Source organism: Cryobacterium sp. PH31-O1 (assembly GCF_030063455.1).
In the GTDB taxonomy this organism is placed as follows: domain Bacteria; phylum Actinomycetota; class Actinomycetes; order Actinomycetales; family Microbacteriaceae; genus Cryobacterium.
The window spans coordinates 633,315-748,657 of the sequence record NZ_JASITB010000001.1; the positions used below are offsets into that span (position 1 = coordinate 633,315).

105 protein-coding genes and 1 tRNA gene (1 of these 106 only partly in view) are annotated in these 115,343 nt (G+C 65.0%); 36 read left to right on the top strand and 70 right to left on the bottom strand.

Annotation, left to right across the window (positions count from 1 at the left end; translation table 11 throughout):
* On the top strand, positions 1 to 1,254 hold the 3' portion of the coding sequence (gene glgX / locus QMK31_RS03045) for a glycogen debranching protein GlgX (protein ID WP_283499453.1). 831 nt of this gene lie to the left of the window's left edge; only the last 1,254 of its 2,085 coding nucleotides appear in the window; the start codon falls outside the window, past its left edge; it ends in the stop codon at positions 1,252 to 1,254.
* A 9-nt stretch (positions 1,255 to 1,263) separates the two neighbouring features.
* Here glgX and glgP read toward each other — a convergent pair whose 3' ends face one another.
* Positions 1,264 to 3,831, bottom strand: coding sequence for an alpha-glucan family phosphorylase (gene glgP, locus QMK31_RS03050; RefSeq protein ID WP_283499454.1), 2,568 nt, complete (start codon positions 3,829 to 3,831; stop codon positions 1,264 to 1,266).
* Positions 3,832 to 3,945: 114 nt separating this feature from the next.
* Between glgP and QMK31_RS03055 the strand changes: the two genes are divergently transcribed.
* Positions 3,946 to 6,036, top strand: coding sequence for an alpha-1,4-glucan--maltose-1-phosphate maltosyltransferase (locus QMK31_RS03055; RefSeq protein WP_502852323.1), 2,091 nt, complete (start codon positions 3,946 to 3,948; stop codon positions 6,034 to 6,036).
* Positions 6,033 to 8,360: a 1,4-alpha-glucan branching protein GlgB gene (glgB, locus tag QMK31_RS03060; protein WP_283499455.1), complete on the top strand. Its 2,328-nt coding sequence runs from the start codon at positions 6,033 to 6,035 to the stop codon at positions 8,358 to 8,360. Before QMK31_RS03055 ends, glgB begins: the two co-directional genes overlap by 4 nt.
* Before the next feature lie 74 nt (positions 8,361 to 8,434).
* Here the strand turns inward: glgB and QMK31_RS03065 are convergent, their stop codons facing one another.
* Positions 8,435 to 9,427, bottom strand: a complete 993-nt coding sequence (locus tag QMK31_RS03065; protein ID WP_283499456.1) for a tetratricopeptide repeat protein — start codon at positions 9,425 to 9,427, stop codon at positions 8,435 to 8,437.
* Positions 9,424 to 11,283, bottom strand: coding sequence for a DUF8094 domain-containing protein (locus QMK31_RS03070; RefSeq protein WP_283499457.1), 1,860 nt, complete (start codon positions 11,281 to 11,283; stop codon positions 9,424 to 9,426). The genes QMK31_RS03065 and QMK31_RS03070 overlap by 4 nt, the downstream gene beginning before the upstream one ends.
* Before the next feature lie 254 nt (positions 11,284 to 11,537).
* On the opposite strand from QMK31_RS03070, the gene QMK31_RS03075 reads away from it, so the two are divergent.
* Together QMK31_RS03075 and QMK31_RS03080 are read left to right on the top strand one after the other, a co-directional pair.
* On the top strand, positions 11,538 to 13,145 hold the full coding sequence (locus QMK31_RS03075) for a coiled-coil domain-containing protein (protein ID WP_283499458.1): 1,608 nt from the start codon (positions 11,538 to 11,540) through the stop codon (positions 13,143 to 13,145).
* A gap of 23 nt (positions 13,146 to 13,168) precedes the next feature.
* Positions 13,169 to 14,218, top strand: coding sequence for an AI-2E family transporter (locus tag QMK31_RS03080; RefSeq protein ID WP_283499459.1), 1,050 nt, complete (start codon positions 13,169 to 13,171; stop codon positions 14,216 to 14,218).
* A gap of 111 nt (positions 14,219 to 14,329) precedes the next feature.
* Here the strand turns inward: QMK31_RS03080 and QMK31_RS03085 are convergent, their stop codons facing one another.
* The 9 genes from QMK31_RS03085 to rpsB all read right to left on the bottom strand — a co-directional run bounded on the left by QMK31_RS03085 (position 14,330) and on the right by rpsB (position 21,313).
* Entirely contained in the window at positions 14,330 to 15,085 is a 756-nt protein-coding gene (locus QMK31_RS03085) for an alpha/beta hydrolase (protein WP_502852467.1), read from the bottom strand.
* A 14-nt stretch (positions 15,086 to 15,099) separates the two neighbouring features.
* Positions 15,100 to 15,405 carry an Rv1322 family protein gene (locus tag QMK31_RS03090; protein WP_283499461.1) on the bottom strand — a complete coding sequence of 102 codons (306 nt, stop codon included), beginning with the start codon at positions 15,403 to 15,405 and terminating at the stop codon, positions 15,100 to 15,102.
* A 47-nt stretch (positions 15,406 to 15,452) separates the two neighbouring features.
* Positions 15,453 to 16,121: an aggregation-promoting factor C-terminal-like domain-containing protein gene (locus QMK31_RS03095; protein WP_283499462.1), complete on the bottom strand. Its 669-nt coding sequence runs from the start codon at positions 16,119 to 16,121 to the stop codon at positions 15,453 to 15,455.
* A gap of 54 nt (positions 16,122 to 16,175) precedes the next feature.
* Complete coding sequence (locus QMK31_RS03100) at positions 16,176 to 16,979, bottom strand: DivIVA domain-containing protein (protein WP_283499463.1); 804 nt, start codon at positions 16,977 to 16,979, stop codon at positions 16,176 to 16,178.
* A 47-nt stretch (positions 16,980 to 17,026) separates the two neighbouring features.
* Positions 17,027 to 18,040, bottom strand: coding sequence for a phosphatidate cytidylyltransferase (locus QMK31_RS03105; RefSeq protein ID WP_283499464.1), 1,014 nt, complete (start codon positions 18,038 to 18,040; stop codon positions 17,027 to 17,029).
* 11 nt (positions 18,041 to 18,051) lie between these two features.
* Positions 18,052 to 18,606 (bottom strand): ribosome recycling factor, encoded by a 555-nt coding sequence (gene frr, locus QMK31_RS03110; RefSeq protein ID WP_283499465.1) that lies wholly within the window; start codon positions 18,604 to 18,606, stop codon positions 18,052 to 18,054.
* Positions 18,607 to 18,636: 30 nt separating this feature from the next.
* The gene (gene pyrH / locus QMK31_RS03115) at positions 18,637 to 19,377 is read right to left on the bottom strand and encodes a UMP kinase (RefSeq protein ID WP_283499812.1); all 741 of its coding nucleotides are present in this window, start codon (positions 19,375 to 19,377) and stop codon (positions 18,637 to 18,639) included.
* 147 nt (positions 19,378 to 19,524) lie between these two features.
* A complete protein-coding gene (gene tsf, locus QMK31_RS03120; protein ID WP_283499466.1) occupies positions 19,525 to 20,352 on the bottom strand; it encodes a translation elongation factor Ts in 828 nt (275 codons plus the stop codon).
* 10 nt (positions 20,353 to 20,362) lie between these two features.
* Positions 20,363 to 21,313: a 30S ribosomal protein S2 gene (gene rpsB / locus QMK31_RS03125; protein ID WP_283499467.1), complete on the bottom strand. Its 951-nt coding sequence runs from the start codon at positions 21,311 to 21,313 to the stop codon at positions 20,363 to 20,365.
* Between the two features lie 353 nt (positions 21,314 to 21,666).
* Between rpsB and QMK31_RS03130 the strand changes: the two genes are divergently transcribed.
* Entirely contained in the window at positions 21,667 to 22,248 is a 582-nt protein-coding gene (locus tag QMK31_RS03130; RefSeq protein ID WP_283499468.1) for a M23 family metallopeptidase, read from the top strand.
* Between the two features lie 59 nt (positions 22,249 to 22,307).
* Here the strand turns inward: QMK31_RS03130 and QMK31_RS03135 are convergent, their stop codons facing one another.
* From QMK31_RS03135 to QMK31_RS03145, 3 genes are all read right to left on the bottom strand, one after another.
* Complete coding sequence (locus tag QMK31_RS03135) at positions 22,308 to 23,342, bottom strand: tyrosine recombinase XerC (protein ID WP_502852329.1); 1,035 nt, start codon at positions 23,340 to 23,342, stop codon at positions 22,308 to 22,310.
* A gap of 22 nt (positions 23,343 to 23,364) precedes the next feature.
* Positions 23,365 to 24,300 carry a phosphodiesterase gene (locus QMK31_RS03140; protein WP_283499469.1) on the bottom strand — a complete coding sequence of 312 codons (936 nt, stop codon included), beginning with the start codon at positions 24,298 to 24,300 and terminating at the stop codon, positions 23,365 to 23,367.
* Between the two features lie 101 nt (positions 24,301 to 24,401).
* Positions 24,402 to 25,694, bottom strand: a complete 1,293-nt coding sequence (locus tag QMK31_RS03145; RefSeq protein ID WP_283499470.1) for a beta-propeller fold lactonase family protein — start codon at positions 25,692 to 25,694, stop codon at positions 24,402 to 24,404.
* 131 nt (positions 25,695 to 25,825) lie between these two features.
* Here QMK31_RS03145 and QMK31_RS03150 point away from each other — a divergent pair, with 131 nt between their 5' ends.
* Complete coding sequence (locus tag QMK31_RS03150) at positions 25,826 to 27,259, top strand: pyridoxal phosphate-dependent decarboxylase family protein (RefSeq protein WP_283499471.1); 1,434 nt, start codon at positions 25,826 to 25,828, stop codon at positions 27,257 to 27,259.
* An 18-nt stretch (positions 27,260 to 27,277) separates the two neighbouring features.
* Here QMK31_RS03150 and dprA read toward each other — a convergent pair whose 3' ends face one another.
* From dprA to QMK31_RS03170, 4 genes are all read right to left on the bottom strand, one after another.
* Positions 27,278 to 28,600 carry a DNA-processing protein DprA gene (gene dprA, locus QMK31_RS03155; RefSeq protein ID WP_283499472.1) on the bottom strand — a complete coding sequence of 441 codons (1,323 nt, stop codon included), beginning with the start codon at positions 28,598 to 28,600 and terminating at the stop codon, positions 27,278 to 27,280.
* On the bottom strand, positions 28,597 to 30,132 hold the full coding sequence (locus QMK31_RS03160) for a YifB family Mg chelatase-like AAA ATPase (protein WP_283499473.1): 1,536 nt from the start codon (positions 30,130 to 30,132) through the stop codon (positions 28,597 to 28,599). The genes dprA and QMK31_RS03160 overlap by 4 nt, the downstream gene beginning before the upstream one ends.
* Positions 30,132 to 30,488 carry a YraN family protein gene (locus tag QMK31_RS03165; RefSeq protein WP_283499474.1) on the bottom strand — a complete coding sequence of 119 codons (357 nt, stop codon included), beginning with the start codon at positions 30,486 to 30,488 and terminating at the stop codon, positions 30,132 to 30,134. Before QMK31_RS03165 ends, QMK31_RS03160 begins: the two co-directional genes overlap by 1 nt.
* Before the next feature lie 150 nt (positions 30,489 to 30,638).
* On the bottom strand, positions 30,639 to 31,778 hold the full coding sequence (locus QMK31_RS03170; protein ID WP_283499475.1) for an alcohol dehydrogenase catalytic domain-containing protein: 1,140 nt from the start codon (positions 31,776 to 31,778) through the stop codon (positions 30,639 to 30,641).
* 38 nt (positions 31,779 to 31,816) lie between these two features.
* Between QMK31_RS03170 and QMK31_RS03175 the strand changes: the two genes are divergently transcribed.
* Positions 31,817 to 32,257 (top strand): nitroreductase/quinone reductase family protein, encoded by a 441-nt coding sequence (locus tag QMK31_RS03175; RefSeq protein ID WP_283499476.1) that lies wholly within the window; start codon positions 31,817 to 31,819, stop codon positions 32,255 to 32,257.
* Positions 32,258 to 32,345: 88 nt separating this feature from the next.
* On the opposite strand, the gene QMK31_RS03180 is transcribed toward QMK31_RS03175, so the two are convergent.
* The 9 genes from QMK31_RS03180 to QMK31_RS03220 form a co-directional block, all read right to left on the bottom strand.
* A complete protein-coding gene (locus QMK31_RS03180) occupies positions 32,346 to 33,821 on the bottom strand; it encodes a glyceraldehyde-3-phosphate dehydrogenase (protein ID WP_283499477.1) in 1,476 nt (491 codons plus the stop codon).
* Between the two features lie 62 nt (positions 33,822 to 33,883).
* Entirely contained in the window at positions 33,884 to 34,207 is a 324-nt protein-coding gene (locus QMK31_RS03185; RefSeq protein WP_022886464.1) for a DUF2469 family protein, read from the bottom strand.
* A gap of 12 nt (positions 34,208 to 34,219) precedes the next feature.
* Positions 34,220 to 34,864, bottom strand: coding sequence for a ribonuclease HII (gene rnhB / locus QMK31_RS03190; protein ID WP_283499478.1), 645 nt, complete (start codon positions 34,862 to 34,864; stop codon positions 34,220 to 34,222).
* On the bottom strand, positions 34,864 to 35,592 hold the full coding sequence (gene lepB / locus QMK31_RS03195) for a signal peptidase I (RefSeq protein ID WP_283499814.1): 729 nt from the start codon (positions 35,590 to 35,592) through the stop codon (positions 34,864 to 34,866). Before lepB ends, rnhB begins: the two co-directional genes overlap by 1 nt.
* Before the next feature lie 149 nt (positions 35,593 to 35,741).
* A complete protein-coding gene (gene rplS / locus QMK31_RS03200; RefSeq protein ID WP_092108884.1) occupies positions 35,742 to 36,083 on the bottom strand; it encodes a 50S ribosomal protein L19 in 342 nt (113 codons plus the stop codon).
* 212 nt (positions 36,084 to 36,295) lie between these two features.
* Positions 36,296 to 36,856, bottom strand: a complete 561-nt coding sequence (locus QMK31_RS03205; RefSeq protein WP_283499479.1) for an MFS transporter — start codon at positions 36,854 to 36,856, stop codon at positions 36,296 to 36,298.
* A 28-nt stretch (positions 36,857 to 36,884) separates the two neighbouring features.
* A complete protein-coding gene (gene trmD / locus QMK31_RS03210) occupies positions 36,885 to 37,652 on the bottom strand; it encodes a tRNA (guanosine(37)-N1)-methyltransferase TrmD (RefSeq protein WP_283499480.1) in 768 nt (255 codons plus the stop codon).
* A gap of 9 nt (positions 37,653 to 37,661) precedes the next feature.
* Positions 37,662 to 38,444 (bottom strand): sirohydrochlorin chelatase, encoded by a 783-nt coding sequence (locus QMK31_RS03215; protein ID WP_283499481.1) that lies wholly within the window; start codon positions 38,442 to 38,444, stop codon positions 37,662 to 37,664.
* A complete protein-coding gene (locus QMK31_RS03220) occupies positions 38,441 to 38,683 on the bottom strand; it encodes a Rieske (2Fe-2S) protein (RefSeq protein ID WP_283499482.1) in 243 nt (80 codons plus the stop codon). The genes QMK31_RS03215 and QMK31_RS03220 overlap by 4 nt, the downstream gene beginning before the upstream one ends.
* A 387-nt stretch (positions 38,684 to 39,070) precedes the next feature.
* On the opposite strand from QMK31_RS03220, the gene cobA reads away from it, so the two are divergent.
* Together cobA and QMK31_RS03230 are read left to right on the top strand one after the other, a co-directional pair.
* Positions 39,071 to 39,907, top strand: a complete 837-nt coding sequence (cobA, locus tag QMK31_RS03225) for a uroporphyrinogen-III C-methyltransferase (RefSeq protein WP_283499483.1) — start codon at positions 39,071 to 39,073, stop codon at positions 39,905 to 39,907.
* Positions 39,904 to 41,151 carry a uroporphyrinogen-III synthase gene (locus QMK31_RS03230; protein WP_283499484.1) on the top strand — a complete coding sequence of 416 codons (1,248 nt, stop codon included), beginning with the start codon at positions 39,904 to 39,906 and terminating at the stop codon, positions 41,149 to 41,151. Before cobA ends, QMK31_RS03230 begins: the two co-directional genes overlap by 4 nt.
* 75 nt (positions 41,152 to 41,226) lie before the next feature.
* On the opposite strand, the gene rimM is transcribed toward QMK31_RS03230, so the two are convergent.
* From rimM to rpsP, 3 genes are read right to left on the bottom strand one after another with little or no spacing between them, the layout of a single operon-like run.
* Entirely contained in the window at positions 41,227 to 41,874 is a 648-nt protein-coding gene (gene rimM / locus QMK31_RS03235) for a ribosome maturation factor RimM (protein WP_283499485.1), read from the bottom strand.
* Positions 41,875 to 41,878: 4 nt separating this feature from the next.
* Positions 41,879 to 42,115: an RNA-binding protein gene (locus QMK31_RS03240; RefSeq protein WP_283499486.1), complete on the bottom strand. Its 237-nt coding sequence runs from the start codon at positions 42,113 to 42,115 to the stop codon at positions 41,879 to 41,881.
* Between the two features lie 3 nt (positions 42,116 to 42,118).
* The gene (rpsP, locus tag QMK31_RS03245; RefSeq protein WP_283499487.1) at positions 42,119 to 42,523 is read right to left on the bottom strand and encodes a 30S ribosomal protein S16; all 405 of its coding nucleotides are present in this window, start codon (positions 42,521 to 42,523) and stop codon (positions 42,119 to 42,121) included.
* 216 nt (positions 42,524 to 42,739) lie between these two features.
* Between rpsP and QMK31_RS03250 the strand changes: the two genes are divergently transcribed.
* On the top strand, positions 42,740 to 43,876 hold the full coding sequence (locus QMK31_RS03250; protein ID WP_283499488.1) for a glutamate--cysteine ligase: 1,137 nt from the start codon (positions 42,740 to 42,742) through the stop codon (positions 43,874 to 43,876).
* A gap of 246 nt (positions 43,877 to 44,122) precedes the next feature.
* On the opposite strand, the gene QMK31_RS03255 is transcribed toward QMK31_RS03250, so the two are convergent.
* The 3 genes from QMK31_RS03255 to QMK31_RS03265 all read right to left on the bottom strand — a co-directional run bounded on the left by QMK31_RS03255 (position 44,123) and on the right by QMK31_RS03265 (position 47,281).
* The gene (locus tag QMK31_RS03255; protein ID WP_283499489.1) at positions 44,123 to 44,926 is read right to left on the bottom strand and encodes an LLM class F420-dependent oxidoreductase; all 804 of its coding nucleotides are present in this window, start codon (positions 44,924 to 44,926) and stop codon (positions 44,123 to 44,125) included.
* 158 nt (positions 44,927 to 45,084) lie between these two features.
* The gene (gene ffh, locus QMK31_RS03260; RefSeq protein WP_283499490.1) at positions 45,085 to 46,674 is read right to left on the bottom strand and encodes a signal recognition particle protein; all 1,590 of its coding nucleotides are present in this window, start codon (positions 46,672 to 46,674) and stop codon (positions 45,085 to 45,087) included.
* Between the two features lie 7 nt (positions 46,675 to 46,681).
* The gene (locus QMK31_RS03265; protein ID WP_283499491.1) at positions 46,682 to 47,281 is read right to left on the bottom strand and encodes a TetR/AcrR family transcriptional regulator; all 600 of its coding nucleotides are present in this window, start codon (positions 47,279 to 47,281) and stop codon (positions 46,682 to 46,684) included.
* Between the two features lie 70 nt (positions 47,282 to 47,351).
* Here QMK31_RS03265 and QMK31_RS03270 point away from each other — a divergent pair, with 70 nt between their 5' ends.
* Positions 47,352 to 48,911, top strand: a complete 1,560-nt coding sequence (locus tag QMK31_RS03270) for an MFS transporter (RefSeq protein WP_283499492.1) — start codon at positions 47,352 to 47,354, stop codon at positions 48,909 to 48,911.
* Positions 48,912 to 48,996: 85 nt separating this feature from the next.
* On the opposite strand, the gene QMK31_RS03275 is transcribed toward QMK31_RS03270, so the two are convergent.
* Positions 48,997 to 49,500, bottom strand: a complete 504-nt coding sequence (locus QMK31_RS03275; protein ID WP_283499493.1) for a DUF2004 domain-containing protein — start codon at positions 49,498 to 49,500, stop codon at positions 48,997 to 48,999.
* Between the two features lie 22 nt (positions 49,501 to 49,522).
* On the bottom strand, positions 49,523 to 50,398 hold the full coding sequence (gene ftsY, locus QMK31_RS03280; RefSeq protein ID WP_283499494.1) for a signal recognition particle-docking protein FtsY: 876 nt from the start codon (positions 50,396 to 50,398) through the stop codon (positions 49,523 to 49,525).
* 364 nt (positions 50,399 to 50,762) lie between these two features.
* Between ftsY and QMK31_RS03285 the strand changes: the two genes are divergently transcribed.
* The 9 genes from QMK31_RS03285 to fdxA all read left to right on the top strand — a co-directional run bounded on the left by QMK31_RS03285 (position 50,763) and on the right by fdxA (position 60,157).
* Positions 50,763 to 52,454 carry a nitrite/sulfite reductase gene (locus tag QMK31_RS03285; RefSeq protein ID WP_283499815.1) on the top strand — a complete coding sequence of 564 codons (1,692 nt, stop codon included), beginning with the start codon at positions 50,763 to 50,765 and terminating at the stop codon, positions 52,452 to 52,454.
* The gene (locus tag QMK31_RS03290; protein ID WP_283499495.1) at positions 52,451 to 53,245 is read left to right on the top strand and encodes a phosphoadenylyl-sulfate reductase; all 795 of its coding nucleotides are present in this window, start codon (positions 52,451 to 52,453) and stop codon (positions 53,243 to 53,245) included. The genes QMK31_RS03285 and QMK31_RS03290 overlap by 4 nt, the downstream gene beginning before the upstream one ends.
* Complete coding sequence (gene cysD, locus QMK31_RS03295; RefSeq protein ID WP_283499496.1) at positions 53,242 to 54,171, top strand: sulfate adenylyltransferase subunit CysD; 930 nt, start codon at positions 53,242 to 53,244, stop codon at positions 54,169 to 54,171. Before QMK31_RS03290 ends, cysD begins: the two co-directional genes overlap by 4 nt.
* Positions 54,171 to 55,232 carry an ABC transporter substrate-binding protein gene (locus QMK31_RS03300; protein WP_283499497.1) on the top strand — a complete coding sequence of 354 codons (1,062 nt, stop codon included), beginning with the start codon at positions 54,171 to 54,173 and terminating at the stop codon, positions 55,230 to 55,232. The genes cysD and QMK31_RS03300 overlap by 1 nt, the downstream gene beginning before the upstream one ends.
* Before the next feature lie 3 nt (positions 55,233 to 55,235).
* Positions 55,236 to 56,648: a sulfate adenylyltransferase subunit 1 gene (locus QMK31_RS03305; protein WP_283499498.1), complete on the top strand. Its 1,413-nt coding sequence runs from the start codon at positions 55,236 to 55,238 to the stop codon at positions 56,646 to 56,648.
* Between the two features lie 113 nt (positions 56,649 to 56,761).
* Complete coding sequence (locus tag QMK31_RS03310; RefSeq protein WP_283499816.1) at positions 56,762 to 57,487, top strand: ABC transporter ATP-binding protein; 726 nt, start codon at positions 56,762 to 56,764, stop codon at positions 57,485 to 57,487.
* Positions 57,477 to 58,382, top strand: a complete 906-nt coding sequence (locus QMK31_RS03315) for an ABC transporter permease (protein WP_283499499.1) — start codon at positions 57,477 to 57,479, stop codon at positions 58,380 to 58,382. Before QMK31_RS03310 ends, QMK31_RS03315 begins: the two co-directional genes overlap by 11 nt.
* Before the next feature lie 45 nt (positions 58,383 to 58,427).
* Entirely contained in the window at positions 58,428 to 59,843 is a 1,416-nt protein-coding gene (locus QMK31_RS03320; RefSeq protein ID WP_283499500.1) for an FAD-dependent oxidoreductase, read from the top strand.
* Complete coding sequence (gene fdxA / locus QMK31_RS03325; protein WP_092341217.1) at positions 59,840 to 60,157, top strand: ferredoxin; 318 nt, start codon at positions 59,840 to 59,842, stop codon at positions 60,155 to 60,157. Before QMK31_RS03320 ends, fdxA begins: the two co-directional genes overlap by 4 nt.
* Positions 60,158 to 60,236: 79 nt before the next feature.
* Here the strand turns inward: fdxA and smc are convergent, their stop codons facing one another.
* Complete coding sequence (gene smc / locus QMK31_RS03330) at positions 60,237 to 63,983, bottom strand: chromosome segregation protein SMC (RefSeq protein ID WP_283499501.1); 3,747 nt, start codon at positions 63,981 to 63,983, stop codon at positions 60,237 to 60,239.
* Between the two features lie 221 nt (positions 63,984 to 64,204).
* Between smc and QMK31_RS03335 the strand changes: the two genes are divergently transcribed.
* Positions 64,205 to 65,287 (top strand): GNAT family N-acetyltransferase, encoded by a 1,083-nt coding sequence (locus QMK31_RS03335; protein ID WP_283499502.1) that lies wholly within the window; start codon positions 64,205 to 64,207, stop codon positions 65,285 to 65,287.
* Between the two features lie 11 nt (positions 65,288 to 65,298).
* Here the strand turns inward: QMK31_RS03335 and mutM are convergent, their stop codons facing one another.
* The 9 genes from mutM to QMK31_RS03380 all read right to left on the bottom strand — a co-directional run bounded on the left by mutM (position 65,299) and on the right by QMK31_RS03380 (position 75,518).
* The gene (gene mutM, locus QMK31_RS03340; RefSeq protein WP_283499503.1) at positions 65,299 to 66,210 is read right to left on the bottom strand and encodes a bifunctional DNA-formamidopyrimidine glycosylase/DNA-(apurinic or apyrimidinic site) lyase; all 912 of its coding nucleotides are present in this window, start codon (positions 66,208 to 66,210) and stop codon (positions 65,299 to 65,301) included.
* A 10-nt stretch (positions 66,211 to 66,220) separates the two neighbouring features.
* A complete protein-coding gene (gene rnc, locus QMK31_RS03345) occupies positions 66,221 to 66,928 on the bottom strand; it encodes a ribonuclease III (protein ID WP_283499504.1) in 708 nt (235 codons plus the stop codon).
* Positions 66,929 to 66,971: 43 nt separating this feature from the next.
* Positions 66,972 to 67,175 (bottom strand): 50S ribosomal protein L32, encoded by a 204-nt coding sequence (gene rpmF, locus QMK31_RS03350; RefSeq protein WP_105036395.1) that lies wholly within the window; start codon positions 67,173 to 67,175, stop codon positions 66,972 to 66,974.
* Between the two features lie 2 nt (positions 67,176 to 67,177).
* A complete protein-coding gene (locus tag QMK31_RS03355) occupies positions 67,178 to 67,747 on the bottom strand; it encodes a YceD family protein (protein ID WP_283499505.1) in 570 nt (189 codons plus the stop codon).
* A gap of 37 nt (positions 67,748 to 67,784) precedes the next feature.
* Positions 67,785 to 70,175, bottom strand: coding sequence for a transglutaminase TgpA family protein (locus QMK31_RS03360; RefSeq protein ID WP_283499506.1), 2,391 nt, complete (start codon positions 70,173 to 70,175; stop codon positions 67,785 to 67,787).
* On the bottom strand, positions 70,168 to 71,547 hold the full coding sequence (locus QMK31_RS03365) for a DUF58 domain-containing protein (RefSeq protein ID WP_283499507.1): 1,380 nt from the start codon (positions 71,545 to 71,547) through the stop codon (positions 70,168 to 70,170). The genes QMK31_RS03360 and QMK31_RS03365 overlap by 8 nt, the downstream gene beginning before the upstream one ends.
* Positions 71,548 to 71,564: 17 nt before the next feature.
* Positions 71,565 to 72,719, bottom strand: a complete 1,155-nt coding sequence (locus tag QMK31_RS03370; RefSeq protein WP_502852345.1) for an AAA family ATPase — start codon at positions 72,717 to 72,719, stop codon at positions 71,565 to 71,567.
* The gene (coaD, locus tag QMK31_RS03375; RefSeq protein ID WP_283499509.1) at positions 72,716 to 73,204 is read right to left on the bottom strand and encodes a pantetheine-phosphate adenylyltransferase; all 489 of its coding nucleotides are present in this window, start codon (positions 73,202 to 73,204) and stop codon (positions 72,716 to 72,718) included. Before coaD ends, QMK31_RS03370 begins: the two co-directional genes overlap by 4 nt.
* Positions 73,205 to 73,268: 64 nt before the next feature.
* Positions 73,269 to 75,518, bottom strand: a complete 2,250-nt coding sequence (locus QMK31_RS03380) for an ATP-dependent DNA helicase RecG (protein ID WP_283499510.1) — start codon at positions 75,516 to 75,518, stop codon at positions 73,269 to 73,271.
* Positions 75,519 to 75,623: 105 nt separating this feature from the next.
* Between QMK31_RS03380 and rsmD the strand changes: the two genes are divergently transcribed.
* Entirely contained in the window at positions 75,624 to 76,199 is a 576-nt protein-coding gene (gene rsmD / locus QMK31_RS03385) for a 16S rRNA (guanine(966)-N(2))-methyltransferase RsmD (protein ID WP_283499511.1), read from the top strand.
* On the opposite strand, the gene thiL is transcribed toward rsmD, so the two are convergent.
* Positions 76,196 to 77,248 (bottom strand): thiamine-phosphate kinase, encoded by a 1,053-nt coding sequence (gene thiL, locus QMK31_RS03390; RefSeq protein WP_283499512.1) that lies wholly within the window; start codon positions 77,246 to 77,248, stop codon positions 76,196 to 76,198. The two genes, rsmD and thiL, sit on opposite strands and share 4 nt — an antisense overlap.
* Before the next feature lie 24 nt (positions 77,249 to 77,272).
* Between thiL and QMK31_RS03395 the strand changes: the two genes are divergently transcribed.
* A complete protein-coding gene (locus QMK31_RS03395) occupies positions 77,273 to 77,797 on the top strand; it encodes a DUF3515 family protein (RefSeq protein WP_283499513.1) in 525 nt (174 codons plus the stop codon).
* Positions 77,798 to 77,903: 106 nt separating this feature from the next.
* Here QMK31_RS03395 and QMK31_RS03400 read toward each other — a convergent pair whose 3' ends face one another.
* The 8 genes from QMK31_RS03400 to QMK31_RS03435 form a co-directional block, all read right to left on the bottom strand.
* A complete protein-coding gene (locus QMK31_RS03400; RefSeq protein WP_283499514.1) occupies positions 77,904 to 79,001 on the bottom strand; it encodes a D-alanine--D-alanine ligase family protein in 1,098 nt (365 codons plus the stop codon).
* Entirely contained in the window at positions 78,901 to 80,004 is a 1,104-nt protein-coding gene (locus QMK31_RS03405) for an NAD(P)H-dependent glycerol-3-phosphate dehydrogenase (protein ID WP_283499515.1), read from the bottom strand. Before QMK31_RS03405 ends, QMK31_RS03400 begins: the two co-directional genes overlap by 101 nt.
* Before the next feature lie 37 nt (positions 80,005 to 80,041).
* A complete protein-coding gene (locus tag QMK31_RS03410) occupies positions 80,042 to 80,830 on the bottom strand; it encodes a lysophospholipid acyltransferase family protein (protein ID WP_283499516.1) in 789 nt (262 codons plus the stop codon).
* Between the two features lie 7 nt (positions 80,831 to 80,837).
* Complete coding sequence (gene murA / locus QMK31_RS03415) at positions 80,838 to 82,145, bottom strand: UDP-N-acetylglucosamine 1-carboxyvinyltransferase (RefSeq protein WP_283499817.1); 1,308 nt, start codon at positions 82,143 to 82,145, stop codon at positions 80,838 to 80,840.
* A 179-nt stretch (positions 82,146 to 82,324) separates the two neighbouring features.
* Complete coding sequence (gene leuD / locus QMK31_RS03420; RefSeq protein ID WP_283499517.1) at positions 82,325 to 82,939, bottom strand: 3-isopropylmalate dehydratase small subunit; 615 nt, start codon at positions 82,937 to 82,939, stop codon at positions 82,325 to 82,327.
* Positions 82,940 to 82,941: 2 nt separating this feature from the next.
* Positions 82,942 to 84,375, bottom strand: coding sequence for a 3-isopropylmalate dehydratase large subunit (leuC, locus tag QMK31_RS03425; RefSeq protein WP_502852350.1), 1,434 nt, complete (start codon positions 84,373 to 84,375; stop codon positions 82,942 to 82,944).
* Between the two features lie 192 nt (positions 84,376 to 84,567).
* Positions 84,568 to 85,359, bottom strand: coding sequence for a PP2C family protein-serine/threonine phosphatase (locus QMK31_RS03430; protein WP_283499519.1), 792 nt, complete (start codon positions 85,357 to 85,359; stop codon positions 84,568 to 84,570).
* Positions 85,360 to 85,396: 37 nt separating this feature from the next.
* Positions 85,397 to 86,422 (bottom strand): TerC family protein, encoded by a 1,026-nt coding sequence (locus tag QMK31_RS03435; protein ID WP_283499520.1) that lies wholly within the window; start codon positions 86,420 to 86,422, stop codon positions 85,397 to 85,399.
* Between the two features lie 272 nt (positions 86,423 to 86,694).
* On the opposite strand from QMK31_RS03435, the gene QMK31_RS03440 reads away from it, so the two are divergent.
* Positions 86,695 to 87,840, top strand: a complete 1,146-nt coding sequence (locus tag QMK31_RS03440; protein WP_283499521.1) for a methyltransferase — start codon at positions 86,695 to 86,697, stop codon at positions 87,838 to 87,840.
* A 44-nt stretch (positions 87,841 to 87,884) separates the two neighbouring features.
* On the opposite strand, the gene QMK31_RS03445 is transcribed toward QMK31_RS03440, so the two are convergent.
* Positions 87,885 to 87,957, bottom strand: a tRNA-Glu gene (locus tag QMK31_RS03445).
* Positions 87,958 to 88,120: 163 nt separating this feature from the next.
* Here QMK31_RS03445 and QMK31_RS03450 point away from each other — a divergent pair.
* The 4 genes from QMK31_RS03450 (at position 88,121) to QMK31_RS03465 (ending at position 91,670) form a co-directional block, all read left to right on the top strand.
* Positions 88,121 to 88,771 carry an MBL fold metallo-hydrolase gene (locus tag QMK31_RS03450; protein WP_283499522.1) on the top strand — a complete coding sequence of 217 codons (651 nt, stop codon included), beginning with the start codon at positions 88,121 to 88,123 and terminating at the stop codon, positions 88,769 to 88,771.
* Between the two features lie 124 nt (positions 88,772 to 88,895).
* Entirely contained in the window at positions 88,896 to 89,633 is a 738-nt protein-coding gene (locus QMK31_RS03455) for an ABC transporter ATP-binding protein (protein ID WP_283499523.1), read from the top strand.
* Entirely contained in the window at positions 89,630 to 90,922 is a 1,293-nt protein-coding gene (locus QMK31_RS03460; RefSeq protein ID WP_283499524.1) for an ABC transporter permease, read from the top strand. The genes QMK31_RS03455 and QMK31_RS03460 overlap by 4 nt, the downstream gene beginning before the upstream one ends.
* A gap of 22 nt (positions 90,923 to 90,944) precedes the next feature.
* Entirely contained in the window at positions 90,945 to 91,670 is a 726-nt protein-coding gene (locus tag QMK31_RS03465) for a TetR/AcrR family transcriptional regulator (RefSeq protein ID WP_283499525.1), read from the top strand.
* Here QMK31_RS03465 and QMK31_RS03470 read toward each other — a convergent pair.
* The 9 genes from QMK31_RS03470 to QMK31_RS03510 form a co-directional block, all read right to left on the bottom strand.
* Positions 91,667 to 92,569, bottom strand: a complete 903-nt coding sequence (locus tag QMK31_RS03470) for a response regulator (RefSeq protein WP_283499526.1) — start codon at positions 92,567 to 92,569, stop codon at positions 91,667 to 91,669. The genes QMK31_RS03465 and QMK31_RS03470 overlap by 4 nt on opposite strands.
* A gap of 4 nt (positions 92,570 to 92,573) precedes the next feature.
* Positions 92,574 to 95,378 carry a hybrid sensor histidine kinase/response regulator gene (locus tag QMK31_RS03475; protein WP_283499527.1) on the bottom strand — a complete coding sequence of 935 codons (2,805 nt, stop codon included), beginning with the start codon at positions 95,376 to 95,378 and terminating at the stop codon, positions 92,574 to 92,576.
* Between the two features lie 424 nt (positions 95,379 to 95,802).
* Positions 95,803 to 96,387 carry a dienelactone hydrolase family protein gene (locus tag QMK31_RS03480; RefSeq protein ID WP_283499528.1) on the bottom strand — a complete coding sequence of 195 codons (585 nt, stop codon included), beginning with the start codon at positions 96,385 to 96,387 and terminating at the stop codon, positions 95,803 to 95,805.
* A 175-nt stretch (positions 96,388 to 96,562) separates the two neighbouring features.
* A complete protein-coding gene (locus tag QMK31_RS03485) occupies positions 96,563 to 97,126 on the bottom strand; it encodes a dihydrofolate reductase family protein (protein ID WP_283499529.1) in 564 nt (187 codons plus the stop codon).
* A 156-nt stretch (positions 97,127 to 97,282) separates the two neighbouring features.
* Positions 97,283 to 97,774: a MaoC family dehydratase gene (locus tag QMK31_RS03490; RefSeq protein ID WP_283499530.1), complete on the bottom strand. Its 492-nt coding sequence runs from the start codon at positions 97,772 to 97,774 to the stop codon at positions 97,283 to 97,285.
* Positions 97,767 to 98,528 carry an SDR family oxidoreductase gene (locus QMK31_RS03495; protein WP_283499531.1) on the bottom strand — a complete coding sequence of 254 codons (762 nt, stop codon included), beginning with the start codon at positions 98,526 to 98,528 and terminating at the stop codon, positions 97,767 to 97,769. The genes QMK31_RS03490 and QMK31_RS03495 overlap by 8 nt, the downstream gene beginning before the upstream one ends.
* Positions 98,529 to 98,577: 49 nt before the next feature.
* Entirely contained in the window at positions 98,578 to 99,807 is a 1,230-nt protein-coding gene (locus QMK31_RS03500) for an acetyl-CoA C-acetyltransferase (RefSeq protein ID WP_283499532.1), read from the bottom strand.
* Positions 99,808 to 99,830: 23 nt separating this feature from the next.
* Complete coding sequence (locus QMK31_RS03505) at positions 99,831 to 100,568, bottom strand: TetR/AcrR family transcriptional regulator (protein WP_283499533.1); 738 nt, start codon at positions 100,566 to 100,568, stop codon at positions 99,831 to 99,833.
* A 69-nt stretch (positions 100,569 to 100,637) separates the two neighbouring features.
* The gene (locus QMK31_RS03510) at positions 100,638 to 102,305 is read right to left on the bottom strand and encodes an AMP-binding protein (protein WP_283499534.1); all 1,668 of its coding nucleotides are present in this window, start codon (positions 102,303 to 102,305) and stop codon (positions 100,638 to 100,640) included.
* A gap of 98 nt (positions 102,306 to 102,403) precedes the next feature.
* Here QMK31_RS03510 and QMK31_RS03515 point away from each other — a divergent pair, with 98 nt between their 5' ends.
* Positions 102,404 to 102,853, top strand: coding sequence for a GNAT family N-acetyltransferase (locus tag QMK31_RS03515; protein ID WP_283499535.1), 450 nt, complete (start codon positions 102,404 to 102,406; stop codon positions 102,851 to 102,853).
* Between the two features lie 39 nt (positions 102,854 to 102,892).
* Here QMK31_RS03515 and QMK31_RS03520 read toward each other — a convergent pair whose 3' ends face one another.
* The 4 genes from QMK31_RS03520 to QMK31_RS03535 all read right to left on the bottom strand — a co-directional run bounded on the left by QMK31_RS03520 (position 102,893) and on the right by QMK31_RS03535 (position 106,044).
* Positions 102,893 to 103,669 carry an enoyl-CoA hydratase/isomerase family protein gene (locus QMK31_RS03520; protein WP_283499536.1) on the bottom strand — a complete coding sequence of 259 codons (777 nt, stop codon included), beginning with the start codon at positions 103,667 to 103,669 and terminating at the stop codon, positions 102,893 to 102,895.
* 57 nt (positions 103,670 to 103,726) lie between these two features.
* Positions 103,727 to 104,491, bottom strand: coding sequence for an amino acid ABC transporter ATP-binding protein (locus QMK31_RS03525; protein ID WP_283499537.1), 765 nt, complete (start codon positions 104,489 to 104,491; stop codon positions 103,727 to 103,729).
* Positions 104,492 to 104,494: 3 nt separating this feature from the next.
* Complete coding sequence (locus QMK31_RS03530; RefSeq protein ID WP_283499538.1) at positions 104,495 to 105,145, bottom strand: amino acid ABC transporter permease; 651 nt, start codon at positions 105,143 to 105,145, stop codon at positions 104,495 to 104,497.
* A gap of 71 nt (positions 105,146 to 105,216) precedes the next feature.
* Complete coding sequence (locus QMK31_RS03535; protein WP_283499539.1) at positions 105,217 to 106,044, bottom strand: transporter substrate-binding domain-containing protein; 828 nt, start codon at positions 106,042 to 106,044, stop codon at positions 105,217 to 105,219.
* Between the two features lie 171 nt (positions 106,045 to 106,215).
* Here QMK31_RS03535 and QMK31_RS17280 point away from each other — a divergent pair, with 171 nt between their 5' ends.
* The 6 genes from QMK31_RS17280 to QMK31_RS03560 all read left to right on the top strand — a co-directional run bounded on the left by QMK31_RS17280 (position 106,216) and on the right by QMK31_RS03560 (position 113,642).
* The gene (locus tag QMK31_RS17280; RefSeq protein ID WP_502852359.1) at positions 106,216 to 106,632 is read left to right on the top strand and encodes an acyl-CoA thioesterase; all 417 of its coding nucleotides are present in this window, start codon (positions 106,216 to 106,218) and stop codon (positions 106,630 to 106,632) included.
* 150 nt (positions 106,633 to 106,782) lie between these two features.
* The gene (locus QMK31_RS03540; protein WP_283499540.1) at positions 106,783 to 108,867 is read left to right on the top strand and encodes a hydantoinase/oxoprolinase family protein; all 2,085 of its coding nucleotides are present in this window, start codon (positions 106,783 to 106,785) and stop codon (positions 108,865 to 108,867) included.
* 3 nt (positions 108,868 to 108,870) lie between these two features.
* Positions 108,871 to 110,727 carry a hydantoinase B/oxoprolinase family protein gene (locus QMK31_RS03545; RefSeq protein WP_283499541.1) on the top strand — a complete coding sequence of 619 codons (1,857 nt, stop codon included), beginning with the start codon at positions 108,871 to 108,873 and terminating at the stop codon, positions 110,725 to 110,727.
* Positions 110,724 to 111,551 (top strand): transporter substrate-binding domain-containing protein, encoded by an 828-nt coding sequence (locus tag QMK31_RS03550; protein WP_283499542.1) that lies wholly within the window; start codon positions 110,724 to 110,726, stop codon positions 111,549 to 111,551. The genes QMK31_RS03545 and QMK31_RS03550 overlap by 4 nt, the downstream gene beginning before the upstream one ends.
* Positions 111,552 to 111,626: 75 nt before the next feature.
* Positions 111,627 to 112,964, top strand: coding sequence for an NAD(P)/FAD-dependent oxidoreductase (locus QMK31_RS03555; RefSeq protein WP_283499543.1), 1,338 nt, complete (start codon positions 111,627 to 111,629; stop codon positions 112,962 to 112,964).
* A gap of 30 nt (positions 112,965 to 112,994) precedes the next feature.
* The gene (locus QMK31_RS03560; protein ID WP_283499544.1) at positions 112,995 to 113,642 is read left to right on the top strand and encodes a DUF6308 family protein; all 648 of its coding nucleotides are present in this window, start codon (positions 112,995 to 112,997) and stop codon (positions 113,640 to 113,642) included.
* 1 nt (position 113,643) lies between these two features.
* Here the strand turns inward: QMK31_RS03560 and QMK31_RS03565 are convergent, their stop codons facing one another.
* Positions 113,644 to 115,167 carry a PucR family transcriptional regulator gene (locus tag QMK31_RS03565; protein ID WP_283499545.1) on the bottom strand — a complete coding sequence of 508 codons (1,524 nt, stop codon included), beginning with the start codon at positions 115,165 to 115,167 and terminating at the stop codon, positions 113,644 to 113,646.
* Positions 115,168 to 115,343: the final 176 nt, after the last annotated feature.

Here is a 115,343-nt window from a genome sequence, read left to right on the forward strand (position 1 = left end):
GAGTCCGGCGCCTACATCGACGTGACCGGTTGCGGCAATACGGTCAATTTCAGCCACGACGTGCCGAAACGGCTGGTGCTCGATTCGCTGCGTTACTGGGCCAACGACCTGCAGATCGACGGGTTCCGCTTCGACCTGGCCGCGACGCTCGGCCGGGACGCCGGAGTCGTCTACGACCGGGAGCATCCGCTGCTCACCGCGATTCGCGACGATCCGGAGCTGGCCGGCGTGAAGCTGATCGCTGAACCGTGGGATGTCGGCCAGGGCGGCTGGCAGACCGGCAATTTTCCTCCCGGCTGGACCGAGTGGAACGACCGCTACCGCGACCGCATGCGGGACTTCTGGCTGTCCGATATGAAGAGTCTGCGCCTGACCGGCTCGGCCGGCAGCGGTATCGGCCGGTTCGCGACCCGTGTCGCGGGGTCGTCGAACACCTTCTCCGAGGCTCGCGGACCTCTGGCCTCGCTCAATTTCATCACCGCGCACGACGGGTTCACCCTCGCCGACCTGACCGCGTACGACGTGAAGCACAACCTGGGTAACGGCGAGTCGAATCGGGACGGCACCGACAACAACAGCTCATACAACCACGGGGCCGAGGGGCCGACGCGCGACGTGGCCATTCTGGCGACGCGGCGCAAGGCCATGCGTAACCTGCTCGGCACCCTGCTCCTTTCAGCCGGAATCCCCATGCTCACTGCCGGCGATGAGTTCGGGCGCAGCCAACGCGGCAACAACAATGCCTACTGCCAGGACAGCGAGCTGACCTGGCTCAACTGGGACTTCGACGACTGGCAGCGTGACCTGCACCGGGTCACCCGCCGGCTGCTGCAGTTGCGCCGCGAGAACCCGGCGTTGCGACCGGTGCACTTCGGGCGGTTTGGTGAGACCACGCCCAGTGCCAGCCAGCTGGACTGGTACAACATTGCCGGCGAGGCACTCTCCGGCGACGCCTGGAACTCACCAACCGAACGCACCCTGCAGTACATGGCGGCGTCCACCCCCGAGCACGAAGCCTTCAATCGCATTCTGCTGGTGATCAATGCCAGGGAGCAGGATGAGACGGTCACCCTGCCCACGCATGAGGGAGTGGATGCCTACACGCTGCTCTGGGATTCCAGTCACGACGACCTGCGCGACTCTGTCATCGAACACGCGCCCGACACTCGCCTGTTCGTGCCTGGCGCTTCAATGCAACTCATGCGCGCGCACGGCGCGTTCGTGCCGCGCAGCACGCCTAGCCCGGCTAGCTAGGCGCGCGGGCTAGTTTGCCAGGGCGACCAGGCCCATTTCGGCCGGGCTGATCAGCAGGTCGTTTCTGGGCACGACCCGCACGGTGTACCCGAAGGCTCCGGCCCGGTCGAGTTCGACCGTTCCCGTGAACAAGGTGGCCCCGCCGGCCGGGACTTCCTCCGCCGGTGCCGGTTCGAGTGCCTGAATGGCGACATCGCGCAGTTCGTCAGTGCCGAGGCTCTTGCCGTAGACGACTTCGACGGTCACGTCCGCGGGTGCCAGGCCGCCCAACTGCACGTGTGCGCGCAGGTGCAGGTCATCACCAACTTCGGGTACCGACGAGACACCGCCGGATTCGACGTGGGTCACCGCGACCTGCGGCCAGGCCGAGACGATGCGGCCCTTCCACGCTGCCAGTTCGCGGGCAGCACGGTAGTTGTTGGCCGACATGAGCCCTTCGTAGTGCCCGGCCGGGCGGTACAGGCGTTGCACGTACTCGCTCACCATGCGGTCCGCGGACAGTTGCGGCGACAGGGTCGACAGGGTGTGACGGATGTTGGACACCCAGCGCTCCGGAACGTCGTCGGCGTTGCGTTCGTAGAAGGTCGGTGCCACCTGGTGTTCGATCAGGTCGTAGAGCGCCTCGGCCTCGAGCCGGTCGCGTTCGGCGGGGTCGCCGGCGGAATCGGCCGACGGAATGGCCCAGCCGTTCTTGCCGTCGTAGTATTCCGGCCACCAGCCGTCGAGGATCGACAGGTTCAGCGCGCCGTTGAGAGCGGCCTTCATGCCGCTGGTACCGCAGGCTTCGAGCGGGCGCAGCGGATTGTTGAGCCAGACATCCGTTCCCGGATACATCAGCTGGGCCATCGCGATGTTGTAATCGGGCAGGAAGGCGATGCGGGTGCGCAGGGCCGGGTCGGCGGCGAACTGCACAATCTTCTGGATCAGCCGCTTTCCTTCCTCGTCGGCGGGGTGCGACTTGCCGGCTATGACGATTTGAATGGGATGTTCCGGGTGCAGCAGAAGGGCACGCAGGCGTTCCGGATCGTGCAGCATCAGGGTGAGGCGCTTATATGTCGGTACGCGGCGGGCGAAGCCGATGGTCAGCACGTTCGGGTCGAAGACTCCGCTGATCCAGGCCGGTGGGATGCTCCCCGGGTTCTGGTCGCGCCAGGCGCCCAGCAGCCGGCGGCGGGCATCCTCGACGAACTGCAGGCGCATCTGTCCGCGCACCGACCACAGGTCCTGATCGGACACCTCACTCGAGGCCCAGTCGGCGATCGAGGTATCGCTCGTTCCGAGCTGAGCCTGCGCCAGGCTCTTGAGCGCCGGGTCGGTCCAGCTCTGGGCGTGCACACCATTGGTGATCGACGTGATCGGCACATCCGCTGAATCAAAACCCGGCCAGAGGCCGTTGAACATGCGACGGCTGACTTCGCCGTGCAGGGTAGACACGCCGTTGGCGTGCTGGCCGAGGCGCAACCCCATGATGGCCATGTTGAACACCTCGGAAGAGCCGCCGGCGTAACTTTCCGCACCGAGCGCGAGCAGGTCATCCACGTCGACGCCTGGCAGCAGGTCCGTGCAGAAATAGCGGCGTACGAGGGAACGCTCGAATCGATCGATACCGGCGGCGACCGGGGTGTGGGTGGTGAAAACGGTACCGGCACGCGCCACCTGGAGGGCTTCCTGAAAGCTCAGGCCCTCACCGATCAAGCTGGAGATGCGCTCGAGACCGAGAAATCCGGCGTGGCCCTCATTGGTGTGGAAGACCTCGGGCTCCGGCAGACCGTGCAGCGAGCTCCACAGCCTCACGGCGCGTGCACCGCCGATGCCCAGCAGCAGTTCCTGCAGCAGTCGGTGCTCGCCGCCGCCGCCGTAGAGACGGTCGGTGACCAGGCGCAGGTCGTCAGAGTTTTCGGGAATATCGGCGTCGAGCAGCAGTAGGCGCACCCGGCCCACCTTGGCCTGCCAGACCCGGGCGTGCAGTGTGCGGTCGTCGGGAAGCGCGAGCGAGACCTGCACGGCCGAGCCGTCGGCACGGCGCAGAACGGCGAGAGGCAACCCGTCGGGGTCGAGCAACGGGTAACTTTCCATCTGCCAGCCGTCGGGCGAGATGGCCTGGCTGAAGTACCCGGCACGGTAGAACAGCCCAACGCCGACCAATGGCAGGCCGAGGTCCGACGCGCTCTTGAGGTGGTCTCCGGCGAGGATTCCGAGGCCGCCTGAATACTGCGGCAGGGCGGCGGCGATACCGAATTCCGGTGAGAAATATGCGATCGCGGCTGGTTTCTCTCCCTCGAGTCCCTGGTACCAGCGTGGCTGCTCGAGATAGTCACGCAGTCCGTCGCGGGTGGCATTGACCTCACCGACATAGTCATGGTCCCGCGCCAGCTCGTCGAGGCGGCGCGGGTCGACAGCGCCGAGCAGGGCCACCGGGTCGGTGCCGATCTCGCGCCACAAATCCGGGGCAATGCGCTCGAATAGCTGCCGGGTGGGCTCATGCCACGACCAGCGGAGATTGCCGGCAAGCTCCTCGAGGGCCGCGAGCGGCTCCGGGAGAACGGCACGGACGGTAAATTTGCGGATGGCCTTCACGAGGTCAACCTTAGAGGTGTCACGTGTCCAATATGTAACACCCAAATTCCTGCGTCTGGGCGAGCCGTGCAGAAGACGGAAGCCATTGCCACGCTTTCACGCTACGGTCGTGGTGTGGCCAAGACAGTAACGAAGAAAACGACCCTGCCGACAGCATCGACCAGCGCTCCCACGACCGTGTCCACGGCCGCGAGCAGCGCCGGCGCATCCGTTGGTCGAATTCCCGTTCTCGACCTCTCGCCCCAGTTGAACGACAATCTCTGGCCTGCCCGCGCCTTCGTCGGCGAAGTCGTGCCGTTCGCAGCGACCGCATTTCGCGAGGGGCATGACCTCATCGGTGTCGAGCTGCAGCTCACCGCCCCCGACGGCAGCATCACGCGGCATCCCATGGCGCTGCAGGCCGACGGCACCGACCGTTACGGCACCGAGGCTCAGCTCGGTGCTGCGGGCCGCTGGACCTATCGGGTGCGCGCCTACGCCGACGACTTCGCCACCTGGGAACACAACGCCGCGATCAAGATTCCGGCGCACATCGATGTTGAGCTCATGTTCGAGATCGGCGGCGCACTGTTCCGCCAGGCCGGCGCCGACTCCGCCCGGCCGCTCGCCGCCCGCCGGCTGTTCAAGGCCGCCGCGGCGACCCTCGCCGACACGGGCAGGTCCGCCACCGAACGTCTGCTCGCCGTAGCGGATGCCGCCCTCCGGCAGGCTATTGCGACCCAGCCGCTCGCCGGACTGGCCTCGCTCTCGGCCGAACGCACCATCATCGTCGAACGCACCAGGGCCGGGGTCGGCTCCTGGTACGAGTTCTTCCCCCGCTCGGAGGGTGCCATGCGTCTCGCCGACGGCAGCTGGCAGAGCGGGACCTTCCGCACGGCGGCCAAGCGCCTGCCCGCCGTCGCGGCCATGGGATTCGACGTGCTCTACCTGCCGCCGATCCACCCGATCGGGCAGGCTTTCCGCAAGGGTCCCAATAATTCGCTCGAGGTCGCGCCGGGCGACCCCGGCTCGCCGTGGGCGATCGGCTCGAAAGACGGCGGCCATGACGCCATCCACCCCGACCTCGGCACCGTCGCCGACTTCACGTTCTTTCTGAAGAAGGCGGCCTCGCTCGGCATCGAGGTGGCCCTCGACTTCGCACTGCAGGCCTCGCCAGACCACCCATGGGTGCAGGAGCATCCGGAATGGTTCACCACCCTCCCCGACGGCACCATCGCCTACGCCGAGAACCCGCCGAAGAAATACCAGGACATCTACCCGATCAATTTCGACAACGATCCCGCCGGCATCCGGGCCGAGGCGTTGCGTCTCGTGCGTTACTGGATCGGCGTCGGCGTTCGCATTTTTCGGGTGGACAACCCGCACACCAAACCGCTCGACTTTTGGGAATGGCTCATTACCGAGGTCAACTCCAGCGACCCCGACGTGGTCTTCCTCGCCGAAGCGTTCACCCGGCCAGCCCTCATGCAGGCGCTCGGCAAGGTCGGCTTCCAGCAGTCATACACCTATTTCACCTGGCGCAACACAAAAACCGAACTCGAGGAGTTCTTCCACGGCCTCGCCACCGACACCCCGGATTTTCTGCGCCCGAACCTGTTCGTTAACACCCCCGATATCCTCACCGAATACCTGCAGTTCGGTGGGCCGGCAGCGTTCAAGATCCGGGCGGCGCTCGCCGCGACGGCGGCACCGACCTGGGGGGTCTGCGCTGGCTTCGACTTGTTCGAGAACGTTGCCCGGCCGGGCGCCGAAGAGAGCATCGACAACGAGAAATACGAGTACCGGCCGCGCGACTGGAGCAAGGCGGAGGAGCTTGGTAGTTCTCTCGCGCCGTACCTCACGCTGCTGAACCGCATTCGGGCGGAGCACCCGGCGTTGGGCCAATTGCGCAACCTCGATATCCACACCAGCGACGACGATTCGATCCTCGTCTACAGCAAGTACCTCGACGCTGCCTTCACGGGCACCGGCCAGGCCGATGCCCTCATCGTCGTTGCCAACGTCGACCCGCACTCGGTGCGACAGACGATTGTACATCTCGACGTGACCCGGTTCGGCATTGCCCGCGGTGACGCCTTCGACGTGCACGACCTGGTGTCGGGTGCCAGGTGGATCTGGTCGGCCGACAACTTCGTGCGACTCGACGCTTTCACCGAGCCAGTGCACATCCTGCACGTCACCGCCCACGATCCGGGCCGCGCATGAGCGACGGCAAGAAAAAAGACAAGAAAAAGAAGCACTCGAGCAAGCACCAGAAGGGTCAGGGAAAGAACATCGACGGCAAGAAGGGTCAGTCCCAGAAGACACAGTCCACCAAGGCTCCGAAACACGTTGCCGCTACCGAGCCGGCACCGATTCCCGACCACATTCTTGAGGCCGTCGGCGCCGGCAGCTATTACAACCCGCACGAGATTCTCGGCCAGCATCTCGTCCACCAGGCCGGCGTCTCCGACCCCCTCGTGATCATCCGCGCACTGCGGCCGCTCGCCACCGAAGTTTTCGCCATTCTGTCCAACGGGGCGCACGTGGAACTCGCCCACCTCGCGCACGGCATCTGGCAGGGTGAAAGTACCCTCGGCCTCACCGACTACACGATTGAAGCCAGCTACCAGGAGGCCCAGCCCTGGATCTGCGATGACCCCTACCGGTTCATACCCACGCTCGGCGAGCTGGACCTCCACCTGATCGGGGAAGGTCGCCACGAGCGCCTCTGGGACGTTCTGGGGGCCCACCACCGCGAGCACCAGGGCGTCACAGCCGCCTCGATCGGCACCTCCTTCGCGGTCTGGGCGCCGCACGCCCGCGCCGTGCGCGTGATCGGCGATTTCAATGGTTGGAACGGCACCACCCACGCCATGCGCAATATGGGCAGCACCGGCGTTTGGGAGCTGTTCGTCCCGGGCCTCGAGCTCGGCACCAGATACAAGTTCCAGCTGCTCACGCAGTCCGGCGCCTGGGTCGAGAAAGCCGACCCGATCGCCCGACTGGCCGAGGTGCCGCCACTGACCGCATCGGTTGTCACCGCGTCGCACTACGAGTGGGCGGATGCCGCGTGGCTGGCCAACCGCGCGGCCAACGATCCGCACAACCAGGCGATGAGCGTCTACGAAATGCACGTCGGCTCTTGGCGCCCCGGCCTCGGGTACCACGACCTCGCCGACGAACTCGTCGGTTACCTCCAGGAACTGAGTTTCACGCACGTGGAATTCATGCCCCTCGCGGAGCATCCATTTGGCGGTTCCTGGGGTTACCAGGTGAGCGGCTACTACGCGCCGACCAGCCGGTTCGGCTCCCCCGACGACCTGCGCTACCTGATCGACCGGCTGCACCAGGCTGGCATCGGCGTGATCATGGACTGGGTGCCCGGCCACTTTCCCAAGGACGACTTTGCCCTGGCCCGCTTCGACGGCCAGGCCCTTTACGAGCACCCTGATCCTCGCCGGGGTGAGCAGATGGACTGGGGCACCTACATCTTCGACTTCGGCCAGATGCAGGTGCGCAACTTCCTCGTTGCCAACGCGCTGTACTGGCTCGAAGAGTTCCACATCGATGCCCTCCGCGTCGACGCCGTCGCGTCGATGCTCTACCTGGACTACTCACGCGAGGACGGCCAGTGGGAGCCGAATAAGTACGGCGGCAACGAGAACCTCGAGGCGATCAGCCTGCTGCAGGAGATCACCGCGACCGCGTACAAGCGCAATCCCGGCACGATCATGATCGCCGAGGAATCCACCAATTGGGGCGGGGTGACAGCGCCGACCAGCGGCGGCGGACTCGGGTTCGGGTTCAAGTGGAATATGGGCTGGATGCACGACTCACTCGAGTACATGCAGGTCGACCCCATGTATCGGTCGTACCATCACAACGACATCACATTCTCGTTCATTTATGCCTTCAGTGAGAATTTCCTGCTGCCGATCAGCCACGACGAGGTTGTGCACGGCAAGGGCTCCCTGGTCTCGAAGATGCCAGGCGACTCCTGGCAGCAGCTGGCCAATGTGCGCGCCTACCTCGCTTTTATGTGGGCGCACCCCGGCAAGCAGCTCTTGTTCATGGGCAGCGAGTTCGGGCAGCGCTCGGAGTGGAGCGAGGAACGCGGCCTGGATTGGTGGATGCTCGATCAGCCCGCCCACCGCGGCTTGTTCAACCTCGTCGGCCAACTCAACTCGGTGTACCGGGACAACGCGAGCCTGTGGAGCCGCGACAACGACCCGGGCGGCTTCGAACTGCTCGACGGCGGGGCCGCGAGCCAGAACGTCGTGTCATTTCTGCGCTGGGACAACCACGGCGTTCCCGTCGCGTGTTTCTTCAACTTCGCCGGGCAGCCGCACACCGACTACCGGGTCGGCCTGCCGTTCGCCGGGCAGTGGGAGGAGATCCTCAACACGGATGCCGACGACTTCGGCGGCTCCGGAGTGGGAAACCAAGGAGCCGTTGAGGCCTGCAACGAGCCCTGGGCTGGTCGCCCCGCCTCCGCAACCCTGACCCTGCCCCCGTTAGCTGGCCTCTGGTTGCGCCTGCGCCGCTAGGCCGCTCCGCAGCCAAAGAGCCCCGCTACCAAACAGTCCTGCCGCTAAAGACCCTGCCAGGGCAGGCTACAAGGTCAGTAGAGAAGGGCGGCCAGGCGGGAACGGGTGGGGGCGACCCTGGGGTCGTCGGCGCCGATAACCTCGAACAGTTCCAGGATGCGCTCGCGGATGGTGTTGCGGCCAGGGGCCGGCTGGGCCGGGAACAGGGCCAATAGCCGATCGAAGGCGTCCTCGATGTGGCCGCCGGAGAGGTCGAGGTCGGCGACCAGCAGCTGCGCGTGGAGATCGTCGGGAGCGGATGCTGCCCCGTTGCGGATCTGGTCGATGGTCCTACCCTGCAGCCGGGCGAGGAGGCTGACCTGGGCCAGTCCGGCCACGGCCATGGTGTCGTTCGGGTTCTGGGCCAGCGCCGTGCGGTATTCGCTCTGGGCTGTGGCGTAGTCGCCGGCTTCGATGGCCGCGTAGGCCTCCAAATGGTGCGGCGGCAGCGGCTCGTCGACCACGGCGGCCGGCTCCGCGTCGGCGGCAACGCTGGCGGCCTCGGCTGTGCCGGTCACGCCCTGTTGTGCGGCGAGTTCGAGGACGCGACCGAGCACGTCTACGATCTGTTCCTCGGCGAGCGGGCCGTTGAAAAGCTGCACCGGCTGACCGGTGATGACGGCGGCGACCGTGGGCACTGACTGGGCTTGGAACGCCTGCGCGAGCTGCGGGTTCGCGTCAATGTCGACGCGGGCCAGCACGAACCGTCCGTCGAGCCCGGTCACGAGCCTCTCCAGCACCGTCATGAGCGCGGTGGAGGGCTCGCTCCACGATGCCCACAGCCCGACGATGACGGGAACACGGGAGGAGAGTTCGAGCAGCTCACCAAAGTTAGCGTCCGTACCGTCGAGAACCAAGCTCGGAACCGTAACGGGGCCGGTGGGCGCTGCCGGTCCACCGACCGGGGCACCCGTGACGGGTGCCCCGGTCGTGGCGACGGGCGGGGTACCGGCCGGGGCACGGTTCACGAGGGAAGAAAGGTCGACCGCTCCGCGCAGGTTCGAGCCGGAAGGGGGCATGTTCGTCATGGAAGCTCCGCCGATGTGATGAGGCCCTGAGCGAAGCCCAGTAGCACGATTTTTTCGCTTGAACCTGCTGTAGGCACGTAGAACAGCAGTTGGTCACGGTAGGTGTTTTGAAAGCCCTTGGCCGTCGTGGTGATGCCGGACAGGGCCTTCGTAGCGAGGGCGTCGGCCGCCGGACCCACCGTGGCACCGGCATCGACGGGTTTGACCGTTTCGGTTTCGGTCATGCTGACGGCCACGATACTGCCGGAGTCGTTGGTGGCCAGGGCCACGACCTCGTCGCTGCCCGCGGCCGCGGCGAACTCGATCGACGCGGTAGACGGCAAAGCAGCGATCTTGGCCGCGTTGAGGTCAGCGACCTGAACGCGGAAGTTATCACCATCGCTCTCGAACAGCCCGTACGAGGCGCTGGCTTCGCCCTGCAGCAGGATGTCAGCGTAGGCGGCTGCCAGCTGGTCCGGCGGCAGCATCAGCAGCTTGTTGTCCGGGGCGATGGCCGGGGCACCGACAACGGCCGGGGCCACCTTCGGCACGTGCGCCGACTGCTCCAGTGCGAACAGGTAGTCCACCTGATAGTTGGAGCGCGGCGATTCCTGCTTGAGCATGACCGCCATGGTCGGAATACTGGGATCGTTTTCGTCCTGGATGACGGTCATAACCACCCGCGGCCACGAATTGGTTTGCTGCGGCAGGGTGAATGTGAGCGGCGCGGCGGGCAAGGCCACGGGCGGGGCGACCGCCGGATCGACGGAACGGATCTTGTAGTTGGCGAGGCGTTGTTCCAGTGCTGGCCCGGTGAATCGCGTGGCCAGGGTATCGGCACTGAGGGTTGCATCGGCGTCAGCGCTGAGCCGCGAGATCTCACCCATGATGGTCTCCAACTGCGAGACGGTCACGGCGGGCGGCGGCAACTCGGCGGCGGCCTCGACCGAATCGGTGGACTGGGGCGTCGGTGTGGGAGTGGCAGTGGCGGTGTCGCTGCCGGCCGTACTGAAATCGGGCCACAGGTCGGCTGAACAGCTACTCAAGGCCAGCCCGGAGACCAGGACCATCGGAATGACGGCCACCCGACGGGTGATTCCCCGCCGGGACGCGGTGATCTGGCTGGCTTTGATCGCCTTCGGACGTGGCGCACGGGGCAATCGCGGCATGCGCGGTCCACGCGGAACATTACGACGAGGCCGTCGCGAACGACGCAGGTGCAGCAGCGCCAGCAGGTACAGCACCAGGCCCGCCAGCAACAGCAGGGCACCGCCAGCCAGAAGCGGGCCAGCCCACGGAGTGGAATTGTCCGAAGCCCACGAGAGACGGATGCTTGCGGGTGCCGGTTCGGTTCCGTCCGACGCGACGATCACCGAGATGCCCTCTGGGAGGGTCAACGTGGTCGTCAGGGATTGGGTGCCGGTGTATTCGTCGAGCCAAAGGTCGGAGCCGGCCGGGTTCGGGATCGCGGTGGCCTCGTCCGTTGGAGCGGCATCCGTTGGAACGGCATCCGCCGCCCGGGCATCGTTCGCCGCTGCGTCCTCCTCGGTGACAGCCTCGGTGGCGGTAGAGGTGAGTTCACCGGTCTCCTCGCTGAAGCCGACGGTGGTGTAAGCATCCGCGCCGATCCAGGCGGCAACGTCTTCGGAGCGACCGTAGGCGAGAAAAATCGGGCCGTCCCCGCGCACGTTCATGGTCTGACTGCCCGGCGAGGCTGCCAGGGCGCTCGGATCGATCACGGTGTATCTCGTGTCGCCGGTCACTGTCGTACTCAGGGAGGTGAATGCGGGCGCGAGCAGGATCGTTCGCTGGGCGATGCCGAAAACGATCATCACTGCTGCAAGAACGAAGGCCACGATGGCAAGAACAAAACGCACGTATCACCCTTCAGCGTTTTCGCTGGTTGGTACTGTCTGGTCGGTACTGGTCAGTCACGCTGACTGATTCACGTGCCTGAAGCTGCTCAGACACGGACCTCCTACGTTACTGCGTTCTCCTGAGAGGTGCCTAATAGTGGGCGGGCGCCGCTGCGCTGGCGGGCGCGTTCGGGGCGGTGCGGAACCCACTAAAATCGAGCTGTCCCGTCATGCATGATCCATCGAGGGCCGGGGCCCATTTGTAAGGAGCACACTTGTCTGACGACGAAGCTGATTTCACCCAGGTATTTCGCGGCTACGACAAGGATGAGGTCGCCAAGGCCATCCAGTCGCTGCGCCGCGAACTGATTCAGGCGAACACCCAAAACGCGGAAGCCGGGCGTGAGGCCAAACGTCTCGCCGGTCGCATCGACGATCTCACCGCCGAGATCGAAGAGGTCGGAAGCCCCACGTTCTCCGGTCTCGGTACCAAGCTGGAGAACACTCTGCGCGTGGCGGAGGAACAGTCCACCCGTGTCATCGCCCAGGCGGATATCGACGCCGAGAAGTTGCGCGCCGCGACCAGCGCCGAGGTGCAGCTGCTGCGCCAGAACGCGGTCGAACAAGCCGAACGCACCCTGTCCGATGCCGCAGTCAAGGCGCGTCGGGTGCTCGATGACGCACGCGTCGAAGCGGATGACGTGCGCGCTCGCGCCCAGGACGAGCAGGCCCAGATGACCCAGGACGCCATTCGCGATGCCTCGCTCATTCGCGGCGCTGTCGCCACCGAGGCCGCCGAAGCGCGAGCCACGGTAAAACGTGAGGTGGCCGCCATCCGCTCTGAGGCAGATCGGGAGGCCGCTGAAGTGCGCGTCGTCGCTCAGCGGGAGGCCACCGAAGCCCGTGAAATCGCGGCCGGGCTGACCCACGAGACCGAACTCACCCGCGCTGAAGTTGCCCTGGAGCTCGATCAGCAACGCGCCGACCTGCAGCGCGAGACCGAGCAGGCCCGCGTCGATCTCGCGGCCGAGACCGAGCAGGCCCGCGTGGATCTGGCGCGGGAGACCGAGCTGGCCCGGCTGAATGGCACCCACGAGGCCGACCAGGCCCGCACCCTGCTCGCCGCCGAGGTTGAGCAGGGTCGCATCGACCTGGCCCGCGAGATCGAACAGGCCCACGCGGTGACCGAGGTGGAGCGGGAGCAGGCGCAGACCGACCTCGCCCGTGACCTCGATCGTAAGCGCGCCGGACTGGCCCGGGAGATCGAGCAGGCCCGTGCCGCCCTCGCCGCCGAGCTGGAGCAGGCCGGCGCCGACCTCGCCCGCGAGAATCAACAGGCCCTCATCGACGCCGAGGCCGAGGCCGAACAGGCCCGCATCGACCTGGAGAACCAGCTCACCGCCACCCAAAGAAAGGGCGAGCACGAAACCAGCCGCCTGGCCAGGGAAATCGACCAGACCCGCGCCGACTTCGATGTCGAGCTCAAGGCTCGCCGGGACGAGTCCGAGCAGGAGCATCTGGCCCGCCACCAGGAGGCAGTGGCCCAGACGCAGAAATTTCAGGTGGATGCCGCCAGGCAGCTCACCGAAACGACCGAACGCACAGCCGAGCTGCGCGTTCTCAACGAGCAGCTCGACGCTGGCGCGCGCGGGGAAGCCAAGGTGAACAAGGAACTCGCCGAGGAGAGTGCCGAGCGCATTCTCAGCGACGCCCACGCGACTGCCACAGCCCTCGTCACCGACGCCACGACACGCTCACGCGCCCTCGTCGCCGACGCCGAAGATCGGTTATCGCAGATTAGGATTGAACGCGACGCCGTGGCTGGGTACTTTGAAAGCCTGCGCAGCGTTTTGACCCAGGCAGAACGGGTCGCAGCCGAGTAATTCCCTACTCCTGGAGACTCCACGTGAAAATTCAGAATGCCTTCCGGTTCGGACTTGTCGGAACCCTCGGAGTCGGGCTCGGCTTATTGATCATCACGTCGGTGATCAGCCTGCAGACGATCATCATCTACGTCGGAGCCGCGCTGTTCATCGCGCTCGGCCTCGACCCGGCCGTGTCCTGGCTGGAGAAGAAGAAGTTTCCGCGCTGGGCGGCGATCCTGACCGTGGTGGCGGCCGTGCTCGGGGTGCTGACCGCGGTGATCTTCGCGATCGTTCCGATCATCGTCGATCAGGTCTCAAAGCTCTCCAAACTCATTCCGGAGCTCGTCAAGGGGGTGAACAGCTCGACTTTTCTGGGCGATCTCCAGAAGCAGTTCCCCGGGCTCGACATCGGCGAGATCACCAAGACGATCACCGATTTTCTCGGCGGAAACCTGACCAACATCACGGCTACGGTCGTACAGTCGGGGTTGGCCTTCGTCAACGGGCTGTTCGGCGCCCTGATCATTCTGATTCTCACGCTCTACTTCACGGCCTCGCTGAACAGCATGAAGCGAGCCACCTACCAGCTCGTTCCCGCGTCCAAGCGCGACCGCTTCACCGATATCAGCGAGCAGATCACCACGGCCGTCGGCCGCTACATCGTGGGGCAGGCCGCGCTCGCCTCGGTTAACGGCGTGCTCAGCTTCATTTTCCTGTCGATCATCGGAGCGCCGTTTCCGGCGCTGCTCGCGTTCATCGCCTTCCTGCTGTCGCTGATCCCGCTCGTGGGTACCATTTCGGGTTCGGTCATCATCGTGCTGACCTGTCTGATTCCGGAGATCGGCAGTTCACCGCAGACGGCGCTGGCGGCGGCGATCTACTACCTGATCTACATGCAGGTCGAGGCCTACGTGCTCAGCCCGAACATTATGAACCGGGCCGTGTCCGTGCCGGGCGCGGTCGTCGTGATCGCAGCTCTGGCCGGCGGCAGCCTGCTCGGCATCCTCGGAGCCCTGATCGCAATCCCGGTTGCCGCCTCGGTCATCATGATCGTCAAACAGGTCGTCATCCCCCGCCAGAACGAACTCTGAGGTCCTCGGCGTGGTTCAGAACGCGCCGGGTAGCGGATGCACCGGGCTTAGCAGGCACCGGGCTTAGCAGGCACCGGGCTTAGCAGGCACCGGGCTTAGCAGGCACCGGGCTTAGTCGGCACCGGGTAGCGGCGCCGTCCACTCGGTCGGCAGCGGCAGCGCTTTGGGGTTTACGGTGGCGACGATTTCGGTCAACACCCGACGAGTGAGATTCTCCCCCACCCACAGGTGTTTGCCGCCCTCCACCGCGACCAGACGCAGCTCGGGCACACTCGCAAACCGGCGGCGGGCAGCATCCGGTCGCAGGTAGTCGTCGAACTCGGGGATCAGGGCGACGAGGGCGCGTTCGTTGCCGGCCCAGGCCGCGAGTTCCTCGTTGGTGGTGCGATGCAGCGGCGGCGACAGCAGGATGGCCCCGCGAATGGTGTGCTCCAGCCCGTATTTGAGGGCGAGTTCGGTGCCAAACGACCAGCCCACCAGCCACGGGTTTGGCAGCCGACGCTCGGCGACGAAGGCCATCGCCGCAGCAACGTCGGCCCGTTCGGTCAGTCCGTGGCCGAAGTCGCCGTCACTCGTACCGCGCGGCGAGGCGGTGCCGCGGGTGTTGAACCGCAGCACGGCCAGGTCGGCCAGCGCGGGCAGCCGGTTGGCGGCCTTCCGCAGAATGTGCGAGTCCATGAAACCGCCGGCGGTCGGCAGCGGATGCAGCGTCACGAGCGTGGCGACCGGCGCTCGGCCGACCGGGGTCGCCAGTTCGCCCACCAGGGTGAGACCGTCGCTGGTGTGCAGTTCGATGGGTTCGATGGTGGCGGGCAGTTCGATGCCGCCGCGAATATCTACCGAGGCGGTCACGGGTTCTCCTGGCATTTCGGGGATAGCTGTCACTTGATTTTCCAACAGTGCGAGTGCCAGTGCCGCCGGTTGGAGAGATCGGCGGCGTCGCCGAGCACCCCGTCGCCGCGCCACGTGACGATGTGCGCCGCGCCCGGCACGATGTCGAGGGTGCACCCTGGGCACAGGTAGGTTTTGACGGCCTGTTTGGCGGGGACCGGCTGCACGTGCCACAGTCCGTCGCGCCGAACTTCGCTGCGACGCCACCCCGAGAGCAGATGGTTCAGGTCGCCCGTCTCATCGTCGTCGGCAGCTTGCGGGGCTTTGCGGCCTCTGGGTCGATTGCTGCGCGCCATGGTTCCAGTCTAAAGTGCACACCGAAGGCCCGGCACCAGCGGATCTGCTAGTACCAGCCAGAGGCTTGGGATTTTTCCCACGCGCCACAGGGAGTGCCGTAGCGGCCCGTGATATAGCCGAGGCCCCATTCGATCTGAGTTCCGGCATTGGTGGCCCAGTCGTCGCCCGCCGTGGCCATTTTGGAGCCGGGGAGGGCCTGCGGAATTCCATAGGCCCCGCTCGAACCGTTCTGGGCGTTGACGCGCCAGCCCGACTCCTTCTGCCACAGCGAGACGAGGCAGTTGTACTGGTCTTCGCCCCAGCCGCGACCGGCAACAGCGTCGTAGGCATAAGCCTGGGCCGAGCCCGGATCGGGCACGGCGGCAGACGGCGCGGTAAAGCTCGCGGTCTTCTTCTCCACCGCGACGACAACCGGAACCGGAACCGGCTTAGGCTTCTCGGTCACGGCATAGCCGTCGCGGGTGATGGTGTTGGTATAGCTGCCCGCCACGAGCACGGCCTGCGCCGGACCGTCATCGGTCGTGCTGCCGGCGATCTGAAAGTAGGGCGACGCCGTCGCGCCCGAGTACGGATCGACCACGGTGACGAGTACGAAAGCGCAGGCGGCAGTGAACCCGAACAGAAAGTTCGCCGGCTTCACCCTGGATCGAGTACGACGAACGATCGGCCGTGCCGCGGCCGGAACTGTGTCGATTGCTTTCAGATGCCTACCCATTAGTAGTAGACCTTAGCCGACAAATTTGATAACAACCAAGTAACGGTAACCAAATCAGCGCACCGCAAGCATGACGTTGACGACGCTGTCCAGCACCAGGTCCACCTGCGCTTCCCGGTATCCGCCGCGTTCAGGGCGAAAAACGGCCGTTCGAACTTCATCGACGGTGAGCTCTCGACCGTCTTGAAAATACTTAACCAGTTTGTTGGCGAGACGATCGACATCCACTCGCTTGTAGCCGACCGCCAACACGCTCGCCCGGGTGAAACGGTGACCGGGCGCGCGGCTGAGCCTGGCCACGAGCACGTCGGCGGTGCTCTCGGCGTCAGCCATCCACGCCTGCTCTCCCCCGGCGCTGGTGGCCTGAAAACGCTCCCGGGCCGCGAAGGCGTCTTCCAGTCGTTCCAACGCGGCATCGACGTGTTCCGGCGAGTAGCCGCCCTTGTGCATCGCAAAAGCGGTATGGCGGATGCCTTCGGCCGTCAACGTCGCGCCGGTCACGGCAGCTTCCGCCTCGGCTTTCTCGGCAACGATGGCGTGGATGGCATCGGTGCCGTCTGAGCCGTCGAGACGCGTCGTCTCGTCGCCGGCCACAGCCCCGAGCGGACGATCACCGGGTTCGACGTCGGCGGCGATCGCATCGACGGATTCCACCGTGTTGGTATTCAGGCTGTTATCGGGGCTGGCAGCCCTGCCCGTGTCCGCCTCGATGTCGCCGTCAGCCGGATCGGGCTGGTCGGGCTGATCAGGCAGGTCAGGCAGGTCGTAGGCGCGGCGAGCAGCAGCTAGGAACGCTTCGACCTGGCCGACGTTGTAGCCGAGCGTCTTCTTGCCCACTCGGGGAAATATGGTGCTCATGGCCTCATTGTCTCGTACTTGCTTCGTGCGGAAAGAATCGGTCACGCTCACGCGAAGACCAGGTAGAGCGCGTAGGCGGCGGCGGCCGAGGGCAGAATCGAGTCCAGCCGGTCGAGAAAGCCGCCGTGCCCTGGCAGCCACGAACTCATGTCCTTGATGCCGAGGTCGCGTTTGATGAGCGATTCGGCCAGGTCGCCAAAGGTCGCGGTCAGCAGAATGACCGCCCCGAACACCAGCCCGAACCACCACGGCTGGTCGAGCATGAAGATCGAGAGCAACACGCCCGCGACCATGCAGATCAGGCCCGCGCCGATAAAGCCCTCCCAGGTCTTCTTGGGACTGATCGAAGGCGCCATCGGATGCTTGCCGAAGTTGAGCCCGCTCACGTAGGCACCGGTATCGGCGGAGATCACCAGGATCAGAAAGGCGAGCGTCCACCACTGGCCATCGTCCTGCGCCACGAGCAGCACGGCGAAGCTCGCGAGAAATACGACGTACACCTGAATCAGGATGCCGCCGCCCACGTCACCGACGACGGAACGGGCCGACGCACGATGGGACGGCATCACCAGCAGCGCCAGTCGCCACAGGGCGATCAGCGCAATACCACCGAGCATGACAAGCCATTGGCCCGTCGCCTCGCCGTAGAAGGAAGCCGGAACGATCGCGACGGCGGAAATGATCACCGGGATGCGCGGAACGTTGCGGCCGGCGTGCCGCAGGGCCTGCGCCAGTTCGAAGGCACAGAAGGCCACGATCACGACCGCGAAGATCATGAAGAGTTGTTTGATGATGATCAGGCTGACCAACATGGAGCCGCCGAGCACGAGCCCGATCAGAATGGCCAGAATGAGGTTGCGACCGGTACGTGCTTCGATGCGCTCGTTCGTCGCGTCGAGCTGGGCGCGGGTGGCCTGCACCTGGCGTTCGAAATCGGCCTTGGTGGTTTGCACCTGCCGTTCGAAGTCAGCGCGCGTCGCTTTCACCTGCGCCCGAAACTCGGCGCGGTTGACGCCGTGACCGCGTTTAGGCGGCTGATCGCTTCCCGGTTTCTCGGTCATCTGATCGTTCCCTAGATCTCGAGGAGTTCGGCTTCCTTGCGCTTGAACGCCTCGTCAATGCCGTCCACGTGGCTCTTGGTGATCAGCTCGAGCTCTTTCTCGGCACGACTGACCTCGTCGTCGCCGACCTCGCTCTTGAGCGCGTCGAGCTCATCCTTGGCCTTGCGGCGAATGTTGCGCACCGAGATACGGGCGTCCTCTGCCTTGGCCTTGACGATCTTCACGAATTCCTTGCGGCGTTCCGTGGTGAGTTCGGGGAGGGTGGCGCGGATGGTGGTGCCGTCGTTACCAACGTTGGCGCCCAGGTTCGGGGTGTCGCGAATGGCGATCTCAATGTCGCGCAGCGCCGCCTTGTCGTACGGACCGATCAGCATCGTGCGGGCTTCCTGGTTTTGCAGGGAGGCAAGCTGTTCCAGCGGGGTCAGCGTGCCGTAGTAGCTCACCAGAATTTTCGCGAACATCTGCGGGTTGGCGCGGCCAGTGCGCACCGTGCCAAAATCGTCTTTGGCGGCCTCGAGGGCCCGGTTCATGCGCGCAGTGGCGTCGGAAAGAACATCCGCGATCACGGTGACTCCTTTATTGGTGGTGGAACAATTCTAGTTGGAGACGCGAGTGCCCAGATCGGCGCCGAGGATGGCTGATGTGACGTTGCCTTCCGGCGCCATGCCAAACACCTGCATGGGCATGTGGTTGTCCATGCACAGGCTGAATGCGGTGGAGTCGACGACCTTGAGGCCGCGCTGCAGGGCCTCCAGATACGTGATGTGGTGGATTTTCTGGGCATCGGGGTTGGTGCGGGGGTCGTCGGAGTAAACGCCGTCGACGCCGTTCTTAGCCACGAGCACGACGTCGGCGTCGATTTCGAGGGCGCGTTGCGCTGCGACCGTGTCGGTCGAGAAGTATGGCAGTCCGGCGCCGGCGCCGAAGATCACGACGCGCCCCTTTTCCAGGTGCCGCTCAGCGCGCCGAGGAATGTACTGCTCGGCGACCTGCGTCATCGAGATGGCGGACTGCACGCGGGTCTCGGCGCCAGCCTGTTCAAGAAAGTCCTGCAGGGCCAGGGCGTTCATGACGGTGCCGAGCATGCCCATATAGTCGGCGCGTCCGCGGTCCATTCCGCGCTGAGAGAGTTCGGCGCCACGAAAGAAGTTTCCACCGCCCACAACGATGGCCACTTCGACGTGCTTGGCGCCCTCGGCGATCTCGCGGGCCAGCGAGCTGACGACATCCGGATTCACACCGATGGCGCCGCCGCCAAAGGCCTCGCCGGACAGCTTGAGGAGCACCCGCCGTTTCTTGACGACCGCGGCGGAATTCACCGGGCTGGTGTGGGGCATGGGCGTGCTGGCCGTGTCAGTCATGTCGTGCGGGGCCTTCCGAGAGGGGATGATACCAAGCTACCAAGTACGCGCGTCTGCCCCGCCGGGGCACGCACAAAAACGGAGGCCGGATCGCTTTCGCAATCCGACCTCCGTCATTTTTTGTTAGGCGCCGACCTTGAACCGGGCGAAGCCCGACACGGTCAGTTGAGCGTCGTCCAGAACCTTCGCGACGGACAACTTGTTGTCCTTGGCGTAGTCCTGTTCGAGCAGTGCAACCTGTTTGAGGTACGCCTTGACGCGTCCCTCAACGATCTTGGGCAGTGCCGCTTCCGGCTTGCCCTCGTTCTTCGAGATCTCGGTGACGATTTTGCGCTCGGTTTCTACGAGTTCAGTAGGAACATCGCTCGCGGCGAGGTACTCGGGGTTGGCGAACGAGATGTGCTGGGCCACGCTGCGAGCGGTTTCCACGTCGGTTCCGGAGAAGCCGAGAACAACGCCGACCTGCGGGGGCAGGTCCTTGCTGGTCTTGTGCAGGTAGATCGAGAACGATTCGCCGGTGACGGCGGCAACGCGGCGAAGTTCAAACTTCTCGCCAATGATGGCGGCTTCGCCGTCGATGAGCTCGGCAACGGTCTGCGATCCGGCTGCTGCGGCCAGTCCGGCTTCGACCGTGGTCGCGCCAGCGGCGGCGATCGCGTTAAGAACCTTGTCGGCCAGGACGACGAACTTGTCACCCTTCGCGACGAAGTCGGTCTCGCAAGCGAGTTCGATCATGTACGCGGTCGTACCGATTTCCTTGGCAGCGACGAGTCCCTCAGAGGTGGAGCGGTCAGCGCGCTTGGCGTTACCCTTGGCACCCTTGAGACGCAGGATCTCGATGGCCTTGTCCATGTCACCGTCAGCTTCAACGAGGGCATTCTTGGTGTCGACCATTCCGGTGCCGAGGTTCTCGCGAAGAGCCTTGACGTTTTCGAGTGTGAAGTTTGCCATACCGGGTTCCTTACTTGGTCTCGTCGGCAACGACAGGCTCGTCAGCGACGGCGGCCAGGACGGCGGCAACCTCGGTGTCGGCGACAGCGTCGGCGATGGTGGGCTCTGCAACGACAGCCTCGTCGGAGACGACGGTAGCGTCGGCAACCTTCTCGGTCTCGGCGGAGGACTGCGCGGGGGTGGTCTCTGCTGCGGGGGTCTCGGCATCCGAGGCCTGAAGCAGTTCGGCTTCCCACGCGGCGAGGGGCTCAACTTCGGCCTCCGGCTTGGCGTGGCGCTGGATGAGGCCCTCGGCTGCGGCGTCCGCGATGATGCGGGTCAGCAGTCCAACGGAGCGGATGGCGTCGTCGTTGCCCGGAATCGGGTACTGCACGTCATCGGGGTCGCAGTTGGTGTCGAGGATGGCGATAACGGGGATGCCAAGCTTGCGCGCCTCGTCGATGGCGAGGTGTTCCTTGTTGGTGTCAACAACCCACAGGGCAGACGGAGTCTTCGTGAGGTTGCGGATTCCGCCGAGGCTCTTGTGCAGCTTGACCAGCTCGCGCTTCTTGATGAGCATTTCCTTCTTCGTGAAACCGCTCTTGGCGGTGTCTTCGAAGTCGAGCTCTTCGAGTTCTTTCATGCGGGCCAGTCGCTTGGAAACGGTCTGGAAGTTGGTGAGGAGGCCACCGAGCCAGCGCTGGTTGACGTAGGGCTGGCCGACGCGCTGCGCCTGCTCTGAGATGGATTCCTGGGCCTGCTTCTTGGTGCCGACGAAGAGGATGGTGCCGCCGTGGGCAACCGTCTCCTTGACGAAGTCATAGGCCTTGTCAACGAATCCGAGGGACTGCTGCAGGTCAATGATGTAGATGCCGGAACGCTCGGTGAAGATGAAGCGCTTCATCTTCGGGTTCCAACGGCGGGTCTGGTGCCCGAAGTGCACGCCGCTGTCAAGCAGCTGGCGAATGGTGACGACGGCCATGTGCCGACTCCTGTTCTGGTGCGGGCTCGAAAAGCCACACCAATCGGTTTGTGTGATGATCGGTCGATCATCACTCCTGGTACCCGGCACACGTCCGCCCTGTTCAGGCAAGATTCTCTGTTCAAGAATCTCGCTGTACGGGACCGATTGGACATGGCGGCCAAATGGGCACGCGTAGTCAGCGCACAAAGCGCTGCTGGGGATAGCGTATCACCGCCGGGGGTGCCGGTGCGACCGGATGGATTGGGGCCTCCTGCTGTCGCCGTCTCCTGCACAGGCGGGCAACCGTGCAGGGAGTGCACCTATCCGTGCGCTGGCCCGGCAGGTCCGCCGTCGCGCGGCAGGGTGGGGGTATGACATACCTTCGCGCGGTGGCGGCGTCTGCTCTCACTATTGGAATTGTGGTTTGCGCGGGACCAGTGCCGGGGGAAGCGTCGGGCGCAGCGTTTGGGGCATCACCCCGTGGCTCGATCTCGAGAGCCGCATCGATCAGAGCGGATGCCTGGCGCTGGCCCCTCGCGGGCCCGCCCCTGGTGACCCGGGCTTTTCTGGCGCCGGCGTCAGCGTATGCGAGCGGGCATCGCGGCATCGACCTGGCCGCCGAGGCGCGGCAGCCCGTATTGGCCCCGCACGACGGCGTCGTGTCGTTCGCGGGCCCGGTCGTCGATCGACCGGTTCTGTCGATCGCGCAGCCGGGTGACGTGATCGTGACGGTTGAGCCCGTGGATGCCGTCGTCGCCGTGGGCGACCGGGTGCGCGCCGGGCAGGTGATCGGCACCGTGGGCAACGGCGGCCACTGCCCGCCCGGGTGCCTGCATCTTGGGGTACGTCTGCACGGGTTCTACGTCTCCCCACTGCGCTACTTTGACAAGCTTCCCCGGGCCGTTCTGCTGCCGACGATTCCTGATGTGACGGCTTCGAGGCCCGGTCCCTGAGGCCAACTTCTAATCGCCGATCGCTGATCGCTGATCGCGCTGCTGAGTCCACGGCCAGGTCAGGCCCGCGGGTGGGCGAGCCCGTAACTCGCTTTGAGGCGTTCTGCCGAGACGTGGGTATAGATCTGGGTGGTACCGAGGCTGACATGCCCGAGGAGTTCCTGCACCGCGCGCAGGTCGGCCCCGCCGTCGAGCAGGTGGGTGGCGGCGGTGTGGCGCAGGGCGTGCGGTCCGGCCGGGCCGGTACCGGGAACCGCTTCCAGCAGGGCGGCGACGAGTCGGTAAACCCCGCGCACTCCGAGACGCTGGCCCTGACGACCCAGGAAAACTGCCGCGACTTTCGGGCGGGAAGGGTTCGATCGGGCGGCCGTCGCGGTGTGCACGGCACCGGCGTTCACGGCACCGGCGTTCACGACACCGGTCTGCACGGCACCGGCTTTCACTGGCTGCGCGGCACCAGCGACGAGTGTCTGCCGCGCCTCGCGCAGGTAGCCAACGAGAGCACGCTGCGCGGGAACCCCGAACGGAACCACGCGTTCCTTCGCGCCCTTGCCGGTCACTCGAACGGTCAACCGTTCGAGGTCCACATCGGCGAGATCGAGGCCGACCAGCTCGGAGACCCGCAGCGCCGAGGCGTAGAGCATCTCGACGATGGCGAGATCTCGCAGCGCGAGTGCTGCGCCCCCGGCAGCCCGGGCGGCCAACAGGTCGAGCAGGTCGCTCATCTGCGCGTGGGTGATGACGCGCGGCAGGGTGCGCCCCGGCTTCGGCGAGCGCAGGCGAACCGCTGGGTCGATACCTTCCTCGTGGTTCTGCGCGAGCCAGGCAGTGAAGCTGCGCGCCGAGGCAGACCTACGGGCCAGAGTGGCACGGGCCAGGCCGGCCTGGGTGGCGACCCAGAGCCATTCCCGCAACAGTTCCAAGCTCAGGTCACCGGTCGTTGTGGCGCCGCGTTCGGCAGCAAACCCGGCCAGTTGGTGCAGGTCGGCACGGTACGCCCGCACCGTGTGCACCGAGTAGCCGCGCTCGGCGCTGAGGTAACGCAGAAATTCATCGATGTCGTCGCTCAGGTGCACGGTTTTCGTTTCTCTCACTCCTGGTTCCGCCGCGCCGCTGTCAGCGCTGCCGCGAGAAGGCCTGCCGGCGGTCCTCTGGCGAGAGGGTGGCGAGCTCATTGACGTAGTCGGCGGGAAATTGTGTGACAGCGTCGAAGTCGCCGATCGGCAGCTGTGAGTGGGTAATCTGGTCAGCGTAGACGTGCACGAGGTTCAGCGACTGGCCGCCGTTCACCCCGGTCAGTTCACGGTCGGGGGCGCTCAGATCCATCGTGTAACAGGTAGCTGCCGCGACCGAGACGGGAATGCCGGCGAACAGCCCCTGGGTGGAATAGTGCAGGTGTCCGCCGAGAATGGCGCGTACATCGCTGCCCGCCAACACTGCGGCCAGTCGCGGCTGATCCTGCAGCTCGAGCACACTCATCAACGGCAGCGGCGTCGGGATCGGCGGGTGGTGCAGCGCCAAAATAGACCCGCGCGGGGCCGGCCGCGTGAGCACGTCAGCCAACCAGCGCAGTTGATTGTCGGTGACCTCACCATGGTGGTAACCGGGAACGCTCGTGTCGAGGGCAATGATGCGCAGGCCATCGAGGTCACTCACTTGATCAACGGGAGCTTGATCAACGGGAGCTTGACCGACCGGAGCTAGCCGATCCGACTGCGCTTCGCCGAGCAACTCGGTACGAAAGGGTTCTCTTCGGTCGTGGTTGCCCATGACCCAGATGATCTTGGCCTCCCACCTCGCGACAGCGGTGTCGACGATGCCGCGGATGCGGCGGTAGGCATCCGCTTCGCCGCGGTCGGCCACGTCGCCGGTGAGGATGATCGCATCGGGACGGATGCCCGAGCGGTGCAGTTGTTCGAAGGCGCGGTGCACGGTGTGGTCGGTGTCGACGGCACCGTAGAGGGCTGCGCCGCCGAGAAGAAAATGGGTGTCACTCAGGTGCACCAGAATCTTCTCGGCGGGCGCGTACTGCCCCAACTGCACTGCTGCCATGGTTCACCTTTCGTCCTCTCCAGACTACGGGCACCCACCGACAGCGGGGCGGGCTCCCCGACCTCGCCGAGAACACCTGCAGCACCGAACACCCGGAGCACCTAGAACACCGGGAGCACCGACACCGTGTTGTCGCCAAAGTTCGTGATGCCGACCTTGCTGCCGTCGGGCAGGGCGGCGATGCTCGTCGGTGCGCGCCCAACGGGAATGCGACTGAGCACGCGGTTCGTCGCGGTACTGACCGTCACGATGGTGTTGTCACCGCGCGACAGAACGTAGAGTTTTGCGCCATCCGGGCTCACCTCAAGATCGCCCGGTGCGTTGATGGCGATTGTGGCCCGTACCCGGTTCGTCGCGGTATCGATCACCTCGACGGCATCGGCCGGACCGGTAAACAGGTCCCGTCCAAGGCTCGCGTAAAGCGTTTTACCGTCGGGCGACGGCGCCGACGCGACCGGCGGATGCGACGTGGTCAGTCTCTGGGGCAGCAACCGATTCGTCGCCGTGTCAACGATGAGAACGGCGTAGTCATCGCCGTTGCTGACATAGACCCTTTTTCGGTCAGCGCTGAGCGTGAGTTCGCCCGCCGGGGCGCCGGTAAAGATCGGCGCGGCGAGGGAACGCGTGGCGATCGTGGCGACCGTGATAGCGCTCAGGGTCGGGGAACCGCCGATGTAGAGAGACTTGCCGTTGGCGGTGGCCACGAGGTCACCACAGGTCCCGGTCTTGAAGGAATACGCAACGGTCTGGGAGGCGATGGCCAGCGCATACACTTTCTCGTCGGCGCACGTGCTCACGAAAACTTGCTTCTGAGTGGACGACACCGTCAAACCAGTCGGTGCGCCTCCTACCGGAATGGTGGCAACCACGCGACCGGTCGTGGTGCTGATCACCGACACCGTGCCTGCCCCATAGTTGGCAACGTAAGCCCAGCGGCCGTCGGCGGTCACCACCAGTTTCACGGGATTGGAGCCGACGCCAATGGTGGCCGGGGCCACGGGCGAGGTTCCGCCGCTCGTCTTGGAGACCGTCTGATATCCCAACTTCGTGCCGGTGACGGTGACGGTGACTCGCTTGCCCACCTGCGCGTTGGAGGGAATGAAAACGGATGCTGTCGCACCGCGAACCGTCGCACCGTCCACCATCCAGTGGTAGGTCAGCGTCACCGGGGCGGGTTTCCAGGTTCCCGGCGAGGCGGTGAGTCGTCGGCCGGCCTGCGCAATACCGGTGATTTTGGGTATCGGGCTCGCGGTGAACTGACGCGCGGTGCCGAGGGCGATCGGTGCGGGAGCCGCGAGCGCACTCGGTGCCGAGATGAACACCGCCAACCCGACCGTGAGAACGGTGAGGACGGCAGTCACTCCTCGGCGGCGGGGGGTGCGGGGTGCGCTCATAACATCCACTTTTCTACACAATTCATACAATCGAACGGGGCGAGACTTCTGGCGATCTTGGCGGTCAGAGTAATCCCGAGGTCGATGCGCGGCAAGGGGCAGATTGGGCCGGGCGGGGCTATCATGGCGCCATGTCTGCCCAGCCGGACGCCTACGCCGCGGCTTTGGACCGTGCACTGTTGCACGCCAACGCCTGGCTTGCGTCGCTACCTACCCGTCCCGTCGGCCCTCGGGTCGACGCCGCCACCCTCGCCGCCCTCGCGGCCGGTCCGCAGCCCACGTCCTCGTGCGCTGCGGACGACGTCATCGATGAACTCGCCGCCTTCGCGGAGCCCGGGCTGATGGCGATGCCGTCCGGCCGGTTCTTCGGGTGGGTCATCGGGGGAACCCTGCCCGCCGCCCTGGCCGCCGACTGGCTGGTGAGCGCGTGGGACCAGAACGCCGGAATGCGCTTCGCCACTCCCGCGACCGCCGTGCTCGAGGAAATCGCCGCCGGTTGGCTGCTCGATCTGCTCGGGCTTTCGGCCGGAGCGGATGTCGGATTCACCACCGGCGCGACGATGGCCAATTTCGTCGGGCTCGCCGCGGGGCGTCAGTGGGTTCTGGAGCGGGCCGGTTGGGACCTGGACCGGGACGGCCTGGCTGGCGCGCCGCGGGTGCGGGTTTTCGTCGGAGCCCAGCGTCACGACGTCATCGATCTCGTGCTGCGCTACCTCGGTCTCGGTGCACCCATCGTGGTCGATGTCGACCAAGAAGGACGCTTGCGGCCAGACGTCCTGGCCACGCTACTTCAGGCCGGTTCCGGCCCAGCCATCGTCTGTCTGCAGGCCGGTAATGTACATTCCGGAGCATCAGATCCGATGGGTGCCGCGATCGATGTGGCCCGCCAACACGACGCGTGGGTGCACGTCGACGGAGCATTCGGCCTGTGGGCCGCCGTCAGCCCGAGCTATCGTGACCAGTTGGCCGGATTGGAACGGGCCGACTCCTGGGCGACGGACGCTCATAAGACCCTCAACGTTCCCTACGACTGCGGGGTGGCGATCGTGTCCCGACCTGAGATCGTGCGCAAGGTATTCGGCGTGCACACGAGCTATCTGGTAGCGGCCGACGGCACGCCGGAAAACCCGGGGCCCGGCGATCCGTTCGAGAAGGTGCCCGAGCTGTCCCGCCGTGCTCGGGGCGTTCCGGTGTGGGCGGCGCTCCGCTCGCTCGGCCGCGCCGGCACGATCGCACTGGTCGACGGTCTCGCGGCGAATGCGCTGGCCCTGGCCGAGGGCCTGCGGTCGATGCCGGGCGTTGAGATACTCAACGAGGTGGTGTTCACGCAGGTGTGCGTAAGTTTCGGTAGTGATGAACGCACCCGGCAGGTCACCCAGCAACTCATCGCCGACGGCTCGGCCTGGATGTCGGGCTCACGTTGGCACGACCGGGACATTCTGCGCATCTCGGTGAGTAACTGGTCGACGGATGCCACGGACGTCGCCCTCTCCCTCGCCGCGGTGGCCCGCGCCTGCGCGGTCGCGTCCCCGCATCCATCCCCGCCGGCGAACGAGCCGGTCTGACGCCGCTGCCCACCGGTGCTACAGCCGCCGCACCCAGCCGGCCTCCCGCTCTTGGGCGGCCCCGTCGAGATCGAGACCGCCGAGGGCGCCCCGCACCGCCGCACTGGACAGGCCGGCACGGCGCGCCAGATCACCGACGGTGCGCGGCGTGCGCCCGCTCAGCGCATCGAAGACGCGCACCTGATCGCTCGTGCGCGGTATCGGTCCTGGGCCCGCGTCGCTGTGAGGAAATTCCAGCGGCACCTGGATCGACCGCTCGCCGACCAGCTCGGCCATCTCGGTTGGGTTGGTGACACAGACGGCGGCGAATTCGCGAATGAGCCGGTGGCAGCCGGCCGAGGTGGGGCTCGTGATCGGTCCCGGCACGGCGCCGAGCGGCCGGCCCAACGCCGAAGCGTGGCCAGCCGTATTGAGCGAACCCGACCGCCAGCCGGCTTCGAGCACGACCGTCGCCGCGCTCGCTGCGGCAATCAGCCGGTTGCGCTGCAGAAAGCGCCATTTGGTGGGGGCCGCTCCGCAGGGCAGCTCCGACACGACGGCGCCGGTCGCCACGATGCGGGTGAGCAGGGAGTCGTGGCCGCTCGGGTAGAACCGGTCGACTCCCCCGGCGAGAAACGCCACGGTCGTGCCATCACTGGCAAGCGCTGCCCGGTGAGCCATCCCATCGATGCCGTAAGCGGCACCCGAGACAATCGCGAAACCGCGGTCGACGAGCCCGGCCGACGCTTCCATGGCGATGTGTTCGCCGTACCCGGTAGCCGCCCGGGCCCCGACCAGCGCGATCGAATTGGTCAGGGCGGCGAGGGCACCGGGCACACCCCGCCACCACAGCGCGAGCGGAGCATGCTGCTCGAGGTCGTCGAGCGCAGAAGGCCAGAGAGCATCCGTGGCCAGTAGCAGCCGGGTCTGCATGCGGGCCGCCTGCTGCAGCGAACGGATAACCTCGTTCGAATTGAGCCGCGGCCGCCAGCGTTGCAGCCCCAGGTCGAGGGCCTGCTCCAGTTCGGCGCTGGTGCGGGCATCCGCTTCGGTGGGGTCGGTGGTGGGATTGGCCGAAAAGACGATGTCGGGCCCGCCCGGCTCATCGCCGAGGGCGTCGCGCACGAGAGCGCCGATGCGCACCGGGCTCCACGACTCGAGAATGGCGGTCAGGGCAACGCTCGCGCCGACGCTGGCCACGAGCAGGCCGGCAGTACCGTCCCCGGGTTCGGCCAGGCCAGACCAAGCAGCGCGAGCGAACACCTCCCCGGCCGTGGCGGGGTCCTCGCCCTCCGGAAGTACACCGCGCACACCCGCAGCGAGTTCGCCCACTCGGGTCTCGTCCAGACCGAACAGCGTCATGACGTCATTCCTTTGCGTAGGTAGAGGGCCTGGCCGACCTGGTCGGGGCCGGGGATGCTCAGACCGTCGTAGTCGGCGAGGGTCCAGGCGATGCGCAGCACCCGGTCGTAGCCGCGCATGGTGATCCCGCCACGCTCGAGCGCTCTATCGAGCCCTGCGGTGGCGCTCGGGGCCAGGCGCACCGGTGCGCCGCGCAGCCACGGGCCGGGAACCTCGGAGTTCAGGGTCCACGGAGTGCTGCCGAGCCGTTCCGCCGCCGCCGCCCGCGCGGCCACCACCCGCTGCCGGGCGGTAACGCTTGTCATCCGCTGCGTGCCGGCGGCGACGCGCAACTGGGCAGCGGTGATGCGCTTGACGTTGAGCTGAATGTCGATGCGGTCCAGCAGCGGTCCGGAGATGCGGGCGAGGTAGCGGCGGCGCGCATTCGGCGGGCAGGTGCAGCTGAGGTCGCCAGCTCCGTACTGCCCGCACGGACACGGGTTCGCGGCCATAACCAGCTGAAACCGGGCCGGAAAATGGGCGACGGCGTTGGCCCGGTGAATGCTGATCCAACCGGATTCGAGCGGCTGGCGCAGGGCGTCGAGCACTGGCGAGGCGAATTCGGGGGCTTCGTCGAGGAACAAAACGCCGTGCGAGGCCTGCGACGCGGCCCCCGGCCGAATTTGACCGCCACCACCGCCGACCATGGCCGCCGCCGTCGCTGTGTGGTGTGGCGCTTCCCACGGCGGCCTGGTGATCAGGGCTCCGCCGAGTCCGAGGCCACTGAGCGACCGCAGTGAGCTGACTTCGAGCGAACTGACCGGGTCAAGGTCGGGCAGCAGACCGGGCAGGCGGGCGGCAAGCATCGTCTTTCCGGCGCCGGGCGGGCCGAGCAGAAACACGTGGTGCCCACCGGCCGCCGCGATCTGCAGTGCCAGTATGGCGTCGTCGTTGCCGATCACGTCGGCCAGGTCTGGTTCGGCGGCCAGGCTGCCGGGTGTGAGCGCTGCCAGAATCGGCTCGACCGGTAGCGGCGTGAGTTTGGCACCGTGAAAGATCGCCGCTTCCCGCAGCGAGGCGACACCGATCACCCGCATGCCGGGCACGAGTCGCGCCTCGGCCTCGTTGCCGATCGGCACCATGACCGTGGTGTGCCCGAGGCGGGCGGCGGTCATCACACCCGGCAGGATTCCCGGGGTCGGCCGTAGCCGGCCATCGAGGGCGAGCTCACCGAAGTGCACGACGGTGCCGACGGACGCGGCCGAAATGGTGCTGTCGGCGGCGAGGCAGGCCAGCGCGATCGCAAGGTCGAACCCAGCGCCGTGCTTGGGCAACGCGGCCGGCGACAAATTGATGGTGAGGCGGTGAATGGTGAGGGGGCATCCGCTGTTGGCCGCTGCGGCACGCACCCGCTGGGTGGCTTGGGAGAGCGCAGCGTCGGGCAGGCCGATCAGAATCATGCCGGGCAGTTGAGCCGAGATGTCCGCCTCGACCTCGACGAGCGCGCCGGTCAGCCCGAGCAACGCCACCGCGTGGGTGCGGGCGATCCCCATCAGAACACGCCCTCGAGGTGTTCGATGAGGGGTTCGTGGCCGGCCGGGGCGATCACCGCAACGACGTCGAGCCTAATCTGGCGCGGCCACCGCTCGGCCTGCACGCACCAGGCAGCAGCGAGGCGGCGCATCCGGGCGAGCTTTTTCACGGTGATGGCTTCAAACGGATGCCCGAAACTCAGGCTGCTGCGCGTCTTCACCTCGACGAAGACGACCGCGGCGCCCTGCTGCACGACGAGGTCAATCTCGCCCTCTTTGCACCGCCAGTTGCGAGTCAGGATGGTGTAGCCGGCGCCCTGCAGAAAGCGTGCGGCCTGGTCTTCGCCGAGTTTGCCGAGTTCGTCTTTGCGCGCCACGAGTGCCTCCAGACACCAGAGTGCGCTCTCTCACCCTGCCGTCGTCGGGCCGCGCCCATATCGGTGGACAGCGATGCGTCCCTCGCTCCTGTGGAGAAGGAGCTCCTGTGCGAAGCGGCTACTGTGCGAAGCGGCTACTGTGCGAAGCGGCTACTCGGCGTGCAGCACGAACAGGCGGCGCACGACATCGCCCGCCACGAGGGCGTCGAGGCTTTCGTTGAGGTCGGCCAGCGGGAGCGTGTCGGTGTGTAGCAGCTCGACCGGCAACCGGCCGTCGCGCCACAGCTGCAGGTAGGCCGGAATATCGCGGCTCGGCACGGAATCACCCATGTAAGAGCCGAGCAGCCGGCGGCCCAGCCCGGCGAATTGCAGCGCCGGCGTGGTGATGGTCTGCTCCGGGTGCGGCAGACCGACCGAGACGAGGGCGCCGCCGCGGGTGAGCAGGGCGAGGCTCGCCTCCATCACCCGGGCGCTGCCGACGGCCTCAACGGCCAGATCGACGCCGTCGCCGGCGTGCTCACGCACAAGGTCGGCCGCCTGATCGGGCGATCCGGCGTGGTGCGCGCCGCAGCGCAGGGCCAGGGCCTGCTTCTCCGGCAGCGGATCAATCGCGATCACGGTTGTGCCGGCCACCTGCGCGGCGGCCATGACGGCCATCAGGCCGACCGCGCCGAGGCCGAACACAATCACGGACTGGCCGGTCGCGAGGGCGCCAGTGTTGAGCACGGCACCGATGCCGGTCAGCGCCGCGCAGCCGAACATCGCGGCCACATCGAAGGGAACATCTTGGTCGATCGGGACGACCGATTCGCGCGCGACGACCGCGTACTGCGAGAACGCCGAGACGCCCAGGTGATGGTTGATGCGCTCCCCCGCGCCGGTGGCCAGCACGGCCGGGCCGTGCAGCAGATCACCGGTTGCATTTGCCTCGGCGCCCAGATGGCAGAGCGCGGGGCGGCCGGCCAGGCAGGCCCGACAGTCGCCGCAGCTCGGCACGAAAACCAGCACGACCCGGTCACCGACGGTCAGGTCGTCGACACCGTCGCCAAGCGCGGTGACGGTGCCAGCGGCCTCATGACCCAGGGCCATCGGCAGCGGCCGAACCCGGGAACCGTCGATGACGGACAGATCGGAGTGGCACAGGCTGGCACGTTCGATGCGCACGAGCACCTCGCCGGCGCGCGGGGCCGGTACCGGAATCTGTTCGAACGTCAGCGGGCGGCTGTCGGCGTAGGGGCGCGTGGAGCCGACATCCCGAAGAATCGTGCTGAGCATCGTTGCTGGAGTCATCGTCCCAACCTACGCCAGACGCGACGTACGCTGTGCCTATGACTCTTCGCAACCGGGTGACCGATCTGGGCATGCTCGCCATGAACGGCGCGCACCGGATACTGCTGGCCGTCTCGGGCGGACGCCTCGGCTGGACCATCGGCAGCATGGCGACCGTCGAACTGCACACGATCGGCCGCAGCAGCGGGCAACGTCGGTCGACGATGCTGACGGCGCCGATTCACGAGGGCGACCTGTATGTGCTGGTGGCGTCCAAGGGCGGCGACGACCGGCATCCGTCCTGGTATCTCAACCTCGTGGCTCAGCCCGAGGTGGAGCTGACCATTCGCCGGGTGACGCGACCGTTTCGGGCGCGCACCGCGTCATCCGCTGAGAAAGCTGCCCTCTGGCCGCGCATCATCGCCGCCTACCCCGGGTATGGCGCCTACCAGGGTCGAACAGACCGGCACATTCCCGTAGTCATCTGCGAGCCCCGCTGACGCTGCCTTTGATCATGGCCGCGCCTCATATCGGTGCGCGCTACGCCGGCTACCGTAGCGCCCACCCGTATCGGGCGCGCGTCAGACTCTACGCGACCGGCTCAAGTAGTACGGCGGGGACGATGGCCGGGAAGATGGGTGCGTGCACCCCTGACATTTCTTCGAGAACCCGAATCACCTGGCAGCTGTAGCCGTATTCGTTGTCGTACCAGACGTACAGCACGGCCTTCTGGTCGGTGACGATGGTGGCCAGTCCGTCGACGATGCCAGCGCGACGCGAGCCGAGGAAGTCGCTCGAGACCACCTCGGGCGAATCGATGAAGTCGATCTGCCGGTGCAGCGAAGAGTGCAGCGACATGGTGCGGAGGTACGTGTTGAGCTCGTCCTTATCGGTCGCGCTGGCGAGGTTCAGATTGAGGATAGCCATCGACACGTCGGGGGTGGGCACCCGAATCGCGTTGCCGGTGAGCTTACCGGCCAGTTCGGGCAGCGCCTTGGCGACGGCCTTGGCGGCGCCGGTCTCTGTGATCACCATGTTGAGCGCGGCTGAGCGGCCGCGACGGTCACCGGAGTGGAAGTTGTCGATGAGGTTCTGGTCGTTGGTGAACGAGTGCACCGTTTCGACGTGGCCGTCGATGATGCCGTACCGGTCGTTGATGGCCTTGAGCACCGGTGTGATCGCGTTTGTAGTGCAGGATGCCGCGGTGATAATGCGGTCGCTCGCCAGGATGTCGGTGTGGTTGATGCCGTGCACGATGTTCTTGAGCGTGCCCTTGCCCGGCGCGGTCAGCAGCACTCGGGCGACGCCGGGGCATTTGAGGTGCTGAGACAGGCCCTCTTCGTCGCGCCACTTGCCGGTGTTGTCGACGACGATGGCGTCGTGGATTCCGAACTGCGTGTAGTCGACGCTGGCCGGGTCGCCGGAATAGATCACCTGGATGAGCGTGCCGTTGGCGAGGATGGTGTTGTTCTCCTCGTCGATGGTGATCGTGCCTTCGAACGGGCCGTGCACCGAGTCGCGGCGTAGCAGGCTGGCCCGCTTGACGAGGTCGTTTTCGGAACCGCGGCGCACGACGATCGCGCGCAGGCGCAGGCCCTGTCCGCCGCCAGCATGTTCGATCAGGATGCGCGCGAGCAGCCGGCCGATACGACCGAACCCGTAGAGAACGACATCGGTGCTGGTGCGGCCGTCGAGTCCGTGCTGGCCGACGACGTCGGCGAGTTCGGCGCGCAGGTATTCGTCGAGGGTAACCCGGTCGTTCTGCTCACGAAAGCCGAGGGCCAGTCGGGCGAGGTCAATAGACGCGGCACCGAGGTTCAGGCCGTCGACAGCCTGCAGAATCGGGAGGGTCTCGTCGAGCGGAAGCTCAACATCCGCTATGTGGCGCGCGAAGCGATGAGCCTTCAGCAGGCCGACGACCGACTTGTTGACGAGGCCGCGCCCGTAGACGCTGGTCACGACGGTGTTGTCGCGATAGAGGCGCCCGATCAGGGGAATCATCGCCTCGGCGAGAGCCTCGCGGTTGCTCCACGTTGCACGGGCACGATCAGCGTCCTGGATCACAGGGTTGCCTTCCTAAACCTTCGTCGGTCTTGTCCGGCCACCCGAGGTCCCGGAGTCATTCCTTATTCGTCGAGCGCAAGTTCCTTGGGAAGTTCGAAGTCTTTCGACGCGAGTTCTTCCACGTTGACGTCCTTGAAGGTCAGCACGCGCACCGATTTCACGAAGCGATCGGAGCGGTAGACGTCCCAGACCCAGACATCCTTCATGGTCAGTTCGAAGTAGAAGTCGTGTTCCGTGTCGCGGCGCACCAATTCGACCTCGTTCGCGAGGTAGAAGCGTCGTTCGGTTTCGACGACGTACTGGAACTGTCCAACCACGTCTCGATATTCCCGGTACAGGGCCAACTCGACCTCGCGGTCGTAGTCCTCGAATTCGTCTTCTTCCATGGTGATCTCATCTTACGCTGTGATTTTGAGCCACGATTTTCGGTGTAATGGGCTCGGCCCGAGCAGGTCGATCGCGCTCATGTGCGCCGCGCTGCCGTAGCCCTTGTTCGACGCCCAGCCGTAGCCGGGCGTTTCGTCGTGCGCGGCGATCATGAGGCGGTCGCGGTGCACCTTCGCAATAACGGATGCCGCCGCCACCGACCCGCAGTCCCGGTCGGCTTTGATGCGGGTCACGACGTTCAACGGGGTCGTCAGCGCCCTGTTCAACCAATCGTCGCTGCCATCCAGCAGCACGATGCTGCCGGCCACGTCGACGCCCTGCGCGTACAGCTCGGCCAGGGCGCGCTTGCCGGCGAGCCCGAGGCAGGCGATGATGCCGAGCTCGTCGACCTCGACGGCGGAGGCGAGCCCAACGGCCGAGTGGGTCGCCCAGGCAACGGCGAGCGGCGCGAGCAGTTCCCGGCGCGGTTCGCTGAGCATCTTCGAATCACGCAGTCCGGTCGGCAGGGTTGGAACGGATGAATTCACCGCGGCTAATCCCACGGCTACCGGTCCGGCGAGGGCACCGCGACCCACCTCGTCACAGCCGATCACAAAACTGGCACCGGTGCGGAGCAGGTCAAGCTCCACCTCAAGGGTGGGGTCGGACACCGCCACTATTCGGTGCCCGTATCGGCTTGTTCCACCTCGCGGAACACCGCGGGATAATCGTCGAGCCAGGCCCAGCGCGACAGCGGCCAGCTCACAACGAGGGCACGACCGACGACATTCTCAACCGGCACATAGCCCTTGCCGGCCGTCTCGCCGTTGTAGCGGGAGTCCTTGGAGTTGTAGCGGTTGTCACCCATCATCCAGAGCGAATCGGCCGGGATGGTGACCTCGAAGTCATCCTTGGAAACCTTCGTCTCACCGGCCGGCAGCAGAACGTAGGCCGACTCGTCGAGCGGAATATCGTTGACGCTCATCTGGCCGAGAGCGTTGCAGCAGACGACGTGGTCACCGGGCAACCCGATGACCCGTTTAATGAGGTGATCATTACTGTCGGGTGCCGACAACCCCACGACCGAGAGCAGCCAATCAGCGCCGGCCACGATCGGGTTCTGCACGATTTCGGGCTGGGGCAGCAGCCATCCGCCCGGATCTTTGAACACGATGACGTCGCCGCGGGTGATCGGGATCAGTTCGGGTTCGAGCTGATTGACGATGATGCGGTCGTTGATCTGAAGGGTGTTCTCCATCGACCCGGAGGGGATGTAGAACGACCGGATCAGAAACGTCTTGATCAGAAACGAGATGAGCAGCGCAACCACGAAAATAATGAGGAGGTCGCGGATAAACAGCAAGACGCTGCGCTTTTTGCTGGGCGCCTTCGTACTGCGGGCCATCTTGCGAGGAAACCTCTTCGACTCTGATACCCGACGATCGGACCTGGAGGCGAGCACTTCATCTGTCATTTAACCGCCTGAGCTCCCCATCAGTTTAGGTGATGGGGAGCTCAGGGAAGAATCCTGTAGCAGCGGGTTTAGCGCAAAAGTTAGCGCTTTTCCTTGATCTTGGCCTTCTTGCCACGCAGGTCGCGCAGGTAGTACAGCTTCGCGCGACGAACATCGCCGCGAGTCACGATCTCGATGTGGTCAATGACCGGGGAGTGCACCGGGAAGGTACGCTCGACGCCGATCTGGAAGCTGACCTTGCGAACGCAGAACGTTTCGCGCACGCCTTCGCCGGAGCGGCCGATGACGACTCCCTGGAAGACCTGGATACGAGAGCGGGTTCCCTCAATGATGTTGACGTGAACCTTGACGGTGTCGCCGGCACGGAAGTCAGGAAGATCCTTCTTCAGTGATGGGGCGTCTACCGCGTCGAGAATATGCATGTTGTTTCGCTCTCTGTACCCGCCACAGGTCGACTACGCTAGGTGCTTCATTCGAAGCAATCAGTATGAGTATGTGCGCCACCAGTGCAGGTTCCCCTGTGGCAGAGTCCTGCGGCGGCACAATCGCTTATTCTGCCATGAACTCGGTCCCGCCGCAAAGTCGGCCGGTGATAAGGGCCTTTGTGATCAGGGCCTGATCAGGGCCGGTGTGATCAGGGCCGGTCGCGTTTTTCTTCGATGACGATGACCTCTGGCGTGCCCGTTCGGCCAAAAGTCGGTGGCGGCCTGGTCTGATTCGGTCGTGACGTGTTAGGCAGTGGATGCTGCGGCCCGGCAGGCTTAGGCTGTGCGGGCATCGTCTGCCCGCGCGCCGCTTGTTCCACCAGATCGACCATGGCGCGCATTCGACGCTTGGCGGAATCGACCAGCTCCCAGACGGCGAACCAGAACACGGCGAGGCCGCCGATGATAACGAGCACGCTGAGCCAGCCCGCGGCATCCGTTGAAAAAGGAATGGCGATGATAAGCGCGTGCCAGAGGGCGAGCACGCCGACATCGGCGAAGGAGACGGCCCGGGATTCGCGCACTTCTTTGCGCGCGAAGATGACGAGGGCGACGAGCAGCATGCCGAGGCCGATGAGCACGGCTCCGAAGAAGATGCCCAGCACCGCCCAGGCGCCCGATCCGAAGATCGAGGACCCAACGAGGAGCCAGAGCGGCAGGGCTCCGGCGGCAATGAATTGCCAGTGGTAGAAGGCGCGGCGGATGATCACGGCGTCAGTTTATCGACGCGGACTGACACTAACCTTGGCGTTCGCTGGTGGCTGAAGGGGCCAGCAGATCGGGCCGAACGCGTTGGGTTCGTTCGATCTGCTGCTCGTGGCGCCAGATGCTGATGGCCCCGTGGTCGCCGCTGCGCAGCACGGGAGGTACGTCGAGGCCGCGCCAGTTTGCCGGTTTGGTGTAGCTGGGGTATTCGAGCAGGCCGTCTTCGTGAGATTCCTCGATGAGGCTCGCCGGATTGCCGACGACGCCGGGAATGAGCCGACCGATCGCTTCGATCATGGCCATAACGGCGACCTCTCCCCCGTTGAGCACGTAGTCGCCCAGACTGACCAGTCGCACCCGGCCACGCTGTGAGTAGTGGTCAACGACGCGCTCGTCGATGCCCTCGTAACGGCCGCAACCGAAGACGAGGTGCCGCTCGAGCGACAGCTCGCGGGCCATGGCCTGGGTGAACTGGTCGCCCGCCGGCGAGGGAAAGATGAGGATGGGGCCGTCGTCGGCCGCGGAGTCGGCGATCGACGTTTCGGCCGCGACCGACTCGGCCGAGGCCGGGTCAGCCCCCAGGATGGCATCGAGGGCGTCACCCCACGGCTCGGGCTTCATGACCATGCCGGCACCGCCGCCGTAGGGAGTGTCATCGACCGAATGGTGCCGATCGTGGGTATGGTCGCGCAGGTTGTGCACGCCCAGTTCGATCAGCCCGCTTTGGCGGGCCTTGCCGAGCAGCGACAGGTCGAGCACATCAAAGAATTCGGGAAAAATGGTGACGATGTCGATGCGCATGGTCAAATTCTAGAAGAGTTGGGCGTGCTCTTTCGCCTCGAGGTAGCGGTCGAGGACCAGATCGACCAGCGACGCGGGGGCTGCTTCCCCCGCGAGCAGCAGCGGGGCGGTGATCCGGTCGGCACCAGCGCCCTGGGCGCGAGTGAGATCGAAGAAGAATCCGGGCGCCATCAAATAGGTACTCACGGTCACGGTGGCGCCGCGCAATCGCGCCGCGGTGACGGCGCAGGCCAGCCGAGGCGCGGCGGCGGAGAGAAAACCGACGGTGACGCGCACCCCGAGCCGCTGTTGCAGCATCGCGCCGACCCGGCGGCAGTCCTCGACGGCGCGCACGTCGCTCGATCCGGCCGCGGCGAGCACGATCTCCTGGCTTGGTGCCAGCGTGTCGATTCCGGCTGCCCGCAGGCGATGCTCGAGCACATCGATGAGCCGGTCGTCCGGGCCGAGCGCGCGCGACAGGGCGCTTGCACGCTCGTGCGCGCTGGTCTCCCGTTGCAGGTCGACGTGCACGTGATACCCGGCCGAGAGCAGCAGGGGCACGACGACCGCGGCGCGGTCGCACCGCACGGCGTCGAGGCTGGCCGCGACGTCTGGCTGCTGCACATCAACGAAACCGCCGGTCACGCCGAGATCCGGTCGGGCGAGGGCGACACCGTCGACGAGCGCCTTAATGGCAGCCCGGCCGTCGGCCGAGTTGGTGCCGTGCGAGATGGCGACGAGCGCGGCAGGCAGGGCTGTCGACCGACCGGCAGCCGGTCGTTCGGTTCTGCGCCGTTCGTCGAGCAGGGTCACGCCGCCCCTGAGAATCCAGGTTCGACCGCAACCTCGATGTAGCCGCCGACGATGCGAGTTTCGTAGGTGTTCAGCACGAGCGTTCGGTTGGTGAAGCACCCTCCGGTACCGAGGTCGTAAACCACTTTGTGCAGCGGCGAGGAGCCCGCCTCACAGGAGAGGTGCGCAGCTGTGGGTCTTTCGACCAGTGCGGGACACACGAGCGACACGAGGGGGAAACTGCCCCGAACTACGCTCACAATTGCCCCGCTCTGAAAGGATGCTGATGCCAGCTTCTCGTGAAACCGCTTCTGCGTATTCTGCCCCAGCCACCGCAGCATCCACTAGGCACGCGACACACGCCGTCACATCACCGAGGGCAGCGGATGCCGCCACACCGGATTCGGGTCGGCCTCGCCGCATCATCGTCATCGTGATCGGCGGCGGCCCCGCACTCCCTCTTCATCGTCGTGCTGGCCGAGAAGAAGCACCGACCAAATCAGACCCCGGCATACCCCTCGTTACGGAGCGTGACCAAATCCGCCCGGCGACCCCGGCCCAACGGGCCTCGTCGAGTACTGTGCTACTAAATGGAAGCAGCACTCCCGTTCGAAAAGAGTAAGCAGATGACAACCCAGAGTTCCCGTATGGCTGGGTCAGTCAGCGGCCCGTTGGTCAGTACCGGGTCAGTCAGCGGCCCGTTGGCCAGTACCGGGTCAGTCACCCTAATCGGTGGCGGCCCCGGCGCCGTCGAACTGCTCACCGTCGCCGCCGTCACCGCGTTGCAACAAGCGGATGTCGTGCTGTTCGACCGTCTCGCGCCCAACGACGATCTCACCTCCCTCGCCCCCAGGGCCACCCTGATCGACGTCGGCAAACGCGCCGGCAGCCACCCGGTCTCGCAGATCGAAATTGAAGACCTCCTGGTCGAGCATGCCCTCGCCGGCCAGCGCGTGGTTCGGCTGAAGGGCGGCGACCCTTACGTGTTTGGCCGCGGCAGCGAAGAAGTGCTCGCCTGCCACCGCAACGGCATTGCGGTCACCGTCGTGTCGGGCGTCACGAGTGCGATCGCGGTGCCGGCGGCGGCCGGGATTCCGCTGACCCACCGCGGCATCAGCCACGCCTTCACCGTGATCAGCGGGCACGCGCCGCTCACCGACAACGAACTCGAGGGTCTCGCCCTGCTCGGGAGCACCATCGTCGTCTTGATGGGTGTCGGCACCCTGCCGACCTTCAGCCAGGGTCTGCTGCGCCACGGCATGCCCGCCGACATGCCGGTGGCCATCATCGAGCGTGGGTTCAGCGCCACTCAGCGCACCACCGTGAGCACCCTGTCGACGGTTCTGGCGGATGCCGCGGCGGCCGGCGTGCGCAGCCCAGCCGTTCTGGTCGTCGGCGAAGTCGTACGCCTCGCTTTCAGCGGCGACACTTCCGCCGAAGAGCTGGTGGCCAGAGCGGCCGAGTTCGCGGTGACCGACCGATGAAGGGGGCGAACGACCCGGGCGGGGCGGTCTCGGGCACGGGCGCTGAGGCATCCGCTGTGGCTGGTGCAAGCGCACCGGATCTGCAGGCGCACCACGTGCGCAGGCCGGGCGCGACCGAGCCGATCGCAGTCGCTGCCTCGTTTCTGCAGCCGAACCAGCTCGAAGGGTTTCGGATCGGGGTCACGAGTGATCGTCGCTCGAGTGACCTGATCGACGCGTTCGAACGGCGCGGCGCCCGTGTGGTGCACGCGCCGACCCTGCGGATCGCCCACTCGGAGCAGGACGGCCCGCTTCGTGAGGACACCCGCATTATGATCGCGGCGCGCCCCGATATCTTGCTCGCGACAACCGGCTATGGGGTACGGCGCTGGTTCGAGGTGGCCGAGGCCGATGGCATCGGCTCCGAGCTGACCGATGTGCTGGCCGAGGCGACCATTTTGGTGCGGGGGCCGAAAGCACGCGGCGGCATTCGAGCTACCGGGCTCAATGACGCCGGCATGAGCGATTCCGAAACGACGGCCTCGCTCGTGGACAAGGTTCTGGCGGAGTACCCGCCGGGGCTCGTGATCGGCGTTCAGGTGCACGGGGCCACCGACGAGGTGCAGCTGGACCGGTTGCGTGCCGTGCACCAGCGCGTGCTCGTCGTGGCGCCCTACCGCTGGATCGCCGTCGACGACACCGATGATCGCGTCTACCGGCTGGTCGAGGCCATCTGTGCCCGCCAGCTGGACTGCGTGACGTTCACGAGCGCGCCGGCCGTGCACGCCCTGTTCACCGCGGCCGAGGGTATGGAGGTGTACCCCGAGCTGATTGCGGCGCTGCGATTTGAGGTGTGCGCGGCCGCCGTCGGCCCGGTGACCAGCGCCCCGCTCATCGCTGCCGGGATTGCTCCCATTGCGCCGACCCGATTTCGGATGGGCGCGCTGATTCGACTGGTCTGCGAACATCTTGAGCAGAACATGATCGAGCGGCTGGAAACCCAGAATGGGCTCGTGCAGCTGCGCGGCGGGGTCGTGCAGGTCGGCGAGGAACGCGTGCAGCTTCCACCGACGGCGCTCGCCATTATGCGGGCGCTCGTGCGAGCTGGCGGCGCGGTCGTCTCCAGGGAAGACCTCACGCGGGCGCTGGCCGGCGACTCCGACGATCACGCCATGGAGGTCTCGCTCAGCCGGCTGCGGCAGACGCTCGGCATTCCCGGGCTCGTCGCGACGGTGGTCAAGCGCGGCTACCGCCTCAACGTCTAAGTCCCGCGTTACGTTTCCGCTACGCCGGTGCCGCGCGATATCACGGAAATCTGGCTAGGGCGTCGTTTCGTCTGGCTAGGGCGTCGTTTCGGGGGTCGCGGGTGCCGCAGCATCCGTTTCAGCATCAGCTGGGACCGGTTTAAGGTCAGCCGGGTCTTCGGGAAGCTCTTCGAGCAGCCCGGGCGGCGGCGTGATCGTGACCAGGCCGTTCTTCACATCGACGCTCGGCACGATGGCTTTCACGAACGGGATCATGACGTCGCCGGTGGGCGTCTTCACGATCAGCAGATCTTGCGCGGGCATGTGTTCGAGGCGACCGATGGTGCCGATGCGCACACCGTCGCGCATGACGGCGAGGCCGACCAGCTGGTGGTCGTACCAGGCGTCTTGTTCATCCGACTGCTCGGCGACGTCCGCGTCGATCCAGAGGATCGCCTTCGCGAGCGTTTCGGCCGCGCTGCGGTCGACGACATCCTTGAAAAATCCGACCGCGTGCTGGTTGTACCAGCGCAGCTCGACGAGTTCGATCGTCTTGCCGTGCCAGGCCGAACCGGTCGGAACCTGCAGGGTGAACACGGCGCCCGGGACGAAACGTCGTCCCGGGTCATCCGTGAACAGTTCGAGCTTGATTGCTCCCTTGAGGCCGTGAGCCTTGGTCAGGCGCCCCACCCGTAATTGCTGGGTACGGTCCTTCTCGCTGTCGTCCACTGTCGCGTCGTTCACTGAACTAGAAATCAGTGTCGACGACGTCGACGCGAACGCGTCGACCATCGGCCAGAGCCGCGACGAGGCTGCGCAGCGCCTTGGCGGTGCGACCGGCACGACCAATGACCCTGCCGAGGTCCTCGGGGTTCACACGAACCTCGAGCACCTCGCCTCTTGCAGAATTCTTTTCTGCAACGTGCACATCGTTCGGGTGATCAACGATCCCCTTGACGAGGTGTTCGAGCGCGGGAGCAAGCAAGAGTTACGCCTCTTCGGTTGCTTCGGCAGCAGCCTCGGGGGCCTTGGCGACGGGCTTCTCGGCCTTGGGCTTGAGAACCGGCTTCTTCTTCTCGTCGGCGACGAAAGCAGCCTTCGGTTCCTTCACCTTGACGGTGCTCTTGGCGTTCTTGTCGCCCTTGAAAATGCCCCAGTCGCCCGTGAGCTTGAGAAGTGCAGCAACCTGCTCGGTCGGCTGGGCGCCGACGCTGAGCCAGTACTGCGCACGCTCGGACTTGACCTCGATGACCGAGGGCTCTTCCGTGGGGTGGTAGATGCCGATCTCTTCGATGACACGACCGTCGCGCTTGGTGCGCGCGTCAGCAACAACGATGCGGTAGTACGGTGCACGGATCTTGCCCATGCGCTTCAGACGGATTTTGACAGCCACAATTCTCCAGTGTTGATTCGGTGTTTGGCGAACCTTGGGCCGTGAGCGTGGGGGCACACTCGGCATAAGCTCTATAGGATCACGTTGCACCGAGATAGAGGGTCGGGCACAACGGATCGCGACTAATCATTGTGTCAGAGATTGCGCACACGGTGTTAATCGAAACTCGATAATCGACCGTCTACGGCATTCATCAGCCCACCCAAGGAGTACCCCGTGTCACTGGAATTCGCCCGATCCGCCCGCTCGACCGTGGGCATCGAGTGGGAGGTCGCTCTCGTCGACCGCGCAACCGGGGACCTGGTCAATATCGCTGACGAAGTGCTCGACGCGCTGCGCGGTCCCGACGGCTCCCCGCACTCCACCATCACCGGCGAGCTGCTGCTCAATACCGTCGAGCTGGTCTCCGGCGTGCACGACACCGTCGGCCACGCCGTAGCGGATGTCGCCGGCCAGCTCGGCGAGGTACGGCACGCCCTTGCGGAACGCGAGGTTGACGTGATCTGTAGCGGGTCGCATCCGTTTGCGCAGTGGTTCGACCAGACCATCACCGACAAGGCCCGCTACCACAAGCTCATCGACCGCACCCAGTGGTGGGGGCGCAACATGATGATCTGGGGAATCCACGTGCACGTCGGCATCGAGGACAAGGCCAAGGTGATTCCGATCATGAACGGCTTGCTCACCTACGTGCCGCACCTGCAGGCCCTGAGCGCGTCGAGTCCGTTCTGGGCCGGCGTCGACACCGGGTATGCCAGCAACCGCTCGCTCATGTTCCAGCAACTGCCGACCGCCGGCCTGCCCTGGGACCTGCCCGACTGGGAGGCGTGGGAGCGCTACGTCGACGACATGGCGGTGACCGGCATTATCGAGGACGTCACCGAGGTTCGCTGGGACATTCGCCCGTCACCGCGCTGGGGCACGATCGAGATTCGGGTCTGCGACGGGGTCTCGACCACCGTTGAGCTTGGCGCGATCGCCGCGTTCATCCAGTGCCTGGTCGAGTGGATGTCCACCCGCCTAGACGCGGGCGAGGACGTACCGTGCATGCAGCCGTGGTTCGTGCGAGAGAACAAGTGGCGGGCAGCCCGCTACGGGCTCGACGCCGAGATCATCCTCGATGCCTTAGGCGCCGAATGCCTGGTGACGGATGACGTGCGGCGCCTCATCGAGACGCTCTCCCCCGTTGCCGTTCGGCTCGGCTGCCTGCCGGAGCTGCTCGGCCTGCACCGCATCATCGACGACGGCGGCAGCTACCAGCGGCAGCTGGCCGTCGCCGCTGCCTCGGACGGCAGCCTGCCGGCAGTCGTCGCGGCGCTCAGTCACGAGTTGGCGCAGGGGCTCGGGCGCTAAACGGGCGGGTCGCTCGCGCCGGCTCGGTGCCGGCGCGGCCGCTCGGTGCCGGCGCGGGTGCAGCGTCTGAGTCTGGACGGGGCCCGGGCCCCGTCCCCGGGCCCAGTCTATAAACTGGGCCTGTGGTCACAACGTGGGCCCGCAAGAGTTCCAGCTGCGGACCGGGCACTGGCGTCTTTACCCAAGCGCCCGGTCGTAAGCGCACCAGCAGTATCCGCTGCGGCATGGGCATCCGTTTGAGGCGGATTAGGCGTTCTTGCTGTCGCGCCAGGCCAGCCAGTCGATGGCTTGGCCCAGATCGTAGTCGGGGCCGGAGATGCCAACGGTGAACAGACGGGTGCCGAGGTCGTAGAGCGCGTCGGCGTCGTGCACCGTGCGACCGCGTAGTTCGGTGGAGATCTCGATCTCGCCCCTGGAGCGGCCGACCTCGTCGCACCAGGCTTCGAGCACTCCGAGTTTGTGCTCGAGCACCTCGGGGTTGGAGAACGAGTGCCAAATATCGGCGTGCTGGGCGACGATGCGCAGGGTCTTCTTCTCGCCGCCGCCGCCGATGAGCACGGGGATGTCACGGGTGGGTGGCGGGTTGATCTTCGCCCAGCGTGCTTCGATGCGGTTCAGGCTGTCGTCGAGGGCGTTCAGCCGGGTGCCGGGAGTGCCGAATTCGTAGCCGTATTCCTGGTAGTCGCGTTCGAACCAGCCGGCACCGGTACCGAAGATGAAGCGCCCGCCGCTGATGTGGTCGATCGTGCGGGCCATGTCGGCCTGAAGGTCGGCGTTTCGGTAGCTGTTGCAATTCACGAGGGCGCCGAATTCGATCGTCGTGGTCTGCTCGGCCCAGGCGGCGAGGATGGTCCACGATTCGAAGTGCAGGCCGTCGGGCTCACCGCTGAGCGGAAAGAAGTGGTCCCAGTTGAAGGCGATGTCGAAGCCGCGCGACTCGACCTCGGTGAGAGTGTCGCGAATCTTCGTGTATTCGGCGTGCTGCGGCGCGATCTGCACGCCGATGCGCACGTTCTGATTCGTCGGGTTCGTCTGATTCGTCGGGGTCATGGCATTCAGCCTAGGACCACACCCCGGCCGCGTCGCCACCCCCGGCAACGATTCAACGCTGGCTCCCAGCAGTCGCGCCGGGCCCACCCTATGTCCACGGGCCCAGTTTATAGACTGGGCCCGTGGACGGGGCCCGGGCCCCGTCCAGAAGAGGCGGTCTACCGGCCGAGCATTTTCTGCAGCGCGGCCATTTCTTCCTCGGTGGGACCGCCGGGCTTGCCCTTGCCTGGCTGGGCGCCGGAGCCGAGGCCGAAACCGGAGCCTGCGGCATCCGTTGCGGCAGTCTCACTCAAAGGCTTGACACCCGAGGCGATCGCGGCGTTCTCGGCGGCCCGCTTGGCCGGGTTGCCCGACTTGGAGCCCTTCTTTTTGGCGACCTGCTTGGGCTTGCCGCCGTAGCCGGCACCGGGGATCGGGCCCATGCCGGGAATGTTTGGCATGCCGCCCTTGGCAACGGTTTTCATCATCTTGGCGGCCTGCTCGAAGCGCTGCACGAGCGCATTGACCTCGGTGACGGTCGATCCGGAACCGCGAGCGATGCGCAGACGGCGGGAACCGTTCAGCAACTTCGGGGTGGTGCGTTCGAGCTTGGTCATCGACTGAATGATGGCCTCGGTACGCACGATCTCGCGCTCGTCGAAGTTCTCGAGCTGCTGCTTCATAGCGCCGGCGCCGGGCAGCATGCTCATCATCTTCTTGATCGAGCCCATGTTGCGCAGCTGCTGCATCTGGCCGAGAAAGTCGTCGAGAGTGAAGGTGTCGGTCGCAAACTTTTCGGCGACCTTACGGGCTTCGTCCTCGTCAAAAGCCCCCTGCGCCTGCTCGATCAGGGTGAGGATGTCACCGAGGTCGAGGATGCGCCCGGCCATGCGGTCGGGGTGGAACGGCTCGAAGTCGTCGAGTCCTTCACCGGTGGAGGCGAACATAATCGGGCGGCCGGTGAGCGATGCCACCGAGAGCGCCGCGCCACCGCGGGCGTCGCCGTCCAGCTTGGTAAGCACGACGCCGGTGAAGTCGACGCCGTCTTGGAAAGCCTTCGCCGTAGCGACGGCGTCCTGGCCGATCATGGCGTCGATGACGAAGAGCACCTCGTCGGGGTTGATCGCCTTGCGAATGTTCGCGGCCTGCTTCATCAGTTCCGCGTCAACGCCGAGACGACCGGCGGTGTCAACGATGACCACGTCGTGCACCTTCTGCAGGGCATATTTCACGCCGTCGCGGGCCACCTTGACCGGGTCGCCGACGCCGTTGCCCGGCTCGGGCGCATAAACGGCGACGCCGGCCTGCTTGGCGACGACCTCAAGCTGGGTGACCGCGTTCGGGCGCTGCAGGTCGGCCGCGACGAGCAGCGGTGTGTGGCCATCCTTGGCCAGCCACTTGGCGAGCTTGCCGGCGAGGGTAGTCTTGCCGGCACCCTGCAGGCCCGCGAGCATAATAATGGTCGGCGGCTTCTTAGCGAATTCCAGCCGGCGCTGCTGGCCACCGAGGATGGTGATGAGCTCGTCGTTGACGATCTGCACGACCTGCTGGGCCGGGTTCAAGGCCTTGCTGACCTCGTCGCCGAGGGCGCGCTCCCGCACCTTGCCAGTGAAGTCCTTGACGACCTCGAGGGCCACGTCGGCATCGAGCAGCGCGCGTCGAATCTCACGAACGGTGCCGTCGACATCGGCTGCGCTGAGCTTGCCCTTGGTACGGAGGTTTTTGAACGTCTCGGCAAGACGATCTGAGAGGTTTCCAAAAGTTGCCATGATTAGGTCAGTTTATCGGCCCAATGGGGCTCGGTGCGATCAGCCGCTCGACCGCGCCGATGACGCTGGCCCGGCGTGCCGCTACCGCTTCCGGGTCGGCCGGGGCGCCGCGCGGCGCCACGGCGCCGGGCTCGTGCATCCAGGCCGAGGCCACGCCGAAGATGAGGGTCATCAGGTGCACCGGGTCCCACGACGCGTCGACCCGTCCCAACTGCTGCGCCAAGCGGATGCGCCGCACCTGTTCGTCGCGATAGCCCACCATGACTTCGAGGGCCGGCAGCCAGGTGCCGTCTGTTTCGAGCCGGGCCCAGTCGATCATGCGCAAGTGGTCACCGTGCAGCACCGCGTGATCGAACAGGGCTCCGGCGAAGGCGGGCACGTCATGGTCGGTGAGCACGGCGTCGCTCGCGAACTCGCGCAGGTTCAATTCCAACACGTCGAGGAACAGCTGCTGCTTGTCCGAGTAATACGCGTACAGGCGTTCCTTGCTCGCTGCCGCGTTCTTCGCGATGCGGTCGATGCGTGCCCCGGCCAGTCCGTAGGCGGCGAATTCGGCGCGCGCCGCCTCGAGAATGCGGGTCTGGGGGTCTGCTCCGTCGCGTGCCATGTTTCGACTATAGCCAACAATTCATTCAAAACGAACTAGTTCGTTCGGTTCGCACGATAGAGTTGCAGACATGTCGACTCCACCCCGCAGCACAGTTCCGCCCGAATCCGAAACACCGAATACGCCCACGATTGAACCAAAGTCCGCGCCGCCCGCGCCCGCGGGAGCGGCATCCGCTTCACTGAAGCCGGGCGAGCCCAACCCGCGCCGCTGGTGGCTGCTCGCCATCGTCGCGCTCGCCCAGCTCACCGTCGTGCTCGACGGCACCATCGTGAACATCGCACTCCCCCAGGCGCAGGAAGCGCTCGGCATGAGCGACGGCGACCGCACCTGGGTGGTCACGCTCTACTCCCTCGTCTTCGGGGCGCTGCTGCTGCTCGGTGGGCGCATCGCTGATTTTTGGGGGCGTAAGCGCTCCTTCATTGTGGGCATGGCCGGGTTCGCCATCGCTTCCGCGCTCGGCGGAGCCGCCCAGAGCACCTGGGAGTTGCTCGCCGCCCGCGGACTGCAGGGCCTGTTCGCCGCGCTGCTCGCGCCGGCGTCGCTCGCCCTGCTCACGGTGAACTTTCCCGGCGGCAAGGATCGCATCAAGGCCTTCGCCGTGTATGGCGCGATCGCCGGCGGTGGAGCGGCGGTCGGCCTCATTCTCGGCGGGGTGCTCACCGAGTATGCGAGCTGGCGCTGGTGCCTCTACGTGAACGTGCCGATCGCGTTCATGGCGATTGCCGCCGCTATCCCAGTGATTCGGGAGAGCAAGGCGCACGGCAACACCCGGTACGACGTGCCGGGGGCTATTCTCGTGGCGCTCGGGCTGGGATCCCTGGTTTTCGGCTTCTCGCAGGCGGAGAATGGCTGGGACACCTGGCCTGTGCTCGTCTGCCTCCCGCTGGGACTGGTGCTGCTGGGACTGTTCGTGCTTGTGGAAAGCCGGTCGAATCATCCACTGCTGCCGTTGCGCATTATGGCGAACAAGGTGCGCGGCGGGGCTTTTCTCACCGCGCTGCTGTCGGGCGCAGCGCTGCTGGGTGGGCTGCTGTTTCTCACGCTGTACTTTCAGATTGTGCTGGGCTACACGCCCATTCAGTCCGGTCTGGCCTCACTGCCGATGACGGTGACGATCATGATCGGTGCCGGCGTGCTGTCAAAGTTTCTGGCGCGTATCGGCGTGCGCATTCCGATGACGGTCGGACCGGTCGTCGGCGCGGCCGGGCTGCTCTGGATGACGCAGATCACGGTGGGCGGCAATTATGCGCTCGAGGTGTTGCCGGGGCTGATTCTGCTCGGCGCCGGCCTCGCAATGATCTTCGTGCCGCTGCAGAACGTGGCGCTGTCGGGGATCGCCGAGCATGACGCCGGTGCGGCGAGCGCGGCGGTGACGGCCATGCAGCAGATCGGCGGATCGCTGGGAGCGGCCCTGTTCACGGCGCTCTACACCGCTGCCGTGAGTGCGTACCTGGTCGGCACGGTGCCGTCGCAGGCAGCTGCGCTCGGTGCCCTCGTGAGCGGATACCAGTCCGCCTTCCTCTGGGCGGCTGTCATCATCTTCGCGGCGGCGCCAGTTTCGTTCTTTCTGGTGCGTCCGCGCAAGGAAGACCTGCTCGGCGCGGGGGCCGCGGTGCACCTCGGGTAACTGCGTGGGGGCTCCTGGGCCCACCTTGTGGCCGCGGGCCCAGCCTATAAGCTGGGCCCGCGGACGGGGCCTGGGCCCCGTCCGATTAGCTGTCCAGGGCCACCTGCACGGTGTCGCCGTGCACGTCGATCGTCACGACCAGCAGGCCGTCGGTGTCGTCCGGGCTGATGGCATATTCGAGTACCGCGAAGTGTGCCTCGCTGCCGTTGTGGTGCGGGTGAAAGCCGATGCGCTGCAGGCGCAGCGAGCGCAGAAAGTCGATCTGCTGGTCGCCGGAATCCCAGATGATGGCGTTTTCCACCGCCTCCTGATCCATCTCCTCGAGCTGCTCACTGATGTACTGGCTCGTCACCGAGACCTCGGCCGACAGGTCGGCCACGAGGGACTCCCGCACCTGGGAGTCGAGGTCCTCCATCGAACCGATCATGGCCGCGGCGATGTCGAGGGCTTCGGCGGTGACCGAATCTTCATCGGGCGAGCTGAGATCAATCTCGACGCTCTGGTCGCCAAGCTCGGCGGAATCCGACCAGTACACCTCGCCCTCGTCTTCGTCGCCGAGTATTCCGAAAAAATCGTGTTCGATGCTCATAGTGCTCCTCTAAAATTCTTCATCAGCCGACGAGTTTCTGCGCGAATACGTGCGGGGTGAAACCGGTGAGATCGTTGATGCCCTCACCCTGCCCGACCAATTTGATCGGAATGCCGGTCTTCTCCTGCACGGCCAGCACGAAACCGCCCCGCGCCGAGCCGTCGAGCTTGGTCAGCACGAGACCGGTCACCCCGGCGTGCTCGATGAAGGCCTCGGCCTGGGCGAGCCCGTTCTGGCCGGTCGTGGCGTCGAGTACGAGCAGAACCTCGGCGATCGGGCCCTGTTTCTCGACCACCCGGCGAATCTTGGTGAGCTCGTCCATCAGGCCGCCCTTGGTTTGCAGCCGGCCGGCCGTGTCGATGAGCACGATTTCGATGCCCTCGTTCTTCGCCTTCTCGACCGTTTGAAAGGCGACGGATGCCGGGTCCTGGCCGGTCATCTGCGGTTTCACGATCTGCGCGCCGGCGCGTTCGGCCCAGGTCGACAGTTGTTCGACCGCCCCTGCCCGGAACGTGTCGGCCGCGCCGATCACGACACTGCGACCGTAGGTGCCCAGAAACTTGGCGAATTTACCGATTGTCGTGGTCTTGCCGACGCCGTTGACCCCGACGACGAGCACGACCGCGGGGCGTTCAGACAGGGTGAGGGTGGAGTCGAGAACCGAGAGGCGCTCTTCGATGCCTTCGCGGAGCATCCGCTGTAAATCCGTCGGGTCGGTCGTGCTGTACTTGGCGACCTTGGCACGCAGGTCGGCGATGACCGCCTCGGTGACGGTGGGTCCGAAGTCGGCCTGCAGCAGGGCGTCCTCGAGGTCGTCCCAGGTGGCAGCGTCGATGGTCTTCTTCGCGAACATTCCGCGCAGTGCGCCGGAGAGGGACCAGGGGGTGCGTTCAGCCATGTCCCTAGCCTACGGGGGTGTCGCGGCCTTGCGCGCTTAGCGCAACGCACGCTCCCTCTCGACCGTGCCAGGCCTCGGCTAAGCGGATGCCCGCACCGCCCTTCCGCGGGTGCTCGCCAGCCGTGCGGGTGCGCTGGGTACGGCCGAGTCGCCCGCAACCTGTGTGACGCCCCGTGACAGTGTGTGACAGCACGTGACTCGGACCGACACCCCCGTTCACGTGGCGAAGTAGCGTAGGCGTCGTTGCTTCGGTTCGTGAACGCCGGGGCGGCGCCGCGAACCGAGGGAGCCCGACGTGCCGAACGAAACCGAGACGGTGCAAAGCAATGCGGCCGGGACCGCGAACGCAGCGCCAGCGGCCAAGCTGCTCGCCGCCCGCCCGCCGCGGCCGTCGACGCGCCCGAACGGCCAGTGGAAGATCGACGGCACCGAGCCACTCAACGGCAATGAGGTCTGGAAGCAGGTCGACAACGGCCTCGCCGTGCGCGGCCGCATCGAGCAGATCTACTCCAAGCAGGGTTTCGACTCGATTGACGGCACTGACCTGCACGGCCGTTTTCGCTGGTGGGGCCTGTACACGCAGCGCAAACCGGGCATCGACGGCGGCAAGACCGCCACCCTCGAACCCGAAGAGCTCGAAGACCGATACTTCATGCTGCGCGTGCGCATCGACGGCGGACAGCTGACCACCGAGCAGGCTCGCGTGATCGGTGAGGTCTCCCGCGACTTCGGTCGCGACACCGCCGACATCACCGACCGCCAGAACATTCAACTGCACTGGATTCAGATCGAGGATATGCCCGAAATCTGGCGCCGCCTCGAAGCCGTCGGCCTCGAAACCACCCAGGCCTGCGGCGACGTGCCGCGCGTGTTTTTGGGTTCCCCCGTCGCCGGCATCGCCGCCGACGAACTCATCGACCCCACCGAGGCCATCCACGAGCTCGCCCGCAAATTTCTCGGCACCGACGAATTCGCCAACCTGCCGCGTAAATTCAAAACCGCCATCACCGGTCACCCCAGCCAGGACGTCGTGCACGAGATCAACGACATCGGCCTCGTCGCGCTCGAACACCCCGAACTGGGCATCGGCTACGACCTGTGGGTCGGCGGTGCGCTCAGCACGACCCCGCGGCTGGCCGAACGTCTCGGCGCCTTCGTGGCTGAAGATAAAGTGTCTGAGGTCTGGCGCGGTGTCGCTTCCATTTTTCGCGACTACGGCTACCGCCGTCTGCGCGGCAAGGCACGCCTGAAGTTTCTGCTCGCCGAATGGGGTACCGAGAAATTCCGTCGCATTCTCGAAGACGAATATCTGGGTTACACCCTGCCCGACGGCCCGGCTGCACCCCGCCCGAAGACGCAGGGCGACCACATCGGTGTGCACAAGCAGAAGGACGGCCGTTTCTACATCGGCGTCGCGCCGTTCGTGGGTCGCGTCTCTGGCCGGACCCTGACCACGCTCGCCGACCTGCTCGAAGCCCACGGCTCGACCCGGCTGCGCACGACCCCGCACCAGAAGATCGTGGTGCTCGACGTCGCCGAAGAACACGTCGAACCGCTCATCGCGGCGCTCGACGAGATCGGCCTGTCGGCGCGGCCGAGCCTGTTCCGCCGCTCGACCGTTGCCTGCACCGGCATCGAATTCTGCAAGCTCGCCATCGTCGAGACCAAACAGTCAGCAACGGATGCCATTCTCGAGCTGGAGAAACGCCTCGCCGATATCGACGCCCCGCACCCAATCACCCTGCACGTGAACGGATGCCCCAACTCCTGCGCCCGCATCCAGACCGCGGACATCGGGCTCAAGGGCCAGCTGCTGCCAGACGGCAACGGCGGCTCCACCCCCGGGTTCCAGGTGCACCTCGGCGGCGGCCTCGCCTCCGTCGACCGCGATGAGGCCGGCCTCGGTCGCACCGTGCGCGGCCTCAAGGTCACCGCCGAGGACCTCGCCGACTACGTCGAACGCCTCGTGCGCCGCTTTCTGGCCGCCCGCACCGTCGACGACGACGAAACCTTTGCCCAGTGGGCGCACCGCGCCGATGAGGAGGACCTCAAATGATCGCGATCAACCTGAACGCGCGCACCCTGCACGCCAGCACCGCGGCATCCGCTGCCCGTGTCTTGCCGCAGCGCCGACCGGCCGCCGAGCTTCAGGCCCTCGCCGAGGCTGGTTCGGCCGAACTGGCCCGGGCCGCCACAGCGAACGGCCGTGAGGCCACCGCCGCGGAGGTCGTCGCCTGGGTCGCCCGCAACTTCGGCGCCGACTCCGTCGCCGTCGCGTGCTCGATGGCCGACGCGGTACTGCCCGAGATCGTGTCGCAGCAGCTGCCCGGCGTTGACGTGCTCTTTCTCGACACGGGCTACCATTTCGCTGAAACCTACGAGACCCGCGACGCGGTTGCCGCTGCCCTGCCGGTCACCGTCGTCGATGTTCTGCCGCTCACCACGGTGCCGGAGCAGGACGCCGCACACGGCGCCGAACTTTTCGCCCGCGACCCGAACGCGTGCTGTGCGATGCGCAAGGTCGAACCCCTGCAGCGTTCCCTCGGCGGCTACGAGCTGTGGTTCACCGGCGTGCGCCGCGACGAAGCACCCACCCGCGCCAACACACCGCTGATCACCTGGGATGAACGGAACGGCCTGGTCAAGGTGAACCCGGTCGCCGCCTGGAGCTACGACGAACTGATGGACTACGCCGTCGACCATCAGGTTCCGGTGAACGTGTTGCTCTCCCAGGGCTACCCCTCCATCGGCTGCGCTCCCTGCACCCAACCCGTCGCGGCGGGCGCCGATCCACGTTCCGGCCGCTGGGCCACCCTCGAGAAGACAGAATGCGGGCTCCACCTATGACTACTGCGCTAGTTTCAACACCGCCCGTAACCCACCGCCTCTCCGAACTCGACGTGCTCGAGAGCGAAGCGATCCACATCATTCGCGAGGTCGTCGCCGAATTCGAACGCCCCGTGCTGCTGTTCTCCGGCGGCAAGGACTCCGTCGTCGTGCTGCACCTCGCCGCCAAGGCGTTCTGGCCAGGCAAGATCCCGTTCTCGCTGCTGCACGTGGATACCGGGCACAACTTTCCCGAGGTGCTCGAGTTTCGCGACAAGACCGTCGCAGCCCGCGGTGTGCGTCTGGTGGTCGCCAAGGTGGCGGACTACATCGATGACGGCCGTCTCACCGAACGCGCCGACGGCACCCGCAATCCGCTGCAGACCATGCCGCTGCTCGACGCCATCGCGGCCGGCCGGCACGACGCCGTCTTCGGCGGCGCCCGCCGCGACGAAGACAAGGCCCGCGCCAAGGAACGCATCCTGTCACTGCGCGACGAATTCGGCCAGTGGGACCCGCGCAACCAGCGCCCCGAGCTGTGGAACCTCTACAACGGCCGCCACACCGTTGGCCAGCACGTGCGGGCCTTCCCGATCAGCAACTGGACCGAACTCAACGTCTGGCGCTACATCGAACGCGAGAATATCGAACTGCCCCCGCTCTACTACGCGCATGAGCGTGAGGTCTACCGCCGCGACAACATGTGGCGTTCGGTCAGCCCGGTCAGCCTTCCCCGCGAGGGCGAAACCGTCGAAACGCGCACGGTGCGCTACCGCACGGTGGGCGATATGAGCTGCACCGGCGCCGTCGACTCGAGCGCGGCATCCGTTGCCGACGTGGTGCGCGAGGTCGGCGTGAGCACCATCACCGAACGAGGCGCCACCCGCGCCGACGACCGCATCTCCGAAGCCGCCATGGAAGACCGCAAAAAGGAAGGATACTTCTAATGCGAAATTCGCTACGTCTGGGCTCCCTCATGCTGGGAACAGCCCTTCTTCTGAGCGGATGCGCCGCCACGGTTTCTGCTGGACCGGCCACCGATCAGGGTCCAGCCGACGAACTGCGCCTGGGCTACTTCGACAACGTCACCCACGCCGCCGCGCTCGTGGGGTTGCACAAGGGGTTGTTCGAGGATGCCCTCGGCGACACCAAGCTGAGCACGCAGATTTTCAATGCCGGCCCGGCCGCCGTTGAAGCGCTCAGCGCCGGCGCTATCGACGCCGCCTATATCGGCCCGAGCCCGGCGGTGAACACGTTCATCCAGAGCGGCGGCCAGTCGGCCGTCATCGTGGCCGGAGCCGCGAGCGGCGGCGCAGCGCTCGTGGTGCAGGGCGGCATCGACGGCCCGGCCGACCTGGCCGGCACCATCCTCGCTACCCCGCAGCTCGGCAACACCCAGGATATCGCCCTGCGATCCTGGCTGGGCGACGAGGGCTACACGACCAGCACAACCGGCGGCGGCGACGTCAACGTGTCCCCCACCGAGAACGCGCAGACCCTCACGCTGTTCCAGAGCGGCAAGATCGACGGCGCCTGGCTGCCCGAACCCTGGGTTTCCCGACTCGTGCTCGAGGCCGGTGGCCATGTTCTCGTGAACGAGGCCGACCTGTGGGACAACGGAGACTTTCCGACCACCGTGCTGCTCGTGCGCAAAGCCTTTCTCGAAGAGCATCCCGACACTGTTCAGGCACTTCTGCAGGGCCATGTCGCCGCCGTCGACTGGCTCACCGAGAACCAGGCCGACGCGGCGTCGGTCATCAACGCCAAGCTCGTGGCCGACACCGGCAAGGCTCTCGCCGACGATGTGCTGGCCCGCGCCCTGACCGAAGTGAAGTTCAGCGTTGACCCGCTGGCCTCGACCTTTCCGGTCTCGCTCGCCGAGGCGGTGAAGGCCGGCACCGGCAAGGACGGTGACCTGAACGGACTGTTCAACGTCTCCCTGCTCAACGCCGTACTCACGGAACGCACAGAACAACCGGTCTCGGCCGGCGGATTGGGAACGGAATAGCAGATGACCCTCACCACAGACACCCAGACCAGCATTGAGAACGACATCGTCGCCGCCCCCGAAGGCACCCTGTTTCGTTTCGCGACAGCCGGCTCGGTCGACGACGGCAAGTCCACCCTTGTCGGACGGCTGCTGCACGACTCCAAGGCGATCCTCGCCGACCAGCTCGAAGCGGTCACTCGCACCTCCACCGAACGCGGCTTCGGCGGCGAGAGCGGCGGAATCGACTTTGCACTGCTGACCGACGGCCTGCGCGCCGAACGCGAACAGGGCATCACCATCGACGTTGCGTACCGCTACTTCGCGACGCCCGCCCGCTCGTTCATCCTCGCCGACTGCCCCGGCCACGTGCAGTACACCCGCAACATGGTCACCGGCGCCACCACAGCGGATGCCGTCATCATGCTCATCGACGCCCGCAAGGGCGTTCTGGAGCAGACTCGCCGGCACCTCAGCGTCGTCGCCCTGCTGCGCGTGCCGCACGTGATCGTCGCGGTCAACAAGATCGACCTGCTGGACTACGACGAGGCCGCCTACCGGGAGGTGGAGGCATCCGTTCGTCTGGTCACCGCCGAACTCGGCATTGCTGACGCACTGGTCATTCCCGTGTCGGCCCTGGTCGGCGACAACGTCGTCGACCGTTCAGAACGCACCCCCTGGTATGCCGGGCCGAGCCTGCTCGAACTTCTCGAAACGCTCACCGTGATCGACGATCTCGACGAGCGCGGACAGGCCACCGAGGCGTTCCGCCTGCCGGTTCAGCTCGTGCTGCGCCCGCAGGGCGCGGTCGTCGTGGCCCCGGAACTCAAAGATTCGTACCGCGACTACCGGGCCTACGCCGGGCAGGTCGCCAGTGGCAGCATCAAGGTCGGCGACAGCGTCAGTGTCGAGCCCGGCGGCGGCACCAGCACCGTCACCGGCATCGACTTCGCTGGCGTGGCGCTCGATGAGGCTTTCGCGCCGCAGTCGATCGCCCTGCGCCTGGCCGACGACCTCGACATTGCCCGCGGTGCCGTGATCGCGGCCGTCGGCACCCTGCCGCCGATCACCCGCACCCTCGAAGCCGACCTGTTCTGGCTCGACCCCCGGCCGCTTGCCCCCGGCGCCCGCGTGCTCGTGAAGTTCGGCACGACGGTCGTGCAGGCACTGGTGAGCGCGGTCACCGGGCGGCTCGACCTCACGACACTCGGCGTCGAACCGGCGACGAGCCTGGCCATCAACGATATCGGGCAGGCCAGCATCCGCTTGTCACGCGATCTGCCGGTGGAGCCTTACACGCACAACCGCCGCTCGGGCGCTTTCCTCGTGATTCACCCGCAGGACGGCGCGACGCTCGCCGCCGGCATCGTCACCGCGCCGGGCGAACCGACCCGGGCGGGCGACGGTTCGGGTGCCGGCTCGGAAGTGTCGCCGTGACCTCTCCCGCCCGTACGTCCGTCGTCGCCGCCCCGGTGCAGGCCGCTGCACCCGCCGATATCTCTATACCCGTTTCCAAGCCGGTTTCTGCACCGGCGGGTGGGCCGGCCGCAATCACCATCGAGTCCCTCGGCAAGCGCTACGGCGCGGGGCCCCTCGTGCTCGACGACATCAACCTCTCGATCGAGGCCGGCCAGTTCGTCTGCCTGCTCGGGGCGAGCGGATGCGGCAAGTCCACCCTGCTGAACATCATCGCCGGCCTGGAGAAGCCCACCGAGGGCGCCGTCACCGTGGCGAGCGGCAAGGCCGCCGTCATGTTCCAGGACGCTGCCCTGTTTCCCTGGTTGACCGCGGGCCGTAACGTGGAACTCGCCCTGAAGCTCGGCGGGATCCCCCGCAAGGCACGCCGCGCCGAGGCCCTGGAGCTGCTCGACCTGGTCAACCTGGCCGATGCCGCCGACAAGCGCCCACACGAACTCTCCGGCGGCATGCGTCAGCGCGTCGCGCTGGCTCGCTCGCTCGCGCAGGACCGCAAGGTTTTGCTCATGGACGAACCGTTCGCCGCGCTCGACGCCATCACCCGCGATCTGCTGCACGAGGAACTGGAACGGGTCTGGCGCCAGACCGGCCGCACCATCGTTTTCGTTACGCACAACGTGCGCGAGGCCGCCCGGCTGGGGCAGCGCATCCTCTTGATGTCGTCGCGCCCTGGGCGCATCGTCAACGAGTGGACCATCACCGACAGCGGGTCACGCCGCATCGAATCCCCTGAGGTCGCCCGCCTGGGCGATGAGATCACCGACCAGCTGCGAGAGGAGATCCGCCGCAATGCCGCTTGATACCCGCACCAGCACGGTGCACGACCCCGGCCACGACGAACTCCGGCGCCTGGAAGCCGGTCTGGATTCGCTGCAGGCGATTCCCGAAGCACCCCGCGGAGCCTTTCGTCGCACCCTCGACGGCGTCGTACCGCCGATTCTGCTGCTCATCGGCCTGGTTGCGGCGTGGCAGGTGTACATTCTCATCGCCAAACCGCGGCCCGACCTGATTCCTGGTCCACTCGGCGTGTTCGCCGCGTTGGCCAGTTCCTGGAACAGCGACCGTCTGCAGCTCGCGGTTGCGACGAGCCTCGAACGTGGCGGTCTCGGCTTTCTCGTGGCCGTCGCCATCGGTACCCCGATCGGTCTGCTGCTCGCCGAATGCCGCCCGGTGCGGCGGGCCGTCGGCCCGCTTCTGTCCGGCCTGCAGGTGCTTCCCTCGGTGGCGTGGGTGCCCGCCGCGATCATCTGGTTCGGCCTCACCGACGCCACCGTGTACTTCGTCATCCTGATGGGCGCCGTGCCCTCGATCGCCAACGGGCTGGTCTCCGGTGTCGACCAGATTCCCCCACAGCTGCGTCGCGTGGGCACCGTACTCGGTGCCTCCCGCTTCGAGATGGCCACCCTGGTAGTGTTGCCGGCCGCCCTGCCAGGATATTTCTCCGGCCTCAAACAGGGCTGGGCCTTCGCCTGGCGCTCCCTGATGGCCGCGGAGATCATCACCCAGGGCGGGACGATCGGATTCGGCCTCGGGTCGATGCTCGACCAGAGCCGCGTCCTCGCCGACCTGTCCGGCGTGCTGGCCACCATCCTGGTGATCCTGTTCGTCGGTATTCTGGTCGAACTCGTCGTCTTCGCCCCGATCGAGCGTGCTCTGCTGCGTCGCCGCGGACTCATGGCCACCGGCCTGCGCTGAACGCGCGCATCCACTCGTCGTCTGTTTCATTCTGAAAGGCCTGTCATGCCCCCCGTTCCCACCGTTTCCCCCGTCGTAGGCCTGCGCGTTGCCATCATCGGTGCCGGCCCGGCCGGCATCTACGCCGGAAACATTCTGAACCGCCTCGTCGTCGCGGCCGGCCACGAGGTGGCCATCGACCTCTTCGATGCACTGCCGGCGCCCTACGGACTGATTCGCTACGGCGTCGCCCCCGACCACCCCCGCATCAAGGGCATCGTCACGTCGTTGCAGGAGATGCTCGACGCCGACACCATCCGCTTCATCGGCAACGTCAGCTACGGCACCGACCTGACCCTGGCCGACCTGCGCGAGCACTACCACGCGGTCATCTTCGCCACCGGCGCTATTCTCGATGCGCCGCTCGTCATTGACGGCATCGATCTGCCCGGCTCGTTCGGTGCCGCCGACTTCGTCTCCTGGTACGACGGCCACCCCGACGTGCCGCTCGAGTGGCCGCTCGACGCGACCGACGTGGCCGTGATCGGCAACGGCAACGTGGCCCTCGATGTGGCCCGCATCCTGGTCAAGCACGCCGACGACCTGCTGACCACCGACATCCCCGCCTCGGTTTACGCTGGCCTCGCCGGGTCCCCGGTCACCGACGTGCACGTCTTCGGTCGTCGAGGACCGTCACAGGTGAAGTTCACGCCGATCGAACTGCGCGAACTGGCCGATATCCCCGACGTCGACCTTGTCGTCTATGCGGAGGACTTCACGCCCGATTCGCACAGCGAACAGCTCGTGGCCAGCAACAACCAGGTCAAGATCATGACCCGCACGCTGAAGGGATGGCTGACCAAGGTTCCGCAGGGCGCCTCACGTCGTCTGCACCTGCACTTTCTGCACGCGCCGCTCGAGGTGTACGGCGACGGGCGGGTGGAAGGCATCCGCTTTGAGCGCACCGAACACACCGGCGACGGCGGCGTGCGGCCCACCGGGCAGATCGTTGATTACCCGGTGCAGGCCGTCTACCGCGCGGTCGGCTACCGCGGCAGCGCCCTGACCGAGGTGCCGTTCGACGCAGTGCGCGGTGTCATTCCCAACGATGGCGGGCGGGTGCTCGATGCGGCCGGTGAGCCGATCGCCGGGCTGTACGCCACCGGCTGGATCAAGCGCGGCCCGGTCGGCCTCATCGGCCACACCAAGGGCGACGCCCTGGAGACCATCACCCGGCTCGTTGAAGACGTGCCGGCGCTCGTCGCTAACGGGCGGGCCTTCGGCACAGCGGATACTATTCTGGCCCTGCTGGACGAACGCGGGGTGGAGTTCACCACCTGGGCCGGCTGGCGCACCCTGGACGCGCACGAACGCCTGCTCGGTACGCAGGACTTGGTCACTCCCGGCCGGGAGCGCGTCAAGGTGATCTCCCGGGCCGAACAGGTTTCGATCTCGCGCACGGAAGCGTTGCTGACACTGTGACGTATGTGATCGCTCTTCCCTGCGTTGATGTGAAAGATCGTGCCTGCATCGACGAATGCCCGGTGGACTGCATTTATGAGGGCGAACGCTCCCTCTACATCCACCCGGACGAGTGCGTCGACTGCGGAGCCTGTGAACCGGTTTGCCCGGTTGAGGCCATCTACTACGAAGACGACCTGCCCGAACAGTGGGCCGACTATTACAAGGCCAACGTCGAATTCTTCGACGACCTCGGCTCCCCCGGCGGCGCGGCCAAGGTCGGCGTACTCGCCAAGGACCACCCCGTCATCTCCGCGCTGCCGCCGCAGGCTTAGGAATCAGTCGGGCGCCGCGGGTTCGGGCGCCGCGCGCTCGGGCGCTAGTATCCGTGACGGCCCGGACCGTGCGGGAGGGTTAGCCCGCCGCGGCGTCCGCCCGCTGGTCCGCACTGGTGCCGACGCGCTGGCCAACGCGCTGGCCGACGCGCTGGCCGACCACTGCGCTGACGCCGTCTTGCCGCATGCTCACGCCGTAGAGGGCATCCGCTATCTCCATGGTGCGTTTCTGGTGGGTGATCACGATGAGCTGACTGTTCTCGCGCAGGTCTTCGAAGATGGTCAGCAGTCGGCCGAGGTTGGCGTCGTCGAGGGCCGCTTCAACCTCGTCCATGATGTAGAACGGGCTCGGGCGGGCCTTGAAAATGGCGATCAGTAGTGCCACGGCTGCGAGGGAGCGTTCGCCGCCGGAGAGCAGCGACAGGCGTTCGATCTTCTTGCCGGCCGGCTTGACCGACACCTCGATGCCGGTGGTCAGCAGATCATCGGCATCGGTGAGCCAGATGCTGCCGCTGCCGCCGGGAAACAGCACCGGGAACACCTCGGCGAACGCCGCCTGGGTGTCGTCGAAGGCTGCCGAGAAGATGGTCTGCATCTTCTCGTCGATGTCGGCGATGATGGTGAGCAGGTCGCTGCGGGTCGCGGTGAGGTCGGTGAGCTGCTCGGTGAGAAACTTGTGCCGCTGCTCCAGCGCCGCGAATTCCTCGAGGGCGAGCGGGTTGACCCGGCCGAGCTGGCCGAGTTTGCGTTCGGCGGCCGCGAACCGTTTCTGCTGCTCGGCCCGATCAAAGCCGATGCCAGCGGTCCCCCTGCCTGGGTCGGCGTCTCCGTCGGTCCCGTCGCCGTCGATGCCGATCCCGCCGTCGTCGATGTCGCTCCCACCGCTACCACCGGCGCGCCTGCCATCCGCTGGGATCAACTGGTCCGGACCGTATTCGCCGACCAGCACAGCTTCGGTCAGGCCGAGCTCGCTGCCGGCCCGTTCCAGCAGAGCCGAAAGGTGCAGCTTCTTCTCGTAGATCTCCAGTTCGAGGCCGTGCACGTTCTCCGTGATCGAGGCGAGCCGCTCCCGCAGGGTATTCTCGTCGCGCCGCAGCTGCTGCAGCTCGGTGTTCTGACTCGCTCGCTCGGTTTCGGCGCGGGCCAACTGAAGTTGCGCTGCAGCAACCGAGCGGTCAGCCGCTGCGAGCACGGCGGGAAGCGCTTGGACGACGCGGGAGGCGGCATCCATTTGACGACGCCGGATGACGGCGCTGCGGGCGGCCGCGGCAGCTTGGCTTCGGTCGGCCTCGAGCTGCTCGGTGAGGGTCGTCACGTTCAGCTCGCCGGCGCGCACCCGTTCCCGGGCGGTTTCCACCTGCAGCCGAGCCTCGACCTCGGTTTCGCGGGCCGCCTCAAGTTCGGTGTAGAGGGCATCGCGCAGGGTCGCGTCGAGGATGGGCCGTGGCTGCGACCGGACGGTCACCAGGGCGGCAGCGGCCCGCTCCGCGACGGCCTCGGCTTCGGTAACGGCTCCGCTGGCGAGCTCGAGCGCGGCAAAGACCCGGTCGGCGTCGGCGGCAGCCGCATCGGCCTGCACCACGAGTCGTCCGCGACGCTCCGTGCGGGTGGCAAGCTGAGTTTCGAACGCCCGCAGGGTCGATCGCGCGCTGACCGACTGTTCCTTGTGCGCCTGCAAGAGTGTGCGCTGTTCGGCGAAATCAAACCGCGCCCGCTCGATCAGCACGGTGACCGTGGCGAGTTTTTCGGCAGCGATATCACGCTCGGCTACGAGTTCGAGCTTGCTCTGCCTGGCACCGGATCCGCCACGTACGACCCACGGGCTCAGTACCTCGCCGGCGAGGGTGATGACGGTCAGGCTGTCGGGTAGCCCGGCCGAGCGGGCCAGCGCGAGATCGTCGACGATGACCGTCTGGCCGAGCAGTCCCCTCACGCCCGCGGGAGCCTCGATGACCGAGATCGCCCAGCGGATGCCGGCCAGCGTATCGAGGTGAAGCGCTGTATCGCCGGTCAAATCGGCAGTTGGCGTGGTCGGCGAATTGACGGCTGGAGCGGCAATCGCATCGACATTGGCGCTTGCACCGGCACCGCCATCTGCATGTGCATCTGCATGTGCATCTGCATCTGCATCTGCCACGATCAGTTCGACTCGACCGAAGTCGTCGCGGAAGGCCTGCACGATCGCGTCGAGGGCGGCATCGCGGTTCTCGGCGAGCACGGCGTCGGCGAGGGAGCCGAGCGCGGCGGCGATCGCCGCTTCGAAACCCGGCTGCACCCGCACATGGTCGGCTACGAGGCCGCGAATTCCGGCCAGCTGGGCGCCGAGCAGCGCGGACGAGCCGTCTTTCTGGTCGAGGGCGAGGGAGAATGCCCCCTGCCGTGCCGCCTGGGCGTCGCGTTCCCGTTCGTGCTGGTGCAGCTCATCGCGCAGGCGTTCCACCTCGACCTCGACGCGCTGCACAGCGGCCTGCGCCAGTTCGAAGGCTTCGGAGAGCTCACCCGAATCGGGTTCGCCGGCGGGCACTGAGGCTTGCAGCTCGTCGAGCTGCTGCTGCGCCTTCTGGCTGCGGTCCGTTGCGGCGTCCAGGGCATTCTGCTGCCGCAGCCGTTCACCGCGCACGGCCGCAAGTCGCGACGCTGCCGTCTCGGATTGCCCGGTCAGGTGGGAAACCTCCAGGTCATGTCGAGAGAGAAGTGCTGCCTGCGCCGCCACGTCTTCGTCGACGGCGTCGAGCCGCGACCGCGCGGTAGTGCTCCGCTGCCTCGCGTCATCCCAGGCGCTGTGGGCCGCCCCAATGCCCGCGCGCAGCTGCTCAACCTCGGCCGCCGCATCGGTCAGCATGGTCGGGGTGACACTCGACACAAACGCGGACGACTCTGCCTGCGCACCCAGCAGGGCCAGACGCTGGTTGGCCAGGGTGAACAGGCTTCTCAGTCGCTGTTGTACCGATTCAAGCTCATAGCTGGTGCGGCGGGCCAGGTCGACGGCATCGCCGACCTGAGCGATCTCGAGCCGCTGCACCCGCCCCTGTTTCTGCGCGAGCTGTTCCTGCAACACGAGCCGTTCGGTGTGCCGTTCACTCTCGGTGCGATTGTGTGCGTCGAGCGCGGTGCGCAGCGTCACCACGTCGTCCGCGAGCAACCGGGCGCGGGCGTCTCTCACAACGGCGGCGATGGTCTGCGCCTCGCGGGCGATTTCGGCCTGGTGGCCAAGGGGCTTGAGCTGGCGGCGAATCTCCCCGGCCAGGTCACTCAGCCGGGTGAGGTTGGTCTGCATCGCATCGAGCTTGCGCAGGGTCTTCTCTTTGCGGCGCCGGTGTTTGAGGATACCGGCGGCTTCTTCGATGAAGCCGCGGCGTTCTTCGGGGCTCGCGCGCAGTACGGCGTCAAGCTGTCCCTGCCCCACGATGACGTGCATCTCACGGCCGAGCCCGGAGTCGCTGAGTAGTTCCTGCACATCGAGCAGCCGACAGGTGCGCCCGTTGATGGCGTATTCACTCGCACCGTTGCGAAACAGCGTGCGTGAGATGGTCACTTCGGAGTATTCGATCGGCAGGGCGCCGTCGGCGTTGTCGATGGTGAGGATGACCTCGGCCCGGCCAAGCGGACCACGAGTCGACGTGCCAGCGAAGATGACGTCTTCCATCTTGCCGCCGCGCAGGGTTTTCACACCCTGTTCGCCCATCACCCAGGCGAGAGCGTCAACGACGTTGGACTTGCCCGACCCGTTCGGACCGACCACACAGGTCACGCCGGGCTCGAACGCGAACGTCGTCGGCTGCGCGAACGATTTGAACCCCTTGAGGGTGAGGCTCTTCAGATACAACGGGCACCCTTTCGGTCGGTCGCGAGTGTGGCTCTCTGGCTGAGTCAACGGTACCGTGCCCCACCGACACGGGCCGGGACATCCGCTCGCCGCGGAGTGTGGCGGGCAGAACTGCGGAGATTGTCGCGATTCGCGCCGTTTCCCGGCCCATCGCGAGGTGGCCGGCAAAAATCTCCGCGGTTGTGCACGCGCCGCTGCATCCCGGACTACTCTGGCGCACCATGAGCGACTTCTCGATCGACGAACTGGTCATTCCCGTGTCAACGACCGCGCCCAGCTGGCCCGACTTTGAGGTGGTCGCCGAGCTACGCAATGCCGTCGAGACTGAAGGCTTCGGTACGGCCGAGCTCAACTATTCGGCTGCCGAACTGCTTCCCGTCTGGCTCAACACAAAATACGATCCGAAGCGCATGTTCGTCGCCCGCGTCGGCGGCACGGTCGTGGCGCGTGGTACCTACGAAACCCTGCTCGACCCAATCGATGACCACGCATGGCTCGGCGTGCAGGTACTGCCGTCCTGGCGTCGTCGCGGCATCGGCACTGCGCTCACCGACCGGCTCGAGCAGGTCGCCGCCGCCGAGAACCGGCACGAGCTCATCGTCTACACGGTGTCAGCGGAGGCTCAGGGGGAACGCCTGCCCGCTCCGACCGGCTTCGGTTCGGTTCCGCGCGACAACCCCGAGGTGCGATTTCTGCTCGCCCGCGGCTACCGGCTCGAACAGGTCGAGCGCGGCAGCCGCCTCCCCCTGCCCGCCGACCCGAGCGTGATTCGACGTTTGCGAGCGGATGCCGCAGCCCACGCCGGCAGTGAGTACACCGTGCACTGTTGGAGTGCGGGAACTCCCCCGCGTTGGCGCGACGACCTGGCGCTGCTCTACACACGGATGAGCACGGACGCCCCGACGGCCGGGCTTGAGGAGCCCGAAGACGTTTGGACCGCCGAGCGACTGGTCGCCGAGGAGACCTCCCTCGCTGCCAGCCCGCGGCGCATTCTCACCGCGGCCGCGCTGCACGGGCCGAGCGGGCACCTCGTCGCGTTCACCCAGCTGTCGGTGCCGGCCGAACGCGCCCGGTCGGTCGGCCAGGAGGATACCCTCGTGCTGCGCGAGCACCGCGGACACCGTCTCGGCATGCTGGTGAAGACCGCGAATCTGGAATATCTCGCGCAGCAGAGTCCCGGGCATCCGTCGGTGACGACCTTCAACGCCGAAGAGAACCGCCACATGCTCGCGGTCAACGAAGCTCTCGGCTTTTTGCCGATGGGCTACGAGGGTGCCTGGAAACGTGCTGATCGATTAGTCTGAGCGGCCGCGCCCTAACGCAGGCGCTGGCAACGCGGACAGAAGTGCGATCCGCGGTTCATGAACTGCTCGCGAACGATCAGGGTGCCGCAGCGGGAGCACGGTGTGCCCTGACGCCCGTAGGCCTCGAGGCTGTGCGCGAAATAGCCGGACTGCCCGTTCACGTTCACGTACTGGGCGTCGAAGCTGGTTCCGCCCTCGGCGAGGGCGCGATTCAGAATGGTGCGCACGGCCTCGAGCAACGCCTTGGCCTTCGCCGGCGACAGCGACGCGGCCGGCTGCGCGTAGTGAATGCGCGCGGCGAACAGCGCTTCGTCCGCATAGATATTGCCGATGCCGCTGATCAGGTTTTGATCGAGCAGCGCCCGCTTAATGCCGGTGTTCTTGCGGGCAAGGGCGGCGAGGAAGGAGCTTGATGAAAACGACGGATCGATCGGGTCACGAGCAATGTGCGCGACCTGCGAGGGAAGGCGATGCTGCCACGCAGCATCCGCTTCACCCGTTCCGCAATAGCCGCCCGGCAGCCCGTCGGCCGTCGCCACCATGCCGTCGACGGCCATACTGCCGAAGATGCGCTGGTCAACGAAATTGACCCACAACTCGCCGTGCGTCGGGTGCTCGAGCGTCAAGCGGATGCGCAACATACGATCCAGGGCGGCGCCCGGTGCGCGCAGCAGCACCTGGCCGCTCATACCGAGGTGAATGACCAGGGCGCGGCCGCTGTCGAGCGGCAGCCACAGAAACTTGCCCCGGCGCACGGCGGCGAGAATGCGGTGCCCGCTGAGCTGTTCGGCGAAGAAGCCGGCCGCGGGAACGTGGCGGCGCAGGGAGCGTTCGTCGAAGATTTCGACGCCGGTGACCAGGGCATTGGTGACGGCCGGTTGCAGGCCGGCACGCACGACCTCGACTTCGGGGAGTTCGGGCACAGCGCGAACGCTACAGCGCGCTGAGCCGGTCGATGGCCTCGCGGGCCGCGGCCATCTCGGCGAACTTCTTGCTCGGGCCGACGCCCTGAGCGGTGACAACGGTACCGGTGACAACGGTGCCGATCGCGACGGTTGCCACGAACACCTTGGAGTGATCGGGCCCGCTGGCTTCGAGCGTGTAGACGGGAACGCCGACGCCGGTACTGGCGGCGAGCTCTTGCAGGGCCGTTTTCGGGTCCATCGAGACACCGAAATGGCCGGGTTCGGCCAGAAGCGGCGCGATCAGCCGCAGCACGAACGCGGTGGCAACCTCGCCACCGGCGTCGAGAAAGGTCGCACCGATGAGAGCTTCAATGGTGTCGGCCAAAATCGACGCCTTGTCGCGGCCGCCGGTGAGGATCTCACCACGACCGAGGCGGATGTACTCCCCCAGGCCCAGACCGCGGGCGATCTGGGCGAGCGCCGCCGTCGATACCAGGCTGGCCCGGCGCTTGGCCAGGTGTCCCTCGTCGAGGTCGGGGTAGGTGCGATAAAGCATCACCGTGACGGCCTGACCCAGAATCGAGTCGCCGAGGAATTCCAGGCGCTCGTTGGTGGGGATGCCGCCATTTTCGTAAGCAAAAGACCGGTGAGTCAGAGCAAGCTCCAGGATCACCGGTTCAATCTGCACGCCGAGGGTCGCCAGCAGGGGCGACCGCTCGGTCTTCACGCTTCTCATTTAAACGCCCGTAGCGGCCTGTTGGCCAGCACGAGGATTCGTCTTAAATGTCGGCGACTTTACGGCCCTTGTATTCCATGAACATGGGGGTGCCGGTGGAGTCGGTGACGACCTTGGCACGGTGCGGCAGGCTGTAGACAACCTTGCCGCCTTCCATGGTCTTCACGAGGGTGGGAGGCGTGGCCTTCCACTGCGCGCGACGCGAGTGGGTGTTGGAACGCGACATCTTGCGCTTCGGAACTGCCATGACTACTTCTCTTCTCTGTCTGAAACATGGATGTCCGCACCCATGTCTTTGTCTGTGGAAGCCGTAAACCCCGCAAGCGCTGACCACCGGGGATCGTAGCTCTCGTCGGAAACGAGTTCAGGTAGTTCGGCAAGCGGCTGCCCGGTCTCACTGTCAAGACCAGGGCAATCCCGCCGACATACTGGCTGGAACGGAAGTGATAACACTACCGCGTCCCGGATCAAAGATTCCAAATCGACATGGTCGTCCAAAATCTCAAACTCGAAGGCTTCCTCCTGAGGATAACCGAAAAGCTCGGCAAACTGAACTCGAACGGGCAGGTCGATGTCTTTGAGGCACCGGCCGCACTCCCCGAGTGCCCGCGCATAGACCTCGATGCTCACCAGAATTCCCTCGTGCATCGCCTCGAGGCGCAACTCGGTCGACAGGGTCGAGCCAGCTTTCACGGCCACCAGGCCGGCACCGAGGTCGTCAGGAACCACGATATCGAGGTGGCGTTCGTGCATGGTGCCCGGGCGGTTGATGAGGTCACGCACGTCGACCGTGTACGGCGTCTTCTTGAACTTAGTCACGGTCGTAAATTCTACGCTTTCTGGGCGGGTGCTCCGTTCAGGGGGCGATCACGCTGGCTCGATCCTCCCCACGCAACAGCGCGCCGAGGCTCGCGAACAACGAGGTCGGCGCAAACGTCGCCCGCAGACGGATGCCGACACGCGAACCAGCGTGCAGCGTGCGCAGCACCAGGGTCAAATCCGCGGCGAGAGTGTGCGCCCGCACCGGCGTTCGGTCGAACCGCGATCGTTCCAACGCCAGCAATACCCGTTCGAGCGCTTGGGTCGACGCGGGGTCGAGCATTACCAGGCGTTCCAACCGGCCAGCGAATGCTCGCGGCGTTTCGGTGACCGGCACCGCTATGCCGTGATCGAGACTGGTGTGCTGCAGTTCGGTCCAGGCGAGGCCCGCGCCGCCGCCAGAACCGCGAATACGGCGCAGGCGCGAGCCACGCAGCATCCGCCTGGCTGTCCCCGGCAGAACCAGAACGAGCAGTCCCAACGCGCTGAAACCGATGATGCTGAGCAGGTTGCTGGTCTCGGCACCCTGCGCTGTCGCACCGCGTTCGAGTGCGGAATCATCGGCCAGACGGTCGGCGCCTAGGCCAGGAGCGCTGGTGGCGGCGGCTCCGCCCGGCAGGGCTGTCGGTGTGTCGGCATCCGCTGTCTGCTCGTAGTTGGGAACGGTGCCGCGCCCGGGTGTTGGCTCGAATTTCACCCAGCCAATGCCCACGAAGTACAGTTCGGGCCAGGCGTGCAGGTCATGCGAATCAACATCATACCGCCCGCGGCCCTGCTCGAGATCCTGCGATTTGACGCCGGGCAGGTAGCCGAGCGAGACCCGGGAGGGAATGCCGAGGCTGCGTGCCATCGCCGCCATGGTCGCGGCAAAGTGCACGCAGTAGCCGCGTTTCTCCTGGAGGAACACTCCGATCACGTCTAATCCACCGCCGTCGTAGCCGTCTTCAACGGGCGCTTCCGTGTCGTAGATGAAGGCACTGCTGCGCAGATACGTTTGCATGGCTATGGCGGCGTCGTAGGTGGTGGCCGTTTCGGCCGTCACCCGCCTGGCCGTTTCTTCGACGATCAGCGGAGGTTCGACCGGCAGCTGCAGGTTGCCCAGAACACTTGCCGGGTAATTGGTACTCGACTCTCGCAGTTGGTCGGCCGTTGGCTTGATCTCCAGTGACGACACAGTGTAGTTCTGGCCGAGGGTGTTCGAGGTCGTGCTCGCAATCGCCCGGGTTCGGCTGTCCCAATACCAGCGACCGTCGAGCCCCTCAATGCTCGTCGCGCGGGCCGGTGCGGGCAACCAGTGGCTGTTGACGCCATCGATGACGATAGACGTCGACACTTCCACCGTCTCTACGTTGGCGTCGAGCCCGAACGGCCGCTGAATATCATCGACGGTATTACGGGCGTTCGCCCCGTCGATGCGCGCCGTCCAGTTCAAGCCGATGACCTCGTCGAGCGTGAGCAAAGTGAAGTACGGCTGTTCCGTGCCGGTCGACGTGTAGTGAAATGCGGGTCCGGCCTTGGGCCGGCGCAGGTCTTGCCCGAGATTGATCATGGGGCTTACCCCGCTGCCGAACAACAACCCACCCGGCCGAGCCGTGACCAGCCCGCCAGCCGTGAACGCCGGTGCGACCGTACTCAGAAGCAGGGCGCCCACGATGGCGAGCGATCCCACGACGAGCGCGCCGCCGATTGGCCCTGGCCCGCGGCGCTGCGGCGCCCGATAGGCCCGCGGTCCGGCCGAAGGTCGTCTGTACTCCTGCGCGCGACGCACATAGACGTCGACCCGCAACAGCAGCAGAAAAGCAATCGCGGCCACCACGAGCGCGGCCATCTCGGCCCCGTCGTCGATGACGAATCCCGGCGCGAGCAGGGGCACGAGTGCGCCCGCCCCGCCGAGGGCAGGCCAGCGCAGGGTCACGGCGAGCAGGTCCATGAGCACTGCGATCAGTCCGGTGCCACCGGCCAGCAGAAAGAGGATGCCGACGGTCACCTCGGCCGGGGTACTCTGTTGGGCGATCGACGCCCCACCGGCGGATATCAGTTCGGTGAACGTGCCGATGGTCTGCGGCGTCGGAATAAGCCAGAACAGTCCGGTACCGCCACCGAACAGCAGCGTCATCGTGCCAACGAGCACCACCACGTTGGCCACCGGAATGATCGGGCGCGGCAGCCCCAACCGCCGAAACAGGGCGGAGCCCAGCAGCACAGCCGCCCCGACCGCGGCAGAGACCCACCACCAGGCACTGCCGCGCAGCAGCGGTCCCAGAGCCGCGCAACAGATGAGCAACAGCAGCAGCAGGCTGATGGCGAGCGGCCACAGCGCGGCGTCTCGGCCGCCGCGCCGAACGCGCGGCGGCGAGGGCGGAGGCGGAGGCGGGGGCACCGAGCGTCCCACCGAGAGAGACAATGGTTTCGTGGCCAGGCTAGTCATGGCTGGCGCCTCGCTCCCCGCTCACGTCGTTCCACGCCTCTTCCAGACCGTCGGTGGTGGCCAGCTCGACGCAGCGCCAGCCGGCGTCCTGCAGGCGTTGACGGGCAGGAGAACCGACGGTGCGCTGAACGAACGCGACGGCGGGCTCACAGTGACGGGCGAGGGCGACCAAGCCGTCGACATCCGCTTCGGACACGCTCACCAGCAGCGCGAACGTGGGCACCACGGGCTGCGCGCCCCGCAGCGCGGCGCGCACCGGCGCCCGGCGCTCGGCGGCGAGGCGAGCGCTGCGAGAATTGCGACTCGGCCACGGCACCGGAACCACGCTCGCCAGGGCCTCGAGCAAAGAGCGATCGCCGCCGGGCGCGCGAAAGGTGGCTGGCACGTCGCCGTGCAGCCCGCCCAGGGTCTGTTGGTCGCTCGGCAGCAGCTGGCTGGCGCCAAGCTCGATCACCTCGAGCCGGTATCCGGCGTCGAGCAGGTGCACCCCGACGGATGCTGCCAGCTCGATTTCGAGTTCAAAGGCGGCCAGGAGATGCGGTGGAACATGCCCGGCGCCCAGGCCGGCCGCCCCGGCCAGGGTCGTGTCGAGCACCATGCGGGCCTCCGGGTTGCTGCGCTGCTCCTCCTGACGCACCATGATTTCGCCGTGCCGGGCCGTGGCAGGCCAGTTCACCCGGCGCAGGGCATCGCCCGGGCGATACTCGCGGGCGATGAGTTCGTCGGAGGTGGGCGTGGCCTGGCGAACCAGTTCTCGAATGGAGCCGTCGTTGCTGGACTGGGCGAGGCCGCTGCCGGGCAAAGGTGTCACCCGGGGAGTCACGATCAGGTCGTGGGGGGAACCGGCGTCTCGGTCGCTGTGCGCCAAGCCGAATGGGTCCTGCCGGAACACGCGCAGGGGGCCGACATCGTAAACGCCGCGGTGACGCGGCACGACGGAGTACTCGAGGTGCACGCTGTCGCCCGCAACACCGTTCCGGCTCACGAGCGGGAGGATGGCCGCCGGCGGAGTATCGATGCCGGGTGATGGGGTGTCGCACCAGGAGGCACCACCCAGCGGCGCTGCCGACAGATTGTGCAGGTGCAAAGACACCATGCTCTCGCCGCCGACCGGCACGATCGGCGGCCGAAACATGCGGGTCACCTCGACCCGTGCCGGGCGAAGCGATACGTACGCGGCCGCAACCAGCGGAGCCATGATCAGGAGGCTGGCGACGAACAGCATGTCCCGGCTGTTCACCAGCACCGCGTTGGTGAACAGCACAATTCCGACCGCGAGAAAGAACACGCCGCGCAGGGTGAGCCGCGTAGCGAAGCGGGCGGCCAACCGCGTGAACCACTCGGCGTTGGCCGCCGACCCAGATTCTCTCACCCCGCGTGCCGCCATGACTACGGCGTTCCGGGGGAACCCAAGGACCGAGGTGGAACGGCGCGCACCGTCGGCACTGTTTCGCGCGGCACCGATTCAAATCGCGCGGATGCCCCGCCCGCGACCGGCACGGGCGTATCGGCCAGAATTCGGCGCACGATATCGTCGATTACCGGGCCGCTGTCCTGGTGGTGATGACCCAACGCGCGGCTGGTGGGCACCAGCCGATGCCCGAGGACGGCCACCGCGAGCGAGTCGATGTCGTCGGGCAGCACGTAGTCCCGGCCGCTCAACGCGGCCTGGGCCTTCGCCGCACGAATCAGCTGCAGGGTCGCGCGCGGGCTGGCCCCGAGGCGCAGGTCGCGATCGTCGCGGGTGGCTCGAACCAGATTGACCGCGTATTCCTTGACGGCGCCGGAGGCATAAACCGCTCGCGCGGTGAGCATCATGTCCCGCAGGGTCTCCCCTGAGACGACGGCCGAGATCAAGGCGAGCGGGCTGCCGGTGTCGCGCGAGTCGAGCATCGCAAGCTCGGAGCCGGTGTCGGGATACCCCATGGAGATGCGGGCCATGAACCGGTCGCGCTGGGCCTCCGGCAGGGCGTAGGTGCCTTCCATCTCGATCGGGTTTTGAGTGGCGATGACGGTGAAGGGCAGGGCGAGCGGGTAGGTGATGCCGTCGACGGTGACCTGGCGTTCCTCCATCGACTCCAGCAGCGCAGATTGGGTCTTCGGGCTCGCCCGGTTGATTTCGTCACCGATGACGATGTTGGCGAAGACCGGGCCGGGTTTGAACTCGAACCGCCGCTCGGCCTGGTTGAACACTGAAACCCCGGTCACGTCGGAGGGCAGCAGATCGGGGGTGAATTGGATTCGCCCGACGGTGCAGTCGACGGACCGGGCGAGGGCCTTGGCGAGCATGGTCTTACCGACGCCGGGAACGTCTTCGATGAGCAGGTGCCCCTCGGCCAGGAGTACGGTCAGGGCGATCTGCACGGCCTCATGTTTGCCGTCGATGACCGTCTCAACATTGCGCATAATGGCATGTCCAGCGGCCTGCAAATCGCTAAGATCGGCGACCGAATCGCCGTTGACAGGCGCAGTGTCGCCCGGTGGAACCGACGCCAGTTCCGCCCTGCTTGAATCGATGGAGGACCGTGCCGGCTTGTGGTTCATACCCGCGACCGCTCCAGGTATTCCGCAACGGCATGCGGAACGTAGGGCGACACGTCGCCGCCGAGGCCAGCGACCTGGCGCACGAGCGAGCTGGAGACGTGGGCATTGGCCGGATCAGGAAGCAAGAAGACGGTTTCGACCGCGGCCAGGTTGCGATTGACGATCGCCATGGGTGTTTCATAGGCTACATCGACCTGCGAGCGGATGCCCTTCACGAGCACGCTGGCTCCCACGTCCATGCAATAGTCCACCAGCAGCCCCACGCTCCAGCTGGCCACGACGATGTTGGTGGGCAGCCCCGCTTCTTTAATAGCCTGCTCGATCAGGGAAACCCGTTGACTGATCGGCAACAAGGCCGACTTACCGGGATTGTGCACCACGAGCACATGGAGCTCGTCGAACAGGCCGGCCGCGCGATCGATCACGTCCAAATGGCCCAGTGTGACGGGGTCAAATGATCCAGGGACAACGGCGATCCTGCGCATGATCACACCCTACTGCCACAGGCTGACCGGCGCTGCCCGGTGCATCCGCTTGAAGACATCATCATCATCCTTTATTGAGCCAGGAGCGCTCGGATTCGTTCAGCCGGCGAGCTATCGCGGCGCGCAGCGCCGGGTTGGTGCGGATGCCCGGATCACCCGTCACGAGGTGGTACGCGGCCTGTCGCACTTCGGCAATCATGTCGCCATCGACCGCCACCCGCAGAAAGCGCAGTTTCGAGCCGTCGCCGGACTGCAGATCGCCGAGAACGTTGCCCTCACGGCGCAGGGCGAGGTCGAGTTCGGCGAGCACGAAACCATCGAGCGTCGCGGCGACGTCACCGATGCGCTGGCGGGACGGCGACCCCTTACGCGAATTGGTGACCAGCAGGCACAATCCCGGCACACCACCACGACCGACGCGGCCGCGCAATTGGTGCAGTTGGGAGACGCCGAATCGGTCGGCGTCGAGCACGACCATGGCCGAGGCATTGGGCACGTCGACACCGACCTCGATCACGGTCGTCGCCACGAGAACATCGATCTCACCGGCAGCGAACGACCGCATGATGCGATCTTTCTCGTCGCTCGTCATGCGTCCGTGCAGGGCCTCGATGCGGTATCCGGCCAGCGGGGCGAACCCGCGCAACCGCTCGTGCACGGTCTCCACATTGGCGAGGGGAATCTTCGGATCGTCCTCGCTCGGCGGCGGTGCTTCGGCATCTGCTCCCTCTTCGACCTCGGCCGGCGAAATCGCCGGACAGACCACAAAGGCCTGACGATTCAGTGCGAGCTCCTCGGCGAGTTTGGTCCAAATGCGTTGGAACCAGGTCGGGTGATCGGCCAGCGGCACGACGATGCTCGTGATGCCCTGGCGCCCGGCTGGCAGCATGCGGATGGTGCTCACGTCGAGGTCGCCGAACACGGTCATGGCGATGGTGCGCGGTATCGGCGTGGCCGTCATCACGAGAACGTGCGGTGGTTCAGCACCCTTCAGCCGCAGAGTTTCGCGCTGGTCGACGCCGAACCGGTGCTGCTCGTCGATCACGATCAGTCCGAGGTCGAAGAAGGTCACGGTGTCACTGAGCAGGGCATGGGTACCGATCACGATGCGTGACTGACCCGATACGGTGCGCAGCAGCGCCTTGCGCTTCTGCGCGACGGGAAGTTTGCCGGTGAGCAGGGTCGGCATGAGTTCGGCCGCGAGATCGGGGCCGAGCAGCGTCGTGATCGACCGCAGGTGTTGCCCGGCGAGCACCTCGGTGGGTGCCAGCAGGGCCGTCTGGCCTCCACTGTCGGCCACGGCGAGCATGGCCCGCAGCGCGACGACGGTCTTACCCGAGCCAACCTCGCCCTGGAGCAGTCGGTTCATCGGGCCAGATCTGGCCATGTCGGTGGCAATTTCGACCGCGCAGATCTCCTGGTCGACCGTGAGTACGAACGGCAGGGCAGCATCGAAGCGTTCGAGATACCCGCCGGGTGTTGGTACGCGCGGCCGGGTGCGACGTTCCCGCGCAAGACTGTGCCGCTGCATCAGGGCGCACTGCAACACCCAAGCCTCGGTGAACCGCAGCGTTTCCTGCGCGGCCATCCACTGTTCTGTCTTGTCGGGGCTGTGAATCCAGCGGATGGCCTGGGTGTGGTCGAGCAGACCGTGTTCGACCCGCAGGTCCTGCGGAACGGGATCGGGCAGCGTGCCCACCCGCCGGAGCACCTGATCGATCAGGGTTTGCAGGTTCCAGCTGGTCTCCACGGCCGTGGCCGCGTAAATCGGGATGAGCGGCTTATGACGCAAGCGCACGGCCGGGTCGTCGCGCGCTTCTTCTTCTTCGCTTTCGAAGGTCTTATACGACGGGTTGGCCAATTGGCTCTGGCCCTGATAGGTCGACACTTTGCCGGAAAAGCTGCCGCGCAGCCCCGGCCGCAACTGATCGAGGCGCCACTGCTGGCTGTTCTTGCCGAAAAACGTGAGGATGAACTCATCGCCACCGTCGGAGATGACCACCTCGACGATCGTGCCCGGCCGCGACGACATGCGCTTTTCCCGTGCGGACACGATATCGGCGATGACGGTGATATTGGCGCCGGCAGTCAGCTGCGCGAGCGGTCGGAGTACCTCGCGGTCGGCGTAGTCGCGCGGGTAATGGCTGAGCAGGTCGCTGACGGTCTGAAAGCCGAATGCCTTGCCGAGGGCTGACGCTTTGGCGGCGCCGAGGGCCTGCTTCAGGGGGGTGTCGAGGTTGATGGGTTCCACCTGCGGCACTGGCAGGGCATGGCCGTCGAATTCGGGGCCAGGGGCAGCGCTCGAATCGGTCATAGTTCCCATGGTAAACGGGGGCTCTGACATTGGTGGTGTGTCGGATGGGTTGGATCGTTTTGGCTGGCAGCCGCTGGCAGGATGGCAGCTAGGCTCGACAGGGTTATGACGCGAATTATTTCCGGGTTTGCCGGCTCCTTGACTTTGTCGGTTCCCAAGTCCGGTACCCGTCCGACCAGCGATCGGGTGCGAGAGGCTATCTTCTCGGCCCTCGACGCACGGGATGCGCTGCAGGGCATGCGCGTGCTGGACCTGTACGCGGGATCGGGCGCGTTGGGGCTCGAGGCGGCGAGCCGTGGGGCGCGCGTGGTAACACTCGTCGAGAACGGTTATGGCGCGGCAATGATGTGCCGTAAGAACGGCGAGGCGGTGCAGCGGTCAGCGCCGAAGGGCACCGAATTAAAGATCGCGGTGTCGTCACAGGCGGTCCAGTCGTTTCTGGCAGCGACCAAAGACGGCTTCGACGTCGTGTTCATCGACCCGCCCTACGACCTGACAGAGGTTGAGTTGGGCCACAACCTGGCGGCGCTCGCTCCGCTGCTGGCCGACGACGCGCTCGTGGTTCTGGAGCGCAGCTCGCGCTCGCCCGAGCCGGAATGGGGCGAGGGCCTGGTAATGGAGCGCCGCAAGGACTACGGCGACACGACCGTCTGGTACGCCGCGCCTCCCGAGCAGAATTAGCCCGCAGCACCGTCCCAGCCGCGATACGGGTCCCAGCCGCCCTGGTCGTGCCGAGCACCGTCCACGGTGATCTCTCCGACGTTCGAAGCGGATGCCGCCACGACCGTTCCGAGGCGACGAAAGCCGTGCGGCAGTACGGCGTCAGGCGGGAAGGTCGCGAGCAGTCCGTGGTCTTCGCCGCCGCCGAGGGCGACCTCGATGCGTTCGCCCAGACACGAGGAGTCGAAGTCGATGCTGACCCCGCTCGCCCGAGCGATCCGCCCGGCATCGATCGCGAGTCCGTCGGACACGTCGAGCATGGCGGTGGCACCGGCGATGGCGGCGAGCGGGCCGCTGGCAATCGGCGGTACCGGGGTGAGTTGGGCGGCCACCTCGGTCGGATGTGTGAGCTTCAGTGCATTCGCCCGGTCACGGTCTGGCACTCCGAGGGCATCAACGCCCAGATGAAACAGAAGTTCGAGGCCGATTCCGGCAGCACCGAGACGACCGGAGAGCGCCACGGTGTCGCCCGGGTGGGCGCCGGAGCGCACCACGGGTGCACGGCCCTCGAGATCGCCAAAAGCCGTCACAGCGAGGGTAAGGGCGTCGGAGGCCGACAGATCGCCCCCGACGACGCCGCAGCCCGGTGCGAGGGCTTCGCAGCAGTCGCGCAGCCCGTCGGTGATGCCCTCGAGCACCGACACGGGAGTCGACGGCGGGGCGGCGATCGCGACAACGAGGGCAGTCGGACGCGCACCCATCGCGGCTACGTCGGAGAGGTTGGTGGCGGCGGCTTTCCAACCGAGATCGTGCGGCGTCGACCAGGCGAGGCGAAAGTCCGGTCCCTGAATCATCATGTCGGTCGTCACCACGAAGCGTCCGTCCGGCGCAGAGATGACCGCCGCGTCGTCGCCGGGGCCGAGAAGCTGCGCCGATGCTCTCGGCAGCCGGGGAAAGATCCGCCCGAGCACGGCGGTCTCGCTCAGGTCGGAGAGGGTGTCGGGGGCGGCGGCGCTCGGTGCGACAGCGGAGCGTGCGGCTGGAAGCGGGGCATCCGCTGCGGTGGTCATGTAAGAAACGGTAGCCTGAATACGATGTCTCACCGATTCCTGCTCCCGCGCTCCGCTCCCCTTCGCTCCGTCGCCGTCGTCACCGTGCTCGCGGGTTCACTGCTGCTCGCCGGCTGCGCTGCTGCCGTGCCGCTGACCCCGGCCGCCGATGCCACCAATGTGGCCTGCGCCGACGTGATCGTGCACCTACCGTCCACCGTCGCCGACCAGGCGATGCGCGAAACGAACGCCCAGGCCACCGGCGCCTGGGGCGACCCTGCCGCCGTGCTGCTGCACTGCGGCGTGACGGTACCGGCACCCACGACGCTGCCGTGCCTGAACATCAACGGCGTCGACTGGATCGAAGACGACTCCGACGCCCCGACCTACCGCTATACGACCTATGGACGCGACCCGGCCATCGAGATTGTGATCGACTCCGAGGCGGTGAGCGGCTCGACCGCCCTCATCGACGTCGCCAATGCGGTCGGCTACGTGCCATTGACCGGGGCCTGTATCGGCGCCGAAGACGTGCAACTGCCCACCGACGCCGCCACGACCGCCCCGTAATCCGCTCTCGCGAGACAGCCGGCAGCTCGCGGCACAGTTTTGAGAGGTTCGCTGGTTCAACCAGCGCCAACCTCACAGCAACGTGCCGCGAGCCAATCCAAGCGGGTCAGGAACCGTGGCTGGCGTGGGCGATGGCCACCGCAATGAGCTCGTCGATCAGCTCGGGGTAGGTGTAGCCGCTCGCCAGCCAGCAGCTCGGGAACATGGAGATACTGGTGAAGCCGGGCATGGTGTTGATCTCGTTGATCACCCAGCCGGTCGCGGTGAGAAAGAAGTCAACCCTGGCCAGTCCGGCGCCGCCGATCGCCTCGAACGCGCTAATGGCAAGTCGCTGTACCTCGGCCAGTTCCGCCGCCGCCAGGGGCGCCGGACAGACCAGGTCGACGCCCGGCGCGCCGAGGTACTTCGCCGCGAAGTCATAGAAGTCGCGGCCGGTCACGACGACCTCGCCGGCCACCGACGCGCGGGTGGGCTCCCCCGGGCGGCCCTGCAGCACGGCGATTTCAAGCTCCCGACCGACGAGCCCGGATTCGATGAGAACCTTGGTGTCTTCGGCGAGGCCGACCGTCATTGCCTCGGCCAGCTGGTCCGGTGTGGAGACCTTGCTCACTCCCACGCTCGACCCGGCGCGCGCCGGCTTCACGAAGCTGGGCAGGCCGAGCTGTTCCAGGGCCGCGTAACCCATACCGGGAGCCTGCGCCCAGTCATCCGCTGTGAGGGTTCGCCACGGCGCGACGGGCAGGGCCGCCTGCTGAAAGACGGTCTTGGCGAAGTGCTTGTCCATTCCCAAAGCGGATGCCAGCACCCCCGACCCGACGTACGGCAGGCCGAGCAGATCGAGCATGCCCTGAATGGTGCCGTCCTCGCCGAACGGTCCATGCAAAATCGGGAATATAAGATCGACGGAGCCCAACGATCGCTCGCCCAACGCATCGACGACGGTAAGTTCCCGGCTCGAGGCGCTCTGCGGCCAGCGCACCCGCGTGCCGTTATCGGCCACAACGGGCAGCGACTGCGCATCGAGAACAAACTTGCCCGGGTCGTTGTCTTCGAGTACGAACGAGCCGTCCCGGGTGATTCCAACCGGAATGATCGTGTAACGCTCAGGGTCGAGGGCTGCCAGCACTCCGCCCGCCGTGGCGCAACTGATCGAATGTTCGCTGGAACGCCCCCCAAAGAGAAGCACCACCGTGAGCTTGTGCATCGTCAAGTGTCCTTTCGCCCTGCGGTTCGCCGGAGTCTGTTGTGAGGTGCGGCGCAATGTCGCGGGGGTCGAGGGTGCCGTCGAGGACCTGGCGCACCTGTTCGACGATCGGCATCTCCACGCCCTTGGCGCGGGCCAGTTCGAGAACGGGCTTCACCGAAGCGAGACCCTCGGTGGTCTGCTGCATCTGCTTGACGACGTCGTTGATGCTGTAGCCCTGGCCGAGCAGCCGTCCGGCCGTGTTATTGCGCGACAGCGGCGACTGGCAGGTGGCGATGAGGTCGCCGAGGCCGGCCAGACCGGCCAGAGTTTCGGCCTGGGCTCCGTAGGCGACCGCGAAGTCGGTCATCTCGACCAGGCCACGGGTGATGATCGAAGCCTTGGTGTTCTCTCCGAAGCCGACGCCGTCGACGATGCCGATCGCCACCGCGATGAGGTTCTTCAGCACGCCGCCGAACTCGGTGCCGATGACGTCGGTATTGATGTAGGACCGAAAGTAGCCGTTGGTGGCCAGTTTGGCCACTGCCTGCGCGGTTTCGAGGCTCGATGACGAGACGACGGCGCCGGTGGGCTGCTCCTTAGCGATTTCTAAGGCCAGGTTGGGCCCGCTGATCGCCGCGATCCTGGCGGGGTCAATGCGCAGCACCTCTTCGATCACGCTGCTCATGCGCATGCCGGTCGAGCGTTCGACGCCCTTCATGAGCGAGATGATGATCACGTTTTCGGCAAGGTACGGCTCGACCTGCTTGAGGTTCTCGCGCAGCGCCTGGCTGGGTACCGACACGAACACCATTTCGGCGCCGGCCAGAGCCAGGTCAAGCCGGCTCGTGGCGCGCAGGCCGATAGGAAGGTTCACGCCGGGAAGGTAGTCGCTGTTGCGGCGCGCTTCGGAGATCTCGCGCGCCAATTCCGGGCGGCGAGCCCACAAAACGACGTCGGCGCCGCCATCCGTCAGGATCTTTGCGAAGGTCGTTCCCCAACTTCCCGCCCCGAGGACGGCCACCCGAGTGCCTGGTTGAATCTTGGGCTGCTGCGGGTTTCTAGGCTTCAAAACGGCCGGTCTCTTTCTGGTTGTGCTCCGACGGGTTCCAGCGTTTGGTCGGGGCTTTCTCCCCGCGCAGGTCTTCGAGCAGCGCCGTGATGGCCACCATCACGACGGCGGTCGCCTCGTTGAGCGTGGCCGTGTCGAGGCTGCGACCCCGAAACTGAGCGAGGTCGAGTGGGTCGCCGATTTTGACTCTGATGGTCTTGCGGGGGAACAGGCTGATCTTCTTGGAATACCGTTCCATCAGGTGCTGGGTGCCCCAGTGGGCGGCCGGCACGATCGGAATCCCCTGCTCGAGCGCGATGCGTACGGCACCGGTCTTGCCGCGCATCGGCCACAGGTCGGGATCGCGGGTGAGCGAGCCCTCCGGGTAGACGACCACGATCTGCCCCTTCTCGACCAGACGCTGGGCGGCCTTGACCGGTTCGCTGCCGCGCACCGAGCCGCCGCGCTGCACCGGAATCTGGCCAGAGCGGGTCAGCACCCAACCGATGACGGGAATCTTGAAAACGGATGCCTTCGCCAGAAACCGCGGCAGCCGGCCCAGCTTCCACGCCACGACGCCCATGACGACGGGGTCGATCTCGCTGTAGTGGTTCGGCGAGAACACGAACGCCCCGCTGCGCGGAAACTTGTGGGCGTCGATGATCTCGTAGCGAGCGGCAAGGTTCATCACCGGCAGGATCAGCCCGGCAAGAATCCAGAACGCGCTCGGCCGGCTCTTTTCGGAACGACTTCGGGTCGGTGACTCGGGAGTTGCTGGCACGTCGTTATTTTCAGGCACGCGCCTATTATCCTTCGAGATCGAAGTCCGCCCCCAAAAGCCGCAGCTTGCCGATGAAGTTCTCGTATCCGCGGCTAATGATTCCCACGTTGCTGACCGTCGAGGTTCCCTCGGCCGAGAGCGCGGCAATCAGGTGGCTGAAGCCACCGCGCAGATCGGGCACGACGATGTCGGCGCCGTGCAGCTTGGTCGGCCCGGTGATGACGGCCGAGTGGTTGAAGTTGCGCTGGCCGAAGCGGCAGGGGTGACCGCCGAGGCATTCCTTGTGAATCTGAATGGTCGCGCCCATTTCGACGAGCGCGTCGACGAAGCCGAACCGTTGCTCGTAGACCGTCTCGTGCACGATCGACGTGCCGTGCGCTTTGGTGAGGGCGATGACGAGCGGCTGCTGCCAGTCCGTCATGAAGCCGGGGTGAACATCCGTTTCGATGATCACGGGCTTCAGGTCGCCGCCGGGGTGATAGAAGCGGATGCCGTCGTCGCAGATGTCGAAAGCGCCACCGACCTTGCGAAACACGTTGAGGAAGGTGATCATTTCGGCCTGGCGGGCACCGCCCACAAAGATGTCGCCGTCGGTCGCGAGTGCAGCGGCCGCCCAACTGGCGGCCTCGTTGCGGTCGAACAAAGCGCGGTGGTTGTAGCCTTTGAGGCTCTCGACGCCCTCGATACGAATCACCCGGTCGGTGTCGACCGTGATGATGGCACCCATCTTCTGCAAAATGTTAATAAGATCCATGATCTCGGGCTCGATCGCCGCGCCCTTGAGCTCGGTGATGCCATCGGCTCGTACCGCGGTGAGCAGCACCTGCTCTGTTGCTCCAACGCTCGGGTACGGCAGCTCAAGTTTTGCTCCCTTGAGTCCGTTCGGCGCCGACATGCGGATGCCGTTGGGCTGCTTCTCGACGACGGCGCCGAATTTGCGCAGCACCTCGAGGTGAAAGTCAATCGGCCGGTCGCCGATGCGGCATCCGCCGAGATCGGGAATGAACGCTTCGCCGAGCCGGTGCAGGAGCGGTCCGCAGAACAGGATGGGAATGCGCGAAGATCCGGCGTGGGCGTCGATGGCAGCGAAGTGCGCGCTCTCGACGTCGACCGGGTCAAGTATGAGGTCGCCGGGTTCGGCTCCCTCGGTCACCTTGACGCCGTGCACTTCGAGCAGCCCCCGAACGATCCGAACATCGCTGATGTTCGGAACGTCCTTGAGCACGCTCGGCGTCTCGCCGAGCAGGGCGGCAACCATGGCCTTGGTGACGAGGTTCTTCGCCCCCTTCACCTCGATCCGGCCGACCAGCGGGATGCCGCCACGGATGGTGATCTTGTCGGCGGTGAGGCCAACGGATGCTCCGTGGTTTTGAGCACTCCCCCGCTCGTTCGCGTCGTCGTTGAGCCTGGCTTCGTTCAAAGTTTTTGCCTCTTGATCACGCCGGGCTTCCCTGAGAGTGCTCACAAATTACCTGTCCTCGTGCAAATTGATGCAAAACGAATTAGTGCAAATTAGTACGATGATTCCGGGGATCGCGCGGGAAGGGTTTGGGGCAACCACGACTCTCGCGTCGCTTCGAATTCGTTGATTCGCGCTTCATCACGCAACGTCAGCCCGATGTCATCAAGACCTTCGAGCAGCCGCCATCTAGTGTAATCATCGATCGCAAAGTTCACGGTCAGATCGCCGACACGCGCGGTTTTACCCACCAGATCCACGGTCAACTCGATGCCAGGGTCGGCTTCGACCAGGTTCCACAGCGTTTCAGCGTCCGCTTCGCTGATCTGGCCGGCGAGCAGGCCCTGCTTGCCGGCGTTGCCGCGAAAGATGTCGCCGAATCGGGGGCTGAGCACGACGTCGAAGCCGAAGTCGCGCAGCGCCCAGACGGCGTGTTCCCTAGAGGAACCGATGCCGAAATCGGCCCCGGCGATGAGCACGCGACCGCCCTGGTATTCCTTCATATTGATCACGAACTCGGGGTCCTGGCGCCAGGCAGCGAAGAGGGCGTCTTCGAAGCCGGTGCGCGTGACGCGCTTGAGGTACACGGCGGGGATAATCTGGTCAGTGTCGACGTTGGAACGGCGCAGCGGCACCGCAATCCCGGTGACGGTCGTGAATTTCTGCATGCTTACTGGTCTCCATCCTGAACGAGGTCCCACGGGCTCGAGAGCGTGCCACGAATGGCCGTGGCGGCCGCGACGAGCGGCGACACCAGGTGGGTGCGCCCGCCCTTGCCCTGGCGTCCCTCGAAGTTGCGGTTACTGGTGGACGCGCAGCGTTCGCCAGGTTCGAGCTGGTCTGGGTTCATGCCGAGGCACATGGAACAGCCGGCGAAACGCCATTCGGCTCCGAAATCGAGGAAGATCTGGTCGAGGCCCTCGGCTTCGGCCTCGATGCGCACCCGGGCTGAGCCGGGAACGACCATCATGCGCAGTCCCTCGGCCTTGGTCTTGCCTTTAATGATTTCGGCGGCAGCGCGCAGGTCCTCGACCCGGCTGTTGGTGCAGGAACCCAGAAAAACGGTGTCGACCCGGATCTCCTTCATCGGGGTGCCGGCCGTGAGGTCCATGTATTCCAGCGCCCGTTCGGCCGCCGAGCGCTCATTGGCATCAACGATATCGGCCGGGTTCGGCACGGATCCGCTCAGCGAGACGCCCTGGCCCGGATTGGTGCCCCAGGTGACGAACGGTTCGAGCTCGTTCGCGTCGATGATCACCTCGGCGTCAAAGCTCGCGCCCTCATCGGTGGCGAGCGTCTGCCAGTACGCGACGGCGGCATCCCAGTCAGCCCCGCGCGGTGCGTGGGCTCGACCCTCGAGGTAATCGTAGGTGGTCTGGTCTGGCGCGACCATTCCGGCGCGGGCGCCGGCTTCGATCGACATGTTGCAGATGGTCATGCGCCCCTCCATCGATAGGGCGCGGATGGCCTCGCCACGATATTCGAGCACGTAGCCCGCTCCCCCGCCGGTGCCGATCTTCGCGATCACGGCGAGGATGATGTCCTTCGCGGTGACCCCGGTGCGCAGTGCGCCGTTGACCGTGACGGCCATGGTCTTAAACGGGTTCAGCGACAGCGTCTGGGTGGCCATGACGTGCTCAACCTCGCTCGTGCCGATGCCGAGGGCCATGGCTCCGAAGGCGCCGTGCGTGGAGGTGTGCGAGTCACCGCAGACCACGGTGATGCCAGGCTGGGTCAGGCCGAGCTGCGGGCCGACGACGTGCACGATGCCCTGTTCAATGTCACCGAGCGAGTGCAGTCGCACACCGTACTCGGCGCAGTTGCGTCGCAGGGTCTCAATCTGGGTGCGGCTGGTCAGGTCGGCGATGGGCTTGTCGATGGCCAGCGTGGGCGTGTTGTGGTCTTCGGTCGCGATGGTCAGATCGGGCCGGCGCAGCTTGCGATTGGCCAGGCGCAGTCCATCGAAGGCCTGCGGGCTGGTGACCTCGTGCAGCAGATGCAGGTCAATGTAGATCAGGTCGGGCGTGCCGTCCTCACCCTTGCTGACGAGGTGCTTGTCCCAGACCTTCTCGGCGAGCGTGCGCAGGCCGGTGCTGGAATTCACTTGCGAAGTGGGTATTACATTGGACATTTTGAGCGTCTTCCTCACGAATCGATGGCAGCCACGCCGAACTCCGCGACGAGGGAGGCCTCAGGACAGGGACTCGTCGCGGCACAGAAGAAGTCGGCTCGGCACCACGGATTCAGGGTAACACCTCACCTCGTACCCTGGCTCGCACACGGTCCGGTGAACTCTTCAGTCGAACGCCGACTCCAGATAGATGACACTCACGTTGTCGCGCCCGCCGTGTTCGATGGCTTCATCGACGAGAAGGTCAGCGATACTGCGTTCGTCACCCTCTGAACGGATGTCCGTGGCCAGCACGCGCGCGATGGCCGCGTCGTCGAGTTCCTTGGTCAGGCCGTCGGAGCAAATCAGAAAGGACTGTTCGCCGAGGGCCGGCAGCAGCCAGACGTCGGCGTCGACGAACTCGTCGGCGCCGATGGCCCGAGTGATGACGTTGCGCTCGGGGTGATTGTCGGCGTCTTCGACCGAGATCAGGCCAGCGTCCACCATCTCCTGCACGGCGGAGTGGTCGACCGAAAGTTGGCTCAGAACACCGTCGGTCCAGGTATAGACGCGGGAATCACCAACGTTGAAGGCCATCCAGTGGTAGCCGATATCATCACCCGCATCGACGAAGGCGATGCCGGCGAGGGTCGTTCCCGACACTGCGGTGCCGTAGTCGTCGGCAGCGCTGAGGTCGCGCACCGCGTCGTTTGACGAGTGGATGGCGTCGAGGATGCGTTCCGGCGTCGACGGCAGGTCGCGCGCGATGTGTTCGTCGAACACGCGCAGCACGGTCTGGCTGGCGACGTCACCCTGGGCGTGGCCGCCCATGCCGTCGGCCACGAGAAAGATCGGTGATTGCGCGAGGATGCTGTCCTCGTTGACCCTGCGCACACTGCCGACATCGCTGCGGGCACAGAAAAAGAGGCGGGCGGTGGCGGTGGAGAGTTCAATCGTGCTCTGCTGGTTCGCAGTCATGAGAACTCCCCCTTCGCCGGCGCCCGGCCTCGATCAGTCATTCCTTGGCGTCAACCGAAATCTCCTCGGCCAGCGTGTGGCCACGCTTCTTGGCATCGTGACGCGCCTTGATCAGGCTGGCCACGGTGGCCACGGCCATGCTACCGATGATTACGCCGAGCGAAGTCCAGGTGCCGATCTCCGGCGCCCACAGAATATGCTCGCCACCGTTGATGAACGGCAATTCGTTTTCGTGCATCGCGTGCAGCACAAGCTTCACGCCGATGAAGCCAAGAATGACCGCGATGCCGTACTTGAGGTATTCGAGGCGTTCCAGCAGGCCACCGAGCAGAAAGTACAGCTGGCGCAGGCCCATGAGGGCGAAGATGTTGGCGGTGAACACGATGAACGGGCTTTGAGTGATGCCGAAGATCGCGGGGATCGAGTCGAGCGCGAAGATGAGGTCGGTGGTGCCGATCGCGATGAACACGATGAGCATCGGCGTGAAGACCTTCTTGCCGTCGATCTGCGTGCGCACCTTGGAGCCGTCGAATTCGGACGAGATACGAATGCGGCGGCGCAGCAGACGGATGACCGCGTTTTCCTTGTCTTCGGTTTCTTCCTCCGACGAGAAGGCCTGCTTGACGGCGGTGTAGAACAGGAACGCGCCGAAGATGTAGAAGATCCAGCTGTAGCTTTCGATCAGCTGGGCGCCGAGCAGAATGAAGATTCCGCGCAGCACGAGGGCGATAATAATGCCTACCATCAGCACTTCTTGCTGGTATTTTCGCGGCACCGAGAACCGGGCCATGATTATCACGAAGACGAACAGGTTGTCGATCGACAGGCTGTACTCGGTGAGCCAGCCGGCCAGAAACTGACCGGCGTGTTCGGCGTCGCCGAGCACGAGCATCAGCAGGGCGAAGATCAAGGCCAGGCCGACGTAGAAGGCCACCCAGAGGCTGGCTTCGCGCATGCTCGGAACGTGCGGACGCTTGTAGACGATGAGCAGGTCGGCGACCAGAATCAGGGTCAGAACGACGAGTGATCCAACTTCGAACCAGAGGGGGAGAGCGAGTTCCACGGGGGCCTTTCAAATGATGACGGGAGTCAGGTAGTACAGAACCCGAAAGTCTCTCCCGCACCGATTGGACCCAATCGGAACCAATCGATACCACCGCGACCGGGGCCCCGCCGATGCGGCCCGTATTGACGATCGCGATATAGAACCCGATCGGGCCCAGAGGGATACTCCCCTTCGCTTGCAAAATTCTAACAGTGTGCCAACCCGGAGCGCACCCCCGCCCGGCCCGACCGCCGCCTATAGTTGAGGGCTATGACTACGCACCGGTTTCGATGACGGCCGCCGACAACCCGCGGGAGTACATTGACTGGTCGAACGAAGGTCAGCCCGCCACCGCGCCTTGGCGATCCGCGAACGGAGCACCGGCCCCGAAGCGGGTCGTGCCGGTTGACGACACCATTACCGCGGATGCCGCCTACCGGCTGGCCTCGCAGGGGGTCGCAATGCTCTGGCAGGGCGACTTTCAGAATGCCCGCCAGATTCTGACCGCCCTGGAGCACCGCACGCGGCCTCGACCGGACCGCACCGAGCGCACCACCGCCGAGCTGTTCTACCGGTATCGACAGAACCGCTCCCACCGCGCGCGCATCCTCGGTCTGCTGCTCATTCCGCTCGAGGTCGGCAATATCATCGGGCTGCGGCGGGCGCCCGACGTGGTAGCGGCCACGGTCGACGCCTATGGGAGCATCGCCGAGGCATCCGTTGTGTCGCTGCACGAGGTGGTCGGCACGATCGGTGCCCACCAGTGGCGCACCAGGGGCATCCCCGTTGCCGCCTTGAACGCCAGCGTCTTTCCGCACTACGGCACGTTCTTTCCGGTGCGCAGCGAATACGTTGACCTGGTCGCGAACGCTCCGCTGGCCACGCCGAAGGTTGCCTTCGACATCGGCACCGGCACCGGGGTGCTCGCAGCGGTGCTGGCGACCCGGGGCGTGCCGCGGGTGGTAGCGACGGATATCGAGCCGCGCGCAGTGGCATCCGCTCGCGAAACAGTGTCGCGCCTGAAACTCAACACCCGGGTAGAAGTACTGCTGACGGACCTGTTTCCCGAGGGACGCGCCGATCTGATCGTCTGCAACCCGCCGTGGATCCCGGCGACGGCGCACTCCCTGCTCGACGCGGCCGTCTACGACCCGGGCTCTGGCATGCTCAAGGGGTTTCTGGCCGGCGTGCTGGCCCACCTGCACCCCAATGGTGAGGTGTGGCTCGTGCTCTCCGATTTTGCCGAACTGGTCGGGCTGCGCTCCCGCGACGACCTGTTGAATCTGATCAATGCTGCCGGGCTGCACGTGATCGGTGCTCTCGAAGCGCCCGCCGCACACTCTCGCTCGACCGATACGAGCGACCCGCTGCACGCGGTGCGCCAGAACGAGGTCACCTCCCTCTGGCGTCTTGCCGCGCGTGAGTCGAGTGCTTAAACAAAGAAACCCGGCGCCTTAGAAAGAAAGGCACCGGGAATTTGTGACCCCAGCGGGATTCGAACCCGCGTTACCGCCGTGAGAGGGCGATGTCCTAGGCCGCTAAACGATGGGGCCGTTTTGCAACTTACCGAGTATGCCACAGAGAGGAGCGCAGTTCCAAACTGAGCCTCCGCGGCGCGTCGCTGCGGGTGGGGGCGGCCCCGTTGACCCCCGCAGAAAAGCCCGTCAAGAAGCGAACGCTGTTGCGCTACGAGTCGAATCGGGGTTAGCTCAGGGCATGAAACTGACCAAGCTGGAGCATGCCGCTTTGATCCTTGAGCTCTCGGGCAAGAAGCTCTACATCGACCCCGGTTCGTTCACATCCGCGCTCACCGGCACCGCGGGCGCCGTCGCCGTGGTCATCACCCACGAGCACGCCGATCACTGGACGCCCGAACAACTGGGACGCATCGTCGAAACGAACTCGGACCTGCGCATCTTCGCACCGGCCGGTGTCGCTTCGGCCATAGCCGCGACCGGCGCCGATCTCGATGTCACGACGGTACAGGCCGGCGATGTGATCGATGTCGATCCGTTCACCCTGCGCTTCTTCGGGGCGACCCACGCTGTCATCCACGAATCGATCCCGATCATCGACAACGTCGGGGTGCTCGTCAACGACGAGCTGTACTACGCCGGTGACGCCTTCACGATTCCCGAGGGGGTTGCGGTGGGAACGCTCGCCGTGCCGGCCGCCGCGCCCTGGATGAAAATTAGTGAGGCGATGGATTTCATTCTGGCCGTGAAGCCCAAGCGCAGCTTTCCGACCCACGAGATGCTGCTCTCCAGGGCAGGAAAAGATCTGTCCAACGCGCGGTTCCTGAGCGTCACCGAAGACGGTGGCGGCGAGTTCTTTGCGCTTGAGCCCGGTGACAGTCTCGACCTGTAGGCCGAGCTGTTGCGCAGCATCCGCTGAGAAACGACTCGCCTTCAGGAAATTTGCAGCAACTGCATCTTAGAGTGCAGTTACTGCAAACGCGGCCCGCCGAGGTCGCCAGAACCGAGGGAAACCGATGGACTCCGAGTGGGTAATTGATGCGCAAGGCCTGGAGAAATCGTACGGGTCGGGTGCGAGCCGTTTCGACGCCCTGAAGGGCGTGTCCGTTCAGATCGCGCCCGGTGAGACCGTGGCGATCGTCGGCAAGAGCGGCTCGGGCAAGTCCACCCTTATGCACCTGCTCGCCCTGCTTGATCAACCCGATCAGGGAACGCTGCAGGTCGCCGGCAAAGACGCCAAGTCGCTGTCGAAGCGCGCTGTCAACGAACTGCGCAACAAGGAGTTCGGCTTCGTCTTTCAGCAGTTCTTCCTCACCCCCAACGTGAGTGTGCTCGACAACGTCATTCTGCCGTTGAAGATCGCCGGCATGGGCGGCAAGGAGCGGCGGCGCCGCGGCATGGAGGTTCTCGAACAGCTCGAGCTGGCCGACAAGGCCGGCAACAAGGCCACGACCCTCTCCGGCGGGCAGAAGCAGCGCGTCGTCATCGGTCGCGCCCTGGTCAATGCGCCGCGCGTGATCTTCGCCGACGAACCCACCGGCAACCTCGACACGGCCACCGGCGCCGTGGTCGAAGACATCTTGTTCGACCTTAACCGCAGCCAGGGCATCACGCTCGTCATCGTCACCCACGACGAGGAACTCGCCGCCCGCTGCGATCGCCAGATCTATATCCGCGACGGACTCGTCGTGTCGCACGCCACCTCGACCCATACCGGCGCCCACACCCTGACCACCGCCGGGGGCGCAGCATGAGAACCAAAGACCTCGTCGCCACCGCGATCTCCAACACCTTCCGCAGCAAACTGCGCACGACCCTGACCGTGCTGGCCATTTTCGTCGGCGCGTTCACCCTCACCCTGACCAACGCGGTCGGCGCCGGCGTCAGCCAGTATGTCGACGCGCAGGTGGGCGCCCTCGGCTCCCCCGACGTGTTCATCATCACGCAGGCGAGCGATGCCACCGCCGCCGGCGACGGCCCGGTCAAGTATGATGCGGCCAGTTCGGCATCCGTTTCGAGCCAGCAAGGCCCGCCAGGCACGACGACCAAGGCGCTGACGGATGCCGACCTCGCCACGATCGGCGACACCGCCGGCATCGTCTCGGTCGATCCGATTCGTTCCGTGCAGCCCGACTACATTGAATACGACTCCGGCACCCCCTACGAGTTCAGCATCAACGCCACCTCGGCCGTCACCACGGCCGACCTCACGGCGGGCGCGCAACTCGACGGCGGCGCCACTGAGACCCAGCTCATGCTGCCAGACACCTTTGTGGCCCCGCTCGGGTTCGCCTCAGCGGAGGACGCGGTGGGGGCATCCGTTTCTATCGGCATCACCGACATTCTCGGCGAGAGGCACGTGGTCGACGCCACCGTCGTCGGCGTCTCGCTCGAGAGCCTGCTCGCTGCCGGCGCCGGCGCCAACGACGCACTGATTGCCGAGTTGGCCGACGCGCAGTCCGGCGGCATTGACACAGCGGTCACAAGCTACGGTGTGGCCGTGGCTCACTTCGACACCGCCCTGTCAGCGGATGCCGTGACCGCGCTCAAGGGGGACCTCGCCACCGCGGGCTATTCCGCGAGCACCATCGAAGATCAGCTCGGCGCCGTGCAGACGGTGATCAACGGCATCGTCGGCGTGCTCAACGCCTTCGCCGTGATTGCCCTGATCGCAGCGGCATTCGGCATTATCAATACCCTGCTGATGAGCGTGCAGGAACGCACCCGTGAGATCGGCCTGATGAAGGCGATGGGCATGAGCGGCGGCAAGGTCTACACCCTGTTCAGCCTCGAAGCCATCGTCATCGGGTTCCTCGGCAGCGCCATCGGTGCCGGTGTGGCCATCGGGCTCGGCTCGGCGCTGAGTGCCGTGCTGTCGCAGGGACTGTTGTCCGGGCTGCCGGGATTGAACATTCTCCTGTTCGAGCCGCTGTCGGTGGCCTTCGTCATCGGCTTGGTGATGCTGATCGCGTTCCTCTCCGGCACGCTTCCAGCTCAGCGGGCGGCGAAGCAGAACCCGATCGAGTCGCTGCGGTACGAGTAGCGCGATGCACCAGGACCAGGCCATGACAGACTCCCCGACGCCCAACACCACCGTGCGCGCGCAGTCGCGCGAAGACAAGCAACACGAAACGACCCTGCGCGTGGAGCGGAGTGCGGTCAGCCTCGTTCTGGAGCACGGTTTCGACAACGTCACCGTCGATATGATCTGCAGCCAGAGCGGCATCTCCCAGCGAACCTTTTTCAACTATTTCAAGACCAAGAAGGCCGCCATCATCGGCGCCGCGCCGCCCACGATCGATGAGGGTCGGGCGCGGGAGTTCATCGCCGCCCCCGGCGACGACCTGCTGCCCGACGTGCTCACCCTGATGAGCGCGATCGGTCCGCGCGCGGGCATGGACGAGCAGCTGTTCACCGACCGCCTGCGCATCTTCGCGTTGCACCCCGAACTCATGCAAGAGCAAATGGAGCGGATGACCAGGGTCACCTCCGAGATCACCGACTTAGTCTATTTGCGCCTCGGCCGCGGTGCCGTCGTTGACTCACAGAACGACGACGAGAACGATGCTGCCCTGGCTTTTCGGCACGGGCAGGCCGAACTGCTCACGCACGCGATGCTGGGCGTGGTGCGTTTTATGGCCCTGCAGTGGATTCCCGATTTTGAGCGCCCGGCCGGCGCTGATGGCACGGTTGACCGGTCCCCGACACCGACGCTAACGCCAACCGTGGCCGAGTCGCTGAGCCGTACGATCGAGCTGTTGCGCCGCACGCTGAGCATTCCCGGTCTCTAGCCGCGCTCAATGTCCGATTCCAACGGCAGCCATTTCAGCAGGGCTGCCCGCAATTTGCCGAGGCGCAGCGGGCGCATGAGGTACTCGTTCATACCGACCATACGAGTGTGGTCAGCATCGCCGCGCACCGCGCTGGCCGTCATCGCCAGAATCGCCACGCGCGTGCCCGGCGCTTCGGCCGCCCGAATAGCGGATGCCAGCTCGTAGCCATTCATCTCCGGCATGTGCAGGTCGGTGATCACCAAATCGTAAACGCCGGTTTCCCAACTCTCCAGCGCCTCCGCCCCGTTCTTCGTCATGTCAGCCGAGTACCCCAACAGGTTCAGCTGCCACAGGATGAGTTTTTGGTTTGTCGGGTTGTCCTCGGCTACGAGAATGCGGGTTGCAGCGGGCATTTTGCGTGTGCCCCGGCTCACCCGCACGGGTGACGCATCCGCCGTTGCCTGGACGGGCTCGACCGGCTGAGCAGAAGGGTAGGGCTGCAGCACCTGCCGGGTGCGAGAACCCGCTTGGTCCGACAGGGTCTCGTCGTCGGCCCGGGGCATGAGCCAGTTAATGGTGTCCTGCAACTCCTGGTAATGCAGTGGCTTCGTGATGTAGGCGTCACAACCAGCCTCGCGGGCTCTTTTCTGATCTCTCGACATCGCCCCCGCGGTAACCGCAATCACGGGAATTTCGGCGGTAACCGGGTCATTCTTCAACACGGTCGTGGCGGCGAATCCGTCCATTCCGGGCAGCTGAACGTCCATCAGGATCACGTCGGGCAGTTCGACCCGTGCCAGGAGCAAACCACTCTCGGCGTCAGCGGCGCCCAACGTCGAGTGTCCGGCCCGGTGTACCAGAAGCGAAGTGAGTTTCATATTGATCGGGTTGTCTTCGATGATCAGAATTCTGGCCACGGGGTCAGCCGCCCAGCGAATCTGTCGACGGGTCGCCCGACGCGAGGGCACGTTTGACCTCGGCCATGAACGCCGTTCGATTAAAGTTTTCCGTGCCGATCACCCGAACGGGCTGGCTAGGGTCGCTGTCGACGGCTGCCAGCTCCTGTTGGGTGAGCTGCATGCCCGTAACAATCAGCACGGGAATGTGTTCGGTGCTCTCGTCGGACTGCAGCGCCAGCACGACCTGGTAGCCGCTGAAGTTTTCCATCATGAGGTTAAGCAAAACAAGGTCGGGGTGTAATCGTTGCGCCATTTCGATGGCGTCATTCTTGGTGAAAGCTCGTTCGACAGCATATTCCGGCCGAGTCAAAAACCGTGCGATAACGTCGACGGTTTCGGGGTCGTCGTCGGCTACCAGAACCCGGCGGGTGCGCATCGCATCGGGGCTGAGGCTCAGCATTTTGAGTGAATGTTGCAGGGCTGCCCGGCTAATCGGCTTCTCCAGCACCGCTGAAGCGCCATGTGTGAGGGCCAGACTCACGTCGGCATCCCCGGCAATGATCACGATCGGAACGGCAGCAAGATCCGAGAATTCGTGAAGACGAATCAGAAATCCCCACCCATCTATTCCCGGCAATCGAATATCGAGAGTGATGAGGCTGAGAGGCTGATGCGGAGCAACAGCCAGGCCCTCCTCACCGCTGGTCGCGACGATGACCCGAAAGCCTTCGGCCTCGAGCAGAAGCCGCAGCACCTCCGCACCCTTGGCATCGTCCTCGATTACCAGGGCAACATGCTTTTCAGACCTCGCCTCGTAGCCCTGTTGCAGCTTCGATTTATGAGCCGCGCTGAGGGAATCTTTGGTCGTCTGCACGGTTCTGGTCGAGTACACCTCGGCATTGAGCGGGGTCCCGTCACCGTCGGATGCGGTTGGGGCCGTTGGCACGGCAGCAGCGGGGTGGAATGGGTGCGGCTTGGGCTGGCTGTTGGCGCCGGGGGCGGAAGCGTTGACCGCTACGACCGGCTCTGGATCATCTGCCGCCGTTTCTGTGGCTGAAGCTGACCAAATGGGCGCCACCTGGTCGGTTTTTCCGAGGGGAAGCCAGACAGCAAAACTCGATCCCTCTCCCGATGCGCTGGCCACGGCGACAGTACCGCCCTGCAGAGTCACCATCTGCTTAACCGTGGACAGACCGAGGCCGGTCCCTTCGAATCGTCGGGCCAGTGTGCTGTCAATCTGACTGAATGCCAAAAAAAGCTTTGACATATTTTCGGACGAGATTCCCATTCCCGTGTCATCGACGCGAATTTCAAGAAAATCTGTGATGTCGCTTTTCACCAGTGCAAAATCGTGCACGGGCCAAGTGCCGGCAATCTTTCCCACGGCATTTCTCGCCACCCGCCGGGCCACGAGAGTCACCTGGCCCTGATCGGGCGTAAATTTTACCGCGTTCGAGAGTAAATTGTAAACAATCTGCTTGGTCTTGCGCATGTCCAACATGGGCACACCGAGGTCGTCGGCGCCCGTGAAACGAAGTTGGATGCCGTGCGATAACGCGCTATCGCGCACGATGAGCAGGCTCTGCTCCAGGAGCGAGCGAACGTCCACTGCCTCTAGCTCGATGTCCATCATTCCTGACTCGACCTTGGACAGATCGAGAATGTCGTTGATGAGGGCGAGCAGGTGGTGTCCGCTAGTAAAAATGTCTCCGATGTACTCGCGCTGGGAATCGCTCATGTCGCCCATGAGACCGTCCTTGAGCGCCTCGGAGAACCCGATGATCGCGTTCAGGGGCGTGCGCAATTCGTGCGACATCGTCGCCAGAAACTCAGTCTTCATGCGGCTGGCGTGTTCCAGCTCGATGTTGGTTTCTTTGAGTGCCTGTTCAAATCGTTTGCGTTCGGTCACGTCGCGGGCCGACGCGAAAACGCCCTGCACAACCCGATCACGGTTGTAGAACGTTGCCGCGTTATAGGAGACATCCGTTTCATCGCCGTTCAGCGCGCGAACCGTTAACTCGTAGTCGTTGACCCTGTTTTCCTCCAGCGCTCGTCTGATCGCATTGTCGGCGCGAGCCGGGTCGGTGAAAAAGTTGCGGCAGGGTGCGCCGATGAGTTCGTCCCGGGTTCGTCCGGTGAGTTCGACCATTTGCTGGTTGACGTCGGAGATGATCCCCATGGTGTCTGTCGTCATGAGCGCATCGATGTTGGACTCAATCAGGGAGCGCGTGTAGAACTGCTGGTCACGCAGGCGCTGGTCAAGCACCGATTGGGCCAATTCCACCTGTTTGCGTGAAGTATTGTCGGTACCGATCAACAGGTAGCCAATGATGGCGGCGTCAGCATTGCGCAGGGCGGTGACCGACACGACCGCCGGAAAGCGGCTGCCGTCCTTACGAACCTTGGTTAGTTCATAAATGTCTTCGATGCCGCGGCTGGCTTTGAAGACCAGCGCTTCAAATCCCGGCTGAATGGTGGTGCCGAATTCCAGGCTGAGTTGCGCGGCTCGCAGAATGATCTCTTCACGGTCGTGCATGGCGGCTGGCGTGAGTTTGTTGACGACCTCCTCGGCGGTATAGCCGAGCATCCGCTCTGCTCCCACGTTGAAGATCTGAATGACACCTTGCGCGTCGGTGGCGATACTCGAAAAATTTGCGCTGTTGAAGATGGCATCCTGCAGGCTCACGGTCTGTTCCAGAAGGTTCTTCGCCAGCACCGCAGCCTGGGCGATCGAACTGTCACCGCCGGGGAGACTCGCTTCGACCCGAACGGTGCCTCGAACGGGCTCAACCGGTCGAGTATGATTCTTGCGGCTGGGGGGTGTCATGGCCAACACGCCTTTCGTGATTAATCGATGCGCAGTGAGTGTCAGGTGGTAGAGACGCGTCACGATAAGACAGAAAAGGCACTCGGTCGGCAACGTCGCCTCGCTGGATTGCCGCGAGTTGACCGGTGGAAATTTTCCTCACTTTAACCTACATCACGAATGCGTCGAATCACCCCTCTTTGGGGGTAGTCAGGATCGAGGGTCGCGGGCCGCAAAAAAGGGTTCGGCTGCGGCAGCGCCGAACCCGCAGCAAGGACCGGGTCGGTTGCAACGGTTCCGGAACAAGCGGTGCAGTCGGCAGAACGGGCAGAGGGCGTTCCTGACCCGAGAACGTGACGAGAACGCCAATCGCTCCTGGCGTTGCAAGGGCCAAACTGGCCGTCCCGACGAACAAAGAGCGGCACATTGACCACAAAAGTCCCGGCTATCCGCCCTGAGTGGATCCCAGGAACGCCAGCGTGCGGTGCAGCAGCAGCGCGGCGGCTTCCGCGTCGTACGACGGCAGCGAGCTGTCGGCGAAATAATGTTGGTCTCCGGGATAGAGAAAGAGCTCAGCCCCAGCAGTCGAGTCGACGAGCGCGCGGGCAGCGTCGAGGTCACCCTCACCGGCAAAGATCGGGTCGGCGTCCATACCGTGCACCTGCACGGGAACACCATCCGGCCAGACGGAGCCGAACTCGGAAACCGGAACGCAAGAATAGAACAGCAAGGCACCGTGTGCGCCGGCCCGGGTCTGTGCGAGCATCTGGGCGGGGAGCACGCCGAGCGAGAATCCGGCATAGACCAGTTCGACCGGGAGTCCCCCGACCGCTCGCACGCCGCGTTCGATGATTTCACCGAATCCGATCTGCTCGGCATAAGCCACGCCCTCGTGCACGGTCTCGAAGGTTCGCCCGTCAAAGAGGTCGGGCGTGTGCACGACGTGCCCCGCCCCTCGCAGCTCGTCAGCGAATTGCATGATGCCCTTCGTGAGCCCCAGCGCGTGATGGAACAAAACAACTTCGGCCATGATTTGAACTCCATTGCTCACAGTCGCGCAGAGACGCAGCACGCGGCGGCTTAGCCGGCGTTAGGCATCCGTTCTGCCGGCTCGGCTGATCGAGGTGCCCCGTTTCTGCCGAGAGTCACGCCACAGCGACCAGAATCGGCAGGAGGGGGCGTGAGTCTCGCCGTCGAACGCGGCTCTAGCGGGCCACGCGGTGCCGGAGGAAGACGACTCCCGACTTGAACGTGCGGGTTTCCACGAGTTCAAGATCTGCTCGGCGCTCATGCCGGGGGAAGAACGGGATGCCGCCGCCGACCAGCACCGGGTAGACCATCAGCTGATACTCATCGATCAGATTCAGAGCGGATGCCTCGGCGGCGAGAGTTGCGCCGCCAATGGCGATGTCGCCCTGCCCCGGCTTGGCCCGCCACCGTTCGATCTCCTCGGCGACGCCGCCCGAAACCAGTCGAGCATTGCCCTCGACCGCGAACAGCGTGGTGGAGAACACCACCTTCGGGAGCGGATTCCACAGCGCGGTCCACTCAAGTTCTGCGTCGTCGAGCGAGGTTTGCTGCTCGGCGGTCTCCCAATACAGCATCGTCTCGTAGAGTCGGCGTCCCAACAGATGAACGCCAACCTCTCGAATCTCGTCGATCCAGAAGCGAAAAACCTCCGCGTCGGGCGTCCCCCAGTCGAAGGTGCCGTCCGGCCCGACTATGTAGCCGTCCAGTGAAACGCTCATTGAATAGGTCACCTTGCGCATCAGAAATCCTCCTCGGTATCGCGTTCGACACTACGCCGCACACCGCAGACGGCAATGCCTCGTGGCGCCAGGCTCGCTTTTTCGGGATGGCCGCTACTGTCTCCACAAGTTCAGCCACCTTAAAACGTCGCGCCCGGCTCACTCGAAGCAGCGGGTCTAGGGGATTTCCAACGCGGTGTCGGGCACGAGACCCACGAGCGTGTCGGCAATGAGGCACGGTTTCGAGGCACCCTCGACTTCGACGACGTAGCTGACGCCGACCAGCCCCAGGTCGCCCTTCGTGGTGAACGGTCCAACTACGGCGCGTGCTCGGATCCGCGAGCCGACCGGAACGGGGGCTGGAAAGCGCAGCTTGTCGATGCCGTAGTTCACTATGTGAGCGACGCCGTCAACCCGATACAGTTGACCGGCAAAAAGGCTAAGCAGCGACATGGTCAGATAACCGTGGGCGATGGTAGTTCCCCACGGCGAGAGTGCTGCTGCTGCTGGGTCGCAGTGCAGTGGCTGCCAGTCCTGAGTGACCCGCGCGAAGGTGTCCACATCGTCCTGGCAGATCAGGAGCCAGGGTGTTGGGCCGAGTTTCTCCCCAGTCGCAGCCGCGATGGCCTCGACTCCGTAGAACACCCGCGGGAGAGTTGGTTCAACCATGGGGACCACCGGCCACGTAGAGAACCTGACCCGATACGAAACCTGCTCCCTCGCCGACAAAGAACGCCACAGCATCCGCTACATCGTCGGGCGTTCCGACCCGACGCACCGCGATGGCGGCCGCCGCGCTGGCCTGGAGTTCGTCGAACGTCACCCCCATCCGTTCGGCGGTAGCGCGGGTCATATCGGTGGCAATGAACCCCGGCGCGACCGCGTTGACCGTCACCCCGAACGGTCCCAGTTCCCAGGCCAGAGTCTTGGTGAATCCCTGCACGCCGGCCTTGGCGGCAGAGTAGTTGGCCTGACCACGGTTGCCGAGTGCCGATGTACTCGACAAATTGACGATGCGGCCCCATTTCTCTGCGACCATGTGGCTCTGCACCGCCCGCGACATTAGAAAGGCTCCGCGCAGGTGCACACCCAGCACGAGGTCCCAGTCGACGGCGGTCATCTTGAACAGCATGTTGTCGCGCAGGACTCCGGCATTGTTCACCAACACCTGGGGAGCACCCAGCTCCTGAGCGACACGGGCGACCGCGGCCGTCACCGATGCCTCGTCGGCAACGTCGACCTCCACGGCGACCGCGGTCGCTCCCCCAACTACCAGGCCGCGCACGCATTCCTCGGCGGCTAGGAGGTTTCGGTCGAGTACCGCGACCGCTATCCCCTCGGCGGCGAGCCGCCGTGCGATTCCCGCTCCGATACCTTGGGCACCGCCGGTCACTATCGCGACTCGTCTGTTTGCTGTGTTCATTAATTCTCCCCACTGTTGGTCGTTGCAGCGCCCCGATTGGTCACGCCGATCAGCTCAGTCGTTCGAGAGCTAGAGCCATGCCTTGGCCACCGGCAACGCACATGGCCTCGATACCGAATTGCCGGTCGTGTACGCGCAGGGAGTGAACGAGCGTCGTGGCGATCCGGGCCCCGGTCATGCCATAGGGGTGACCGACGGCGAGACTGCCGCCGTTGACGTTGACTCGCGCCGGGTCTATCCCCAGGGCTCGAATGTTGGTGAGTACCTGCACGGCAAAAGCCTCATTGATCTCGAATTCATCGATCTCACCCAGGCTCATTCCCAACCGATCCAGCAGCCGAGAAATTGCCCCAACCGGTCCGGTGCCCATAATCTCGGGCGAGACGGCCGACACACCGGTACCAAGAACTCGAGCTAACGGTAAAATTCCGAGTTCACGGGCCCGCGTGTGCGACATGATCACGACGGCGGCAGCCCCATCATTGAGCGGGCAGCTATTACCAGCCGTAACTGAACCGCCGTCCCGAAAGGCCGGTTGCAGCCCGGCCAGGGCTTCGAGCGTTGTCGATGGTCGGGGGCTATCGTCTGCCCACACGATCGACCCATCAGCGCGGCGATACGGACTGATTTCATCAGCCCAGAATCCGCTGACAGCCGAAGCTGCCGCGAGGCTCTGGCTGCGCAGGGCGTAGTTGTCCTGATCGAGGCGACTGATCCCGGTCAGTGCCGCCACGTTTTCGGCCGTCTGCCCCATCTGGATGTAGACGTCAGGCATGGCGCCGTCGAGACGCGGGTCACTCCACGAGTTGCCTGATATTGCGCTCAGTTTCGCTCGAACTCTGCTGCGTTCTGCAGCGGCGGCAAAATTGGGGCTATGGGCGTGAGGTAAGCCATCGACATCCGTCTGCTCGAAACTCGAAATGGATTCGACGCCCGCGGCAACAAAAACATCGCCTTCGCCAGAGCGAATGGCGTGGGCGGCCGAGCGGATGCTTTGCAGCGACGATGCGCAGAATCGCGACACGATCACGCCGGGAACGCTGTCCCAGCCGAGCTGCACGGCGATGACCCGGGCCAGATTACTGCCCTGAATCCCACCGGGAACACCGCAGCCAACAATGAGGTCCTCGATTTCGCGCGGGTCCAGCTGTGGAACCTGTTCCAGTGCGCCCGTAATGGCTGCCGCAGCAAGATTTTCGGGGCGTTCGGCCGCCAAGCTGCCCTTGAAGGCACGGCCGATCGGCGTGCGCGCGGTGGCGACGATGACGGGCTCAGACATGAGCACTCCCCCGCCCGCACCGGTCAGCGAACAGCGCGTTTAGTCTTGGGCGTCTTTCCGGCGGCCGCGCTGGCCCGTTCTGGTAGTCGGATGGCCCAGATACTCTCAACCAGTTCATGGATGTCGAGGTTCGGCTCGACCTGCTCCCGATCGAAGCGGGTGCCTCCACCGTGCAGCAGGCTCGCAGCGAGGTCAACGTGAATGTCGGCAATTTCGTCGACCGAGTACTTGCCGCCAGCGGAGTACCACCGGGCAACGCCCGAACACATCTCAAGGATCGCCATTCGGGCTGAACTCTGGTCGGGTACGTGAAAGAAGCCAGCGTCGACACCGTCGCGGATCGCGTGCGCCCAGAAGCGTTCGTAGGCGTCGCGCTGTTCCACGATGACCAAGCGGTCGACCGGGTCAAGGGCGCCGACCTGGTTATCGACGACGTTGGACGCGTCGCGACTGAGCGCGTGAGTGACGACGTGCATGCGCACAAGACGGTCCAGCCGTACCCGAACGTCCTCCGATTGCGCTTCGATGATCGACGCGGCCAAGACAAGGCGTTGCAGCGCGTCGTGCATAATCTGAAAGAGCAGCCGCTCCTTCGTGCCCATGTAGTGGTACAGGCTTGCCGTGGAGAGTTGAGCACTCGCGGCGAGGTCTCGAATTCCGGTGCCATGGAATCCGCGATCGGCGAACAAGCGCACGGCGGATTCGAGGATGCGCTGGTGCGTCTCATTGATGGCCGGTGACGGCACGCCTGGATTTGGCAAGACAACTCCTTCAGACACGAACGTAGAGTCCGAACATTCGATCGATTGTATTCGGTAGGGCGCGGTCGTTCAGTCATTCCAGCGTCCCTCCGCGGCATCCCAGGCACCTGACAGGCTCCCGGATTGGGCAAGCTCATGCTTAGCGATCCGTTCGGATACGGTGCGTGGCAGGTCATCCGTCAACTTCCAGTAGCGCGGCACTTTGAAATACGCCAGTTCGGCTGCACAGTGAGCCTGCACAGCTTGGAAGAACTCGCTCGCCGCATCTGATTGGAAAGGGATACCCTGCCACGCCTCGGCGACAACAATATAGGCGAGTACTTCTTCGCCGCGTAGCTCGTCGGCGACTGGCACGACGGCGGTGAGGCCAACCGCCGGGTGCAGGCCGAGAACTTCTTCCACCTCAATGGCCGAAATATTCTCGCCGCTACGCCGAATCATGTCTTTAGTACGTCCGCGATAGTACAAACGCCCAGCCGGGTCAGTACTCGCGAGGTCACCGGTATGGAACCATCCGCCGACCAATGCCGCCTCTGTAGCCGCCGAGTCATCGAAGTAGCCGTGCATGAGCCCGGTGCCGCGCAGGAGCAGCGCACCCACCTCGCCAGGAGCACAGCTCTGGCCGGCGCTGTTTACGACGATAGCCTCACGGTGGCTGCGGGGCCGGCCGAGGCATCCGCTGCCGACCAGTTCGTCGTGTTCCAGTTCGCCTACATATAGGTCGGCACCCGTCTCGGTCATGCCGTAGGCCTCGTACCACGGCACACCCCAACGCTCCTCCAACGTGCGATGCAGTCCGGCGGGAATGGCCGAAGCTTGAATCGCCCGTACACGGTTGTTACGGTCATCGGCGGAGAGGGGCATTTTCAGCAGCAGGGTCGGCATGAGACCCAGGCAATAGAAATAGGTTACGTCGTAGGCCCGCACCTGCTGCCAAAACGTACTCGGGTGAAACCGATCGAGAACGACGAGTTCGGCGCCCGCGAGCAGGGCACTGACTACATTCCACTGCGGGTCGATGTAGTGGAACGGCTGCACGGTGAGCATGACATCGGCGGGCGCGAGGTGCGGAAATTCCTGCTGCATTGTCTCCGCTATGGCAAGCCAGTAGTCGTGTCCCAGCACACAGCCCTTCGGTTTACCCGTTGTTCCCGAGGTGTATTGAATATTCGCTGTGTGATCGCGCGCAACCTGGTCGAGGTCAGTGACGAGGTTAGCCACACGACCGGAACGCCACCGCCCGAGCATTTCGTTGAGCGACAGCACGGTGTGCACTGCGGTACACCGCTCACCAACCTCACTGGCCAGAAGCCGGAACTCGTCTACGGCCAGAATGAATCCGGCTCGGGCGTGCGTCACAACGTGACTGGCGTCAGTGAGCCGGTAGCTGACATTCAGTGGCACGATGACGGCACCGAGCCGAGCTAGAGCAAGCCAGGCCGCCGGAAATTCCAGGGTGTTCCGAGCCAGCACCGCTACGTGATCTCCCGAACGGATGCCGGCTGCCGCCATTTCGCCGGCCAGGTGACGGGTGACCTGCTCGACCTGGCTGAACGTCAGCGTTTCGGCGGTCGTATCAAAACGCCACGCGGTCTGCTGGGGCCACTGCTCTGCAGCCCGCAGGATGAGCTGCCCGAGATTATCGATACCGGCGCTCCGCGCGATCGATGGCGCATCGGTCACAGTCCTGCTGCGGATGCTATCGGCCTGCCCGAAGTTCATCTTGCTGTCCTTCATCTGTTCTCCAATATCAATCTATCGATCGATCGGTAGGCTCTCCATGCTACGGTGCAATTGCAGTACCACCAAGCACACCAGCGGCTGAAAGAGGAAAAATGTCTGTTCGACTCGCCACCCCCGACGATCTCGGCACAATCCGAGCGATGTTGCGCACTCATGCCAAGACAGAGAGTGGCGTAACCACGGTTGTCGACAGTACCGATGGACTTGAGCAGGCCTTGGCCGGAGCAACTCCGACCGTGTCCGTGACCCTCGTTTCCATGCCACAGTCTCCAGAGACCATCGCCGGTCTGGCCATGTGGTACCCGACCTTTTCGTCGTGGGCCCTGTCCGGTGGAATTTGGCTTGAGGATCTTTTCGTAGATGATCGCTATCGCAATGCTGGCCTTGGCCTGGAATTGATGAACGATCTGCGTACCCGCACGGCAGGTCGGATCGAGTGGGATGTTTCCGCCGGAAACGAGGGTGCCGAGCGGTTCTATCGCAAGTTGGGCGCGGTGGCCCAGTCTGGCTGGACCACGTACCGGTGGCTACCGGCCAGCTGACGCCGATGCCGGGCGATATTCGTCGCCCGGCATGTCCGATTACTGACCCTTGCCAGCGAAGACCACCTTGGCCATGTCGGCATCGGTGGAGTCGCCGGTGAGAAGCGCGTTGGAAATCTCCACGGCCATGGCGGACTCGACCTGACTGCGTACCGCTACTTCGAATGACTCCTTGGCAAGTGCCAACGCGTGATGCGGTAGCGCAAGAATTCTCTGTGCCAGGTCGTGTGCGACCATGAGCCGTTCGCCCGGTGGCGTGACTCGGTTGACCAGACCCAGCTCGAGGGCCCTCTCGGCCCCGAAGTTCTCGCCGAGCAGGATCAGTTCCTTAGCCCGCGGCAGACCGATGGCCTGAGGTAACAGGTAGGAGATGCCGCCAGTCACGGACAGCCCCACGGATACCTCGGGGAAACCGAACATCGTGCCCTCTTCGGCAACGATGAAGTCACAACTCAGGGCAAACTCGATACCGGCCCCGAGGGCATATCCGTGCACAGCGGCAATGGAGATAACCGACGCACTGCGAAGAACCCGGGTAATGTTCTGCACGTTGTGCAAGTGGCTGAGTGCCTCTGGCGATTCGGGCGTCAATGTGTCGGCTTTAAGATCGTGCCCCGCGCAAAAGGCTCGGCCTTCGCCGGTCACGATCACGACGACCGCCGCGTCGCCAATGGCACGATCGAGCGCAGCTTTGAAGTCAGCCACGAGCTCGGGCGACGCCGCGTTCAAACGGTCGGGGCGATTGAGTCGGAGGACGGCGATGCCGTCCTGCTGGGTGAGGGTGACGAACTCGCGCTGAGCAGTCGTGCCGGTCACTGGTGGTTCTCCTTGTCGGTCGTGCGGGTGAGGATGAAATTACGAGACCGCGGCCGACTAGTCATCGGCCCTAATCTGGCTCAGAAAGCTTCGAGCACGCTCCGATTCGGGTGCGTCCAGCACCTTTTCAGGGGGCCCTTCTTCCACGATGCCGCCATCTGCGAGGAGCACCACGTGGTCGGCGACTTGGCGGGCAAATCGCATCTCATGGGTTACTACGACCATGGTCATGCCCTCGTCGGCGAGCTCACGCATAACCTGCAGTACCTCGCCGACCAGTTCGGGGTCCAGAGCCGATGTCGGTTCGTCGAACAGCATGAGCTTAGGCGTCATGGCCAGGGCGCGCGCGATGGCAACGCGTTGCTGCTGCCCACCCGACAGCGCACTCGGATAGCTATCGGCTTTTCCAGCGAGCCCCACCCGGGCGAGCAGCGTCATTCCGCGGTCTCGGGCATCCGCTTTGCTGCGTTTGGAGACTCGGGTCTGTGCCATCGTGATATTTTCGAGGGCGGTGAGGTGCGGAAAAAGATTAAACGACTGAAACACCATGCCAACATGCTCACGCATGTGATTAAGCGAGCTTTCGCGATACTCGAGGCGCACGCCGTCAATGTCGACCGTGCCGGCCGTGAGGCGCTCCAACCCGTTGATGCAGCGCAGGAGTGTGCTTTTCCCTGCCCCCGACGGGCCGATGAGCACGGCAACTTCGCCCGAGCGCACCTGCAGATCGATGCCGTCGAGCACCACGGTATCGCCGAATTTTTTCACAGCTCCGGTAATGGTGATGCGGGGGGTGGTCGTGAGGGACGCGGTATTGATCATGGTTTAGCCTCGCTTTTCGAAATAGCGCTCGACGCGACCGGAGAAGTAGGTCATTGCACCGACGATCGCCAGGTAGTAGAGGCTGACGATTGCGTAGTAGGTGAGCGGTTGGAAGGTCGCCGCGGAGAGTCGTTGAGCGCTCATGAAGAGCTCATCCACGGTAATGAATGACGCGACCGCACTGTCTTTGAGCGAGATAATGGCCTGATTAACCAGAGCGGGCACCACAACGCGCAGAGCCTGAGGTGCGACAACCTTGCTCATCGTTGCGACGCGGCTCATCCCGAGCGAACGGGAAGCTTCAATCTGGCCATTGTGGACGGAATTGATGCCCGATCGAAAGATCTCGGCCACGTACGCGGAACTGTGCACGCTCAGCCCGATGGCGGCCGCAGCAAAGGCGTCGACCTTGACGATCGAAACGATGCCGAAGTAGATAACAAACAAGAGGGCAATGAGAGGAACGCCGCGCACAATGGCCAGGTAGGCCGTGGCGAATGCCGATAGCGCGCGTATCTTGCTCATCTTGAGAGCGACGATGATCGCGCCGAGCACGACCGAGAAGACGAGCGTCAAGGCAGTGAGGCTCAGCGTGACGGTCAGGCCTTTGAGCAGAGTCGGCCAGCTGGTAATCAGGGCGTTCAAGAATTCCATGTGTTACTCCCGGTGGTAGGGCGAAGAAACAGGTGGGCGTCCCGCAGCGATTCGAGCCGCCCACCGAGTGGTTAGCTGATGTCTTCGCCGAACCAATCAATGCTGATGGCGGCGTAGCTGCCGTCCTCGTGCATCGTGGCGAGGGCCTCGTTGATGGCAGCCAGCAGCTCTGGGTTGTTCTTGTTGACGGGGATGGCAGCCACGTCGGGGAACAGTACGTCGCCGACTGCGTCCACCTTCAGGTCGGCATTCTTCGCCAGGTAGCGACCCATGAATCCCTGGGTGATCACGGCATCGACTCGTCCAGCTTCGAGATCACGCAGGGCATCAATATCAGCCTGATAGGTCGTAACCTCGCTTACGCCGCCGAGGGTGCGTGCGTACTCCTCAAAGGTTGTGCCGAGCGCGACGCCCACGGTTGCGTCCTTCAGATCCGCCACGCCCTTGACATCAGAGTCAGTACCAACGAAGAGTTCGGCACCAGTCGCGTAGTAGGACTCGGTGAAGTCGACTTCGACCAGGCGCTCTTCGGTACTTGACATTGAACCAACGACGGCGTCGTAGCGATCGGCCTTAAGCCCGGCAATGAGCGAATTAAAGGCGCCGGTCACCGGCTCAGCGGTGAGGTCGAGCTCGTCGGCGATGGCATTGCAGATGTCTACATCGAACCCGACGAGCTTGTTGGTGTCGTCATAGAAGTTGAATGGACGATACTCACCGCTCATGGCACACGTGAACTTGCCGTCCGCCACGGTGGTCAAAGCGGATGCTGCCGTGGTGGCATCGCTGCCGTTGTCGGCTGAGGCCGAACAGGCACTGACCCCGGCGATGAGTATGACCCCTATGCCCGCAGCAGCGACCTTGGCACGCATTCGTGAGAGAGGGTGACGGTGAGTCATAAGAATCCTTCTTTTCGTGGTGCACCGCTGGGCGGCATAAGATCAGCCGCATTATCGATCGATCGATCGATTGTGTGTTTTACAATATATGCGGGCCCCGCTGCATAGCAAGCTTCCGGTGGAACCGAAACAGGAACGTCACATCGAAGACCCCAGAGAACGGAATCGGCCATGCCAAAAGAACACGACATCGAGGTTCACCTGAGGTGGGCAGATATGGACGCCAACCGGCATGTGAACAACGTTGAATTCTTCCGAATTCTGGAGGAGGCCCGTGCTCGATGGTTTCCAACGTCGGGCGATGGAGCTTCCCTGCTCGTCGGGGGGATTGTGGTCGCGAGCCAAGGACTTGATTACTCAACCCCGCTGAACTACAGACCAGAACCAGTGCTTGTCAGCCTTCGCGTTTCCCGGGTTGGGAACTCGTCATTCACGTTGCATTGCCGCGTCCAGGACGCACCATCAGACTCGGGTGATCGTGTGTATGCCGCCGGGAACGTTGTCATGGTCGCTGTCGATCAGCAAACTGGTCGATCCCGCCCTCTCACGATCCCGGAACGTCGCTGGCTGGAATCCCTCTCGGAATAGCGCATTCATCCTTTGGACACACTGGACATTTGTCCAGAGACGGTTAGCGAGAACCTTCCGTTCGGAAGGTGACAAGGCTGGGCATGCGCTGGTGGGATGGCTTTCAGCGGTCAACGCCGCGGCATTTCAGCCCGAACAAAGGATTCAATTGTGACTTTCAGAGTGGGCATAGACACGGGCGGCACGCATACCGACCTCGTGCTGCTCGATGAGAACACCGGGGCCGTGTGGGTGGACAAAGTGTCCTCGACGCCGAGGGACCCCGTCATCGGAGTGCTCAACGGCATCGAGCGCGTTCTTGCCACGGCGGGCGTCAGCCCTTCTCAGGTGTCGACGGTGATCTACGGCACAACAGTGATGGTCAACCGCATCATCCAGGGTGACGGAACAGTCAGCGGGCTGATCACCACAGCTGGATTCACAGACGTGCTTGAACTCGCACGGTCGCACCGGGCCGGCAGCATCTACAACGTTCAATGGGAACAGCCTGTCCCACTCATTCCCCGGGAGCTGCGCCTTGGCGTGCGCGAGCGTATTGACTTTCGCGGGCGCATTGTCGAACCGCTGAACGAAGCGGATGTGCGCCAGGCCATTGCGGCATTCGCGAACCGCGGCGTCGAATCGGTCGCCATCTGCCTTCTGCACTCGTACAAGAATGATCTTCACGAGCAACGAATCGCCGCACTCGTACGCGAAAACCTTCCACAGGCCTACATCTCGGTATCGTCCGATCTGAGCCCAACCATCGGCGAATACGAGCGAGCCAGCACGGCCGCCGTCGATGCCTTCGTAAAACCACGGCTCGCCGAGCACTTCGCCCATCTTGAGGACCGGTTACGCAATATGGGCATCGATGCAGTATTGCTCACTATGCAAGGCAACGGCGGAACGATGTCCTTCGACGCCGCTCGGCGCCAACCGATCCGCGTGACCAATTCAGGTCCCGTCGCCGGCGTCATCGCTGGTGCGGCAATTGCCCGCAACCTCGATTTATCGGCAGTGATCACTCTCGACATGGGCGGCACGAGCACGGACGTCGCTCTTGTTTTGGACGGCGCGCCCATTGAGGTGCCCAGCGATGCGATGCAGGGCCACCCCGTTCAGCAACCGGCCATCGAAGTCGACCCAATCGGGGCTGGGGGCGGTTCGATCGCCTGGGTCGACGACGGTGGTGCCTTGCGAGTGGGCCCGGAAAGTGCCGGCGCGCATCCCGGGCCGGCCGCCTACAGTGAGGGAGGCATTCGCCCCACTGTGACCGACGCGGCGCTTGCCCTCGGATACCTCGGGACTAACGCCTTCCTCGGCGGGCGTCGCACTCTCAATCGTGACGCCGCAGTGCGCGCGATCGAAACCGTCGCGGAGCCGCTGGGCATGTCTATGCCCGCCGTGGCAAGCGGAATCATGGCCCTCGCTGCCGCCTCATCGCTTCGCGCCATCCGCCGGCTCACCATCGCGCGTGGCCACGATCCCCGAGACATGGCGCTCATCGCGTTCGGCGGAGCCGGCGGGCTCATTGCCGCCGCGCTGGCTCACGAACTGGGCACACCTCGGCTCGTGATTCCCGAGAACCCCGGCAACAGCTCGGCCCTCGGCCTCTTGCTCACTGACCAGCGCCACGACGTTCTCGCCTCATTCCTCACGTGCCTGGGTGAGACCGACATCGCCGCACTGAATATCGCATTTGGGCAGCTTGAACGCGGCTGTGCGCTCCAGCTCGAGCAGGACAACGTGGCGGAGGACTTCCGCGAGATCCGTCGATTCGTTGAATTGCGCTACCTCGGCCAAACTTTCGAACTGATCGTGCCGTGCCCACCAGGACCAATCACCGGTACTACACTCGCCAGCCTCGAAAGCGAATTCCATCGCCTCCACGAGAGCCGATACGGACATGCCTCCCGCTCCGATCCGATCGAGCTCGTGAATCTGCGCGTCACCGGAATAGGCAAGACCTTTAGCCCGCGTCCCGTTGCACTTGCCCAAGCAGAAGACGGCGTCACACCGTCGCCTAGGACCACGCGGCCCGCTTACTTCGGTACCTGGCTCGACGTTCCTGTCTTCGCTCGCGCGAGCATCCGTCAGGGCGACTCCATCACTGGCCCAGCGATCATCGAGGAATCTGGAAGCACCACCGTCCTGCCGCCCGGCAACCTGCTGGAACCAGCCGATGACGGCAGTCTCTTGATCTACGATCTCGCCCCGGCACTCGCCGCGTCCCACTCTTCAAGGAGCGTCTAACCCATGCCCATACATCTCGTCCCCCCGACACTTGCTCTCGACGTCATTACGGTTGAAGTCATCCGCAGCGCTCTAGAGTCTCTGGCAGAACAGATGACCGACACCATGGAACGCACCAGCTATTCGCTTCTGCTCAAAGAAGGTAAGGATTGTTCGTCGTCGATCTTTGACGTCTCCGGCCGGCTCGTCGCCGAAGGCGCCAACATCCCCGTTCACCTCAACGCCCTGGGCCCGTGCCTGCGTGCCATGCTGCAGGAACACATTCCGGCGAGCGACATGAAACCGGGCGACATCATCCTGACTAACGACCCCTACGTCGGCGGCAGCGTTGGAGCGCATCACACCTCAGACTTCATCGTTTACCACCCGATATTTCTCGGCGGCAAGCTGATCGGATTCTCGACGATATTCGCCCATCTGGCTGGCTCCGGTGGAAACGACCCTGAAGGCTGGCACACGACCATCTTCGAAGAGGGCCTGCGCATTCCGCCGATCAAACTCTTTAATGAAGGCGTGCTGGACGAACAGCTGTTCAAGCTCATTCTGGCCAACACAAATTCTCCCTATGAACAGCGAGGGGACATCCTCGGTCAGGTAGCGGGGGCAAAGGTGGGCTCAAACGGTTTTCTTGCCTTGGTCGAAAAATATGGCCTCGCCGCGATCGACGAGGCCATCGACAGCCAGATCGCGTACGCGGAACGCCGCACCCGGAGTTACATCGCCCAGGTCGCCGACGGTCGATACTGTGCCGAAACGACCCTGCTCGAAGACGGCAGTATGTGTGGCCCCGTCAAACTGGCGCTCGCGGTGATCGTGGCGGGCGACGAGATCACCTTTGATTTCACCGGCACCGACGCATCCGTTGCGGGGCCTATTAATTGCCCCATGTCGGCCACCATTTCTGCCAGCCTGTTCGGGCTACTATCCCTGCTCCCCATTGACATCCCCAAGAACGAAGGATCGTCAAACCCTGTCCACATCGTCGCGCCGGAGGGCTCGTTGGTGAACCCCCGGTTTCCTGCCGCCGTGTACCAGCGAATGGCTGTGACCCACCAGATCGTAGACCTCGTGTTCGAGGCTCTCGCACCAGCTATCCCGGCCGCGGTCGTTGCCAATTCCTGCGGGATGGTCTACTGCGTGGCATCTGCCATCAATCGGGAGAGTCACCCCGACGGCGGCGATGTGTCCGGTCGCCGAGGCTGGGGCAACGGCGCTGGCCCAAGCGTCGGCGGGCTCGGAGCTCGCGCCACGAAGGATGGCCTGACCGGTATGCCCGGCTGGATCACCAACGTGGCAAGTACCTCGATTGAGAGTTCAGAGGTTGAAGGCCCGGTGCGGTACCTGCGCAAGGAATTGCGCCCCGGCTCGGCCGGACCCGGTCAATATCGCGGAGGTCTCGGCGTCATCTTGTCCTGGCAGGCACTTGGACACGCAGTGAGATTCTCACATACGTCGCAGCGTTCCGTGAATGCCCCTCACGGGCTCTTCGGCGGCGGTAGCGGTGGAGTGAGCCGGTGGGTGATCAACGAGGGCACTCACGCAGAACACCTTCTGCCCAATCAAGCCGGTCCAACCCTCGATCTGGAGTTCGGCGATACCGTTACCTTCTATGCACCAGGCGGCGGTGGCTACGGTGACCCGTTGAAGCGGGAATCCGCTCGAGTTGCGCGTGATTGCCACCTTGGCTACATCGACGCGGAGCAGGCCGAGGCTGACTACGGCGTCATTTTGACCGTCGATGGCCAGGTCGATGAGTCGCAGACAGCAAGCCTGCGCTCCAGCCGCACAACGCCATCCGCTCCCCCCATTTTTTCCGCATCCGTCACAGCAGACAACCTTGAAAGAAGGACAATCACATGAACACCCAACACTCGCTCACCGTTCTTCGCCGCATCGCGGCGACCACCATCGCGGCCGGATTGCTCCTGGGCGCTACCGCTTGTTCCGCGGCCGTTGATAAGGCTGAGCCGACCGACACTGCGGCAGCAACGGCCGTCACCACGGTGGAGGAGGGTAAGTTCATCTGTGCCATGAGCGGCGAATACCGCCCGTTCAACTTCTATGACGACACCAACACCCTGGTTGGTTTCGATGTCGACATCTGTACTGCCATCGCCGACCAGCTCGATCTGGAAGCAGCACCGGTTACCGGCGCCTTTACGACGCTCATCGCTGGTCTGAATAGCAATCGCTTCGACGCCATCGTCGGATCGATGGCGAGCACCGAGGAACGCCTCAAAGAGGTCAACTTCACCGAGCCCTACTACTCCACCGGAGCAAGTCTGTTCGTGCGCGACGACTCGTCGATCACCGACGTCACCGACCTCGCCGATTCCAACCTTGGGGTGGCGCTCGGCACCACCTTCGAAACCTACGCACGCACGTTAACCGGCGTCGGCGAGATTACCACCTATCAGGCGACCGTTGATGCACTGCGCGACCTGGATGCTGGCCGCGTCGATGCGGTCATTGCACAGGGCTTCATCGGAAAGTTCCTCGCCAACAGCGCTGACCTGAAGGTTGAATCCGTCGGAGATGTACTGCTGCCGGACATCGCTGCCATCCCCGTAAATAAGGACAACCCCGAGCTGCTGGCTGCCATCAACACCGCGCTGCAGGCCATCCACGACGATGGCACGTACACGAAGATCAGCATGGAATGGTTCGGCGAAGACATTAGCTAACTGCAGCTACCGGTGGGCCGTGCCCCGTACGGCCCACCCCGCAAACCCCGAGGACGACAGAAAAGGACGCACATCATGAGCGCGGATAACCGGCCGAGCACCAGGCAGACCCAGCGCCCTGGAGTCAGGGAGATCACCGTTGTCGGAGGCGGGCTCATCGGCCTGTTCACGGCACTCTATGGCCAGCGCGCCGGATACCAGGTGCGTGTAATCGAACGAACTGTGGTGGGTAGCGGCGCGTCGCAAGGCAACGCCGGAGAGATTTGCCCATCCATGGCTAACCCCATGCCAGCACCGGGCATGGTCAAGAATGGGCTGGCAAACTCGCTCGCGCCCGATGCTGCACTGCGCATTCATCTGCCTCCGAGCGTGAACCTCAGCCGGTGGCTATTGGGATTCGCCCGCAATTGCCGCCCAGGCGCGTACGAGCACGGGTTTGAGGCGTTGTCTTCACTCTCCAAGCGTAGCTTCGAGCTGTTTGAGCAGCTCCCCGACATGGGCGTCGCCACCACCCTTGACCGATCGGGCAACCTACGTTGCTACGCCGATGATGCCCGGGCCAACCGCGAGTTTGCGGTCTCACAGAGGGTGCGCCGGTTCGGGCTCGCCGCGCCGACCGAACTGATCTCAGGCGACCAGATTCGAGAACGTGCGCCGGTCGTCTCAGACAAGGTCGTGGCGGGATACCACTGGCCCGACCAGTGGTTCGTTGATCCGTCGATACTCGTGCACGATCTGCACGCTGCCCTGCTCTTGGCCGGAGTCGAGTTCATCGAACACACCGAGGTCACCGGCATCACCCCGTACCGTGATTCGGTCGTTGTGCACACGGATACAGGCGATCGGCCTACTGATGCTGTCGTCATCGCATCCGGCGCCTGGACCCCCGAGGTGCTCAAGAGCGTCGGGGTGCGCGCACCAATCCAATCTGGAAAGGGCTACAGCTTTAGCGTCACTCCAGAATCGATGCCGGAACACGTAATCAACATGCCCGAATCGAACGCGGTGGCGACTCCGATGGGTGATCGGCTGCGCATCGGCGGCACCGTCGAGTTCGATGGCACGATGGACAAGTTCAACCCGAGTCGCATCGAACGCATCATTCGCGCGGCCAGCCCGTACCTGACGGGGATCGACTGGAATGCCCGCTTCGACGAGTGGGTTGGGCCCCGGCCGATGACGCCCGATGGACTCCCCTTGATTGGCGCCGCCCGTGCCAGCGGCCGCGTTGTGGTGGCTGCGGGACACAACATGATCGGGCTAACTCTCGGTCCGGCATCAGCTGAACTCGCTATCAGCGCCATCGGCGGCCAGAAGCTGCCCGGCTGGAGCGCGCCGTTCGATGCAAACCGCTTCGGTAGCCGCGGTCCCGGACCGACAGCTCAGCGAAATCGCGTGGCAGTGTCGGCATAGAGTTACACCAGCAACCTGCGGAGGCCGAAAATGCGGATTGGTCGAACCTGGCTCGACGAGCGCGAGGCATGGCTTCTTGTGCATGTCTACCGGCAGGACACCGTCATCTACTTCGACTTCGCCGGAAATATACAGTCGCACGATCCGCAGCCGGACGACAGGCTAACTCTCGCTGATTTCGGTCGGATTCTTGCGCTCGGCGTCGATCTCGACGCTGATCGGGTATCACGGGCACTCATCGCGGCTGCGAGCGCAAATTGGGACGGCGTGCCGCAGCAACTGCAATTGCGGGACGCCGACCCGGCGTTCGATCCGGCGCTGCTCGACCGGGTAACCGAGCTGTACACGCACTTTCGATATCGCCACGGGCTTGGGGCCCCCCTCGCCCTCGCTATTCTGCATCTGCGGCGCCCGTACCTTGTGCCTTTGTTAACCGAGGCGCTGCTCGTCTACTACGCGCCAGTGGCCAGTGAGATCGCGCGCGAGTTTCACAGTTCAACACCGATGTTCTGGGAATCCATTCGGCGTGACCTCGTTACCAATGATGACGAACTGACCCGACTCCGCATACGGCTGAAGGCCGATCCCGACGAGTACACTCGCGCCCTCTCGCGGCTTAGCGACGTGCGCCTTCATTGCATCATCGCCCAGCAGATGGTCGATTCCTCAGCCGGGTGACCTAAGGCCGAGTCACGGTTCCGTTCAGTACTCGGCGGCCAGAATCGCCCAATTCTTTCCAAAGTTCCACGGCGAGTGAGAAGGTCAGCATGTGCTGAGGGTTACGCGGATCCATGCCGAGCAATGCCTCGATACGATCAAGCCGATTTCCAAGGCTGTGCCGGTGCAGATTGAGAGTCAAAGCGGTCGGCCCTGGATGACAACCAGCATTGAAATAGGCGACCAACGTTTCCAACAGACGAGTGTCTTCAGCGCTGTCCCGCTCGATCAGCGGACCGAGTAGGCCAGCCAGAAACGACGTTGTAGCGTCAGAACTAAGTAGCGGCGCGAGCATTGACTGAATTCCGAGGTCCTCGACCCGCTGAATGCCGTTCTGGGTCGGGCTCTGCTGCGACGCAGCGATATTTGCCTCGCGCATGGCCGCACGCAAGTTGACCGCGTCGGATTTTACCCGGCTGACGCCGATTCTCACCCCGGTAAAACCACGCCCGACACAGGCGTCCAAGAGCCGCTGCGCCTGGTCCGCGCCGGACTCCTCGATGAGGCAGTAGACGTGTTCATCGATGGAACCAACGATGGGGGTTCCCGACGTTTCGAGCGCATCTTCAGCGAGGGAACAGACTTGGCCGGTGGTGAGTTCGACTGGGGCGTTCAGGCAGAGCATCCGATACCCCTCGACGGCTTGGAAGCCAAGATTCTGGAGTTGATTTCTCGCATCCGACAGGCTGAGACTCCCCTCATCGAGGCCGCGCAGGAATGGTTCCACCGAGGCCCGGCGGGCGCGGCGAAGGGTCTGCTGTCGGCCGAGTTCGAGCAGCACGGCCAAAGTGCAATGTCGAAAAGCAAGGCGATCCCGGTCCGTGGCCGCTCTGGTGCTCCTAAAGGCGAGAAAGACCTCTGGATTGCGCCACACGCGCACCGTGGCAGCCGTGATCGTCGTCCCATCGTCCTGCGTTTCCTCGGCCCAGTCGCGGTCGCCGAGAAGACGCTTCGCCGTCGTGAATAGATTGCCCACCTCGGTCACGATGCGGGCAGAAGGTTGGCGTGTCCCGACGATCTCACCGAAATAGCTGAAGGCAACAGCCTCCACCTCGGGAAGCGGTCGCAAGGCCAGGCGCAGGGCACCGCTGATTCCCGCGTTGGCGAGCAGTGCCCTGGCCAACTGCTCGTGCAGGTCGAGAGCCTCATCGGCCCGACGGTCGCGCGCCTGCACTAGCTGGGTGCACCACTGCCGTGCCAAACGAGCCGGCGTCAAAGCGGTCGTGACCGAGGCAAGCGCGATTTTCTCCTGACCAGCGGCCGCGAGGACGTTGGGGTCGACGTCGGCGTCCGCGGCGAGCACCGCGATCGCGACGGCCCCCGACTCAGCCGCGGAGTCGATTGCCGACAGCGCAGTCTCGGGGGTGGCTAGGAGGAGGTGTCCAGAGAGGTCGCTGTCGTTCTGATTTGGTGACCAGACCGTGACCCAGGCAATGGATGCGTTCAAGCGATGAATTGGAGCCCAGAGCACGGTGGTCGTAATCATTGCGGGTTGGGTTTGCCACAAGGCGCGCAGATTGGTGCCGGTCGCGTGAAAAGCACTACCGGGGATCATTACTCGACCCTAGACGGTCAACGTTCCAGAAATGTGGTGACGCAAGGACGAGGGCGTCCCACGAACGTTGTGTCGAGCATTTTGCACACCATCGCCGCAGTACTTGG

Bases quoted from the DNA above. Each gene is read 5' to 3' on its own strand.
- glgB (WP_283499455.1), top strand. From the start codon at position 6,033: ATGAGCGACGGCAAGAAAAAAGACAAGAAAAAGAAGCACTCGAGCAAG.
- QMK31_RS03065 (WP_283499456.1), bottom strand. From the start codon at position 9,427: ATGACGAACATGCCCCCTTCCGGCTCGAACCTGCGCGGAGCGGTCGAC.
- QMK31_RS03085 (WP_502852467.1), bottom strand. From the start codon at position 15,085: ATGCCAGGAGAACCCGTGACCGCCTCGGTAGATATTCGCGGCGGCATC.
- QMK31_RS03090 (WP_283499461.1), bottom strand. From the start codon at position 15,405: ATGGCGCGCAGCAATCGACCCAGAGGCCGCAAAGCCCCGCAAGCTGCC.
- QMK31_RS03095 (WP_283499462.1), bottom strand. From the start codon at position 16,121: ATGGGTAGGCATCTGAAAGCAATCGACACAGTTCCGGCCGCGGCACGG.
- QMK31_RS03100 (WP_283499463.1), bottom strand. From the start codon at position 16,979: ATGAGCACCATATTTCCCCGAGTGGGCAAGAAGACGCTCGGCTACAAC.
- QMK31_RS03105 (WP_283499464.1), bottom strand. From the start codon at position 18,040: ATGACCGAGAAACCGGGAAGCGATCAGCCGCCTAAACGCGGTCACGGC.
- pyrH (WP_283499812.1), bottom strand. From the start codon at position 19,377: ATGCCCCACACCAGCCCGGTGAATTCCGCCGCGGTCGTCAAGAAACGG.
- tsf (WP_283499466.1), bottom strand. From the start codon at position 20,352: ATGGCAAACTTCACACTCGAAAACGTCAAGGCTCTTCGCGAGAACCTC.
- rpsB (WP_283499467.1), bottom strand. From the start codon at position 21,313: ATGGCCGTCGTCACCATTCGCCAGCTGCTTGACAGCGGCGTGCACTTC.
- QMK31_RS03130 (WP_283499468.1), top strand. From the start codon at position 21,667: ATGACATACCTTCGCGCGGTGGCGGCGTCTGCTCTCACTATTGGAATT.
- QMK31_RS03140 (WP_283499469.1), bottom strand. From the start codon at position 24,300: ATGGCAGCAGTGCAGTTGGGGCAGTACGCGCCCGCCGAGAAGATTCTG.
- QMK31_RS03145 (WP_283499470.1), bottom strand. From the start codon at position 25,694: ATGAGCGCACCCCGCACCCCCCGCCGCCGAGGAGTGACTGCCGTCCTC.
- QMK31_RS03150 (WP_283499471.1), top strand. From the start codon at position 25,826: ATGTCTGCCCAGCCGGACGCCTACGCCGCGGCTTTGGACCGTGCACTG.
- dprA (WP_283499472.1), bottom strand. From the start codon at position 28,600: ATGACGCTGTTCGGTCTGGACGAGACCCGAGTGGGCGAACTCGCTGCG.
- QMK31_RS03160 (WP_283499473.1), bottom strand. From the start codon at position 30,132: ATGGGGATCGCCCGCACCCACGCGGTGGCGTTGCTCGGGCTGACCGGC.
- QMK31_RS03170 (WP_283499475.1), bottom strand. From the start codon at position 31,778: ATGACTCCAGCAACGATGCTCAGCACGATTCTTCGGGATGTCGGCTCC.
- QMK31_RS03175 (WP_283499476.1), top strand. From the start codon at position 31,817: ATGACTCTTCGCAACCGGGTGACCGATCTGGGCATGCTCGCCATGAAC.
- QMK31_RS03185 (WP_022886464.1), bottom strand. From the start codon at position 34,207: ATGGAAGAAGACGAATTCGAGGACTACGACCGCGAGGTCGAGTTGGCC.
- lepB (WP_283499814.1), bottom strand. From the start codon at position 35,592: ATGGCCCGCAGTACGAAGGCGCCCAGCAAAAAGCGCAGCGTCTTGCTG.
- rplS (WP_092108884.1), bottom strand. From the start codon at position 36,083: ATGCATATTCTCGACGCGGTAGACGCCCCATCACTGAAGAAGGATCTT.
- trmD (WP_283499480.1), bottom strand. From the start codon at position 37,652: ATGCGCATCGACATCGTCACCATTTTTCCCGAATTCTTTGATGTGCTC.
- cobA (WP_283499483.1), top strand. From the start codon at position 39,071: ATGGCTGGGTCAGTCAGCGGCCCGTTGGTCAGTACCGGGTCAGTCAGC.
- QMK31_RS03230 (WP_283499484.1), top strand. From the start codon at position 39,904: ATGAAGGGGGCGAACGACCCGGGCGGGGCGGTCTCGGGCACGGGCGCT.
- QMK31_RS03255 (WP_283499489.1), bottom strand. From the start codon at position 44,926: ATGACCCCGACGAATCAGACGAACCCGACGAATCAGAACGTGCGCATC.
- ffh (WP_283499490.1), bottom strand. From the start codon at position 46,674: ATGGCAACTTTTGGAAACCTCTCAGATCGTCTTGCCGAGACGTTCAAA.
- QMK31_RS03265 (WP_283499491.1), bottom strand. From the start codon at position 47,281: ATGGCACGCGACGGAGCAGACCCCCAGACCCGCATTCTCGAGGCGGCG.
- QMK31_RS03270 (WP_283499492.1), top strand. From the start codon at position 47,352: ATGTCGACTCCACCCCGCAGCACAGTTCCGCCCGAATCCGAAACACCG.
- QMK31_RS03275 (WP_283499493.1), bottom strand. From the start codon at position 49,500: ATGAGCATCGAACACGATTTTTTCGGAATACTCGGCGACGAAGACGAG.
- ftsY (WP_283499494.1), bottom strand. From the start codon at position 50,398: ATGGCTGAACGCACCCCCTGGTCCCTCTCCGGCGCACTGCGCGGAATG.
- QMK31_RS03290 (WP_283499495.1), top strand. From the start codon at position 52,451: ATGATCGCGATCAACCTGAACGCGCGCACCCTGCACGCCAGCACCGCG.
- cysD (WP_283499496.1), top strand. From the start codon at position 53,242: ATGACTACTGCGCTAGTTTCAACACCGCCCGTAACCCACCGCCTCTCC.
- QMK31_RS03300 (WP_283499497.1), top strand. From the start codon at position 54,171: ATGCGAAATTCGCTACGTCTGGGCTCCCTCATGCTGGGAACAGCCCTT.
- QMK31_RS03305 (WP_283499498.1), top strand. From the start codon at position 55,236: ATGACCCTCACCACAGACACCCAGACCAGCATTGAGAACGACATCGTC.
- QMK31_RS03315 (WP_283499499.1), top strand. From the start codon at position 57,477: ATGCCGCTTGATACCCGCACCAGCACGGTGCACGACCCCGGCCACGAC.
- QMK31_RS03320 (WP_283499500.1), top strand. From the start codon at position 58,428: ATGCCCCCCGTTCCCACCGTTTCCCCCGTCGTAGGCCTGCGCGTTGCC.
- QMK31_RS03335 (WP_283499502.1), top strand. From the start codon at position 64,205: ATGAGCGACTTCTCGATCGACGAACTGGTCATTCCCGTGTCAACGACC.
- rnc (WP_283499504.1), bottom strand. From the start codon at position 66,928: ATGAGAAGCGTGAAGACCGAGCGGTCGCCCCTGCTGGCGACCCTCGGC.
- rpmF (WP_105036395.1), bottom strand. From the start codon at position 67,175: ATGGCAGTTCCGAAGCGCAAGATGTCGCGTTCCAACACCCACTCGCGT.
- QMK31_RS03360 (WP_283499506.1), bottom strand. From the start codon at position 70,175: ATGACTAGCCTGGCCACGAAACCATTGTCTCTCTCGGTGGGACGCTCG.
- QMK31_RS03370 (WP_502852345.1), bottom strand. From the start codon at position 72,719: ATGAACCACAAGCCGGCACGGTCCTCCATCGATTCAAGCAGGGCGGAA.
- coaD (WP_283499509.1), bottom strand. From the start codon at position 73,204: ATGCGCAGGATCGCCGTTGTCCCTGGATCATTTGACCCCGTCACACTG.
- QMK31_RS03380 (WP_283499510.1), bottom strand. From the start codon at position 75,518: ATGACCGATTCGAGCGCTGCCCCTGGCCCCGAATTCGACGGCCATGCC.
- rsmD (WP_283499511.1), top strand. From the start codon at position 75,624: ATGACGCGAATTATTTCCGGGTTTGCCGGCTCCTTGACTTTGTCGGTT.
- thiL (WP_283499512.1), bottom strand. From the start codon at position 77,248: ATGACCACCGCAGCGGATGCCCCGCTTCCAGCCGCACGCTCCGCTGTC.
- QMK31_RS03395 (WP_283499513.1), top strand. From the start codon at position 77,273: ATGTCTCACCGATTCCTGCTCCCGCGCTCCGCTCCCCTTCGCTCCGTC.
- QMK31_RS03400 (WP_283499514.1), bottom strand. From the start codon at position 79,001: ATGCACAAGCTCACGGTGGTGCTTCTCTTTGGGGGGCGTTCCAGCGAA.
- leuD (WP_283499517.1), bottom strand. From the start codon at position 82,939: ATGCAGAAATTCACGACCGTCACCGGGATTGCGGTGCCGCTGCGCCGT.
- QMK31_RS03430 (WP_283499519.1), bottom strand. From the start codon at position 85,359: ATGACTGCGAACCAGCAGAGCACGATTGAACTCTCCACCGCCACCGCC.
- QMK31_RS03440 (WP_283499521.1), top strand. From the start codon at position 86,695: ATGACGGCCGCCGACAACCCGCGGGAGTACATTGACTGGTCGAACGAA.
- QMK31_RS03450 (WP_283499522.1), top strand. From the start codon at position 88,121: ATGAAACTGACCAAGCTGGAGCATGCCGCTTTGATCCTTGAGCTCTCG.
- QMK31_RS03455 (WP_283499523.1), top strand. From the start codon at position 88,896: ATGGACTCCGAGTGGGTAATTGATGCGCAAGGCCTGGAGAAATCGTAC.
- QMK31_RS03460 (WP_283499524.1), top strand. From the start codon at position 89,630: ATGAGAACCAAAGACCTCGTCGCCACCGCGATCTCCAACACCTTCCGC.
- QMK31_RS03465 (WP_283499525.1), top strand. From the start codon at position 90,945: ATGACAGACTCCCCGACGCCCAACACCACCGTGCGCGCGCAGTCGCGC.
- QMK31_RS03475 (WP_283499527.1), bottom strand. From the start codon at position 95,378: ATGACACCCCCCAGCCGCAAGAATCATACTCGACCGGTTGAGCCCGTT.
- QMK31_RS03480 (WP_283499528.1), bottom strand. From the start codon at position 96,387: ATGGCCGAAGTTGTTTTGTTCCATCACGCGCTGGGGCTCACGAAGGGC.
- QMK31_RS03485 (WP_283499529.1), bottom strand. From the start codon at position 97,126: ATGCGCAAGGTGACCTATTCAATGAGCGTTTCACTGGACGGCTACATA.
- QMK31_RS03490 (WP_283499530.1), bottom strand. From the start codon at position 97,774: ATGGTTGAACCAACTCTCCCGCGGGTGTTCTACGGAGTCGAGGCCATC.
- QMK31_RS03495 (WP_283499531.1), bottom strand. From the start codon at position 98,528: ATGAACACAGCAAACAGACGAGTCGCGATAGTGACCGGCGGTGCCCAA.
- QMK31_RS03500 (WP_283499532.1), bottom strand. From the start codon at position 99,807: ATGTCTGAGCCCGTCATCGTCGCCACCGCGCGCACGCCGATCGGCCGT.
- QMK31_RS03510 (WP_283499534.1), bottom strand. From the start codon at position 102,305: ATGAAGGACAGCAAGATGAACTTCGGGCAGGCCGATAGCATCCGCAGC.
- QMK31_RS03515 (WP_283499535.1), top strand. From the start codon at position 102,404: ATGTCTGTTCGACTCGCCACCCCCGACGATCTCGGCACAATCCGAGCG.
- QMK31_RS03525 (WP_283499537.1), bottom strand. From the start codon at position 104,491: ATGATCAATACCGCGTCCCTCACGACCACCCCCCGCATCACCATTACC.
- QMK31_RS03530 (WP_283499538.1), bottom strand. From the start codon at position 105,145: ATGGAATTCTTGAACGCCCTGATTACCAGCTGGCCGACTCTGCTCAAA.
- QMK31_RS03535 (WP_283499539.1), bottom strand. From the start codon at position 106,044: ATGACTCACCGTCACCCTCTCTCACGAATGCGTGCCAAGGTCGCTGCT.
- QMK31_RS17280 (WP_502852359.1), top strand. From the start codon at position 106,216: ATGCCAAAAGAACACGACATCGAGGTTCACCTGAGGTGGGCAGATATG.
- QMK31_RS03545 (WP_283499541.1), top strand. From the start codon at position 108,871: ATGCCCATACATCTCGTCCCCCCGACACTTGCTCTCGACGTCATTACG.
- QMK31_RS03550 (WP_283499542.1), top strand. From the start codon at position 110,724: ATGAACACCCAACACTCGCTCACCGTTCTTCGCCGCATCGCGGCGACC.
- QMK31_RS03555 (WP_283499543.1), top strand. From the start codon at position 111,627: ATGAGCGCGGATAACCGGCCGAGCACCAGGCAGACCCAGCGCCCTGGA.
- QMK31_RS03560 (WP_283499544.1), top strand. From the start codon at position 112,995: ATGCGGATTGGTCGAACCTGGCTCGACGAGCGCGAGGCATGGCTTCTT.
- QMK31_RS03565 (WP_283499545.1), bottom strand. From the start codon at position 115,167: ATGATTACGACCACCGTGCTCTGGGCTCCAATTCATCGCTTGAACGCA.